Genomic DNA, 113,339 nt, shown 5'->3' with positions numbered 1-113,339 from the left:
GGACGACCTCCGGCGCGGCCAGGAAGTCATGCTCAACGAGGCGCTCAACGTGGTCGAGGCCATGGAGTTCGAGCGCATCGGAGACATCGTCACCCTCAAGGAGATCCTCGAGGACGGCGAGCGGGCCCTGGTCATCGGGCACACGGACGAGGAGCGGGTGGTGCGGCTCGCCGAGCCGCTGCTGGACGGCACCCTCCGCGCCGGCGACGCGCTGCTGCTCGAACCGCGCTCCGGATACGTCTACGAACGGGTCCCCAAGAGCGAGGTCGAAGAGCTCGTCCTCGAAGAGGTCCCCGACATCGACTACCGCCAGATCGGCGGCCTCAGCAACCAGATCGAGCAGATCCGCGACGCCGTCGAACTGCCCTACCTGCACGCCGAGCTGTTCAAGGAGTACGAGCTCCGCCCGCCCAAGGGCGTGCTCCTCTACGGCCCCCCCGGCTGCGGCAAGACACTCATCGCCAAGGCCGTCGCCAACTCCCTTGCGAAGAAGGTCGCCGAGGTCACCGGGCAGCCCCAGGGCAAGAGCTACTTCCTGAACATCAAGGGCCCCGAGCTGCTCAACAAGTACGTCGGCGAGACCGAGCGGCAGATCCGCCTGGTCTTCCAGCGTGCCCGCGAGAAGGCCAGCGAGGGCACCCCCGTCATCGTCTTCTTCGACGAGATGGAGTCCCTCTTCCGCACCCGCGGCTCCGGCGTCAGCTCGGACGTGGAGAACACCATCGTCCCCCAGCTGCTCGCCGAGATCGACGGCGTCGAGGGCCTGGAGAACGTCATCGTCATCGGCGCCTCCAACCGCGAGGACATGATCGACCCCGCGATCCTGCGGCCCGGCCGCCTGGACGTGAAGATCAAGATCGAGCGGCCGGACGCCGAAGCGGCCAAGGACATCTTCTCCAAGTACCTCGTGACGACCCTCCCGCTGCACGGCGAGGACCTCTCCGAACACGGCGGGTCGCCCGGAGCCACCGTCGAGGCCATGATCCAGTCCGTGGTCGAGCGCATGTACTCCGAGTCCGAGGAGAACCGCTTCCTGGAGGTCACCTACGCCAACGGTGACAAGGAAGTCCTCTACTTCAAGGACTTCAACTCCGGCGCCATGATCCAGAACATCGTGGACCGGGCCAAGAAGATGGCGATCAAGGCCTTCCTCGACCACAACCAGCGCGGTCTGCGCGTCTCCCACCTGCTCGCCGCGTGCGTCGACGAGTTCAAGGAGAACGAGGACCTGCCCAACACCACCAACCCGGACGACTGGGCCCGCATCTCCGGCAAGAAGGGCGAGCGGATCGTGTTCATCCGCACCCTCGTCACCGGAAAGCAGGGTGCCGACACCGGTCGCTCCATCGACACCGTCGCCAACACGGGTCAATACCTGTAACACGCGACCACCCTCCGGCTGCGGGTGCCCACGCAGGGGCACCCGCAGCCGGAGCATTTCACCCGGCATCACCCAGGAAAGCGCGTAATGATCTCCCCACCACCGCCATCGCGTTCTAGGCTCAGCGGTACCGCACGAGGGCCGATCGCGAAGCGGTACTTGAGCGACCGGCCCAGCACGGGCCGCAGCCGGGCAAGGAGGGCCGCATGACCGTACGGCGAGTAATGGGCATCGAGACGGAGTACGGGATCTCCGTCCCGGGCCACCCGAACGCCAATGCCATGCTCACCTCGTCCCAGGTCGTCAACGCCTACGCGGCGGCGATGCACCGGGCGCGCCGCGCCCGCTGGGACTTCGAGGAGGAGAACCCACTGCGGGACGCCCGCGGCTTCGACCTCGCCCGCGAGGCCGCGGACACCAGCCAGCTCACCGACGAGGACATCGGCCTGGCCAATGTCATCCTCACCAACGGAGCCCGGCTCTACGTCGACCACGCCCACCCCGAGTACAGCGCCCCGGAGGTCACCAACCCCCGCGACGCCGTCCTGTGGGACAAGGCCGGCGAGCGCATCATGGCCGAGGCCGCCGAGCGCGCCGCCCAGCTCCCCGGCGCCCAGCCGATCCACCTGTACAAGAACAACACCGACAACAAGGGCGCGTCCTACGGCACCCACGAGAACTACCTGATGAAGCGGGAGACCCCCTTCTCGGACATCGTGCGCCACCTCACGCCCTTCTTCGTCTGCCGCCAGGTCGTCACCGGCGCCGGCCGCGTCGGAATCGGCCAGGACGGCCACGACCACGGCTTCCAGATCAGCCAGCGCGCCGACTACTTCGAGGTCGAGGTCGGTCTCGAGACCACCCTCAAGCGCCCCATCATCAACACCCGCGACGAGCCCCACGCCGACGCCGAGAAGTACCGCCGGCTGCACGTCATCATCGGCGACGCGAACCTGTCCGAGATCTCCACCTACCTCAAGCTCGGCACCACCGCCCTCGTGCTGTCGATGATCGAGGACGGCTTCATCAACGTCGACCTCGCCGTCGACCAGCCCGTACGCACCCTCCACCAGGTCAGCCACGACCCCACACTGCGACGCCTCGTCACGCTGCGCAGCGGCCGGACGCTGACCGCCGTCCAGCTCCAGATGGAGTACTGCGAGCTGGCCCGCAAGTACGTCGAGGACCGTTTCGGCACCGACGCCGACGACCAGACCAAGGACGTCCTCGGACGCTGGGAGGACGTGCTCAACCGCCTCGAGGGCGATCCCATGAGCCTCGCCGGCGAACTGGACTGGATCGCCAAGCGCGAGCTCCTCGAGGGCTACCGGCGCCGCGACTCCCTGGACTGGGACGCCGCCCGCCTCCATCTCGTCGACCTCCAGTACGCGGACGTACGCCCCGAGAAGGGCCTCTACAACCGCCTGGAGGCCCGTGGCCGCATCCAGCGGCTGGTGACCGAGGAGGAGGTGTCGCGGGCCGTGAGCAAGCCCCCGGAGGACACCCGCGCCTACTTCCGCGGCCGCTGCCTGGAGCAGTACGCGGACGACGTCGCGGCGGCCTCCTGGGACTCCGTGATCTTCGACCTCCCCGGCCGGGACTCCCTGCAGCGCGTCCCCACGCTGGAGCCGCTGCGGGGCACCCGCAACCACGTCAAGGAGCTGCTGGACCGCTGCCGCACGGCCGAGGAGCTGGTGCGGATCCTGTCGGGCGGCTGAGCAGGGCTGAAATCCGTCCGAACCGGGAATCATCGGGGTGGCCCCCGGACGTTGGGCAATACCGGGGGCCGAAGTCAGACCCTCCTTGTAGGGTCTGATCTTGTAGGACATGGACACCGAGCGGGGTGAGGGACACATGGCTACCAAGGACACCGGCGGCGGGCAGCAGAAGGCCACGCGTTCGACCGAGGAGGTCGAGGAGACCGCGCAGGACGCGCAGGGCGCCTCCGACCTCAAGGAGCGGCAGGAGAAGCTGTCGGACGACGTGGACTCCGTGCTGGACGAGATCGATGACGTCCTCGAAGAGAATGCCGAGGACTTCGTACGTTCGTTCGTACAGAAGGGCGGAGAGTAGATCAACTTGGACGCGCCGGAAAAGCAGTGCCGCGACTGCGGCGAAGCGAAAGCGGCATCGGATTTCTGGCGGTCCAAGTCTTCGCCCGACGGACTGTCGTACTACTGCAAGCCGTGCGGCAGCCGCCGCAACGCGGCAACGGCGCGACGGCGTGCGGAACGGGAGGGGCGTACGACGCGCCCCTCCCGCGGTCCGCGTGAGGCCGTTCCCGAGGGTCACCAGCGATGCCCGGACTGTGAGCAGGTTCTGCCGCTCACGGCCTTCCCCCGAAACCGCAACACCAAATCCGGCTTCGCCACCTACTGCAAACCGTGTCAGAACGCGAGGTCCCGTGAGTCCCGGGACCGGTTGCACGGCGGTAGCCGGCACTACCACCTGAAGCGGCGCTACGGTCTCGGAGCCGACGACGTCGAAGCGAAGATCAAGGAGCAGTTCGGAATCTGTCCGATCTGCCTAACTCCCGGCCCGCAGCATGTGGATCACGATCACCGTACGGGTAAGGTGCGATCAGTGCTCTGCTTCAACTGCAACGGCGGTCTGGGGCAGTTTAAGGACAACCCAGAACTGCTGCGTCGTGCAGCGGACTACCTGGAAGGAAACGTGTGGAAGCCAACACTCGTAGCACCGGGCGTCTACCAGCTGCCTTCCTGACGCCTGGCTCGTCCTCGTTCGTGGACTTCCTGGGGGCGCACGCGCCGGACATGCTCCCGGGCAATCGCACCCTGCCCGCCGTGAAGGGGGCCGTCGAGCTGCCGCACGGGACGACGATCGTGGCCGCGGCCTTCGCCGGCGGCGTGGTGCTCGCCGGTGACCGGCGGGCCACGATGGGCAACGTCATCGCGCAGCGGGACATCGAGAAGGTGTTCCCGGCCGACGAGTACTCGGCGGTCGGCATCGCGGGCACGGCGGGCCTGGCGGTGGAGATGGTTAGGCTGTTCCAGCTGGAGCTGGAGCACTACGAGAAGATCGAGGGCGCCACGCTCTCGCTGGAGGGCAAGGCGAACCGCCTGTCGACCATGATCCGGGGGAACCTGGGGATGGCGCTGCAGGGGCTGGCGGTGGTGCCGCTGTTCGCCGGTTACGACACGGACCGGGAGAAGGGGCGGATCTTCTCCTACGACGTGACGGGCGGTCGTTCCGAGGAGCACGGCTTCGCGGCGACGGGTTCGGGTTCGGTGTTCGCGCGGGGTTCGATGAAGAAGCTGTACAAGCCGGATCTCACGGAGTCGCAGGCGACGACGCTGGTGGTCCAGGCGCTGTACGACGCGGCGGACGACGACTCGGCGACCGGTGGCCCGGATCTGGGGCGGCGGATCTATCCGATCGTCACGGTCATCACCGACGAGGGCTTCCGCAAGCTGACCGAGGCCGAGTCGTCGGAGATCGTCCGGGCCGTCCACGAGCGGCGGCTGGAGCTGCCGGACGGCCCGCGGGCCGAGCTGCTCTGACCGGTCGCCCGAGATGCACTCGCTACTGACAGAAAGGGACGGATAGCCGGTGTCGACGCCGTTCTATGTCTCACCCCAGCAGGCCATGGCCGACCGTGCCGAGTTCGCCCGCAAGGGCATCGCGCGCGGGCGCAGCGTCGTCGTGCTGCAGTACACCGACGGCATCGTCTTCATCGCCGAGAACCCGTCCCGCGCCCTGCACAAGGTCAGCGAGATCTACGACCGGATCGCGTTCGCGGCGGTGGGCAAGTACAACGAGTTCGAGAACCTGCGGATCGGCGGGGTGCGTTACGCCGATCTGCGGGGTTACACCTATGACCGGGACGACGTGACCGCGCGTGGTCTGGCGAACGTGTACGCGCAGACGCTGGGCACGATCTTCTCGAGTGTGGGGGAGAAGCCGTACGAGGTGGAGCTGATCGTCGCGGAGGTGGGTGCGGACTCCTCGGAGGACCAGATCTACCGGTTGCCGCACGACGGTTCGATCGTGGACGAGCACGGTGCGGTGGCGGTCGGTGGCAACTCGGACCAGATCGGCAGTTACCTGGATCAGCGGCACCGTGACGGTATGACGCTGGCGGAGGCGCTGAAGCTGGCGGTGGAGTCGCTGAGCCGGGACAGCAACGGCAGTGACCGGCAGCTGACGGCGGAGCAGTTGGAGGTCGCGGTGCTGGACCGTACGCGGCCGCAGCAGCGCAAGTTCAAGCGGATCCTGGGCCGGCAGTTGTCGCGGTTGCTGGAGGGGGAGGGGGCGGCGCCGTCGGTGGAGAAGGCGGAGAAGCCCGCTGCGCCGGCTGCTCCGGCCGAGGGGGACGACGATCTTCCGGAGCTCGACGAGGACGTGTGACGGGCTGAGGCCCGCTTCCGACGCCCCGGTCGCCTTTTCGGCGGCCGGGGCGTCGGTCGTTTCAGGGGTGGCGCGGTGGGGCTGTGGAGCCGCGTACGACGAGCCGGACGGGGAGTTCGGTGCCGGTGGCGGGGCGGTCGGCGAGGGTGTCGAGGAGTGCGGTCATGCCCTGGGCGCCGACGGCGTCGGCGGGGAGGGCGACGGTGGTGAGTTCGGGTTCGACGGCGGTGGCGAGGGCGGAGTCGTCGTAGCCGGTGACGGAGACGTCGTCGGGGACGCGGAGTCCGTGGCCGCGCAGTGCCTTGCAGGCGCCGACGGCGAGGACGTCGTCGTCGCAGATCAGGGCGGTGGGGGGTGGGCCGGGGCGGGCGAGGAGGCGTTCGGTGGCCCGGCGGGCGTCCTGGTAGGTGAGGGGGGAGCGTTCGGTGGGCGGTGTGGTGCCGAGGGCGCCGGCGAGGGAGTGGGCGCGTTCGCGGAAGGTCCAGGTGTCGATGTCTGCGGCGAGGTGGGCGATGCCGCCGGGGTGGTGGCCGAGGCCGAGGACGTGCCGGGTGATCTGGTGCATGCCGTCGGCGATGGCGAGGTTGACGGTGGCGGCGGGGCCGGGTTCCGCGGGGTCGGCGTCGAGCATGACGAGGGGGAGTCCGCCGTCACCGATGGCGGCGAGGGCGTCGGCGGCCATGGAGGAGGCGATCACGCCGTCGAGGGCTGCGCGGGCGGAGCCGAAGGGGTCGCGGGCGGGGCCCACGCCTTCGGGGGAGGGGTAGAGGACGACGCCGAAGCCGTGGTCGTCGGCGACGCGGGCGGCGCCGGTGTAGACGCGGGCGAAGTACTCGTTGGTGAGGGTGGGTACGACCAGGAGCGCGGTGCGGGTGCGGCCGAGGCGGAGGTTGCGGGCGGCGAGGTTGGGCCGGTAGCCGAGGTCGCGTGCGGCGGTGCGGACGGTGTCGGCGGTGCGTTCGGAGACGCGGCCACGCCATTTGTCGCCGAGGACGAGGGAGACGGTGGCCTGGGAGACGCCGGCGGCGCGTGCGACGTCGCGTGAGGTCGGGCGCGCTGTGTCGGTCACCGTGGGGCCTCTCTCGGGGGGTCGGGGGTGTGGGCGCGGGGTTGTGCGCTGGACCGGTGGACTGGGCTCATGGTACGTATGACCCACGGCGTTATACGTACAACCTCCGAAGGGGCGGGCATGGGGACCGGTTACGCGGACCTGTTGCGGGCCGGGCACGCGGTGCGGCTGCTGACCGGCACGCTGGTCGGCCGGCTGCCGAACGCGACGGCGGCCCTGGGCATCGTGCTGCTCACGCGGGCGCAGGGCGGCGACTTCGCCCTCGCGGGGGCGCTGTCGGCCGTCTACGGCCTCGCCAACGCCGTGGGGCAGCCGCTGCTGGGCCGGGCGGTGGACCGTCTGGGGCAGCCGAGGGTGATGTTCCCGGCGGCGGTGGCCTCGGCCGGGGGCATGGCCGTCTTCGCGCTCTGCGGGCCCCGTCCGCTGCCCCTGGCGTACGCCGCGATGCTCGTGGCGGGTTTCTTCACCCCGCCCCTGGAGGGCGGGCTGCGGGCGCTGTGGCCGGGGGTGCTGAAGCGGGAGGACCGCATCCATGCCGCCTACGCGCTGGACGCCGCCGCCCAGGAGGTCATGTTCGCGGTCGGGCCGCTGCTGGTGACGCTGCTGGTGGCGGCGTTCTCGGAGACGGCGGCGCTGCTGTGGATCGCGGGGGTCGGTGTGGCGGGGGCGCTGAGCGTGGTCACCTCGCCGCCGTCGCGGGCGTGGCGAGCGCAGCCGCGCACCCCGGACTGGCTGGGGCCGCTGCGCGCGCCGGGGCTGCGGGCGCTGGTCGGTTCGTTCTTCTTCGTGGGGCTGGCGCTGGGCTCGATCGCGGTGGCGGCGGTGGCGTACGCGGACGGGCACGGGGGCGGGACGGTCTCCAGCTATGTGCTGTCGGGGATCGGCGCCGGGGCGCTGGCGGGCGGGGTGTTCTACGGCGCGCGGCAGTGGGCGGGGGTCCCCGAGCGGCGGCTGCGGGTGCTGGTGGCGGGGCTCGCCGTGGGGTACCTGCCGCTGGCGCTGGTGCCGGGTGTCCCGCTGATGTGCGGTCTGGCGGTGCTGGCGGGCCTGTTCCTGGCCCCCGCGCTGGCCTGCGCGTTCGTGGTGGTCGACCGGCACGCCCCGGTGGGCACGGTGACGGAGGCGTTCTCATGGATCGTCACCACGTTCGGGGTGGGCGCGGCGCTCGGCACGGCGGTCGCGGGACCGGCCGCGCAGTACGGCGGGGCCGCGGCGGCCTTCGGTGTGGCGGGGGCCGGCGGGGTGGTGGCGCTGGCCGTGCTCCTGGCCTGTGGGCGATACCTCAAGCCCCCGGAGCCGGCAACCGGGACGGAAAAAGATCGAATCGCCGTGGTCGAACCCGGTTTGAGGTCCACGCATCAGGCGTAAGGTCTCTTCATGGACCGCCGCATTTTCGGGCTGGAGAACGAGTACGGCGTCACGTGCACGTTCAGGGGACAGCGGCGTCTGTCCCCGGACGAGGTGGCGCGGTACCTCTTCCGCCGTGTCGTGTCATGGGGTCGCAGCAGCAACGTCTTCCTTCGCAATGGCGCCCGTCTCTACCTCGACGTGGGTTCGCACCCGGAGTACGCCACTCCCGAGTGCGACGACGTGACGGAACTCGTCACCCACGACAAGGCGGGGGAGCGCATCCTCGAGGGCCTCCTGGTGGACGCCGAACGGCGCCTGCACGAGGAGGGCATCGCGGGTGACGTCTACCTCTTCAAGAACAACACCGACTCCGCGGGGAACTCCTACGGGTGCCACGAGAACTACCTCGTCGCCCGGCACGGTGAGTTCTCCCGCCTGGCGGACATCCTGATCCCCTTCCTGGTGACCCGGCAGTTGCTGTGCGGCGCGGGCAAGGTGCTGCAGACCCCGCGTGGCGCGGTCTACTGCGTCAGCCAGCGCGCGGAGCACATCTGGGAGGGCGTCAGCTCCGCCACCACCCGTTCCCGGCCCATCATCAACACCCGGGACGAGCCGCACGCGGACGCCGAGCGCTACCGGCGGCTGCACGTCATCGTGGGCGACTCCAACATGTCCGAGACGACCATGCTGCTGAAGGTCGGCGCGACCGACCTGGTGCTGCGCATGATCGAGGCGGGCACCGTGATGCGGGACCTGACGCTGGAGAACCCGATCCGGGCGATCCGCGAGGTGTCGCACGACATAACGGGCCAGCGCAAGGTCCGCCTCGCCTCGGGCCGGGAGGCCTCGGCCCTGGAGATCCAGGAGGAGTACTACTCCAAGGCGGTGGACTTCTGCGACCGGCGCGGCATCCGCAGCGGTGTCATCGAGCAGGTCCTCGAACTGTGGGGCCGGACCCTTGAGTCCATCTCCAGCGGTGACCTGGACAAGATCGGCACCGAGATCGACTGGGTGATGAAGTACCGCCTGATCGAGCGGTACCGGGCGCGCGACAACATCACGATGTCGCACCCGCGCATCGCGCAGATAGACCTCGCCTACCACGACATCCACCGCCGCCGCGGGTTGTACTACCTGCTGGAGAAGCGGGGTCAGGCCAAGCGGATCTGCAACGACCTGAAGATCTTCGAGGCCAAGTCCGTGCCGCCGCAGACGACGCGGGCACGGCTGCGCGGCGATTTCATCCGCCGCGCGCAGGAGCAGCGGCGCGACTTCACGGTCGACTGGGTGCACCTGAAGCTCAACGACCAGGCGCAGCGCACCGTGCTGTGCAAGGACCCCTTCCGGTCGGTGGACGACCGGGTGGAGAAGCTCATCGCCGGCATGTAGCGGCGGTGGCGTGGACGACGCGGGGCCCCGTACGTGTTCGTACGGGGCCCCGCCCACGCCGTAGAGTGGCGCGCACGCCAGACAACGCAAGATCGACCTGATGGGGATCCCCGTGCGCCGACGCTCTCTTCTCCTCGCCGTCCCTGCCGGACTGCTCACCCTCGCAGGGTGCGGTGACGACAAGTCCGGCAAGCCGGCGGCCAGCGCCAGCCCATCGGGTCCCGCGTCCTCCTCCGCGCCGGTGAAGATCGTGGACGGCCCCCTTCCGGACATCACCGCCGGCACGAAGTTCGGCGAGAAGCCGACGGTCGCCAAGGGTTCGGGCGCGCCGAGCAAGGACCTGGCCGTCAAGACGGTGATCCAGGGCAGCGGCACCACCGTCGCCGAGGGCGACTACCTCCAGGCGAACTACCTCGGCCAGGTCTGGGACACGGCCAAGGTCTTCGACAACTCCTGGGACCGGGGCGCGCCGGCGATCTTCCCGATCGGCGTCGGCCGGGTCATCCAGGGCTGGGACAAGGCCCTGGTGGGCAAGAAGGTCGGCGACCGGGTCGAGCTGGCGATCCCGCCGAACCTGGGCTACGGCGAGCAGGGCCAGCCGGACGCCGGCATCAAGGGCACCGACACGCTGGTGTTCGTCGTGGACGTGGTGGACACCTTCAACGGCAAGAGCTCCGCCAAGGGCAAGGCCGTCGCGCAGAACGACGCCAAGCTGCCCAAGGTCGGCACCAACACCGACGGCAAGGCGCCCTCCATCGAGGTGCCCAAGACGGCCGCACCGACCAAGCTGGTCGCCAACTACGTGCTGGAGGGCGACGGCCGCCCTGTCAAGCCCACCGACACGCTGCTGCTGCAGTACAAGGGCGTGGTGTGGGACGGCGGCAAGGAGTTCGACTCCAGCTACAAGAACGGCCAGTTGGCCCAGTTCCCGCTGCAGCAGCTGATCAAGGGCTGGCAGGAGGGCCTCGCGGGCAAGAAGGTCGGCAGCCGCGTGATGCTCGTGGTGCCGCCGGACCTCGGCTACGGCGACAAGGCGCAGCCGGGCATCCCGGCCAAGTCCACGCTGGTGTTCAGCCTCGACATCCTCGCGGTGATGTAAGACTAGGCAGGTTGTCCGCACCTCTTTAGGAGCACGTACGTGAGCATCGAGAAGCCCGAGATCGACTTCCCCGGCGGCGAGCCGCCGGCCGAACTGGTGATCAGGGACATCTGGGAGGGCGAGGGCGCCGAGGCGAAGGCGGGTCAGAACGTCACCGTCCACTACGTCGGTGTCGCCTTCAGCACCGGCGAGGAGTTCGACGCCAGCTGGAACCGCAACTCGCCCTTCACCTTCCCGCTGGGCGGCGGCCGGGTCATCAAGGGCTGGGACCAGGGCGTGCAGGGGATGAAGGTCGGCGGTCGTCGTGAGCTGACCATCCCCGCGCACCTCGCCTACGGCAACCAGAGCCCGAGCCCGCTCATCAAGGCAGGCGAGACGCTGATCTTCGTGGTGGACCTGCTGTCCGTCTGACCGGTACGTCCGGCAGGACCACGCCCCGGAGCCCCCGCCGACCGGCATCGCCGGCCCGGCGGGGGCTCCGTCGTGCCCGGCGCGGAGCCGCAACGGTGCGGGCGGTCACCGGAACCGGCCTTCGCTTCAGGCCCGCGGCCCGGTCGCGATAGGGTCTCGAGGGAGAGCTGAAGAAGGAAGAAGGTTGCGTCGAGTGGCGATTGCCAAGGCCGAGCGGCTGATGAACCTGGCGCTGTGCCTGATGAACACCCGGCGCCCGGTCAGCAAGCGGGAGCTGCGGGCGTCCATCGAGGCGTACCACGAGATCGGCTCCGACGAGGCGTTCAACCGCATGTTCGAGCGGGACAAGGACGACCTGCGCGAGCTCGGCATGGTCATCGAGACGGTGGAGAGCCTCGACGGTGAGATCGGCTACCTCGCCCGCCGCGACCGCAACCGCCTCCCCGAGATCGCCCTGGACGCCGAGGAGGCCGCCGCGCTGAGCCTGGCCGCCAAGGTCTGGCAGCAGGCGCGCTTCGCCGAGGCGGCCAGCGGCGCCCTGCAGAAGCTGCGGGCCGCGGGCGTCCCCTTCCACGACGAGGGCGACGACGAGGGCGTACGGGAGCCGTCCGGGCACAGCGCCCTGGAGCCCCGCATCCCCACTCCCGAGCCGGCGTTCGAGCCGCTGATGGTCGCCACCCGCGAGCGCCGCCCCGTCGCCTTCGACTACCGCAAGGCCAACGCCGTGCGCCCCGAGCCCCGCCAGGTCGAGCCCTGGGCGCTGGAGTGCTGGCGCGGCCACTGGTACCTGGCCGGCTGGGACCGCGACCGGACGGCCGTGCGCGTCTTCCGGCTCTCCCGGATCACCGGCCGGGTCCGTACCCGCGGCGGCGCCTTCACCACCGAGGTGCCCGACCACGTCGACGTCCGCGCCACCGTCGCCAGCTGGGCCGGCGAGGGCGCGACCGCGACCGCGAGGATCCGGCTGCGCCGCGACTCCGGGTACCCGCTGCGGGCCCGCGCGGTGGAGACACTCCCGGTCGACGCCGACTGGGACGAGCTGGAGATCCCGTACGGGCACGGACTGGACGCCTGGCTGGTGGAGTTCGGCCCGGACGTGGTCGTTCTGGGGCCCGACGAGTTGCGGGCCGATGTCGTGGACCGGCTGCGCGCCGTCGCCAAGGGCTGAGCGGGGGAGTACGGAGAGATGGCCAACGCGATCGACCAGACGCGCCGGATGCTGTCCCTGGTCACCTATCTGCGGGAGCGCCCGGGCGCCCGCGTGAGCGACGTGGCGCGGGCGTTCGGGGTCACCGAGGCCGAGCTGATCGGCGACCTGAACGTGCTGCCGCTGTGCGGCACGAGCTTCCGGGGCGGCGACCTGCTCGACATCGACACCGACGGCGAGCGGATCTGGTGGCACAACGTGGACGACGTCGCGCAGCCGCTGCGGCTGGCCGCCGACGAGGCCGCCGCGCTGCTGGTCGCCGCCCGCGCCGTCGCCAACCTGCCCGGACTGCGCGAGAGCGACCGGCAGGCGCTGCTGCGCGCCACCGCCAAGATCGAGGGCGCGGCCGGTGAGGCCGCCGGAGCGTCCTCCCGGCTGTCGGTCACCTTCGAGTCGGAGGGCAGCGTCTTCGCCGACGTCGACCGCGCCATCGCCGAGCGGCGCCGCCTGTGGATCCGCTACTACTCGCCGTCCCGCGACGAGCTCACCGAGCGCGAGGTCGACCCGATCCGCCTGTTCGCGGTCGGCCACACCTACTTCGAGGGCTGGTGCTACCTGTCGGAGGACCGGCGCACCTTCCGGCTCGACAGGGTCGCCGAGATCCGGCTGCTGGACACGCCCAGCGACCCGCCGCGCATCGAGCCGCGCGACCTGTCGCAGGGGCTGGTGCAGCCGGCCGGCGACGACCCGGAGGTCGTGATCGAGGTCGGCCCCGGTGGCCGCTGGGTCGCCGAGTACTACCCGCACGACCTCGCCGAGGAACTCCCCGACGGCGGGCTCCGGATCACCCTGCGCACCCCCGACCCGGGATCGCTGCGCCGTCTCGCGCTGCGGCTCGGCCGCGACGGGCGCATCGTGTCCCCGGCCGGTCTCGCCGGCAGCGCCCGCGACGCCGCCGCCCAGGCCCTCGCTGCCTACGGCGAGTGAGCGCCGGCATGGACGACCTCGACACGCTCGACACCCTCGGCACGGTCGGGCGCCTCGGCGACCCCGCCGCGACCCCGCCCGAGGTGATCTTCCGGGCCTCGTGCCCGGAGTGCCGCACCAGCTCCGAGCTGTCGGCCGACGCCCTGAGGCTGGCCATCGGCGGCAGCCACCGCACGACCTTCTACTCCTTCACCTGCCCCGACTGCGGCTCCTCCGTCCGCAAGCCGGCGGGCGACCGCATCGTGGAGCTCCTCACCGACGGCGGTGTCCGCACGATGCGGCTGCACACCGGCTGAGCCGCTACGCTCGGCTGCCATGTGGTGGCTCTACCTCTACGTCGGCCTCGCGACCGCCGGCCTGCTCGTGCTCGGTGTCCTCGCTCTTCGTGTGTACGCCGAGGTGCGCGGCCTCGCCCGGCAGGTGGGGCGCAGCAGCGACCGGGTGCTGCATGCCTCCGAGGACCTGCGCCGCGCCGCGGAGCCGCTGGCCCGCGGCGCCGGCGACCTGTCCCGCTGACGCCGGCCCCGCCGTCGTCGCCGTGCCGCCGAGGGCGCCCGGAAACGCCGGGTAAGCGCTGTCCGGCGCACTCTCGTCCTTCCTCGTCCAGGAAGGTACGCTGCTGAGGTTGCCCCGGAAGAGCGCGGCGGGGTGGCAACGGCAAGGACGCCGGGGGATTGCCAGGCGTTTACCCCCGCACGTTACGATCGCTGGCAGAGCGGACACCGTGTCCACGGACCCGGGGCCCGCTGCTCAAGAACCCATGCCGCCTCGGTGAGAAGGTAAAGCTTATGTTCGGCAGGCTCGGCGCCCCTGAGATCATCCTCATCCTTGTCGTCGTTCTGCTGCTGTTCGGGGCCAAGCGTCTCCCCGACATGGCCCGCGGCCTTGGGAAGTCGATGCGCATCCTGAAGAGCGAGGCGAAGGCGATGAAGTCGGACGACTCCGCCGCCCCGCAGGCGGCCCCGGCCGACGCGCCCGCCGACGCCCAGGCCGCGCCGAGGACCATCCAGGCCGCGCCCGGTGACGTCAACAGCGCCCGCCCGGTCTCCGAGACCCAGCAGCCCCGCCAGACGCAGGGCTGACACGACGGCACAGGTACGGGCCGCCGGCGGGTACGCCGGCCACCGCGTGAGATGAGGACCTGGGTTGCTCAAGTCTGCCCGCGTTAAGCCGTCGAAGGACCCCGACGGGCGCATGCCGCTCGTGGAGCACCTGCGCGAGCTGCGCAACCGGCTCGCCAAGAGTGTGCTCGCGATCGTCGTGGTGGCGATCGTCGCCGCCTTCTACAGCCAGCAGCTCCTGGAGTTCCTGGCCTCCCCGGTGCCCAAGTGCGGCCCCGGGGTCGTCAGCAGCGGCGGCAACTGCGCCATCGTCACGTTCGACTCGCTGACGGCGCCGTTCGCCCTCACGATGCAGGTCTGCTTCATGGCAGGCGTCATCGGCGCCAGCCCGGTGTGGCTTTACCAGCTGTGGGCCTTCATCGCCCCCGGCCTGCACCGGCACGAGCGCAAGTACACCTACATGTTCGTGGGCGCGGCGCTCCCGCTGTTCCTGGGCGGCGCCCTCCTCGCCTACAAGATCATGCCGGTCAGCATCAAGGTGCTGATCAGCTTCACGCCCGAGGGCTCGTCCAACCTGCTGAAGCTGGACGGTGTGCTGGACTTCACCATCCGCATGGTGCTGGTCTTCGGCCTCGCCTTCGAACTCCCGCTGCTCCTGGTCATGCTGAACCTGGTCGGCATGGTCAGCGGCCGCCGCATGGCGGGTTGGTGGCGCGGTGTGGTCATGGGCGTCTTCGTCTTCGGTGCCGTGGCGACGCCGACCACCGACCCGGTCAGCATGATCGCCCTGTCCGGTCCGATCGTCGTCCTCTACTTCTGCGCGGTCGCCTTCTCACTGTTCAACGACCGGCGCCGGCGCTGGCGCAACCCCGACGCCGACCTCTCCGACGACGAGGCCTCCGAGCTGGACCTCACCCCGGAGGCGATCGGCCCCGGTGAGCGTGTCTCGGCCTCCGTTCCCGAGCAGCCGGGACCCGTCGAGGACGGACGCCGCTCCGGCGACTTCGACGACGCGACCTGACGCCGCGGAACCCCGAGGGGGCCACGCCCGGACATCCGGGCGGGGCCCCCTTGTCATGGGGCGCGCGCCGGCCGGGGCCGCCCCTGCGCACGAAGGGGCGGCCGTGATCTCGACGGCTCGGCTACCGCAGGGTAGGGTCCGCGCGTGACCAGCGAGATCACCATCGTCTCCAACCCCACCGCGGGCCGCGGACGCGGCGCCGGCGCCGTGGGACCGGCCGCCGGCGCACTGCGCCGTGCGGGCTTCGGCGTGCGCACCGTCGTCGGCACCGACGCGGCGGACGCCCTCGCGCGGGCACGCGAGGCCGTGGCGGACGGCACCGGGGCCCTGGTCGTGGTCGGCGGCGACGGCATGGTGTCGCTGGCCCTCCAGGCCGTGGCGGGAACCGGCACGCCGCTCGGCGTCGTCGCCGTCGGCACGGGCAACGACTTCGCGCGGGCGACCGGGCTTCCGATACGCGAGCCCGCGGCCGCCGGGGAGGCGATCGCCCGGGCCCTGAAGGAGGAGTCCGTCCGCGAGATCGACCTCGGCCGCGCGGGCGAACGGTGGTTCGGCACGGTCCTCGCCTCCGGCTTCGACTCCCGGGTCAACGACCGCGGCAACCGGATGCGCCGGCCCAGCGGGCGGCTCCGCTACGACATCGCGATGCTGGCCGAACTGGCCGCACTGCGCCCCATCCCGTACCGCATCACCCTCGACGACGGCGCCGAGCAGGAGATCGAGGCCACCCTCGTCGCCGTCGGCAACGGCACCTCGTACGGCGGCGGCATGCGGATCTGCGCCGGTGCCGAACTCGACGACGGGCGCTTCGACATCTGCGTGGTCGGGCCGTGCAGCCGCGGCACGCTGCTGCGCGTCTTCCCCCGGGTCTACCGCGGCACCCATCTCGGCCACCCCGTGGTGACCGTGCACCGCGCCGCCGCGATCACGCTCGCCGCCGACGGCATCACCGGCTACGCGGACGGCGAGCCCCTCGGCCCCCTGCCGCTGACCGCGCGGACCGTCCCGCGGGCGCTGCGGCTGCTGGCGGCGCGGTAGTTGACCGCGCGGCGGCGGGCCCGCTCAGGCGGCGGGGGCGGAGCGCAGGACGTCGACGGCGAGGGTGAGGTCGACGAGGTCGCGGGGGTGGGCGAGGCGGCGCCCGGTGAGGAGTTCGAGGCGGCGCAGGCGGTTGAGGACCGTGTTGCGGTGGCAGTCCATGCGTTCGGCCGCGGCGCGCGGGGAGCCGTCGCACTCCATCCAGGTGGCGAAGGTGAGCAGCAGGGACTCGCGTTCCTCGTCGGGCAGTCGCCGCAGCGGGCCGAGGACGTGTTCGGCCAGCTCGCCGGCGAGCCGCCGGTCCGCGGCGGCCACGACCGTCGGCATCCGGTCCTCCCACAGCGCGACCTCGCCGTCGAAGGCGCACGTGGGCAGGGCCAGTTCGGCGAGTGTCAGGGCCCGGTGCAGTTCTGCCAGGCCGTGTACGACCGGGCTGACCCCGGCCCGCAGTCCGGGGACCGCGCCCAGGAGCGCGGCGAGCGTCCCGGGGGAGCGGTCGCCGAGCAGGACGACCAGGACCTCGCCCGAGCCGCGGGGCACCCGCAGCACCCTGCTGCCTGCGCCCACCGGGAAGGCGTCGCCGCCGGGCGTGCCGGAGGCCGAGGCCCGCACGCTGGTCACCGCCACGACGAAACGGCCGTCGCCCGGCACGCCCAGGGCCTGCGCGGCGGCGCGCACGCCGAGGCTGTCGGTGCGCCCGTCGAGCAGCGCCTCCAGCACGCGGGCGGCCCTGCTGACGCCGCCGTCGGCGGTGGCGTCGCCCAGGCCCTCCTGGTAGACGTCGGCCAGGATCGCGGCCGTGCGCTCGCGGAACCCCCACATCCGCGGGGCGATGTGCACCATGAGCGGGATGCCGCCGGGGTGGTGCGCGGCGACGGTGTCGACGAGTCCCTGCCACACGACCGCGCCGCCCACGGCGAAGACGTGCGCCAGCAGTTCCGGCGGCATGCCCTGCGCGGCCTGGCGCCGACCGGCCTCGCGCATGTACCGGGCCGCGTCCGCGTCGCGCTCCGGGTCGACGAGCCGGTCCAGGTGCATGGTGATCATCGTCGCGAAGCCGCCGAGGGAGCAGTCGGGGTCGCCGGCGTGGTCCACAAAGCCGGGGACCTCGGTGTGCAGCCGCGCCGTGACCTGCTCCGAGAGCTCGCCGACGCGTTCCTTCATGCGCAGCGCCGCCGTTCGCAGCAGCTCCCTGGCCGCCTCGTCCCGGGTCTGCGGACGCGCCGTCACCGGGGCGGCCGGGGGCCGTGCGCCGCGGAGATCCGCTCGGCGTCCAGGGCGAGTGCCAGGTGCACCACGTCGCGGGGCCGCGCCACGGAGCGGCCGGTGAGCTCGTCCAGCCGCCGCAGCCGCCGGCGCACGGTGTTGGCGTGGCAGAACAGGGCGGCCGAGGCCTTCTCGACGGAGCCGCCGGCCTCCAGCCACGCCTCCAGGGTCTCCAGGAGCACGCCGGCCTCCGCGGCCTCCACCTCCCGCAGCCCGCCCAGCACCGCGACGGCGACCTCGCTCGCGACGTCCGGGCGGCGGGCGAGCAGCCCGGCCGGGTAGCGGCGGTCGAGGACGGCCACCTCGCCGTCCCGGGTGCAGGTGCGCAGAGCGAGTTCGGCGAGTTCCCTGGCATGGCCGACCGCGCCCAGCCGGTCCACCTCCGGGCTCAGCCCGGCACGCGTCCCGGCGGGCACCTGAAGCGCGGCCGCGAAGTCACCGAGCGTCAGGTCGCCCACGTCCAGGTCGGCGAGGAGCACCTCGCCGCCGATCGGGAACGCCCGGTGCACCCGCACCCGGGCGGGCACCGTGCTCTGCCGCACTACGGGCAGGGAGGTCCCGGCGGCGCCGCGGACGACGGCGACCGCGAAGCGGCCGTGCTCGGGCAGGCCCAGGGCGTCCGCAGCCTCGGCGATGCCGGTGGCGTCCACCCGCCCGGCGAGCAGGCCTTCCAGCGCCCTGCGGCCGCGCTGCCGGTGGAAGGTCACCTCGCCCCGGGCGCGCAGGTAGGCGTCGGCCATCAGCCGGCTGTCCCGCTCGAACAGGTCCCAGACCTCCGCCGCCGCGCGGGCGATCAGCCGCGTCCCCGCGGGCCCCTGGCCCTCCCCGGCCCGGACCAGCGCGAGCCACAGCGCGTCACCGGCCGTACGGCAGGCGCCCATCATCGGCTCCAGCGGGAAGTCCTGCCAGGCCCGGCGTTCCCCCACCCACGACAGGTACTCGGCGGACACCGCGGAACGCCCCGGATCGGCGAGCGAGTCGAGGACGGCGGCGACCGACCCCTCGGTCTCCTCCAGCAACCCGGACGGGGCCAGCGCGGGCTCCCGGTAGGCCGGGTGCCGGTCCCGGATCCGCTCGACGATGTGCGCCGCCACCGGCCCCACCTGCCCGCGCACCTGCAGCGCGGCGGCTCGCAGCACGTCGTGGTGCTCCCGTCCTGAGGCGCCCGAGGCGCCCGTGGTGCTCGCGGTGCGCATCGGACGCGTCGGCGCGGGGCTGGCCATCCGACCTCCCTCTCGGCTCTCCGGGCGCTCCCGGGGCGCGGGGCGCGGGGTGCGCGGTTCTCGCACGGGCATTCCTACCGGCTGGTAGCCCCGCCCGGAAGGCAGGTGACGCAAACGTGACCGGCGTCCGGACGGAACCCACACATCACCGAAGACACGGTCTACGGGACGGTACGGGCGGTGCCGCTGCACAGCCGCGCCCCGCCGCCGTTGGGAACCGCGACCAGAAACGCCCCCGCCCCTCGCCGAACCGGCCTCGGTCTCTTCCCATGGAGCTCCCGCACCACCGGCCCCGCGGCGGTGGCCGCCTCCGCGCCCGCGGCGGTCGCCCGCGGTCCCACCCCCAGGAGCAAGCACACCGTGACCCGGAAACAGCGCCTCAGGTCCACCGTCGTCCTCACCGCCGCCCTCACCTGCGTGCTCACGGCCTGCGGCGGGGAGACCGGTACCACCGCGGACGACGGCCCGGTCGACGCCAACGGCGTGACGACCGGGCCCGGCGTCACCGACTCCACCATCACCCTGGGCGTCCTCACCGACCTGTCCGGCCCGTACGGCCCCCTGGGCCGCTCCGTGCTGCAGGCCGAGAAGCTGTACGTCGACCAGGTCAACGCCACGGGCGGGGTGTGCGGCCGCAAGCTGAAGCTGCTCGTCCGCGACCACGGATACGACGTCGAGAAGGCCGTCGTCCAGTACAACGAGATGGAACCGAGGATCGCCGCGATGCCGGGTCTGCTCGGCTCGTCGATCATCAACGTCCTGCTCGACAACATCACCAACGACGACGTGATGACGACGTCGCTGGGCTACTCCTCGAACCTGCTCGGCCAGCACACCCTGACGACGATCAACACCACGTACGACATCGACATGGTCAACGGCTTCGAGTACCTCGTCGAGACCCGGGGTCTCGGGCGCGGCGACCGGATCGGCTACCTCTACCTCGACGGCGACTACGGCAGCAACGCGCGGCGCGGGGCCCGGTTCGTCGCCGACAAGCGCGGCCTGACCCTGGTCGAGAAGAAGGTCGGGGACACCCGCGAGGACCTGTCGCGAGAGGTGCGCGAACTCGCCGAGTCCGGTGTGAAGGCCGTCCTGATCAGCACCAGCCCCCCGCAGACCGCCTCGGCGGTCGGCACCGCCGCCGCGATCGGACTCGACGTGCCGTTCCTCGGCAGCGCCGTCGGCTTCGACCCGCGGCTGCTGAAGACCCCCGCGGCGCCGGCGCTGCTGAAGATGCTGGAGCTCGTCGCCCCCACCCCGGCGCTGAGCAGCGACGCGCCCGAGGCCGGGAAGCTCGTCGCCGACTACCGGCGCCGCTACCCGGGGTCCCCACTGGACCAGGGACTGGTGACCGGGCACAACTCGATGGCCGTGGCCGTCCAGGACCTGAAGTCGGCGTGCGGGGCCAAGGACCTCAGCAGGACCGGCATCGTCGAGGCGCACCGCCGGCAGAAGGAGTACGACCCCGGGCTGGGCCCGGCCCTCGACTTCTCGGACGCGTGGCAGCCCAGCGCCACCCAGAGCTACATCGTCAAGCCCCGGCAGGGCGTGCCCGGCGGCCTGGCAGGGGTGAGGGACGCCTTCAAGGTCCCGTTGGTGGCGGAGTACATCGCCGTGATGATCTGAGCCGCCCGCGGGGCGGCGCGCGGAGCGAAGGGCGCGAGTGCACGGGTGCACGGGTGCACGGGTGCGGGGCGGGTTCGCGGGGGGTGGGATCCCACGACACGCCCGGTTCCCGCGCCGTGGGTTTTGCTTCGGCAAAAAGATCATGTCGACTGTCAGTGCGGCCCGGTAGTCTCGTTTTCAAGATGAACGACGAGATGTCTCCCGCCGAGCGTTACGCCGCGTCCCGGCTCCGCGCCGCTGAGCAGGCCACCGCACTCGCGGGCTTCCGCGAGCTGTACGACTTCGGGCTGGACCCCTTCCAGATCGAGGCCTGTCAGGCCCTCGAGGCCGGCAAGGGCGTGCTGGTGGCGGCACCCACCGGCTCCGGCAAGACCATCGTGGGCGAGTTCGCCGTCCACCTGGCCCTCGGCGAGGGCCGCAAATGCTTCTACACCACCCCGATCAAGGCGCTGTCGAACCAGAAGTTCACCGATCTCGTCAAGCGCTACGGCGCCGAGCGGGTCGGTCTGCTGACCGGCGACAACAGCGTCAACGGGGACGCGCCGATCGTGGTCATGACCACCGAGGTGCTCCGCAACATGCTGTACGCGGGCTCCCAGGCCCTCGACGGCCTCGGCTACGTGGTCATGGACGAGGTGCACTACCTCTCCGACCGCTTCCGCGGCGCGGTCTGGGAGGAGGTCATCATCCACCTCCCGCAGTCCGTGACCCTGGTCTCGCTCTCCGCGACCGTCTCCAACGCCGAGGAGTTCGGCGACTGGCTCGACACCGTCCGCGGCGACACCGAGGTCATCGTCTCCGAGCACCGCCCGGTGCCGCTGTGGCAGCACGTCCTGGCGAGCCGCCGGATGTACGACCTGTTCGAGGAGAAGCGGGGCGCCGGCCCGGGCGCGCAGCGCGCCGTCAACCCCGACCTGGTGCGGCTGGCCCGGATGGAGAACCAGCGCTCCTTCAACGGCCGCGACCGGCGCGGCGGCAAGGTGCGCGAGGCCGACCGCGAGCGGGAGCGCCGCCAGCAGCGCAGGATCTGGACGCCCAGCCGCGTCGAGGTCATCGAGCGGCTGGACGCGGAAGGGCTGCTGCCCGCGATCACGTTCATCTTCAGCCGCGCCGGCTGCGAGTCGGCTGTGCAGCAGTGCCTCTACGCGGGCCTGCGGCTCAACAACGAGGAGAACCGGGCCAAGGTCCGCGCCATCGTCGAGGAGCGCACCAAGTCCATCCCCGACGAGGACCTGAACGTCCTCGGCTACTTCGAGTGGCTGGAGGGCCTGGAGCGGGGCATCGCCGCGCACCACGCCGGCATGCTGCCGACCTTCAAGGAGGTCGTCGAGGAGCTCTTCGTGAAGGGCCTGGTCAAGGCCGTCTTCGCCACCGAGACGCTGGCGCTGGGCATCAACATGCCCGCCCGCTCGGTGGTCCTGGAGAAGCTCGTCAAGTGGAACGGTGAGACCCACGCCGACGTCACCCCCGGCGAGTACACGCAGCTCACCGGCCGTGCCGGACGCCGCGGCATCGACGTGGAGGGCCACGCGGTCGTGCTGTGGCAGCGCGGCTTCGACCCCGTCCACCTGGCGGGGCTGGCCGGCACGCGCACCTATCCGCTGAGGTCCTCCTTCAAGCCCTCGTACAACATGGCCGTCAACCTCGTCGGCCAGTTCGGGCGGCACCGCTCGCGCGAGCTGCTGGAGACCTCGTTCGCGCAGTTCCAGGCCGACCGCTCGGTGGTCGGCATCTCCCGCCAGGTGCAGCGCAACGAGGAGGGCCTGGACGGCTACCGCGCCTCCATGACCTGCCACCTCGGTGACTTCGACGAGTACATGTCGCTGCGCCGGCAGCTGAAGGACCGCGAGGCCGACCTGTCCCGGCAGGGCGCGAACCAGCGCCGGGCGGCCGCCGCCGAAGCGCTGGAGAAGCTCCGCCCGGGCGACATCATCCACGTCCCGGCCGGCAGGTTCGCCGGCCTGGCCCTGGTCCTCGACCCGGGCGTGCCCGCCGGCCGCAGCCCCGGTCACCACAACCGGCACGACCAGTTCCACCACGACGGCCCCCGCCCGCTGGTGCTCACCGCGGAGCGGCAGGTCAAGCGGCTCGCACAGATCGACTTCCCGGTGCCGGTCGAGGCGCTGGACCGGATGCGCATCCCCAAGTCCTTCAATCCGCGCAGCCCCCAGTCCCGGCGCGACCTGGCCTCCGCGATGCGCTCCAAGGCCGGTACGGCCGGCATCGCGCCGCAGCGGCAGCGCCGCCAGCGCTCGGCCGCCGCGGACGACACCGAGATCGCCCGGCTGCGCAGCGAGATCCGCGCGCACCCCTGCCACGGCTGCGACGAGCGCGAGGACCACGCCCGCTGGGCCGAGCGCTACCAGCGGCTGCAGCGCGACACCAAGCAGCTCGAGCGCCGCATCGAAGGCCGCACCAACACGATCGCCCGCACCTTCGACCGCATCTGCGCCCTGCTCACCGACCTCGGCTACCTCGAGGCCGGCAAGGTCACCGCGGACGGCCGCCGGCTGGCCCGGCTCTACGGCGAGCTCGACCTCCTGGCCAGTGAGTGCCTCCGCGACGGCGTGTGGGACGACCTCGGTCCCGCGGACCTCGCCGCCTGCGCCTCCGCGCTGGTCTACGAGTCCCGCTCCGCGGACGACGCCATGCCGCCGCGGCTGCCGTCGGGCGGCGCCCAGCAGGCGCTCGGCGAGATGGTCCGCATCTGGGGCCGCCTCGACGCCCTGGAGGAGGAGCACCGCATCAACCAGGCCGAGGGCGTCGGCCAGCGCGAACCCGACCTCGGCTTCGCCTGGGCGGCCCACCGCTGGGCCTCCGGGCACGGCCTGGACGCGGTGCTGCGCGACGTCGACATGCCGGCCGGCGACTTCGTGCGCTGGACGAAGCAGCTCATCGACGTCCTCGGCCAGATCGCCGGTGCCGCCCCCGAGGGCAGCCCGGTGCGCCGCAACGCCCGCAAGGCCGTCGACGCACTGCTCCGCGGCGTCGTCGCGTACTCCTCGGTGGGCTGACGACCGCGGCGCGCCGCCCTCGCGCGGCGCGCCCGGTCGCGTCCGTCCCCGAAGCACCCAGGGCCGACCGCGCACCGCGCCGGGGCGGTTGTGCGAGGATCGGCGTGTGAGCACCACGGGACGGCGCGTCGGGCGCCCGCGTGCGCAGGCGCGGCCGGACAGCGGCCTGACGGCCCGCGAGGAACTCCTGACCGCAGCGGCCGAACTCTTCACCACGCAGGGGTACGCGGCCACCACGACCCGTGCCGTCGCCGAGCGCGCCGGGATGCGGCAGGCTTCGATGTACCACTACTTCGCCGGCAAGGAGGACATCCTCGCCGCGCTCCTGGAGGGCACCGTCCGCCCGTCCCTGGACCTCGCGCACTCGCTCGTCGCCCGCACGGACGCCCCCGCGGAGGCGCGGCTGTGGGCGCTGTGCCGGGCGGACGTGGCCCTGCTGTGCGGCGGCACGCACAACCTCGGCGCGCTCTACCTGCTCCCCGAGGTCCGCGCCGGGCGCTTCGGCGGCTTCCGTGCCGTCCGGGACGAACTGAAGGCCGCGTACGCCGCCCTGCTGGCCGCGACGGCCCCGGGCGCCGCGCTGCCCCCCGCCGGTCTCGCGGTCCGCGTCGACCTCGTCTTCGGCCTCATCGAGGGCGTCATTCTCATCCGGCGTGACAGCCCGATCCCCGACGCGGCCGCCTTCGCCCGCGCGACCGCCGACGCGGCGCTGCGCGTCGCCGGCTGCCCGGACGGCGACCTGGCCGCCCTGCGGCGCACGGCCGAGGCACTGTCGGCGGGGTGACGGGGCCCGGGGGTCAGTCCCCGGTGAGCCGGGCAGCCAGGGCGACCAGGTCGGCGTGGCGCAGCACGCGCCCCGGCGTGCCGGGCATCGGTACGTGCAGTGCTGCCGTCCAGCGGCCCGGCACGGCGGCGAGGCCGTGGGCCGCGCCGGCGAGGGTGCCCGTGACGGCGGCGACGGTGTCCGTGTCGCCGCCCAGGTCGACCGCGGCGCGCAGCGCGGCCTCGAAGCCCCCGGTCGTCCGCACGGCCCAGACCGCGGAGCCGAGGCAGGGCCAGACCGCGCCGTTGAACTCCGTGGCCAGGCCCGGGTGCCAGTCGGGCGCGAGGACGGCGGCCCACCGCTCATGGAAGGGCTCCGGCACCTGCGCCAGGGCGTCGGCCACGACCGCCGGCGCGACGGGATCGCCGCCGTCGAGGGCGACCCGTACGAGGTCGTGGAGGATCGCGCTGCCCTCCCAGGCGGCGCGGTCGCCGTGGGTGAGGGCGGCGATCCCGCGCGCGGCGTCGAGCGAGGCCGGGCGTCCGTGTCCGGCGAAGTGGACGGCGGCGGGCGCGGCCCGCATGAGGGCGCCGTTGCCGGCGGCGCGGTGATGCGTCCGGAAGTGCAGTGCCGCGGCCAGGTCCCAGGGGGCGCCGGAGGTGAGCACCGCCTCCGTCTGCAGACCGATGTCCTTGGGGTCGGCGGCCGCCCAGCGCACGAAGCGCGCGAAGACGTCGGGCAGGTCCAGCGTGCCCCGTTCCAGAAGGGAGTCGGCGACGAGCACCGCCATCTGCGTGTCGTCGGTTGCTTCCCCGGGATCCCAGCCGCCGCCCCCGCACATCTCGCCGGCGGTGCCCGGTTCCGGGAAGCGCGCGGAGAACGCGCCCTCCGGGCCGAACTCGAAGGGCGCGCCGAGCGCGTCGCCGACGGCCGATCCGACGATCGCGCCCGCGGCGCGTTCCCCACGCTGTGTCATTTCCGGCCTCCCAGGGGGCCGGTGACCTGTGCCGTGGGCACGAGGGCAGGGGCGAGGCGGTCCACGGTGAGGTCGTCGGTCACGCGACAGCGGTGTGTGGGCTGCACGGTTGAACCGTAGGAGCTCGCCGCGCCGCCCGGTGCGGCGGGGCTTCACATACCCGGCAGCCGGTCCTGTTCGACGTCGAAGCGTCCGATGCGCGGGGCCGTCTCGAGCCCGTGCTTGCGCCGGCAGCCGCGGCCCCGGCCCCACAGCCGGGCGTCGTGCGCGCTCAGGGGCCGGTGGCAGTCGGCGCAGAGGACACGCGGACGCTCCCCGGCCGGCTGCGCCTCGGGCATCAGGCCCGGAAGCGGGGCGGGTTCGGGTTCGGGTGCGGCCATGTGGCCAGTGTCCCAGCACCGACCGACGTGCGCGCAGCGGCTCTCCGGGCACGCCGTACGGAGCGTTCGTCGCCGGCGTGCACGGCGACGCGACGTCAGGAGGCGAGGGCCTGCGGCGGAGTCTCCTGCTCCTCCTCGATCCGGCGGTTCCAGTCCGGCTTGGAGGCCTGCCAGCCGTCCTCGTCGTGACCGGTGCGCCAGTAACCCGAGATCGACAGCCGTTCGCGCGGTACGCCGAGTTCGACCCGCAGCAGGTGGCGCAGCCGCTTGACGAAGCCCGCCTCGCCGTGGACGAAGGCCTGCACGTCACCCGGCGGGAACTCCAGCCCGGCCACGAGACGGACCAGTTCCTCGCCGACCCGGCCGGAACCGCGGTGCACCCAGACGACCTCGGCGTCACCGGGCGTGGAGAGCTTCTGCTCCTCCCCCGGGCCGGAGATCTCGACGAACACCCGGGCGGGAGCGCCCTCGGGCAGCCGCTCCAACGAGGCGGCGATCGCCGGCAGCGCGCTCTCGTCGCCCACGAACAGATGCCAGTCGGCGGCCGAGTCGGGCGCGTAGGCGCCGCCGGGGCCGAGGAAGAGCACCTCCTCGCCGGGCTGGACGCGGGCGGCCCACGGGCCGGCCAGGCCCTCGTCGCCGTGGTACACGAAGTCGACCGTCAGCTCGCGTGCCTGGGCGTTCCAGCGGCGCACCGTGTACGTCCGTACACGCGGCCACTGGTCGCGGGGGAAGTCGGCGCGGATCCGCTGGATGTCGAACGGCTCGGGGTACCGCACGCCCTCGGCCGGGAAGAGCAGTTTGATGTAGTGGTCGCTGTACTCGCCCACGGGGAAACCCGTGAGGCCCTCACCGCCGAGCACCACGCGGATCATGTGCGGGGTCAGCCGTTCCACGTGCTGCACCCGCGCGCGGTTGAGCTGCGGTTTCCTGCGCACCGGACGGTCTGCCATGAGCACACTCCTCGCATCAAGTTAGGCAAGCCTAATCCATCCGCGCCGTCCTGCGCAGCCCGGTCTCGGAAAGATCACGAGATCTCCGATCACCGGTTCCGATCCGCCGTTCGCCGATTTTGATGGGACGGACGCGATCAGACGCTACCCGGGAGGCCTGCGCACATGGGTTCCGACACCGCCACCGCGATCACCGCAGGACCCCGCGGGGTGCCGCTGCTGGGGAACCTCCCGCAGTTCGCCAAGGACCCGCTCGCCTTCTTCACCGCGCTCCGCGAGTGCGGGGCCGGGCAGGTCACCTGGGCCATGGGCCGCACTCCCGCGCGCTTCCTCAATGATCCCGCACTCATCGGGGAACTGCTGTCGGCCCGCGAGTCGACCTTCTCGCTGCCCGATCTCGGATGGTCCTTCCGCTACCTCATGGGCGAGGGGGTCGTGGTGGCCAAGGGCGCCGACTGGCGCCGCAAGCGGTCCCTCGTCCAGCCCTCGGTGCGGCCCAAGCAGGTGCGTGCCTACGCGGCGACGATGGCCGACTGCGCGCGGGAGGTGGCCGAGCGCTGGAGCGGCGGCGAACGGATCGACATCCGCCGCGAGATGACCGGACTGACCCAGCGCATCGCGGTGCGCACGGTGTTCGGCACCGACGCCGCCGTCCGCGAGGAGGTCATAGGGCGCTGCATGGACGTCGCCCAGCAGCAGATGGGCGCCGAGTTCCGCGGCCTCGGGGCGATGCTGCCCGACTGGTTCCGCACCCCGGGGCGGCTGCGCTTCAAGGCCGCCGTCGACACCCTCGACGCCGAGGTCGCCCGGATCGTCGCCGCCCGCCGCGAGGCCGGCGGCGAACGCGACGACCTGCTCAGCCGGTTGCTGACCGCCGTCGACGAAGCGGGCGTCCCGCTGACCGACAAGGAGATCCGGGACGAGACCGTCACCCTCTACAACGCCGGCCACGAGACCACCGCCACCACGCTCACCTGGGCCTGGTACCTGCTCTCCCGCAACCCGAAGGCGCGTGAGGCGCTCACCGCGGAACTGGACCGGGTGCTCGGCGGCCGCACCCCCGGCTTCGACGACTACGCCCGACTGCGCTGGACCGAGGCCGTCGTGAAGGAGACCCTGCGCCTGCGGCCCACCGTCTGGCTCAACCTGGCCGTCGCCGAGGAGGGCGCCACCCTGGGCGGGGAGCCCGTCCCGGCCGGCACCCAGGTCTGGATCAGCCCCTGGGCCACCCACCGCGACCCGCGCCGCTGGCCGCAACCCGACGAGTTCCGCCCCGAGCGCTGGCTGGACGGGGCGCCCGACGCGATCACCGACCACACCTGGTTCCCCTTCGGCGGGGGGACCAGGGCCTGCCTCGGGGCGCGCTTCGCGATGGTCGAGGCGGTGATCGTGCTCGCCACCCTCGGCAGCCGCTTCCACCTGGACACCGGCGACGAGGAGATCCGACCGACGGTCGGCCTCACCCTCCAGCCCGACCGCGACGTGCTCGCCGTCACCCGGCCCGTTCCGGCCCCAGCACGCTGAGCAGCCGCTGCAGCGAGCCGCCCAGCCCCCAGCGCTCGGCCAGCGCGGCCAGTTCCTCGGGCCGGCGCGGCTCGCGCGGCAGCTCCGGGGTGAACTCCGGCAGCGGCACGTCGGAGGCCACCCGCACCACCTTCGGCGCGACCGCCACGTACTGCGCGGCCTCCTGCAGCCGCTTGCGCTGCGCGGGGGTGACCTTGGACGCGGGGTCGTGGGCGGCGGCCATGATCCCGGCCAGGTCGCCGTACGCGTCCAGCAGCTTGGCCGCCGTCTTCTCGCCGATCCCCGGCACGCCCGGCAGGCCGTCGCTCGGGTCGCCGCGCAGCAGCGCCAGGTCCACGTAGCCGGGTCCGCCCACGCCGTACCTGGCGCGCAGCCACGCCTCGTCCACCAGGTCGAGCGCGCCCACGCCCTTGACCGGGTACAGCACCCGCACCCCGCGGGCGTCGTCCACCAGCTGGAACAGGTCGCGGTCGCCCGTGACGATGTCCACCGGCCCCGGCGCCAGGCCCGTCAGGGTGCCGATCACGTCGTCCGCCTCGTAGCCGGCGACGCCCACCCGGGCGATGCCCAGCGCGTCCAGCACCGCCTCGATCACCGGGACCTGCGGCGACAGGGTGTCCGGCACCTCCTCGACGTCCGAGCCGCCGGGCACCTCCTCGGCGACGCGGTGCGCCTTGTACGAGGGGATCAGATCCACCCGCCACTGCGGCCGCCAGTCAGCGTCCATGCAGGCCACCAGGTCGTCGGGGGAGTGGTCGGCGACCAGGCGGGCGATGAAGTCCAGCAGCCCGCGCACCGCGTTGACGGGCGTGCCGTCCGGCGCGCGCACCGAGTCGGGTACGCCGAAGTACGCGCGGAAGTAGAGGCTGGCGGTGTCCAGGAGCATCAGGCGTCGAGTCACACGCCGATGATGCCGCACGCCGCCGACACCCCGGCCACCGTGACCTCCGTCACGGAACGGTTTGCTCCGCTTGGGTCGGGGCAGCCGCCGTCCCGGAGCGGGACAGGAGCGCTCCGCGACCAGCGTGCGGGGGCAGCCGGTCGCCCTCCCTACGACACGTGAGGTGTATGTGTACAGGCTGCAGGCAGAGCATCTGTACAAGGTGTTCGGTGCCGATCCCGAGGACGGCGTGCGCCGTCTGGAGGCCGGGACCGGACGCGAGGAGTTGCGCGAGAGCGGCACGACCGCCGCGGTGATCGACGCGAGCTTCGACGTCCGCGAGGGCGAGATCTTCGTCGTCATGGGCCTGTCCGGATCGGGCAAGTCCACCCTGCTGCGCACGCTCAACGGGCTCAATCCCCCCACCGCGGGACGGGTGCTCTTCGACGGCCGGGACCTCACCGCACTCAGCCCCCGCGAACTGCGCCGCGTGCGCTCGCACGGCATCAGCATGGTCTTCCAGCACTTCGCGCTCTTCCCGCACCGCAGCGTCCTCCAGAACGCCGCGTACGGCCTGGAGGTGCAGGGCGTGGGCCGCAGGGAACGCGAGAAGCGCGCCGCGCGGGCCCTGGAACTCACCGGCCTGTCGGGCTGGGGCGACTCCTGGCCCGACGAGCTCTCCGGCGGCATGCAGCAGCGCGTAGGCCTGGCCCGCGCGCTCGCCACCGACGCCGACGTGCTCCTCATGGACGAGTCCTTCAGCGCGCTGGACCCGCTGATCCGCCGCGACATGCAGGACCAGCTGCTCGAACTCCAGCGCAGCCTGAAGAAGACCATCGTCTTCATCACCCACGACCTCAACGAGGCCATGCGGCTGGGCGACCGCGTCGCCGTCATGCGCGACGGGCGCATCGTCCAGGTCGGCACCCCCGAGGACATCCTGCTGCGCCCCGCCGACGACTACGTCAGCTCCTTCGTGCACGACGTCGACCGCTCCCGCGTGCTGACCGCCGGCACCGTCATGGAGCCGCCGCAGCGTCCCGACGCCGGCGACTGCCGCTGCGAGACGGTCGCCCCGCGCACCCCGCTCGCCGACGTCCTGCCGGTCAGCGCGCGTGTCCCGCACCCCGTGACCGTCCGCGACCAGGCCGGCGACGTGGTCGGCGTCATCGACAGGCAGCGGCTGCTCGCGGCGCTCGGCGACCACGACGGACCGGTGACCCCCTGCACCGGCGACACGGCCCACGCGGCCCCGACCGCCGCGCCCGGGGTGCCGGCGCGGCCGCGGAAGGAGGCGGCGCGTGCCTAGGCTGCCCCTCGGCGACTGGACCGACAGCGCCGTCACCTATCTGCGCGACCACTTCGGCCCACTCTTCGACGTCATCAGCGCCGTCGTCTCCGGCATGTACGACGGCCTGGAGGCCGTGCTGCAGGCCCCCGCACCGCTGCTGCTCGCCGGGATCCTCGCGGTCCTCGCGCTGTGGCTGCGCGGCCTGACCGCCGGGGTGCTCGCCTTCGCGGGTCTGGCCGTCGTCGTCTCCGTGCAGCAGTGGGACGAGGCCATGGACACCTTGTCCCTGGTGCTCGTCGCCACCGTGATCACCATCGTGCTCGCCGTGCCGCTCGGCATCTGGTCGGCGCGCAACCGCACCGTCTCCGCCGCCCTGCGCCCAGTGCTGGACTTCATGCAGACGATGCCCGCCTTCGTCTACCTGATCCCCGGCATCTTCTTCTTCGGCGTCGGCCAGGTGCCCGGCATCATCGCCACCATCGTCTTCTCCCTGCCGCCGGGCGTGCGCATGACCGAACTCGGCATCCGGCAGGTCGACGAGGAGCTCGTCGAGGCCGCGGAGGCCTTCGGCACCGCCCCGCGCAGCACCCTGCTGAGGGTGCAACTGCCGCTCGCGCTCCCCACGATCATGGCGGGCGTCAACCAGGTGATCATGCTCGCGCTGTCCATGGTCGTCATCTCCGGAATGGTCGGCGGCGGCGGCCTCGGCGCCTCCGTCTTCACCGCCATCAGCCAGGTCGACATCGGCCTCGGCTTCGAGGCGGGCCTGTCCGTGGTCATCCTCGCCATGTACCTCGACCGCGTCACCGGCGCCCTCGGCGCCCGCGTCTCCCCGCTGGGCCGGCGCGCCATGGCCGCGGCCGCCTCCCCGCGCGGAGCGCGGCTGTGGAAGTACCGTCCGCAGACCTCCGTCGCCGTCGTGGGCATCGTCGCCCTCGCGCTGACCGCCGGCGGGATGGGCGTCCTCGGCGGCGGGGACGAGAGGACCGCCGTCCCCGAGGCCGACGACGTCGGCAAGGGCCGCCAGGTCGACATCGGCTACATCCCCTGGGACGAGGGCATCGCCTCCACCTACCTGTGGAAGGAGCTGCTGGAGCGGCGCGGGTACGAGCCGAAGGTCACCCAGTACGACGTCGGCGCCCTCTACACCGGCATGTCCGCGGGACGGGTCGACTTCGAGACCGACTCCTGGCTGCCCGTCACGCACCGGTCGTACTGGGAGAAGTACAAGAACGAGCTGGACGACTACGGCTCCTGGTACGGCCCCACCTCGCTCGAACTGACGGTGCCCTCCTACGTCAAGGGCATCGACTCGCTGGCCGACCTCAAGGGCAAGGGCAAGCAGTTCGGCGGCCGGATCATCGGCATCGAGCCCGGCGCCGGGATGATGAAGATGCTCAACGACACGGTGCTGGAGAAGTACGGGCTGCAGGGCGAGTACAAGGTCACCACCGGCTCGACCGCGAGCATGCTCGCCCAGCTCGACCGCTCCATGAAGGCGAAGGAGCCGGTCGTGGTGACCCTGTGGTCCCCGCACTGGGCCTACAGCGAGCACAGCCTCAAGAAGCTGAAGGACCCGCTCGGCGCCTGGGGCAAGGGCGACGGCATCCACACCCTCGCCCGCAACGGCTTCGCCGGCGACGAGCCGAAGGTCGCGAAGTGGCTGGCGGACTTCAAACTGAGCGAGAAGGAGCTCACCGGCCTGGAGGGTGCCGTGCACAAGGCCGGCCAGGGCCACGAGCAGGACGGCGTACGCGACTGGCTCGACGCCCACCCCGGTCTCACGGACCGGCTCGCCCCGGTCGGCTGACCGGACCCCGGCCCCGGACGGCGCGGCACCCGGCACTTCCCCTCCCTGGTGCCGGAGCCGCGCCGTCCGGCCCTCCCCGTCCGGCGGGGATCGATACGGTGGGGACATGACCCGTCGCGACTCCGGCCCCGCACGGCGTGTGGTCTCCCTCGTCCCCTCGCTCACCGAGGCGGTGGCGACCACGGCGCCCGCCCTGCTCGTGGGCGCCACCGACTGGTGCAACCAGCCGGCGGACCTGCGCGTCACGCGGGTCCGGGGCACGAAGAACCCCGACATCGCGGAGATCGTCCGGCTCGCTCCCGACCTGGTGATCGCCAACGAGGAGGAGAACCGCGCGCCCGACCTCGACGCGCTGCGCGCGGCCGGGCTGACGGTGCTGGTGACGGAGGTACGCAGTCTTCCCCAGGCCTTCCGGGAACTGCACCGCGTGGTCGTCGAGGCCTGCGGGCTGCCGCGCCCGGCCTGGCTCGACGCCGCGGAGAAGACCTGGGCGTCGCTCCGGCCCGCCGCCCACCCCCGCAAGGCCGTCGTCCCCGTCTGGCGCCGCCCCTGGATGGTGCTCGGCCGGGACACCTTCGCCGGCGACCTGCTGGCCCGGCTGGGGGTCGAGAACGTCTACGGCGACCACCAGGAGCGGTATCCGCGGGTGCCGGTCGACGAGCTCACCGGCAGCGGGGCGGACCTCGTCGTACTGCCCGACGAGCCGTACCGGTTCACGGCCGACGACGGGCCCGAGGCGTTCCCGGAGATACCCGCGGCGCTGGTCAGCGGCCGTCACCTCACCTGGTACGGCCCGTCCCTCGCCGAGGCGCCCGCCGTGCTCGCCGCCGCCCTCGCCCCGGCCGGGCCCGCGCCCGCCCGGCGCGCGTAGCGCGGTTGGACCGGGGTCGGTTGTTGCTGCCGGTTGCTCGTGTGCGGGTTGTTTGCGCCTGCGGCGGGCTGTCCCCCGCCCTCCCTCCCGATTGCCCGGCGCGGTTGGTGCGGGCCTCGCGCGGTTCGTGGTGGGCCGGGGGCGGGGCCTCCGGGGCTGGGCATTCTGTACCGCATATTTATGTGCATGGCGGGCGGTACTTGTTGTGCCGTCTGCGCCGCACAACAAATACACGTCAGCGTCCAGAACGCCCACCCTCCCCCAGCCTTCGGCCGGGGGTGCCCCCAACTCCCCTGCCCCCTCCGTATCGTTCGGCGACCAACGGCCGGAGGGGGGTAATGGGGGGCCACCCCTGCCAGCACCGCTGGAAGCTGCCTCCAGCAGGGAGTTCCCCGGCGCGAGGCCGAGCAAGAGTCGCGCACCGGTGGCCAGGGGCCCTGGCCCCTCGCGCTCGCGTGACGCAGGCAACCCCTGCGGGGGAGGTGCCACACCTCTGTCCTTCGGCGAGCAGCCAAACCGGCTCCCGCTCACCTTGTCGACGGCATCGAACTGGATGGAGTGGGCGTTGAGTAGGACGTGTGCGGCGACCCCGGATCGCCTCCTCACCCCCTCCGGCCGTCAGGCGCCCACGCATAGGGAGGGGGCGGGGAGTTGGGGGCACCCCCGGCCGAAGGCTGGGGGAGGGAGGGCGGGCGGCGACACGGCCCGCCGCAGGCGCAGACAACCCGCTCACGACAGTGGACCGCTCACCCTTCCGCCGGCATCAGCACGCGCGTCGGGATGGCCGTGGGCGTCGGGTAAGGCATGTGCGGCGACCCCGGACCGCCTCCTCACCACCCTCCGGCCGTCAGTCGCCCCACGGATACGGAGGGGGCAGGGGAGTTGGGGGCACCCCCGGCCGAAGGCTGGGGGAGGGTGGATGTTCTGGACGCTGCGCGATATTTGTGTGCGGCATCCGGGGCTCGAACATGAACCGCCCGCCATGCACGTAGATAACCCAGTCCAGGACGTGCAGCCCCAGAGGCCCCGGCCCACCACGCGCGCGAGGCGTCCACTGACCGCGCCGGATGGGGGTCCCCCCCGGCCGAAGGCTGGGGGAGGGAGGGAGGGCGGATGGACGCCCGCCGCAGGCGCAACGCACCCGCACACGACCACCGCCGCAACAACCGACCCCGGACGTCTCCGGAAAACCCGTTGGCCCCCGCGGGCGAAGCCCGCGATCCTCGGGGCATGACACGTGCCACCTGGGCCTCCCTGCCGCGTGACCTCTCCACCGCCGTCGAGGCACGCCTGGGCGCCCCCGTGGCCCGCGCCGCCGACCAGACGGGCGGCTTCTCCCCGGGCGTGGCGGCCCGCCTCTCCCTCACCGACGGCCGCCGCGCCTTCGTCAAGGCCGTGAGCCCGACGCAGAACCCGGATTCCCCGCACATCCACCGGGCCGAGGCCCGGATCGCCGCCGACCTGCCCCGGGACGTTCCGGCACCGCGTCTGCTGGACTCCTTCGAGCAGGACGGCTGGGTCGTCCTCGCCTTCGAGGACGTGGCCGGCCGCCACCCGACGGACCCCTGGGACGCGGAGGAACTGCGCCGCGTCATGGACGCGCTGGACGGCCTGGCCGGCCGGCTGACGCCGAGTCCGGTCGCCGCGCCCCCGGCCGCCGAACGCCTCGCGGGCAGCTTCGGCTGCTGGGCGGACCTGGCCGCGGACCGGGACGCCGGGACCGACGACCTGGGCGGCCTCGATCCCTGGGCGGCGGCCCATCTGGACGACCTCGCCGCCCTGGAGTCGGGCTGGCCCGGGGCCGTGGCCGGCGACACACTCGCCCACGGCGATCTGCGGGCGGACAACATCCTGCTGACCCCCGACGGCCGGGTCGTGTTCGTGGACTGGCCGTGGGCCTGCACGTCGACCGCGTGGTTCGACCTGCTCTGCATGCTGCCGAGCATCGTGATGCAGGGCGGCCCGGATCCGGAGGGGCTCTTCACGGACCACCCGCCGGCGCGCGACGCGGACCCGGCGGCGGTGGACGCGGCGCTGGCGGCTCTCACCGGGATGTTCCTGGTCCACGCCCGCCGGCCGGCGCCCCCGGGGCTGCCCACACTGCGGGCCTTCCAACGGGCGCAGGGGGAGGCGGCCCTGTCGTGGCTGCGCACCAGGCTGAGTCCTACGCTGCGGGCATGAGCGACCTCCACTTCCGCCCCGTCACCCGCCAGGACATCCCCGACGTCGTCGCCATGTTCGCCGACGACGGGCTCGGCCGGGGCCGCGAGACCCCGGACGACCTGGAGCCGTACTACGCGGCGTACGAACGCGTCGTCGCCGACCCCGGGCAGCACGTGGTCGTCGCCGAGCGGGACGGCGTTCCGGTCGGCGTGCTGCAGTTGTCGGTGATACCGGGGCTGTCACGGCGCGGCACGACGCGCTCGGTCATCGAGGCGGTGCGCGTGCACCGCGACGCCCGGGGCGGCGGCCTGGGGACGCAGCTGATCGAGTGGGCGGTCGAGGAGTCCCGCCGCCTGGGGTGCACGCTGGTGCAGCTCACCTCGGACCGGGCGCGCACCGACGCGCACCGCTTCTACGAGCGCCTCGGCTTCACGGCCTCGCACGTCGGCTTCAAGATGCAGCTCTGACCGCGCCGGCCGCCGCGGCGATCAGGGCGCGCATCACCCGTTCGTCCTCGTCCATCTCGGGGTGCCACTGGACCCCCAGTACGAAGCGGTCGCCCGGCAGCTCGACGGCCTCCGGCGTGCCGTCCTCGGCCTCGGCGCTGATCACCAGCCCCCGGCCGAGGGCGTCCACCGCCTGGTGGTGGTAGGTGGGCACGGTCGCGGCCTCCGGCACCGCCTCCGCGTAGCGCGTGCCGGGGACCGGCTTGACGGTGTGGCTGCCGAACACGCCCACCCGGGGGCCGCGGTGGCCGTCGATGTGCTGGGTGAGGGTGCCGCCGAAGGCGACGTTGAGCAGTTGCATCCCTCGGCAGATGCCCAGCAGGGGCACCCCGGCGGCGAGCGCGGCGTCGATGAGGGCCAGCTCCCAGGCGTCGCGTTCCCGCGCCGGCGGGTCGGTGCGCGGGTCGGGCTCGGCGCCGTAGCGCGCGGGCTCCACGTCCGGGCCGCCGGCGACCACCAGCCCGTCCAGCCGGGCCACGGCGTCCGCGGCGTGGGCGGGGTCGTCCGGCGGGAGCAGCGCGGCGAGGCCGCCGGAGCGCCGTACGAGCAGCGGGTACCCGGCGGGGAGCAGGGCGGAGGGCAGGTCCCAGCCGCCCCAGCGGGCCGAGCCGACCCAGTAGGTGCTGACACCGATCAGCGGACGGGCCACGGGAGCCTCCCTGCGACGCGCGGATTTCTTCTTGCACCGTACCCAACTGAGCCCCGGGCCCGTACTTTTGGATCACCTGTCGGACGGTAGGAGAGGTGATCACCCGTGGTGCACCGAACAGCCCCGCTCAGCACCGACGACCTGCGGCGACGCGTCGACTCCGGAGAGATCGACACGGTGGTCGTCGCCTTCACCGACATGCAGGGGCGCCTCCAGGGCAAGCGTTTCGCCGCCCGGCACTTCCTCGACGACGTCCTGGAGCACGGCACCGAGGGCTGCAACTACCTGCTCGCCGTCGACGCCGACATGAACACCGTGGACGGCTACGCCCTGTCCTCCTGGGAGCGGGGCTACGGCGACTTCGCCATGCACCCCGACCTCGGCACCCTGCGGATCACCGCCTGGGACGCCGCCACCGCGCTCGTCATCGCCGACCTGCGGCTGCTCGACCACGGCTCGACCCCGGTCGCCCCCTCGCCGCGGCAGATCCTGCGCCGCCAGACCGAGCGGCTCGCCGAGCGCGGCTGGTCCGCGTACGCCGGTACCGAGCTGGAGTTCATCGTCTTCAAGGACACCTACGAGCAGGCATGGACGAACGGCTACCGCGACCTGACCCCCGCCAACCAGTACAACGTCGACTACTCCCTGCTCGGCACCGGCCGCGTCGAGCCGCTGCTGCGCCGCATCCGCAACGAGATGGGCGCCGCCGGGATGCGCGTGGAGTCCGCCAAGGGCGAGTGCAACCTCGGCCAGCACGAGATCGCCTTCCGCTACGACGAGGCCCTGGTCACCTGCGACCAGCACAGCGTCTACAAGACCGGCGCCAAGTCGATCGCCGCTCAGGAGGGCTACTCCCTGACGTTCATGGCGAAGTACAACGAACGCGAGGGCAACTCCTGCCACATCCATCTCTCGCTGCGCGACGAGGACGGACGGCCGGTCTTCGCCGGTGACGAGCCGGGCGGCATGTCGGAGACGATGCGGCACTTCCTGGCCGGGCAGCTCGCCGCGCTGCGCGACTTCTCGCTGCTGTACGCGCCCAACATCAACTCCTACAAGCGCTTCCGGCCCGGTTCCTTCGCCCCCACCGCCGTCGCCTGGGGCCCGGACAACCGCACTTGCGCGCTGCGCGTGGTAGGGCACTCCCCGTCCGCGCTGCGCCTGGAGAACCGGGTGCCCGGCGGCGACGTCAACCCCTATCTCGCCGTCGCCGGGATGATCGCCGCCGGTCTGCACGGCGTGGAGCAGAAGCTCACCCTCCCCGAGCCCGTCACCGGCAACGCCTACGCCAGCGACGGCGTCGCGCACGTGCCGGCCACGCTCCGCGAGGCCGCCGAGCTGTGGGAGGCCAGCCCGATCGCCCGAGCGGCCTTCGGCGACGAGGTCGTCGAGCACTACCTGAACATGGCCCGCGTCGAACAGGACGCGTACGACACGGCCGTCACCGACTGGGAGCGCTACCGCTCCTTCGAACGCATGTGAGGCAGCGAGTGCCCGAAGCACCCGAACCGCTCGAAGCGCTGGACGTGCTCAACCCGGCCACCGAGGAGGTGATCGCCACCGTCCCCGCGGCGCGCCGGGAGGACGTCGACGCCGCCGTGGCCCGCGCGGCCCGCGCCCAGACCGCCTGGGCGGCCCTGGCCCCGGCCGACCGGGCCAGGCTGCTGCGCCGCTTCGCGTCCGCCGTGGACGCCAGCGTCGGCGAACTGGCCGCCCTGGAGGTGCGCGAGGCCGGGCACACCGCGGGCAACGCCCGCTGGGAGGCCGGCAACGTCCGCGACCTGCTCGACTACGCCGCGGGCGGTGTCGAACGGCTCAGCGGTCGGCAGATCCCGGTGCCCGGCGGCATCGACGTCACCTTCCTGGAACCGCTCGGCGTCGTCGGCGTCATCGCCCCCTGGAACTTCCCCATGCCCATCGCCGCCTGGGGGACCGCCCCGGCGCTCGCGGCGGGCAACGCGGTGATCCTCAAGCCCGCCGAGACCACCCCGCTGACCGCGCTGCGCCTGGCGGACCTGGCGCTGGAGGCGGGACTGCCCGAGCACCTCTTCCAGGTGCTGCCGGGCGAGGGTCCGGTCGCGGGGGCGGCCCTGGTCGAGCATCCGGGCGTGGCGAAGATCGTCTTCACCGGTTCGACCCGCGTCGGCAAGCAGATCATGGCCACCTGCGCCGGCACGCTCAAGCGGGTCACCCTGGAGCTCGGCGGGAAGTCGCCGAACATCGTCTTCGCCGACGCGGACCTGGAGAAGGCCGCGGCGACGGCGCCGATGGCCTTCCTCGACAACGCCGGCCAGGACTGCTGCGCCCGCACCCGCGTCCTGGTGCAGCGGCAGGTGTACGACCGCTTCATGGAACTGCTGGAGCCCGCCGTCCTGGCCGTCGGCGTCGGCGACCCCGCCGATCCGGCCACCGACATGGGCCCGCTGATCTCCGCCGCGCAGCGGGAGCGCGTCCGCTCGTACGTGGCCCCCGACGCGCCCGTCGCGATCCGCGGCACGGCCCCGGAGGGCAAGGGCTTCTGGTACCCGCCGACCGTGCTGACCCCCGCCGATCCGGCCGGGCGCGTCGCGGTGGAGGAGGTCTTCGGCCCGGTCGCCGTCGTCCTGCCCTTCGAGGACGAGGCCGACGCGCTGCGCCTGGCCAACGCCACCCCGTACGGCCTGTCCGGCTCGATCTGGACCCGGGACGTCGGCCGCGCCCTGCGGCTGGCCCGGGGCACCGCCGCCGGCAACCTGTCGGTCAACTCCCACAGCTCGGTGCGCTACTGGACACCGTTCGGCGGGTTCAAGCAGTCGGGGCTCGGGCGCGAGCTCGGCCCGGACGCGCTGGCCGCCTTCACCGAGACCAAGAACGTCTTCATCAGCACGGAGGAGTGATCCCGGCAATGACGCAAGCAGAAGCAGTGGTGTGCCGCCGCCTGGTGGGCCGGACGGCGGTGGTCACCGGCGCCGGCAGCGGCATCGGGCTCGCCTCGGCGCGCCGGCTCGCCTCCGAGGGCGCGCACGTGGTGTGCGCCGACATCGACGAGGCCGCGGGCAAGGCGGCCGCCGAGGAGACCGGCGGGCTGTTCGTCGAGGCCGACGTGACCGACGCGGGACAGGTGGAGGCGCTGTTCAAGGCGGCGTACGACACCTACGGCTCGGTCGACGTCGCCTTCAACAACGCGGGCATCTCGCCCCCCGACGACGACTCGATCCTGACCACCGGCATCGACGCGTGGCGGCGCGTGCAGGAGGTGAACCTCACCTCGGTGTACCTGTGCTGCAAGGCGGCGCTGCCCTACATGCAGCGCCAGGGCAAGGGCTCGATCATCAACACCGCGAGCTTCGTCGCCGTCATGGGCGCGGCGACCTCGCAGATCTCGTACACCGCGTCCAAGGGCGGCGTGCTGGCGATGTCCCGCGAGCTGGGCGTGCAGTTCGCCCGGGAGGGCATCCGGGTCAACGCGCTGTGCCCGGGGCCGGTCAACACCCCGCTGCTGCGGGAGCTGTTCGCGAAGGACCCGGAGCGCGCCGCGCGCCGCCTGGTGCACATCCCGGTGGGCCGCTTCGCGGAGGCGGAGGAGATCGCCGCGGCCGTCGCCTTCCTCGCCAGCGACGACGCGTCCTTCATCACAGGGGCGGAGTTCCTGGTGGACGGGGGTATCGCGGGGGCGTACGTGACCCCTCTGTGACCGGACGACTGACGGGAATCTTAAGGCCCGGGCCTTAGGGTGACGCCGTGACCATGACGACCCCGCCCGGCTGGTACCCAGAACCCGGGCAGACAGGCAACGGGCCCGCTCTGGAGCGCTGGTGGGACGGGACCGAGTGGACCGAGTACACCCGCACCGCTCCACCCCCCGCCCCGGCGTTCGGCGCCGGGGCGCCGGGCCATCCCCAGTACCCCGGCCACCCCGGCGCGTTCCCGCCGGCTCCCGGCAAACGGCGCGGCGGTCTGATCGCGATCGCCGTCATCGCCGCGGTCGTGGTGGCGGGTGCCGTGGTCGGAGGTGTCGTCGCCCTCGGCAAGGGAGGCGGCGGCAGCGCGGACTCCGCCCGGCCCGCCCCGTCCCTCACGGCCCCCGGGCAGGGCCCGGACGGCGGCGGCCCGCCGGACCTGCCCAAGAGCGAGCCCGGTTTCGCCCTGGACGCCGTCGACGGCGTCAGCCTGCCCGTGCCCGACGGCTGGACCGGCACCACCAGCCGGTACGGGCTCGCGGAGCTCACCGTGGGCGAGTACGCCTGCCCCGGCGACCCCTCGAGCAACTGCCTGCGCGGCGGCGTCTTCTCGATGCCCGCCGTGTCGGTGAAGCTGAAGTCCACCACCGCCGAGGCCGCGGCCAAGGAGGACATCTCCGCCAACGCCGAGGGGGCCTACGGCGGCAAGATCTACGGCGACATCACCTCGCACACGCAGCTGCTGTCGCAGAAGGTCGCGGTCGCGGGCGAGCAGGGCTACCTGGTGCGCTGGAAGGTCGTCACCGAGAGGGGCGACGACGGCTACGTCCAGTCGCTGGTGTTCCCCTCGCCGTCGGACCCCGAAAGGCTCGTGCTCGTCCGCTACGGCTTCGACATCAACCCCAAGGCGCCCGGCCTCGCCGTGATGGACGAGATCACCAAGGGCATCAAGGCCTCGGGCTCCGGTGGCGGCACCGGCGTGTGACCCCCGTCCCCGCACGAGGGCGCCCCGGTCCGGTCCGTCCGGCCGGGGCGTCCGCGCGTCAGAGGAACGTCCTGCCCTCACCGCGGTAGGTCGGCACCGCCCGCACCACCCGGTCCCCCTCGACCAGGTGCAGCGTGTCGAAGCGCTCGCACAGCTCACCCGCCTTGGCGTGCCGGAACCAGACCTTGTCGCCGATCAGCAGATCATCGGCGGCCGTCCCGAGCAGCGGCGTCTGCACCTCGCCCGGCCCCTCCTGCGGGTCGTAGCGCAGCCCTTGCGGCAGGAAGGGGACGGGCAGCCGGTCCCGGCCGGCCGCGCCCGAGGCCGGGTAGCCGCCGCCGAGGACGGTGACGACACCCACGCCCGGGCGCCGCACCACGGGCTGCGCGAACAGCGCCGCCGGACGGCCCCGGAAGGAGGTGTAGTTGTCGAACAGCCGCGGCACGTACAGACCCGATCCGGCGGCGATCTCCGTCACCGCGTCCTCGGCGGCCGTGCTCTGCACACTGCCCGTGCCGCCGCCGTTGACGAACTCCAGCCCGGGCGCCACCTCCCGCACCGCCCGCACGGCCTCCGCGCGCCGCGCCGCCAGCTCCCGGCGCGCCGCCGCCTGCATCAGCCGCACCGCCCGCGAGCGCAGCGGCCGGCCGCTGACCGAGTCGCCGACGCCGGCCACATGGCCCTCGTACGCCATGATCCCCACCAGCTTGAAGCCGGGCCGCCGGGACACCTCCCGGGCCAGCGCCGCCATCTGCTCCGGCTGGTGGAGCGGGGAGCGCAGCGCCCCGATGCGGAGCCGGCCGCCCAGCATCTTCAGCGAGGTGTCCAGCTCCAGGCAGACCCGGACGATCTCGGAGCCGCCCGCGCGGGAGGAGTCGACGAGGTCGAGCTGCGCCACGTCGTCGACCATGACGGTCACCGCGGCCGCCAGCTTCGGGTCCGCGGCCAGCTCCGCGTAGGCGGAACGATCCGCCGAGGGGTACGCCAGCAGGACGTCGTCGAAGCCCGAGCGCGCCAGCCACAACGACTCTGCGAGGGTGAAGGACATGACGCCCGCGAAGCCGTCCCGCTCCAGCACCCGCTCCAGGAGGGCACGGCAGCGGACCGACTTGGACGCCACCCGGATCGGCTTGCCGCCCGCCCTGCGGACCAGGTCGTCCGCGTTGGCGTCGAACGCCTCCAGATCGACGATCGCCACCGGCGCGTCGAGGTGGGCGGTGGCCCGGTCGTACCGGGCGCGAGCTGCTCCCTGATCAGACATGCGCGAAGCTTGCCAGAATGCCCCTACCGAGCGGTAGGGGCAAGTGATCCGTACTGACGCGTCGTGACGTCGCCGCGCCCAGTAGAGTGACGCCGCAGTCCATCGTGTGAACGGGCCGTCCGCCGTGCGGCCGTGAGGGGGCACCGGGTGAGCGCCGGTTTCGACAACGGGGGAGCGACCCCCCGGCCGAGCTGGTCCCCACCGCGCCCGATACCGCCGCCGCACGCTTCCGCTCCGCCCCAGGGCTCCGCCCTGCACACCTCCGCCTCCGCCCAGTGGGCGGCCGGCGCCGCCCCCGGCCGCGCGTCCGCGCCCTGGGCCGCCGCGGGCCCCGCCGCCGGCGGCGGGGCCGAGGGCGGGCCGCCGCGGGAGCTGTACGGCACGGCACCGGTGCCGGCGCCCCCGTACCCGCGACCCGCGGGAGAGCGGGGCCCCGTCGGCGTCGCCTACCCGGCCGGCCCCGTACCGCCCCCGCCGCCCGCGCACCCCCCGGCGGCGGCCTGGTCCTCGCCCGTACCGCACTCGGCGCAGCCGCCGTACCCTCCCCGGCCGCCACACGCCCCCACGCACGCCGCCCGGGCGCGGCCCCGCACGGCCGCCGCCGCGCTGTGCCTGGTGCTGGGCCTCGGCCTGCTCGGCGGCGCCGGCGCCGGCGTGTGGATCAACCACGACCCGGCCGCGCCCACCCCCACGGCGGCTGAGGCGAGCAGGCGCGACTTCGCCCTCGCCCGCGGCCTGTGGCACAGCACGCCCGTCGGCACGCTCTTCCCGGCCACCCTGCACGGCAAGGGCCTCGGCCCGGGCGGCGCCGAACGCACCTGGACACGGATCGGCGTCGCACCGGCAGGCGACTGCCGGGAGGCCTTCGACCCGCTGCTGGCGAAGGTGCTGCGTCCCGCCGGCTGCGTGAAACTGCTGCGCGCCACCTACGCCGACGCCACGTCGAGCGCCGTGACCACGGTCGGACTCCTCGTCACCAAGGCCGAGGCCCCCACGATGCGCAAGCTGCACAACCGCTGGATCTCCGAACGCCTCGGCTCCCGCGGTGATCTGATGCCCCGTCCGGTCGCCTTCCCGGGCACCGTCGCGGACGGCTTCGGCGACCGCCAGCGTGCCAGCTGGACCGTCACGGTCGCCGCCGACCTGCCCGTCGTCGTGTACGCGGTGAGCGGCTTCGCCGACGGCCGTGAGATCGCCGTCCCGCAGCCCGCCGCCTCGGCCGTGAGCGCGGGCGCCACGACCGCGCCCGCCCAGGCCGGACTGGGGCACGAGGCCGACGCGCTGGCCGACGCCGTCGCCGACCGGGCCCGCCGGGCCGCGGGCTCGCTGACCGCCACCCCGACGGGAGGTTCCGGATGAGGCGACTGGCCACCGCGATGACCGCAGCGGCCCTCGTCCTGCTGCCCGTCGTCCCGGCCCACGCCGACGCCGTACGCGACGCGGACTGGGCGCTGGACGCGCTGCACGCGCAGGAGGCCTGGCAGCGGACGAAGGGCAAGGGCGTCACCGTCGCCGTCCTCGACACGGGCGTGGACGGCACCCATCCGGACCTGTCCGGCCAGGTCCTCGATGGCAAGGACATGGTCGGCTTCGGGGCCCGCCGCGGCGACGTCGCCTGGGCCCGGCACGGCACCGGCATGGCCGGGATCATCGCCGGTCACGGCCATGGCCCCGGCGGCTCCGACGGCGTGCTGGGCATCGCCCCGGAGGCCAGGATCCTTCCGGTGCGGGTGATCCTGGAGGACAAGGACCCGCAGCGGAAGAAGGCCCGCACCACGCGCGGCAGCGCCCTCGCCGACGGCATCCGCTGGGCCGCCGACCACGGTGCCGACGTCATCAACCTCTCCCTGGGCGACGACAGCCGCACCGCCCACCCCGAGGCGCAGGAGGACGACGCGGTCCAGTACGCCCTGCGCAAGGGCGTGGTCGTCGTCGCCTCCGCAGGGAACGGCGGCGAGCAGGGCAACCGGGCCTCCTACCCCGCGGCGTACCCGGGCGTCATCGCGGTGGCCGCCGTCGACCGCTACGGCTCCCGCGCCGCCTTCTCCACCCGCCGCTGGTACGCGACGGTCGCCGCGCCGGGCGTCGACGTCGTGATAGCCGACCCCAACCGCCGCTACTACGAGGGCTGGGGCACCAGCACCGCCTCCGCGTATGTGTCGGGCGCGGCCGCGCTCGTCCGCTCCGCCTACCCCCGGCTCAGTCCCGCCCAGGTGAAGCGGCTGCTGGAGGACACCGCCCGGAGTTCCCCGGCGGGCGGCCGCGACGACGCCGTCGGCCACGGCCTGGTGGACCCGGCGGCCGCGCTGAAGGCTGCGGCCAAGGTCGAGCCCGAGGCCGTCGTGCCGAGTGCCGTTCCCTACACGCGCAAGTACTTCGGCGCCGGTCCCGACGCGGCGAAGGCGGCAGCGGCGGCCGACGGGGACACCCTGGGCGACGGCATCGCCGTGGTCTTCGCGGTCGCCGGCACCGGACTGGTCGCCGCGGCGGCCCTGTTGTGGCTGCGGCCCCGGCTCACGAACTCCCGGAACGGCCGGCGGCACGGCTGAAGGACCCGACCGCCGCCCGCGCGGCCCGTTCCACCAGCGTGATGCCGGCGGCCTGCGTCGTGCTGCCGCGGGAGACCACGGCGACCAGATACGTCCGCCCGCCGGCCCTGACCCGGCCGATGCTGTTGATGTCCCACAGCCCGGTCGTACTCCGCCGCAGCCAGCCGTTCTTGACCTCGTAGGAGCCGTCGGCCGCGGTCGGCACGCCCCAGGCCTGCGCGGCCGCGACGCGTCCCATCAGCCGCCGGACATACGCGCGGGACGCCGTGCCGAGGGCGCCGTCGGTGCCGAAGACGCTTTGCAGCAGCGTGAGTTGGTCCGACGCCGTGGTCTGGGTCAGCCCCCACAGCGGCCCGCTGCCCGCCGTGGTCGAGGTGAGCCCGAGGCGCCGGTTGGCGGCGTTCAGCCCGGCGCCCCGGCCTATCGCGCGCCACAGCGCGCTGGCCGCCGCGTTGTCGCTGTCCTCGATCATCACCTCGGCCCAGGCCTTCTCCTGCGCCGTCAGGTCCCGCCCAGCGTCCTGGGCCTGGAGCAGCAACGCCGCCAGGATGTCGACCTTGACGATGCTCGCCGTGTCGTACCGCCCGTCCCCGTGCACCGCCCGGCCGCCCGTGGCGGTGTCCAGCACCGCCACCGAGTAGCGGGCCCCCGGGTCCCCCGACACGTCCCGCAGCGCCGTCGCCAGTACCTCGCTCCACACCATCCGGGGCTCCTCGCTCACCTTCACGATCGCCACGTTCGCCGCCGCGCCGGTACCGGTCGCGGTCACCGCGGCCGTGCCGAGCACGGCGCACGCCGGCAGCGCGGTCGCCGACACTCCGCGCACGGTGCCGCGCGGGGCAGGGCCGGCGGCGTCCGTACGGCGGGGTTCCCGTAAGCCATGCCCGGAGAAGCCAGGGACGGAAACTGCGCGGTCCGTGAGAGGCGGATGGAGGGGGCGTGAGAGATCGCGGCCGGGCAGCCCCGATACCCTCGGGAGGTGGCTCTCAAGAACATCCCCGACTCCGGCTTCTCCGACGACGACGGCACCGCCGACCCCCGGCTCGCGGCGGCGCTCGCCGCGTACGACGCCGATCCGTCGGCCGAACCCGAGGTGCTGGCGGCGCTCCCGGGCGCGCGCTTCCTGGTGCCGGTGGTGGCGCTGCTCGGGGAGGTCGAGGAGGGACCGGGAGGGCTGCGCCGGGAGAAGACCAGCGACATGGCGGTCCCGACCCTGCAGGCGGCCGACGGGCGCAAGGCGCTGCCGGCGTTCACCTCCACGGAAGCCCTGGCGCGCTGGCGGCCGGACGCGCGGCCGGTGGCCGTGCCGCTGGGACAGGCGCTTCAGGCGCTGGCGCACGAGAAGGCCGACACCCTGCTGATCGACATGGCCGGGCCCGTGCCGTACGCGCTGACCGGCGGCGCGTTGCGCGCCGTCGCGTCGGGCCGCGCGGGAGCGGACCCGCTGGCCGACCCCGCGGTGCGCGAGGCCCTGCGGGCCGCGGCGGGGACGGCGCCGGAAGTGGTCCGCGCGCACCTCGTCCCCTCGGCGGACGCCGACGGCACGCTGGGGCTGGTCCTGGAGGCGGGCGCCGACGTGGCGCTGGTCGCGCAGCGCGTCTCGGCGACGCTCGCGGCGGACGAGGTGCTGCGCGGCGCGCTGGTGCGCGGCATCGAACTGGCGCTGCTCCCGGCGGACACCCGGCTGCCCGGCGAACCGCTCTTCACGCGCTGACGGCGCCGCCCCGGCGGGGGGCGACGCCGTCTCGAACGTACGGAGCGGGGCGGCCTAGCCGTGGACGGGGCCGGTGAACTTCTCGCCGGGGCCCTCGCCCGGGGCGTCGGGGACGACGGACTCCTCACGGAAGGCGAGCTGCAGCGACTTCAGGCCGTCCCGCAGCGGGGCGGCGTGGTAGGAGCCGATCTCGGTCGCGCCGGCGGTGACCAGGCCGGCCAGCGCGGTGATCAGCTTGCGTGCCTCGTCGAGGTCCTTGTGCCGGTCGCCGTCCTCCGCGAGGCCGAGGTTCACCGCCGCCGCGCTCATCAGGTGCACCGCGACCGTGGTGATCACCTCGACCGCCGGGACGTCCGCGATGTCGCGGGTCATCGTGTCGAAGTCGGGGCGGTCCGCGGAGGGGGACTGGTGCTGGGGGCTGGCGTCACTCATGCCTCACACGATAGGCCCACGTCGGCCGATTACGGTCTGCGGTCGGACACTGGTATGCTTGACGATCGACCGGCTGGACACCCCGTGGACGTCACGGAAACGGAGCGTTCCAGCCCACAAGTGGAGGCTCCGATCTCCCACCTTGCCGGCCCTCGAGGGCGGCGGGTCACCGGTCAGGTGCCGTGTCCCCGGAAGAGGAGGCGGTGCCCGACGCGCCCCGCGGGAATGCCGCGGCGGTGCTCCCGGTTGTGAGGAGCATCCGCCTGTGACCCGTATGGGGCGTTTTTTCGCGCCTCCTCACGGGCCGGACCAAGTTTTCAGACGTTACGCGCCTGTCAATCCAGTCAGTCGCGTGGTGCTACCGAGGAGGCCCCATCAGCGCCGAGCCCCGCATCAACGACCGGATTCGCGTCCCCGAGGTGCGACTCGTCGGTCCCAGTGGCGAGCAGGTCGGCATCGTGCCGCTTGCCAAGGCACTGGAGCTTGCGCAGGAGTACGACCTCGACCTGGTCGAGGTGGCGGCGACCGCACGCCCGCCGGTCTGCAAGCTCATGGACTACGGCAAGTTCAAGTACGAGTCGGCCATGAAGGCCCGTGAGGCGCGCAAGAACCAGGCGCACACGGTCATCAAGGAGATGAAGCTCCGGCCGAAGATCGACCCGCACGACTATGACACCAAGAAGGGTCACGTCGTCCGGTTCCTCAAGCAGGGCGACAAGGTCAAGATCACGATCATGTTCCGCGGTCGTGAGCAGTCGCGCCCGGAACTGGGCTTCCGACTGCTGCAGCGGCTCGCCGACGACGTCCAGGACCTGGGCTTCGTCGAGTCCTCGCCGAAGCAGGACGGCCGCAACATGATCATGGTTCTCGGTCCGCACAAGAAGAAGACCGAGGCGATGGCCGAGGCCCGCGAGGCGCAGGCCGCCCGCAAGGCCGGTCGCCTGCCGAAGGACCCTGACGAGCACGAGCAGGAGCAGGAGCTCGAGCAGGACGCTCCCGCCGACGCCAGCTGACGCCGTCTGACGGCGTTGCCAGGACCCGGAGTCCGCTCCGGGTAACGCAATGAAGGACTGACGCTCTCCGTCCGCCCCCGGGCGGACGGGAGGGCCAGCGACGAGGAGACTACGGCGCATGCCGAAGAACAAGACCCACAGCGGTGCGAGCAAGCGATTCAAGATCACCGGCTCCGGCAAGGTGATCCGCGAGCGCGCCGGCAAGCGCCACCTGCTTGAGCACAAGCCGTCGACGAAGACCCGTGCCCTCACCGGCACTGTCGTCCTGGCCAAGCCCGACGCCAAGAAGATCAAGAAGCTTCTCGGCAAGTGACGGCACGCCCCCTTCGATCAGGGGGCGCGATGCTGGACCGGGACCCATTCGTTTTCGGGCCGTGTGAGCACCCCCACGGTCCCTTAGAAGGAGTTATCTAGTGGCACGCGTCAAGCGGGCAGTCAACGCCCAGAAGAAGCGCCGGGCGATCCTCGAGCAGGCCAGCGGTTACCGCGGCCAGCGGTCCCGCCTGTACCGCAAGGCGAAGGAGCAGGTCACCCACTCCCTCGTCTACAACTACAACGACCGCAAGAAGCGCAAGGGCGACTTCCGTCAGCTGTGGATCCAGCGCATCAACGCCGCTGCCCGCGCCAACGGCATCACCTACAACCGCTTCATCCAGGGTCTGAAGGCCGCCAACGTCGAGGTGGACCGCAAGATCCTCGCCGAGCTGGCCGTGAACGACGCCAACGCGTTCGCCGCGCTGGTCGAGGTGGCCCAGAAGGCCCTCCCGAGCGACGTCAACGCCCCCAAGGCGGCCTGACCCACGCTCTTCCGGACCCGCAGGCACTGCGCCTGCGGGTCCGTGCTGCGTTCCGGAGCGCCGCGCCCCGCGCTTCCGGCCGGACACCGACGACCGAAGTGAGTGCACCGCCCATGCCCGGCCCCGAGCTGACCTCCCTGCGATCCCCCCGTGTCGTCGCCGCGCGGCGCCTCGCCAAGCGCAGCTTCCGCGGCAAGGAACGGCGCTTCCTCGCCGAGGGACCGCAGGCCGTGCGCGAGGCCATGGCCCACCTGGTCGAGGTCTACGTCACCCCCGAGGCCGCCGTCCGGCACGACGGGATCGTCGCCGCGGCCCGCGCCGCCGGGGTGCCCGTGCTCACCGCGACGGACGAGGTCGTCGCCGAGATGTCGGACACCGTCACCCCGCAGGGGATCATCGGCCTGTGCCGCTTCCTGGACACCCCGTTCGAGGAGGTGCTGCGCGCCCGGCCCAAGCTCGTCGCCGTCCTGGCCCATGTGCGCGACCCCGGCAACGCCGGCACCGTGCTGCGCTGCGCGGACGCCGCGGGCGCGGAGGCGGTCGTCCTCACCGACGCCTCCGTCGACCTGTACAACCCCAAGGCAGTCCGCGCCTCCGTCGGCAGCCTCTTCCACCTTCCCGTCGCCGTCGGCGTCCCCATGGAGACCGTCGTGGACGGCCTGCGCGGGGCCGGGGTGCGGCTGCTCGCCGCCGACGGCGCGGGGGAACGCGACCTCGACGCCGAACTGGACGAGGGCACGATGGGCGGCCCCACCGCCTGGATCTTCGGCAACGAGGCCTGGGGCCTGCCGGAGGAGACCCGCGCACTCGCGGACGAGGTGGTGCGCGTCCCCATCCACGGCCGCGCCGAGAGCCTCAACCTCGCCACGGCCGCCGCCGTGTGCCTCTACGCCTCCGCCCGCGCGCAGCGTGCTCCCGGAGGGTGCCGCTCCGTAACGATGAGCTAGTAGTGTGACGCCCCGGGGACCGCCCTGGAGAGGGGGTTACGGGGATGGACGTCAGGATGAACGGCGGCACGCCGCGGAGCGCGCCGGAGGGCTGGCCGGCTGTCCTGACCGAACTCGGCGTCACAGCCGACGAGCTCCCGGACGGCCTCGTCGTCGCCGACGAGCGCGGGGTCGTGCTCTGCTTCAACGCCGCCGCCGCCCGGATCACCGCGCTCGACCCCGCCGACGTCCTCGGCCGCCCGATCGAGCAGGCGCTGCCCCTGGAGGACCTGGACGGACGCCGCTGGTGGCAGCTCACCGACCCGTACACGGGCCTGGCCACCCGCACCGGGCAGCCCGAGCGCAACCTGCTGCTCCCCGGCGGCCGGGAGGTGCTGGTCTCCGCCCGGTACGTCCGCGACCACCCCACGGGACCGGTGCGCCGGCTGGTCGTCGCGCTCCGCGGTACCGAGGCGCGGCGGCGGACCGAGCGCAGCCACGCCGAGTTGATCGCCACCGTGGCGCACGAGCTGCGCTCCCCCCTCACCTCGGTCAAAGGCTTCACCGCCACCCTCCTGGCGAAGTGGGAACGCTTCACCGAGGACCAGAAGAAGCTCATGCTGGAGACCGTGCACGCCGACGCCAACCGCGTCACCCGGCTCATCGCCGAGCTGCTCGACATCTCCCGCATCGACTCCGGCCGTCTGGAGGTGCGCCGGCAGCCGGTCGACATCGCCGCGGCGGTGCGGCGCCACGTGGACGCCCTCGTCGCCGCCGGACAGCCCGCGGACCGCTTCGCCGTACGGGTCGCCCGGTCGCTGCCCTCGCTGTGGGCCGACCCCGACAAGGTCGACCAGATCCTGGGGAACCTGCTGGAAAACGCGGTGCGCCACGGCGAGGGAACTGTCACCATTGACGTAGCACCCTCGTCGTCGCCGCGCGAGCGCGGATGGTCCGGAACGGCGGTGACCGTGAGCGACGAGGGACCCGGCATCCCGGAGGAGTCCATGAACCGCGTCTTCACCCGCTTCTGGCGGGGCAGCAAACGCGGCGGCACGGGCCTGGGGCTGTACATCGTCAAGGGCATCGTCGAGGCCCACGGCGGTTCGATCACGGTGGGCCGCGCGCCCGGCAAGGGCGCCCAGTTCCGATTTACCCTGCCCGTCGGGGCGCCGGCCTTCACGGTCTGAGCATCGCGTGGTGATCCACCGGCCCCGACGGGCGTGACCAGCCTTTCCCCGTGGCCCCGATAGACTCGACCCTTGGCATTCAGCGGTCGGGCGAGCAGGTCGGCCACGCCATCACCCACATCGGAACGGGAAGAAATGTCGGCACCGAACAAGTCGTACGACCCTGTCGAGGTCGAGGCACTGAAACCGGAAGAGATCGAGCGCCGGCGCGACGAGGCGCTCGCCGCCATCGCCGAGGCCGCCGACCTCGACGCGCTGCGCGAGGTCAAGGTGGCCCACACCGGGGACCGCTCGCCGCTCGCCCTCGCCAACCGTGAGATCGGCGCACTGCCGCCGCACGCCAAGGCGGACGCGGGCAAGCGCGTCGGCCAGGCCCGCGGCGCGGTCAACCAGGCGCTCAAGGCCCGGCAGGAGGTGCTGGAGAGCGAGCGCGACGAGCGCGTGCTCGTCGAGGAGGCGGTGGACGTCACCCTGCCGTACGACCGCGTCCCGCGCGGCGCCCGGCACCCGCTGACCACGCTCTCCGAGCGCATCGAGGACATCTTCGTGGCCATGGGCTACGAGGTGGCCGAGGGCCCCGAGGTCGAGGCCGAGTGGTTCAACTTCGACGCCCTGAACATCTGGGCGGACCACCCGGCCCGCACCATGCAGGACACGTTCTTCGTCGAGGGCGACAAGCCCGCCGGAACCGGTCCCGAGGAGAGCGGCGTCGTGCTGCGCACGCACACCTCCCCGGTGCAGATCCGCTCCCTGCTCGACCGCGAGCCGCCGGTCTACGTGATCTGCCCCGGCCGGGTCTACCGCTCGGACGAGCTGGACGCCACGCACACCCCGGTGTTCAACCAGGTCGAGCTGCTCGCCGTGGACGAGGGCCTGACCATGGCCGACCTCAAGGGCACCCTGGACCACATGGTCCAGTCGCTCTTCGGCGCGGACATCACGACCCGGCTCCGCCCGAACTACTTCCCCTTCACCGAGCCGTCCGCCGAGATGGACATGGTCTGCTACGTCTGCCGCGGCGAGTCCGTCGGCAACCCGGACCGTCCCTGCCGCACCTGCGGCAGCGAGGGCTGGATCGAGCTCGGCGGCTGCGGCATGGTCAACCCCCGGGTGCTCACCGCCTGCGGCGTCGACCCGGAGAAGTACAGCGGCTTCGCCTTCGGCTTCGGCATCGAGCGCATGCTGATGTTCCGTCACAACGTCGAGGACATGCGAGACATCGTCGAGGGTGACGTGCGCTTCACCCTTCCGTTCGGGATGGAGATCTGATGCGGGTCCCGCTTTCTTGGCTGCGGGAGTACGTCGACCTGCCCGCCGGCGAGTCCGGCCGCGACGTCCAGGCCAAGCTCATTTCCGCCGGTCTCGAGGTCGAGACCGTCGAGCGGCTCGGCACCGGCCTCAAGGGCCCGCTGGTGGTCGGCAAGGTGCTCACCATCGAGGAGCTGAGCGGCTTCAAGAAGCCGATCCGCTTCTGCACCGTCGACGTCGGCACCGCCAACGGCACCGGTGAGCCGCAGGAGATCGTCTGCGGCGCGAGCAACTTCGCCGTCGGCGACAAGGTCGTCGTCATCCTCCCCGGCGGCGTGCTGCCCGGGAACTTCGAGATCTCCGCGCGCAAGACCTACGGGCGCACCTCGCACGGCATGATCTGCTCGGGCGCCGAGCTGGGCATGGGCGACGACGGCTCGCACGGCATCATCGTCCTGCCGCCGGAGCACGAGGCCGGCACCGACGCGATCGAGCTGCTGGAGCTCGTCGACGAGGTGCTGGACATCGCGGTCACCCCCGACCGCGGCTACTGCCTGTCCATGCGCGGCGTCGCCCGCGAGGCCGCCATCGCCTACGGTCTGCCGCTGCGCGACCCGGCACTGCTCGACGTGCCCGGCCCGAACTCCTACGGCTACGAGGTGCAGGTCTCCGACCCGGTCGGCTGCGACCGCTTCACCGCGCGCACCGTCACCGGCCTGGACCCGGAGGCCGGCTCGCCGATCTGGCTGCAGCGCAGGCTGCAGAAGGCCGGCATGCGCCCGATCTCGCTCGCCGTGGACGTCACCAACTACGTGATGCTGGAGCTCGGTCAGCCCCTGCACGCCTACGACCGGACCCGCGTCGAGGGCGTCATCGGCGTCCGCCGGGCGCAGCCGGGCGAGAAGCTGACCACGCTCGACGGCCAGGTCCGGGTCCTCGACCCCGAGGACCTGGTGATCACCGACAACCGCGGGCCGATCGGCCTGGCCGGTGTCATGGGCGGCGCCGACACCGAGATCGACGACGCGGGCGCCTCGACGACCGACGTCGTCATCGAGGCCGCGCACTTCGACCCGGTCGCCATCGCCCGTACCGCGCGCCGTCACAAGCTGTCCTCCGAGGCGTCCAAGCGCTTCGAGCGCGGTGTCGACCCGCAGGCCGCGGCCGCCGCCGCCCAGCGCACCGTCGACCTGCTGGTGCTGCTCGCGGGGGGCACCGCCGAGGCCGGCGTCACCGAGGTCATCGCGCCCTCCGCGCCGCACACCATCACCATCCCCGCCGACCACCCGGACAAGGTGGCGGGCATGGCGTACGGCCGCGAGACCGTGGTGCGCCGCCTCCAGCAGGTCGGCTGCGACGTCTACGGCGCCGACGAGCTGATCGTCACCGTGCCGTCGTGGCGGCCCGACCTGCGCGACCCCAACGACCTCGCCGAGGAGGTCATCCGGCTGGAGGGCTACGAGAACCTGCCCTCCACCCTGCCGAACCTGCCCTCCGGCCGCGGTCTGACCGAGTCGCAGAAGCTGCGCCGCCGGGTCGGCCGGGCGCTCGCCGGGGCCGGCTACACCGAGGTGCAGAACTACCCGTTCCTCGGTGAGCCCGTCTTCGACCAGCTCGGCCTCGACGCGGACGACCCGCGCCGCATCACCGTCAAGCTGGCCAACCCGCTGTCGGACGAGGAGCCCGCGCTCCGCACGACCATGCTCCCGGGCCTGCTCCACGCCCTGCGCCGCAACGTGGGGCGCGGCGCGCACGACCTCGCGCTCTTCGAGACCGGCCTGGTCTTCCGCCCCAGCGGCGAGGAGCCCGCGCCGCCGCGGCTGCCCGTCGACCGGCGCCCGACGGACGCCGAGATCGCCGCGCTCGACGCCGCCCTCCCGCGCCAGCCGAGGCGCGTCGCGGTGGTCCTGGCCGGTGCCCGTGAGCAGGCCGGCTGGTGGGGCCAGGGCCGTCCCACGCAGTGGGCCGACGCCATCGAGGCGGGGCGGATCGTCGCCGCCGAGGCCGGGGTCGAGCTGATCGTCCGCCAGGACCAGCAGGCCCCCTTCCACCCCGGCCGCTGCGCCGCGCTCCTCGCGGTCGTCGACGGCGAGGAGGTGCTGGTCGGCAACGCCGGTGAGCTGCACCCCCGGGTGATCAAGGCACTCCACCTGCCGGAGCGCACCTCCGCCATGGAGGTCGACCTCGACCGTCTGGAGCGCGCCTCCGGCGGCCCCGTCGTCGCGCCCCGGGTGTCCACCTTCCCGGTGGCCACCCAGGACGTCGCCCTGGTCGTGGACGGCTCCGTCCCGGCCGCCGAGGTGGAGGGCGCCCTGCGCTCCGGCGCCGGCGAACTGCTCGAATCGCTGCGGCTGTTCGACATCTTCACCGGTGAGCAGATCGGGGCGGGCAAGAAGTCGCTGGCCTACAGCCTGCGCTTCCGCGCCCCGGACCGCACGCTCACCGCGGAGGAGGCCTCCGCGGCCCGCGACGCGGCCGTCGCCGCCGCTGCGGAGCGCACGGGGGCGGCCCTGCGCGGCGCCTGACGCACGCGACGTCGCGTTCCAGTGGGGCGCCCCCGGTCCGCCGGGGGCGCCCCACCGGCGTTCCCGCCGGTCACGTAGCCCGATCGGGTGAAATGACTCCCCTCGGTATCCGGTTCGTCGCACCGAGTCGCCACAATCGTTCGGAACCAGGGCCCACACGACGCGGGGGCTGTGTCGTCGCCTGCCGCGTCAACGGCTTCAGGGGGAGCCCCGAGGCATGATCCGACCCAGGGCGGTGAACCGCCGGAGCGGCGGCAGGGCGCGTGGGCTGGTGATCCTCTCGCTTCCCGGTCTGTGGGTGGCCGCGGTGCTGGGCCTGGTGTACGCGGTGCCCGGCGGGGTCCAGTGGGCGCCCGCCGCGGTCGCGGCCCCGGTGATCGCCTGCGCCGGCACCGGACGCCGTCGCTGCGTCCTGGTCAGCGGCGGGCTCGCCGTGGCGGCCGTCGCGCTGCCGGACACCGGACAACTGCTGGGTACCGAGGTCGCCGTCCTCGCCGTCCTGGCCGTCTGCTTCCGGCTCGCCGACCGCAGGGCCCGGCTCGCCGCCGAGCTCGACCGCACCCGGGAGATCGCCGCCGCCGCCCAGCAGGTGCTGCTGCCCCCGCTGCCGCAACGCGTGGGCGGCCTCGCGGTGGCCGGCGACCACCTCTCGGCCAGCCGCGGCGCCCGCGTCGGCGGCGACCTGTACGAGGTGCTCGCCACGCCCTACGGTGTGCGCGCGGTCATCGGCGACGTGCGCGGCCACGGCCTCGAGGCCATCGGAACCGTCGCGGCGCTGCTCGGCAGCTTCCGCGAGGCCGCGCACGACGAGCCCGAACTCGGCGGCGTGCTCCACCGCCTGGACCGCGCGCTCCACCGTCACCTGCGGGGGCGTGCGCACGCCGCCGAGGAGTTCGTGACCCTGATGCTGCTCGAACTGGGCGAGGACTGCGGCGTCCAGGTCATCAACTGTGGCCATCCGCAGCCGTACCGGCTCTGCCCCGGCCATCCCGGGCAGCCGAGCGCCCGCCCGCTGGAGACCGGCGAACCGTTCCCGCCGCTCGGCCTGTTCGACCCCGGCCCCGACCCGAAGGGGGTCCCCTGCGGGGAACTCCTGCCCGGCCAGGCGCTTTTCCTGCACACCGACGGCGTGACGGACGCCCGGGACGCCGCCGGGGAGTTCTTCCCCCTGCTGCCGGTCCTGGAAGGCGCGGCCCAGACGGCCGCCCACGGTGGCGCGTTGTCCGCACCGGCCCTGGTCGACGCGGTGCGGACCTCGTTCCTGCGGCACGCGCGGGGGCGGCTCACCGACGACATGGCACTGCTGGTGCTCCACCGGGACGCCCCACGGGTGCTCGTGCACGCCGGTTCCGCCCGTACCGCAACCGGGTTTGCCGGAGTGCCGCGCCCTTGATCCCGCCCAATCCTTGGTAAACCTGGGTCGATCCGCGAGCAAAACACCCATTGACCGCATACCGGCCAGAACGAGGAGAGGGGCAGGCATGGCAACCCCCACCGTCACCGGAGCCGATCTGTCCACGCCCACGGGAGAACTGATCGCCGTGGTCGGGCCACCCGGGCCGCAGCGGTCCGCGCTGCAGCTCGCCCTCAACGACGCACCCTGGAGCCGGGGTCCCTCCGTCACGACGACCGTCATCAGCCGCGGCGCGTGGAGCGAGCTCCGGCGGGTGGCGGCGGCGGGGATCACGGTTGTCGCGGCGTGCGACAGCGTGGTGGCGGTCGATGCGGGGGCGCACCGGGTGGTGCTGCTGCCCGATCCCGACGGGGTCGCGTAACGGGGCGCCGCAAGGGGCACCCACCAGGCAGCCTGGCGCAGCCGCCCGCAGGCGCAAAACAACCCGCACACGAGCAACCGGCCGCAACAACCGGCCCCCGCACCCCCACTCCCCAGACACGCCGACGTGACTGCGGTCATTGACAAGGCAGTTGGGCAAACGTTGTCATGAGCATATGCCGTCCCTGATCGGGCGTCGGGAGATCCTCGACCATGCCCGGACACAGCTGACCGCCGGTCCGGGCGTACTGCTCCACGGAGCGGCCGGGATCGGCAAGTCTGCCCTGCTCGCGGTGCTGACCGACGACGCCCCGCCGGACGGCTTCGTGCTGCGGGCCGTCCCCGTCGAGGAGGACGCCAAGCTGCCCTTCGTGGCGTTGATGGACCTCTTCGCGCGGGTGCCCGAGGAGTATGTCGACGGGCTGAGCGCGGGCCCCCGGGCCGCCCTGCGGGCGGCGCTGCTGCGGGGGCACGAGCCGGTGGCGACGCAGAGCCGGCTGGCCGTTCGCGACGCGGCCGTCGAACTGCTGCGGGCGCTCGCGGCGGCCGGGCCCGTGCTGATCGTCGTCGACGACCTCCAGTGGCTCGACACACCGAGCGCGGAGGTTCTCTCGCTCGCGCTGCGCCGGCTCCCCCCGGGCGAGGACGTGCGGTTCCTGGCCGCGGAGCGCGTCGTGGAGGGCGAGGAGCCGCTCGGGATGCGGTGCTGCCCGCCGGGCACCACGGCGCTGTTCGTGCCGCCGCTGTCGGACGGCGACGTGGCGGAACTGCTGCTGGACGACACCGGGGCGGAGCTGCCGGAACGCGCCGTGCGCGCCGTGCAGGACGCGGCCGCGGGCAATCCGCTGTACGCCCTGGAGCTCGGGCGCGTCCTGCTGCGGGACGGCACGCCCTTCGAGGCCGGGGACGTGCTCTCCGTACCGCCGCGGCTGCGCGACCTGTTGCTGGACCGGGTGCGGCTGCTGCCCGCCTCCGCCCGGCAGACGCTGCTCGTCGCGAGCGCCGCGGCCCGCCCCACGCTGCCGCTGCTCGGCGCCGCGGGCATCCCGGACCCGGAGGGCGACCTGGCCACCGCGGAGACCCTGGGGGTCGCCGCGGCGGACGCCGAGGGAACGATTCGCTTCCAGCACCCGCTGATCCGTGCCGCGGTCTACACCGACGCCCCGGAGCACGGCCGGCGCACCGCGCACAAACTGCTGTCCCGTGTCGTGCCCGAGCCCGTGGAGCAGGCCCGGCACCTGGCCCTGGCCCACCCGCACGCCGACGAGACCACCGCGGCGACGCTGACGGCCGCCGCCGAGTCCGCGCGCCGCCGCGGCGCCCCCGCCACCGCCGCCGAACTGGCCGCCCTGGCCGCCCGCCGTACCCCCGAGGACCGTCCCGAAGAGCGTGCCGACCGGCTGCTGGCCGCCGCCGAGTACGCCAGCGACGCCGGGCTGCGGGGCGACGCCGGCCGGGCCGCGGAGACCGTGCTCGCCGAGGCCTCCTCCGCGCGGCAGCGCGTACTGGCCCGGCTGATCATGCTCGGCAACGCGGGGCAGGCGCTGGGCGCCACGGGCCGTCTCATCGCGGACGGCCTGGTGGAGGCCGAAGGACATCCGGAGCTCGAGGCCCGGTTGCACCAGTGGGCCGCCCTGCGGCACCTCATCGGCGGACGGCCCGCCCAGGCCTCCGCCCATGCCCGCCGCGCCGCCGACATGGCGGTCCAGGCGGACGCCGTCGACACCCGCGTGGCCGCCCTGGCGCTGCTCGCGCGGCTGCACGCGCTGCACGGAGAGGCGGAGTCCGCCGAGGCCGCGCTCGGTGAGGCGTTCGGTCTCCCCGTGCCTCCCGACGGTCCCGGCGCCCGCGAACTGGTGCGCACCCGCGCGATCCTGGCCGCCGACGCCGACCGCGTCACCGAGGCGGAACACGAGATGTCCGGCCTCCTCGGCATGTCCGGCGAGTACGCCTCCGTCGAGGAGACCGCCGCGACGCTGGTGGCACTGATCCGCATACAGGTGCGGTCCGGAAGGTGCCGCGAGGCCCTGGACAACGTCGCCCGCTGCGCGGTGCTGCCCGTCCGGACCGGCAACGACTCGCCGCCCGTGCTGTACGCCGCCGCGCTCGCCGAGACCGCCGGGGGACGCCTGGAGCGCGCCCTGGAGCTCACCGACCGCACGATCCGGGCCTGCATGACCGACGGGGACCAGCTCTTCCTGCTGCGCGCGCTGGGCGTCCGCGGCCGGGCCCAACTGCTGGCCGGGGGACGGGAGAACACCGCGGCGGCCGTCGAGACCCTGCGGCAGGTGCGCAGGATGGGGGAGACGATGGGCCTCGCCGACCCGGTGATGCTGCGCTGGTACGGGGACCTCGCCGAGGCTACCGTCATCCTCGGCGACACGGACTCCGCCGCCGAGATCCTGCGCGCGGCCCGTCGCCGCGCCGGGGCGCGGCCGTCCGCCAGCGTGCAGTCGGCCCTGGACCGCGCCGAAGGGCTGCGGGACTGTGCGCTGGGCCGTTCCAAGCGGGGCGTCACCCGCATCCAGGCCGCCGCGGACCGGCTGCGCGGCCGTTCGCTCCCCATCGACCTCGCCCGCACGCTGATCGTGCTGGGGGCCGTCGAGCGCCGTCCGCGGCGGGCGTCGGCGGCCCGCGGCGCACTGGTCGAGGCCCTGGAGATCAGCTCCGCCGTCGGCGCCGCCCCGGTCGAGGCCCGGGCCAGGATGGAACTGGCCCGGCTCGACGCGCGGCGGGAGACGACGGCGCGGACGCCGAACTACACGTAGTCGTAGAAGCCGTGGCCGCTCTTGCGGCCCAGCCGGCCCGCGTCGACCATGCGCTGGAGCAGCGGGGGGGCCGCGTACAGCGGCTCCTTGAACTCGTCGTACATCGACTCGGCGACCGAGGCCACGGTGTCCAGCCCGATCAGGTCGGAGAGCTTGAGCGGGCCCATCGGGTGGGCGCAGCCCATCTCCATGCCGTTGTCGATGTCCTCACGGCTGGCGATGCCGGTCTCGAACATCCGGATCGACGACAGCAGATACGGGATGAGCAGCGCGTTGACCACGAAGCCCGCGCGGTCCTGGGCTCGGATCGGGTGCTTGCCCAGCACGTCGGTGACGAGCTTCTCGGCGCGCACCAGCGTCTGGCCGTCCGTGGTGAGGGCGGGGATCAGCTCGACGAGCTTCTGCACCGGCGCCGGGTTGAAGAAGTGGATGCCGATCACCTGCTCCGGGCGGGAGGTCGCCACGGCGAGCTTCACCAGCGGGATGGAGGAGGTGTTCGAGGCCAGGATCGCGTCCCGGCGGGTGACCACCTGGTCGAGCACCTGGAAGATCTCGGTCTTGACCTGCTCGTTCTCGACGACGGCCTCGATGACGAGGTCGCGGTCGGCGAAGTCGCCCAGGTCGGTGGTGAAGGTGAGGCGCTCCAGCGTCGCGTCGCGCTCCTCCGCGGTGATCTTGCCGCGCTCCGCCGCCTTGCGGAGCGAGTTCGTCAGCCGGGTACGGCCCAGTTCCAGGGCCTCGCCGGTGGTCTCCGCCACCCGGACGTCCAGTCCGGCCCGGGCGCACACCTCGGCGATACCCGCGCCCATCTGGCCACAGCCCACCACACCGACAAAACGGATGTCGTCGTTCAACGCCCAGCCTCTCCCTGATCGCGAGATGGAGACCCGGACCGTCGTGAGGTCCGGACCAGCCCGCTCGACATTACACCCGGCCGGCGTACCGGTCCGGGTCCCCGCAAGGGCTCTTCCGCAGGGCCCGGGAGCCCCGGTGACCGGGCTTGACGCCGTCGGCGGCACTCCCGCGCCGCGCGTGACGGGGGCGTCGTACGGGACGGCCGGGGCGCCGGGGGCACACCGGACCCGTCCGGCTCCCGGTAGGTTGCCGGACGGAGCGATTCAGCCCAGTATCGGCGCAATATGAATATGACGGGGAATCAGGGGACAGCCATGCGCCGACTCTCACGCAGGACCTTCGCCGTGGGGGCCGCCGGGGCGCTCGGCGGCGTCCTCGCCGCGGGCGGGGCCGCGAGGGCGGCGGGCGGGGCGGGCGGCGCGACCGGGGTCCCTCCCGCGGGGGCGGAGGCGCCGTCCGGGGCGGCGGACGGCCCCGGCGAGCGGGGGCAGTTCCGCGGCATGTGGCTGGCGACGGTGGCCAACCGCGACTGGCCCTCCGCCCCCGGGCTGTCGGCCCGTCAGCAGCACGACGAACTCCTCGGCTACCTCGACGTGGCCGTCGAGCGTCGCCTCAACGCGGTCGTCATGCAGGTCCGGCCGACGGCCGACGCGCTGTGGCCGTCCCCCTACGAGCCCTGGTCGGCGTATCTGACGGGCGTCCAGGGGCGGGACCCGGGCTGGGACCCGCTCGGCACGGCCGTGGTGGAGGCCCACGCGAGGGGGCTGGAACTGCACGCCTGGTTCAACCCGTTCCGCGTCGCCACCCACGACGACCCGGGACGGCTCTCCCCGGACCACCCGGCCCGCGTCAACCCCGACTGGACCGTCGCGTACGGCGGCAAGCTCTACTACAACCCCGGGCTTCCGCAGGTCCGCGGTTTCGTCCAGGACGCCATGCTCGACGCGGTCCGCCGCTACCCCGTCGACGGGGTGCACTGGGACGACTACTTCTACCCCTATCCGGTCGCCGGCCGGTACTTCGCCGACGACGACGCCTTCGCCCGATACGGGGAGGGCTTCGAGGACCGCGCCTCCTGGCGGCGCGACAACATCGACCTGCTCGTCAGCGAGACCGCCGCCCGCGTCCGGGCACTGCGCCCGGCCACCCGTTTCGGCGTCAGCCCCTTCGCGGTCTGGCGCAACCGCGGTACGGACCCGCGCGGCTCCGCCACCCGCGGCGGGGTCCAGACGTACGACGACCTCTACGCCGACACACGCGGCTGGGTCCTCAAGGGCTGGATCGACTACATCGTGCCGCAGGTGTACTGGAACATCGGCTTCGGCGTCGCCGACTACGCCGCGCTCGTGCCCTGGTGGGCCGACGTCGTCGACGGCACGGGCGTCGAGCTCTACATCGGCGAGGCGCTGTACCGCGCGGGCGCGGCCGGCGAGGCGGCTGCCTGGCAGGACCCGGCCGAACTCTCCCGCCACCTCGACCTGGCCCGCAACCATCCCCAGGTGCTCGGCAACGTCTTCTTCTCCGCCAAGGAGGTCGCGGCCGACCCCATCGGCGCGATGTCCCGGGTCGTCGCGGACCACTACCCCACGCGCGTCCGTACGCCCCGCACCGGCCCCGGGGCGTAGGCGCGCACCATCGCAACCGCGGCCGCGTGGTGCGACGGCCGCGGTCCGGCACGATGCGGTGCGGACGGCTCAGCGGGTGGGGGTCGCGCCCCGCCCGTGCTCCACCGTTGAGTCCGGTCCGGGGGACAGGATGCACTCGTGCCCGTCGTCGTACCGGACGCGGTACGGCGGCTCGCCGCCCTGCCCCATGACCTCGACGATCTCGGCCACCTTGTCGTGCTGGCCGACGACCCGCCCGTGCTGCCTGACCCGGTCACCCTTGTTCGCGTGCATCGGTAGACCTCCTGTGAACTCGGCGGTCCGCAGCCTTGCCCCTCCAGTCTAGGTTCGGGCGTCCGCTCCGCACCCCCGGGAACGGGCCCGGGGCTCACCCCGGCCGCAAGCCCAGTTCCGCCAGCATGCGAGGATCCGGGGTGCGCCGGTAGCCCGCCCACAGCGGGCCGCCGCAGGCGTGCAGCACCGCGTCCACCGCGGAGGCGAACGCCTCGCGCGGGCCGCCGCGGACGAGGGCGCGGTAACCGCCGAGCAGGAGCCCCGCGAGTTCGGGGTCGGCCTCGCGCAGCCGGCGCGGCAGCCACTTGCCGCCACCGCGCCAGTGGCCGCGGGTGGCGAGCAGGAGTTCCGCGGCGCCCTCCAGCAGGGCGGCGGCCACGGCGAGGAGTTCCTCCTCGTCCCGCGCGCCGAGCAGGTCGTCGCGCAGGTCGGTGACGCAGTAGCGCCGGTGGTCGCGGGCCGCGTCCGTGGCCGCGGGCGGTCCGGCGGCGAGGATCCGCTCCGCGGTGTCGCGCAGCCGGGCGGCGGTCCCGTCGCGGTCGAGCAGGACGACGCCCCGCGCGCACATGAACGCCATCGTGCCGCTGCCGCGGTCCCGGTCCCAGCCCATGAAGGCCCGCGCCGACTCGGGGGTGTGCACGAAGAGCTCGACCGGCCAGGAGCCCCAGGTCAGCGATTCCGCGTGACATCCGGCGGGCGGATCGAGGACGACGACCACGTCCAGGTCGGACGTCGTCGTCCCCTCCCCGCGGGCGGTGGACCCGCCCAGGAAGCCGGCGAGGGCGTCGGGGAAGCGTGCGGCGAGAAGGGCGCGGGCCGCGCCGAGTGGATCTTCCATGCGCGGACCCTACGCCCTTCGCCGCGGGTTCAGAACGGGTAATGCGCCTGCTGAGTGGCCAGGGTGACCCAGCGGGTGTTGGAGAACGCCTCCAGGCCCCAGCGCCCGCCGAAGCGGCCGTAACCGGAGGCCTTGAAGCCGCCGAAGGGCGCCTGCGGTTCGTCGGCCACCGACTGGTCGTTGACGTGCACGATGCCGGTGCGCAGCCGGCGCGCCACGGCGAGCCCGTGGGTGCCGTTCTCGGTGATGACGCCCGCGGTCAGGCCGTGTTCGGTGTCGTTGGCCAGGGCCACGGCCTCGTCGTCGTCGGCGAAGGCGGCCACGGTGACGACGGGGCCGAAGGCCTCGCCGTAGTAGATCTCCGCGTCCTTGGGCACGCCGTGCAGCACGGTGGCCGGATGCACCGCGCCGTCCGGCTCGCCGCCCCCGGCCAGCACGGTGGCGCCCTTGGCGACCGCGTCCCGCACGAGCGCGGCGACGCGCCGTGCGGAGGCCTCGCTCACCAGCGGCCCGATGACGGTGTGCGGGTGCGCGGGGTCGCCCGAGGGCAGCGTGCCGACCTTGGCGGCGAACTTGGCCGTGAACTCCTCGGCGAGGCTCTGGTGGACGAGGACCCGGTCACCGGACATGCAGATCTGCCCGGAGTTGAGGAAGACGCCGAAGACGGCGGCGTCGACGGCGTAGTCCACGTCCGCGTCGTCCAGCACGAGGATCGCGTTCTTGCCGCCGAGCTCCAGTACGGCCGGCTTGAGGTGGCGCGCGGCGTGCGTGCCGATGATCCGCCCGACCTCCGTCGACCCGGTGAAGTTCACCATGCGGACCCTCGGGTCGGCGATCAGCGCCTCCGCGACCTCGGCGGCGTCCTCACGGGCGTTGGTCACCACGTTCAGCACGCCGTCCGGCAGCCCGGCCTCGCGCAGCACGTCGGCGACGAACAGGCCGCAGGCCACCGGGGCGTCCTCGCTGGGCTTCACCACGACCGTGTTCCCGGCCGCCAGCGGCGCGGCGACGGCGCGTACGCCGAGGATGACCGGGGCGTTCCACGGTGCGAAGGCGCCCACGACGCCGACCGGCTCGCGCACCGCCATGCCGAGGACGCCCTCCTCCTGGGCGCTCAGCACCTCGCCGCGCGGCGCGGTGATGGCGGCGGCCACCTCGCGCAGGATGTTGGCGGCCAGTCCGACGTTGAAGTACGCCCAGGGGCGTGTCCCGCCGGCCTCCCGCGCCATGATCTCCGCGACCTGCTCCGTGCGGGCCTCCAGCAGGTCGGCCGCCGTCAGGAAGATCCTGCGCCGCGCGAACGGGCTGAGCGCCGCCCACTGCGGGAACGCGGCGTCGGCGGCGTCCACCGCCCGGGTGACGTCCTCGGCGCTCCCGGCGGCGACGGTGGCGTACACCTCGCCGGTGAAGGGGCTGACGTCCTCGGCCGTGCGTCCGGAGACGGCCGGGACGTCCCTGCCGTCGATCAGCAGTTCGCGGGAGATGGTCATGGCAGCCCCTGTTCTGGCGCGCGAACGTAGGCGTTCGCACAGTGAACTATCGTTCATCGACCGTTTCGGGCACTGAGTCTGCGACGCGCCCCCCGCGCTGTCAACGGACCGGGACGCGCTGTGCGGGCGGGGTGGGACGGCGCCGGGGCACGACGCAACGGGGGCGCCTGCGGCGGCGACGGGCCGCGGAGGAGGCCTTCGCTCAGGGGCGCGGCCGGGAGTCCGCGGAGGAGGGCCTCGCCCGCACGGACGAGCTGGGCGAGCGAGGCGAGGCGCTGCTGGTCAGGTCCGCGGGAAGCCGGGCCGCCACCCGCGGCGGCGGGCCGGAGGGCGGTACGGCGGAGAGGCGGGACATGAACCGGTCGGGGGTTCCGTGCCCGCGGGGCGGAGGCCACCGCTCCTGTCGCGGGTCCGTCCGGCGGCCGCGGCCGCGGCTGGTGGTGACGGGAGCAGGGGGCCGTCCGGAGCGGGACTTCGGCCTGCCACCGCGAGAGGGCCGGTCGGCGTCGGGACGCCGTGGCGCGGGCGCCTCACGTCCACGGGAGTGTTCCGCGACGTCCGGGCCGCCCTCGCGGGGGCCCGGGCGTCACGAGGGCGTCAGGCGTCGGCGCGGCGGGCGCGCTCGGCGTCGCGTTCCTTGAGGCGGGCGGTCTCCTTGCGGACCTCGGCCTGGGTGGCGCGCTCCTTCTGCAGCCACTCGGGCGCGTCCTGCTTCAGCGCCTCGATCTGCTCCGTGGTGAGCGCCTCGGTGACTCCGCCGCGGGCGAGGCCGGAGATGGAGACGCCGAGCTTCGACGCCACGACCGGGCGCGGGTGCGGACCGTTGCGGCGGAGCTCCTGGAGCCACTCGGGCGGGTCGGACTGGAGCGCGTTCAGCTCGTCGCGCGACACGACGCCTTCCCGGAACTCGGCGGGGGTGGCCTCGAGGTACACACCCAGCTTCTTCGCCGCGGTGGCGGGCTTCATGGTCTGGGTGGAATGGTGCGACGTCATGCCCCCAGGATATCGATCGCGGGCGCGGCCCCCGACCGGCGCCGGGGTAGCCTGGCCGGATGACCGGCTCGGAAGCTCCCTCCTCGTTCCGCCTCGCCTATGTCCCGGGTGTGATCCCCGCCAAGTGGGTGCGGATCTGGCAGGAGCGGCTGCCCGACATCCCGCTGGAACTCGTCATGGCCACGGCCGCCGACGCCCCCGGGATGCTCCGCGGCCTGGACGCCGACGCGGGCTTCGTACGGCTGCCGATCGACCGGACGGACCTCAGCGCCATCCCGCTCTACACGGAGACCACGGTCGTCGTCGTCCCCAAGGACCACCTCATGGCGGCCGCCGAGGAGGTGTCGGTCGCGGATCTCGCCGACGACGTGGTGTTCCACCCCCTCGACGACACCCTGGACTGGGAGGAGCTCCCCGGGCGGCCCGCGATCGAGCGCCCGGCCACGACCGCGGACGCCGTCGAACTCGTCGCGGCGGGCGTGGGTCTGCTGGTCGTCCCGCAGTCGCTGGCGCGTCTGCACCACCGCAAGGACCTCACCTACCGCACGGTCGTCGACGCCCCGCAGTCGCGGGTGGCCCTGTCGTGGCGCGAGGACACCACGACGGACCGGGTCGAGGACTTCATCGGCATCGTGCGCGGCCGCACGGTCAACAGCACCCGCGGCCGTACCCAGCCCCAGGCGCAGCCGAAGAAGCAGCGCTCGGACGAGGGGGCGGCGCGGCGCAAGCCCGCCGCCAGATCGTCCGGCCGCGCGTCCGCGAAGACGCCCCGCCCCACCGCGAAGCGCGGCAAGCCCCGCCGCCGTTCGTAGCAGGCGGTCCGGACCCACCAGGGCATCGAGGCGTACGCTTCCCGGCGCCGGTAGGCAGGAACGCCCTGCCGCCGGAGGACCGGCGGCAGGGCGCTCTGTGTGGTGCGGTGTTGCTCAGTACAGGTTGCGGTAGGTGTTCCAGCCGGGGCCGATCCGGACCTTCGCCGAGAACTTCCCGGTTCCGGTGGAGGTGTAGCGGTAGAGGTCGCCGGCGGAGTTGACGCCGACGATGTCGCCCTTGCCGTCACCGTTGATGTCGCCGGGTGCGGCGAGCTTGCTGTAGGTGTTCCAGCCGCCGCCGATGGAGACCCGCGACTTGAACGGGGCGGAGGCGTCGCCCGTGCCCGCGTACAGGTAGAGGGTGCCGCCGGTGGTGCGGGCCAGGAGGTCCGTGCGGCCGTCGCCGGTGTAGTCGCCCGCGCCGAGGAGCTTGTTGTAGGCGCCCCAGCCGGAGCCGACCTTGGTCCGCTTGGCGAACGCGCTGCCCGTGCCGTTGCCCCGGTACAGGTAGAGGACGCCGGACTTGTCACGCGCCAGCAGGTCGCCCTTGCCGTCGCCGCTCAGGTCGCCGGGACCGACGAGGCTGTTGTAGATGCCCCAGCCGCTGCCGATCTCGTACTCGCCGTTGTACAGCGTGCCGTCGTAGATGATCGGCAGGTCCGCCTGGCCGTCCTTGTCGAGGGACGAGACCAGCGTGAGGTTGACGCCCGACCAGAGCTCTTCGATGAACTCGCGGGGGCTGAGCAGCCCGTTGTTCTTCGAGTAGTACCAGTACAGGTTGTTCTTGGTGTCCAGTCCCATCAGCTCGTTCTTGCCGAAGTCGGGGTTCCCGCCCGCTCCGAGGAACAGCGACACGGCGTTCCAGCCCGTGCCGCCACCAGTGGGGTCGAGGAAGGTGCCCTGCCCGGTCGACGCGAAGAAGTAGGTCGTGCCGTCCTCGGTGCGCGCGAGGAGGTCGGCCAGGCCGTCGCCGGTCTGGTCGTCGACACCGACGAGCTGGTTGTACGCGTTCCAGCCGGTGCCGACCTTGACCCGGCCCGCGAACGGGGCCGCGGCGTTGCCGGTGCCGGCGTAGAAGTACAGGTCGCCGGCGGTCGTGCGGGCGACCAGGTCGCCGATGCCGTCGCCGTTCATGTCGTTCGCGCCGACGAGCTGGTCGTACACGCCCCAGCCGCTGCCGACCTTGGTCCGCGCGGAGAGCGGGTTGCTGTCGACCGCGCCGTTGGACGTGTAGAGGTACAGCTCGCCCGCGGGCGTACGGGCCAGGATGTCGCCCCGGCCGTCGCCGTTCAGGTCGCCGGGTGCGAAGACCTTGTTGTAGATCTGCCAGCCGTTGCCGGACCAGGTGGCGTAGCCGGTGCTGTCCGCGCCCCAGCTCTGGAAGAGCGAGAGCTTGCCGGTCGCCGACAGGGTGAAGAACTCGGGACCGCCGCCGCCGTCGAGGTCGCCCGGCGCGATGATGTCCTTGTACTGCTCTTCGTAGTCGCCGTTGATCGTGTAGACGTGACCTTCCGCGCCGTTCGACGGCTCGACGTACACCTGTCCGTCGATGGCGCGGTACATCAGATCGCTGTAGCCGTCGCCGTCCACGTCCTGACGCGGCTTCGCCGGGATGTCCGCGGCGGCCGCGCCCGCGGCGCGCGAGGCCGGGGACTTCGCGGTGGTGCGCTCCGGCAGCGTGAGCGTCGGCAGCCGGTCGAGCCGGGGCTGCGCGGGCCGCTCGACGGCCGGGTCGTGCGGTACGGGTGCGTTGTCGGCCGAAGCCGGGGCGGCCAGCAGCATGCCGGCCGAGAGAGCGAGAGCGGTGCAGGCCGCGATCCGGCGCGCTCGTTTCGGGCGCACGAATATGGACCGGGCGGGTTCCACAGGAGACAAAGCCCCCCCAGGGGTAAAAGGATAGAGCCGGGTCGAACGAGTTCACAGATGCTTTACATGCATGGTGAACCGTTCCCGGGACGGGCACAGACTCTACAGCTGCGACGCGTGAGACTGAAGTGGTTTAACGATGATCGACGTGTGAGTCTCTGCTGCTCGGAGCGGCAGGGAGCGGCAGGGAGCGGGACGAAGGCCGCAGAAGTCGCGGACGCGACAGCGGTGGCACCCGCACTCCCGGGGTCCGTCACCGGTGCGGCGTCCGGGCCGGTCGTCCGGCCGGCCTGGGGCGATCTCGGCGGCGAGGTGGAGCGAGGCGAGGTGGGATGTCGCGGCCGGCGGAGGCGTCCGGTCGCGGCGCCCCCGTCGCGGAGGGCCGGGAAGCTTTGCATAAAAGTTCCGAGCGCCGTATAGTCATGCCATCGACGAGGAGGGTCCATGGCATTCCGGGCAGCGGTGGCGGGAGCGAGCGGGTACGCGGGCGGGGAGATCCTGCGCCTGCTGCTGAACCATCCCGAGATCGAGATCGGCGCGCTCACCGGGAACACCAACGCCGGGCAGCGCCTCGGCGTCCTGCAGCCGCACCTGCTGCCGCTGGCGGACCGCGTGCTGGAGGCCACGAGCGCGCAGGCGCTGGCCGGGCACGACGTCGTCTTCCTCGCCCTGCCGCACGGGCAGTCGGCCGCCGTCGCCGAGCAACTCGGGGACGCCGCGCTCGTCGTGGACTGCGGTGCCGACTTCCGGCTGGAGGACGCCGCCGACTGGGAGCGGTTCTACGGCTCCCCGCACGCCGGCACCTGGCCGTACGGCCTCCCGGAACTGCCGGGTGCGCGTGCCGCGCTGGAGGGGTCCAAGCGCATCGCGGTGCCCGGCTGCTACCCCACCGCGGTCTCGCTCGCGCTCTTCCCCGCGTACGCGGCGGCCCTGGTGGAGCCCGAGGCCGTCGTCGTCGCCGCGTCCGGCACCTCCGGCGCGGGCAAGGCGGCCAAACCGCACCTGCTGGGCAGCGAGGTCATGGGCAGCATGACCCCGTACGGGGTCGGCGGCACGCACCGGCACACCCCCGAGATGATCCAGAACCTGTCGGCCGTGGCCGGGGAGCGGGTCTGCGTCTCCTTCACCCCGACGCTGGCGCCGATGCCCCGCGGCATCCTCGCCACCTGCAGCGCCAAGGCCAGGCCCGGCACCACCGCCGAGGCCGTACGAGCCGCCTACGAGAAGGCGCTGGCCGACGAGCCGTTCGCGCACCTGCTGCCGGAGGGCCGGTGGCCCGCCACCGCCGCTGTGTACGGCTCGAACGCCGCGCTGATCCAGGTGGCGTACGACGAGGCCGCCGGCCGGGTCGTCGTCGTCAGCGCCATCGACAATCTCACCAAGGGGACCGCCGGCGGCGCCGTGCAGAGCATGAACATCGCGCTCGGCCTGCCCGAGGGGCTGGGTCTGAGCACCGCGGGGGTCGCGCCATGACCCCCCGCCCCGCCGCTCGCGCCCGCCGCGCGGTGGCGCTACTGCTCACCCGGGCGGCGCCCTGCGACGCGGGCGTCGACGCGCACGGCCCGGCCGCGGTGACCGGGCCGCACACCGACATCACGGCGAAGGCCGCGCCCCTGCGGTGCGCCGGCCCAGAAGCGGACAAGGAGACGACACAGTGAGCGTCACGGCAGCACAAGGGTTCACGGCGGCGGGTATCGCCGCCGGGATCAAGGAGAACGGCAACCCGGACCTCGCCCTCGTGGTGAACGAGGGTCCGCGGCTCGCCGCGGCCGGCGTCTTCACCTCCAACCGCGTCAAGGCCGCGCCCGTCCTGTGGTCGGAGCAGGTACTGCGGGGCGGCCGGGTCTCGGCCGTCGTCCTCAACTCCGGTGGCGCCAACGCCTGCACCGGTCCCGCGGGCTTCCAGGACACCCACGCCACCGCCGAGGCGGTCGCCGGCGCCCTCGGGCAGAGCGCGGGGGAGGTCGCCGTCTGCTCCACCGGGCTGATCGGAGTCCGGCTGCCGATGGACAAGCTGCTGCCGGGCGTCGCCAAGGCGGCGGCCGAACTCTCCCCGCACGGCGGCGAGAAGGCCGCCATCGCGATCAAGACCACCGACACCGTCCACAAGACCGCCGTGCGCGAGGGCGAGGGCTGGACCGTCGGCGGGATGGCCAAGGGCGCGGGCATGCTCGCCCCGGGCCTGGCCACCATGCTGGTCGTCCTGACCACCGACGCCGACCTGGACTCCACCGCCCTCGACGAGGCGCTGCGCGGCGCCACCCGCACCACCTTCGACCGGGCCGACTCCGACGGCTGCATGTCGACCAACGACACGGTGCTGCTGCTCGCCTCCGGCGCGTCGGGCGTCACCCCCGCGGCGGAGTCCTTCGCCGCCGCCGTCGAGGAGGTCTGCGCCGACCTCGCCCGGCAGCTGATCCGGGACGCCGAGGGCGCCTCCAAGGACATCAAGATCGAGGTGATCAACGCCGCGACCGAGGACGACGCCGTCGAGGTGGGCCGCTCCATCGCCCGCAACAACCTCCTCAAGTGCGCTATCCACGGCGAGGACCCCAACTGGGGCCGGGTGCTCTCGGCGATCGGCACCACCTCCGCGGCCTTCGAGCCGGACCGTCTCAACGTGGCGATCAACGGCGTGTGGGTGTGCAAGTCCGGCTCCGTCGGAGAGGACCGCGAACTGGTCGACATGCGCTACCGCGAGGTCCACATCACCGCCGACCTCGCCGCGGGCACCGAGACCGCCACCATCTGGACGAACGACCTCACCGCCGAGTACGTCCACGAGAACAGCGCCTACAGCTCATGAGCACCCGCAAGCACACCGCCCTGCCGAAGGCGCAGACCCTGATCGAGGCGCTGCCCTGGCTGACCCGGCACCACGGCAAGACGGTCGTCGTCAAGTTCGGCGGCAACGCCATGGTCGACGAGGAGCTGAAGGCGGCCTTCGCCCAGGACGTCGTCTTCCTGCGGCACGCCGGCCTCAAGCCGGTCGTCGTGCACGGCGGCGGCCCGCAGATCAGCGCGCAGCTCGACAAGCACGGGCTGGTCAGCGAGTTCAAGGCGGGGCTGCGGGTCACCACCCCGGAGGCCATGGACGTCGTCCGCATGGTGCTCGCCGGGCAGGTGCAGCGCGAGCTGGTCAACCTGCTCAACCAGCACGGGCCGCTCGCCGTCGGCCTGACGGGCGAGGACGCCCACACCATCAGCGCGACCCGGCACCGCCCGGTGATCGACGGCGAGGCCGTCGACATCGGCCGGGTCGGGCAGATCACCGAGATCGACACGGGAGCCATCCGGGCCCTGCTGGACGACGGCCGCATTCCGGTCGTCTCCTCCATCGCCCGCAGCGCCGACACCGCGGACGGAACAGGGGTCTACAACGTCAACGCCGACACCGCCGCCGCGGCGCTCGCGGCCGCGCTCGGTGCCGAGACCCTGATGGTCCTCACCGACGTCGAGGGCCTGTACGAGGACTGGCCGCGCAGCGACGAGGTCATCAGCCGGCTCACGGCGAGCGAGCTGGAGAAGCTGCTGCCCGAGCTGTCCAGCGGCATGGTGCCCAAGATGGAGGGGTGCCTGTACGCCGTGCGCAACGGCGTCCGCACCGCCCGGGTCATCGACGGGCGGGTCCAGCACTCGATCCTGCTGGAGATCTTCACCGACGAGGGAATCGGCACGATGGTGGTGCCCGACCCCGTCGACGCGGCGGGCGGCGGCACATCGGAGAACGAAGGGGGACGGGCATGACCGGGACCGGCGGCCAGGGGAACGAGGCGCTCACACGGCGCTGGCAGGGCTCCCTGATGGACAACTACGGCACCCCGCGGCTGCCCCTGGTCCGCGGCGAGGGCGCGCGGTACTGGGACGCCGACGGCAAGGAGTACCTGGACTTCCTCGGCGGCATCGCCGTCAACGCCCTCGGCACCGCCCACCCCGCGGTCGTCCGCGCCGTCTCCGAGCAGATCGCGACCCTCGGCCACGTCTCCAACTTCTTCATCGCCGAGCCCACGGTCGCCCTCGCCGAGCGGCTGCTCCAGCTGTCCGGCCGCCCCGGCCGCGTGCTGTTCTGCAACTCCGGCGCCGAGGCCAACGAAGCCGCCTTCAAGATCGGCCGGCTGACGGGCCGTACGCACATGGTGGCCACCGACGGCGGCTTCCACGGCCGCACCATGGGCGCGCTCGCGCTCACCGGGCAGCCCAAGAAGCAGGAGTCCTTCCGCCCGCTGCCCGGTGACGTCACCCATGTGCCGTACGGCGACGCCGACGCGTTGCGCGCCGCGGTCACCGAGGAGACCGCGCTGGTGATGCTCGAGCCCGTCCAGGGCGAGAACGGCGTCGTCGTGCCTCCGGCCGGCTACCTGGCCGCCGCACGGGAGATCACCCGTGCCACCGGCACCCTGCTCGTCATGGACGAGGTGCAGACCGGCATCGGCCGCACCGGCCACTGGTTCGAGCACCAGGCGCAGGGCGTCGAGCCGGACGTCGTCACCCTGGCCAAGGCGCTCGGCGGCGGACTGCCCATCGGAGCCACGCTCGCCTTCGGCCCCGCGGCCGACCTGCTGACCCCCGGTCAGCACGGCACCACCTTCGGAGGCAACCCGGTGGCCTGCGCGGCGGCGCTCGCCGTTCTGGACACCATCGCCCAGGAGGGCGTGCTGGAGAACGTCAAGCGCCAGGGCGAGAAGCTGCGCCAGGGCGTCGAGGCGCTGGGCCACCCTCTGGTCGATCATGTGCGCGGTGCGGGCCTCCTGCTGGGTATCGTGCTCACCGAGCCGCTCTCCGCGCAGGTGCAGAAGGCGGCTCAGGACGCCGGACTCCTGGTGAACGCCGCCGTACCCGACACGGTGCGGCTCGCCCCGCCGCTGATCCTCGGTGACGCCGAGGTGGACGCCTTCCTGGGGGCGCTGCCGGGCGTCCTCGACGCCGTACACGCCGCAGAGGGACCGCGATCCGGGGAATGAGTCGACGATGAGCGAGGCGCAGCAGCAGGCCGGCGGGGGAGCCGCGGCCGTACCGCAGACCCGGATGGCACGCCACCGGCGGATCGTGGACATCCTGAACCGGCTGCCGGTGCGTTCCCAGAGCCAGCTCGCCAAGCTGCTCTCCGACGACGGGCTGAGCGTCACCCAGGCGACGCTCTCCCGCGACCTCGACGAACTGGGCGCGGTGAAGATCCGCACCAACAACGGCGAACTCATCTACGCCGTGCCCAGCGAGGGCGGTTTCCGCACCCCCATGGCACCGCTCGGGGAGTCGGTGAAGGAGGAGCGGATGCGCCGCCTCGCCAGTGAGCTGCTGATCTCGGCGGAGGCCTCGGCCAACCTCGTCGTCGTCCGCACCCCGCCGGGCGCGGCGCAGTTCTTCGCGTCCGCGATCGACCAGGCCGAGGTGTACGACATCCTCGGCACGATCGCGGGCGACGACACGGTCATGCTGATCAGCCGCGACCCGGCCGGCGGGCAGGCGGTCGCCGAGCACCTGCTGCGCCTGGCCGCGGGCGGCTAGAGCGGAGGGCCCGGGCCGAACCCGGGCCCCTCTCCCTCTGCCTTCCCCGTCCCCGTCAGACGACGGGGCTCAGGCCGCCGTCGAAGTTGATGCCGGTGCCGGTCACGTAGCCGGCCCGGGCGGAGAGCAGGAACGCCACCAGGTCCGCGAACTCCTCGGCGCGGCCCACCCGGCCCAGCGGGATGCCGGAGTCGCGGCCCATCGTGGCGTACAGCTCCTCGACGGCGATCCCGCGCTGCTCGGCCTGCCGGGTCCACTGGCCGCTCTCGACCAGGCCGACGAGGACGGCGTTGACCCGGATGTTGTCGGGCCCGAGTTCCTTGGACAGCGCCTTGGTCAGGGCCAGGCCGGCCGCGCGGGAGACCGAGGTCGGGGTGCTGCCCGCGCCGGCGGCCTTGGCCGACACGGCGAGGGTGTTGACGACGCCGCCGCCCCCCGCGGCGCGCAGGTGGGGGAGGGCCAGCCGGGTCAGACGTACCGCGGCGTGCAGCTTCAGCTGCAGGTCCTCCTCCCACACCGAGTCGTCCTGGCGCTCGAAGAACCCGGCCGCGCTGCGGCCGGCGTTGTTGACCACGGCGTCGATCCGTCCCCATCGCCCGTCGGCGGCGGCGACGAAGCGCTCGAGGTCCTCGGGACGGGTGACGTCGGCGGGCACGCCCAGCACGTCGGCACCGGTGGCGCCCAGCTCCTTCACCATGTGCTCGATGCGCTCGGAGTCACGTCCGCACAGCGCCACCCGGGCGCCCTCGGCGGCCAGCCGCCGGACAAGGGCCGCGCCGAGTCCGTCGGACCCTCCGGTGACCAGCACGACCTTGCCGTTCAGTTGCAGATCCATGTGACGCATTCTTGCCACCTGCAACAGCTGATCGTCAAGCGCTCAACTTGGCGACGAAACGCCCGAATCCCTTGGTGTGCCAGGTCGTGCCGTCGGCGGCGACGCCGAAGGCCTCCACGTCGGGGAGCGCTTCCAGCCACTCGCGGGCCCGGCCGCCCATGGCGTAGCCGGCCGTCGCCCAGGTGTCAGCCCCGGTGAGGGAGGCACACACCACGGTGAGCGACGCGGCCCCCCCGGCGGGCGGGGCGCCCGTGCGGGGGTCGAGGATGTGGCAGCCTCGCTCGGCGGGACCGGAGGTGGCGACGGCCAGTTCGCCGTCGGCCTCGACGACGGTGGCGAGTCCTCCGGGCCGCAGCGGGTCGGCGATGCCGACCCGCCAGGGGCCGCCGGTCAGCTGGACGTCGCCACCTCCGTTGAGGCAGACCTTGCCGGCGCCCGCCGCCGTGATCGTCCGGACGGCCCGCTCCACCGCCCACCCCTTGACCAGGCCGGTGGGGTCGAGCGCGGTGCCGGGGCCCGCGTAGCGCGGCGTGAACCAGCCGTCGGTGCGGCGCTCGGCGTCCTCGCACAGCCCCAGGACCTCCCGCACCTCGGGTGAGCAGTCCGCGAGGGCGAGTTCACCGCGGCCCAGCCGGCTGATCTCACTGTCGGCGCGGAAGGTGGAGAACACCGCGTCGACCTCGTGCAGGCCCGCCACCGCCTCGTCCAGGGCGTCCCGGACACGGGGGTCGCGGGCGCCGCGCACGTCGAAGGAGAACACCGTCCCCATGCAGTGCTCCACGTGCCGCAGGCGCGGCGGGTTCTCGGACATCGTCAGGCACCGGCCCTGTCCAGGGCGCTCTGCAGCGACGTCCGGTAGCCCTCGCTGGTGAAGGAGGCGCCGGAGACGGTGTCGATCTGCGCGCTCTGCGCGGTGACCGCCGCCCGGTTGAGCTCCGGGACGGCGGTGGCGGTGAGCCGGTCGCTGGTGGGGGTGCCGGCGGGGGCCTGGACGGCGGCCGCCGAGACGATCCGCCCGTCCTCGACCGTGATCTTGACCTGGACGGGGCCGTAGCTGGTCTGCGCGGCGTCCCCGGTGACGGTCTTCCGGGCGGGTGCGCCGCCCTGCCCGCCGGAATCCCGCGTACCGCCGGACCCGCCGCCGTCCGCGGGGTTCGAGGCCACCGGCACTGAGGGGTCGGGGCCCGCGGGCGAGGGGGCCGCGGGCGAGGCGGCCGCGGAGACCGGCGGCACCTGCTGTGCCGGGCCCCCGGCCTGCGAGGTGAACGGCGCCGTCGTCGGCTTCAGGGCGAGCAGCAGCACGACCCCGGAGACGGTCGTCACGCTGCTCAGGAGGATCCGGCGCAGCGGGTGCTTCTTCTTCACTCGGACCTCACATCTCGAAGGACTCGTGGTGGATACGTCGTTCCGGCACTCCGGCCTCGCGCAGCGCGGAGTACGACTCCTCGGCCAGCCCCGGGGGGCCGCACAGGTACACGTCGTGCCGGTCGATGTCCGGCAGCATCCGCCGCAGTCCCTGCGCGGTGATCTCCGGGCGGGCGCCGTCGGGTCCGTTCACCGCGTACACCAGGCGCGCGCCGCGCTCGGCCGCGATCTCCTCCAACTCGGCCCACAGCGCGAGGTCCTGCCTGCTGCGGGCCCGGTAGAGCAGGGTGAGGTCGCCCGGCGCGGCCGGCAGCGTCTCGAACAGCGCGCGCAGCGGGGTGATCCCCGCGCCGCCGGCCAGCAGCAGCACCTTGCCGCCGCGGCGGCGGGAGGCCGTCATGGCGCCGTACGGGCCCTCGGCCCACACCCGCGTGCCGGGCTCGAGCGTGGCCAGCGCGGAGCTGTGGCCGCCCACCGCCTTGACGGTGATCCGCAGCAGGTCGGGCCGCGGCGGCGCGGACAGGGAGTAGGGGTTGGCGCTCCAGCGCATCCCCTCGGCGAGGAAGCGCCAGCGGAAGAACTGGCCGGGCTCGGCGCCGAGGCGGTGCAGCCTGCGTCCCGTGATCAGCACCGAGACCACGCCCGGCGCCTCCTCCACGGTCTCCGCGACCCGCATGCGGTGCCGCATGTTCAGCCGGACGGGCACCAGCACCCGGTACCAGAGCACCAGCGCCGTCACCGACCCGTACAGCGCGTACCAGACGCCGCGCGCGGTGGCGCTGCCCGCGAACTCGGCGCCGGTGGCGAGCTGGTGCCAGAAGGTCAGGTAGACCGCGGCGTAGGTCAGCAGGTGGATGTAGTACCAGGTCTCGTAGCGCAGCCGTCGGCGCAGCACGCCCGCCGAGACGAAGCCGACGACCAGCAGCAGTACGGTGCCCGCGGTCGCCTCGATCATCCGCGGGTAGTCCATGACCACGGCGACCGACTGCTGCACCACCGGCTGCCCGGACTGCTCGGAGTAGCCCCACAGGATCAGCGCGACGTGCGCGACGACGAGGGAGACGGCGTAGCGGCCGCTCATCGCGTGCCAGCGCGCCACCCGGTCGCTGCCCACGCGCCGCTCCAGCGCGGGGACACGGGCCATCTGCAGGACGACCAGGGCGATGGCGTAGCCGCCGAGCAGGCCGGTGATCCGGCCCGCGGCGGTCAGCCGGCCGGCCGTGGTGGGCTGGACGTAGGGGGTGTTGCCCCACCACAGCCACACGACCCCGGCGGCGCCCGCCCAGGCCAGGAGGAGCAGCGGGATCGCGGGGGAACGGCGGGGCCGGATCCGGCGCATGGCCTGCCGTCTGCCCGCTCTGCTGTTGTGGATCATCGTGGTCGTGGCCGCCATGCCCATGGATACGCGCGCGCTCGCGCCGCTGCTCAAAGCCCGGTTTCTCGCTACGTGGCGTGAGGCGTTGTGGTATGGCCGCGCGGAGCGGGGAGCAGCCGTGCTGGGGCGGCCGGAGCGCCCTCGGCCCGGGTGGCGCGGCGAGCCGCCGACACGCCTGTGACCCGCGCCGACACGGCTGATTGACGAAGCATGCAGAGGAGTGCATACTTATACCCAACAGCGTATGCATCATCACCGCCGCCATACGCACTCGACCTCGCGCACCAAAGGAGAGACCCGTGACCGAGCGCGTCGTACTCGCCTACTCGGGCGGACTGGACACCTCCGTCGCCATCGGATGGATCGCCGAGGAGACCGGCGCCGAGGTCATCGCCGTGGCCGTGGACGTCGGCCAGGGCGGCGAGGACCTGGACGTCATCCGCAAGCGGGCGCTGGCCTGCGGCGCGGTGGAGGCCGAGGTCGCCGACGCCAGGGACGAGTTCGCCGACGAGTACTGCCTCCCGGCGATCAAGGCCAACGCCCTCTACATGGACCGCTACCCGCTGGTCTCCGCGCTCTCCCGGCCGACCATCGTCAAGCACCTCGTGGCCGCCGCCAAGAAGCACGGCGCCTCGATCGTCGCCCACGGCTGCACCGGCAAGGGCAACGACCAGGTCCGCTTCGAGGCCGGCATCTCCTCCCTCGCGCCCGAGCTGACCTGCATCGCGCCGGTCCGCGACTACGCGATGACCCGGGACAAGGCGATCGCGTTCTGCGAGGAGAAGAACCTCCCGATCGCCACCACCAAGAAGTCCCCGTACTCGATCGACCAGAACGTCTTCGGCCGCGCCGTCGAGACCGGATTCCTCGAGGACATCTGGAACGCCCCGATCGAGGACGTCTACGAGTACACCCAGAACCCCGCCGCGGCCCGCGAGGCCGACGAGGTGATCATCACCTTCGAGCAGGGCGTCCCGGTCGCCGTCGACGGCAAGCCGGTCACGGTCCTGCAGGCCATCCAGCAGCTCAACGAGCGCGCGGGCGCACAGGGCGTCGGCCGGATCGACATGGTCGAGGACCGCCTGGTCGGCATCAAGTCCCGCGAGGTGTACGAGGCTCCGGGCGCGATCGCCCTGATCACCGCCCATCAGGAGCTGGAGAACGTCACCGTCGAGCGCGAACTGGCCCGCTACAAGCGGCAGGTCGAGCAGCGCTGGGGCGAGCTGGTCTACGACGGCCTGTGGTTCTCCCCGCTCAAGCGGGCCCTGGACGGCTTCATCGAGGAGGCCAACCAGCACGTCACCGGCGACATCCGGATGACCCTGCACGGCGGCCGCGCCGTCGTCACCGGCCGCAAGTCCGCCGAGTCCCTGTACGACTTCAACCTGGCCACGTACGACACCGGCGACACGTTCGACCAGTCCCTCTCCAAGGGCTTCATCGAGATCTTCGGCATGTCGTCGAAGATCGCCGCCAAGCGCGACCTGGCCTAGTCCCAATCGTCAAGGTCCCGCCTGCCACGCCCTCCGGGCGGCCGGCGGTACTTTGACGACAGCGCCCGGTCAGTAGCCTCGGCCACGGCAGCCCGCCTCCCCGCCCGTCCGGGCGGGGAGGCGGGCGCACATCCACCCACGAGGGAAGCGAGCAGAGCAGTGAGCACCAACAGCGGCGATGTCCGGCTCTGGGGCGGGCGTTTCGCCGACGGTCCCGCGGAGGCGCTTGCCAAACTCTCCGCGTCCGTCCACTTCGACTGGCGGCTCGCGCCGTACGACATCGCGGGCTCCCGCGCCCACGCGCGCGTGCTGCACAAGGCGGGGCTGCTCAGCGACGTCGAGCTGACCCGCATGCTCGCCGGGCTCGACCAGCTGGAATCCGACGTCGCCGACGGCTCCTTCACCGGGACCATCGCCGACGAGGACGTCCACACCGCCCTGGAGCGCGGCCTGCTGGAGCGGCTCGGTCCCGACCTCGGCGGCAAGCTGCGCGCCGGCCGGTCCCGCAACGACCAGGTCGCCACACTCTTCCGGATGTACCTGCGCGACCACGCCCGGATCATCGGCGGCCTGATCGCCGAGCTGCAGCACGCCCTGGTCCGGCTCGCCGAGACGCACATCGACGTCGCCATGCCCGGCCGCACCCATCTGCAGCACGCGCAGCCGGTGCTCTTCGCCCACCATGTGCTCGCCCACGTCCAGGCGCTGTCCCGGGACGCCGAGCGGCTGCGGCAGTGGGACGTGCGCACCGCCGTCTCCCCGTACGGCTCCGGCGCGCTGGCCGGTTCCTCGCTGGGGCTGGACCCGGAGGCGGTCGCCAGGGACCTCGGCTTCGAGCACGGCTCGGTCGCCAACTCCATCGACGGCACGGCCTCGCGCGACTTCGTCGCCGAGTTCGCCTTCGTCACCGCCATGATCGGCGTCGACCTCTCGCGGATCGCGGAGGAGGTCATCATCTGGAACACGAAGGAGTTCTCCTTCGTCACCCTCCACGACGCCTTCTCCACCGGTTCGTCGATCATGCCGCAGAAGAAGAACCCGGACATCGCCGAACTCGCCCGCGGCAAGTCCGGGCGGCTCATCGGCAACCTGACCGGCCTCCTGGCCACGCTGAAGGCGCTGCCCCTGGCGTACAACCGGGACCTGCAGGAGGACAAGGAGCCGGTCTTCGACTCCTGCGACACCCTCGAGGTCCTGCTGCCCGCCTTCACGGGCATGATGGCCACGCTCACCGTCAACCGGGAGCGCATGGAGGAGCTGGCCCCGGCCGGCTTCTCGCTCGCCACGGACATCGCCGAGTGGCTGGTGAAGCAGGGGGTGCCCTTCCGCGTCGCACACGAGGTCGCGGGGGAGTGCGTCAAGGTCTGCGAGGCCGAGGGCATCGAGCTGGACCAGCTGACCGACGAGCAGTTCACGAAGATCTCGCCCCACCTCACCGCGCAGGTGCGCACCGTGCTCGACGTCCACGGCGCGCTGGCCGCCCGTGACGGTCGCGGCGGGACCGCGCCGTCGGCGGTGGTCGTCCAGCTCGCCGAGGTCAAGCGGGACCTCGCGGTCCAGCTGGCGTGGGCGCAGGCCAAGAGCTGATTCCGCGAGCGGGGAGCCCGGCCGGGTCCGTCCACCCGGCCGGGCTTCTTCGTCCTCGCGTCTGAGACACCAATGTCTCATATGCGTTAGCCTTGTCTCATGAGTTTGGATCGTGAGCAGGTCCTGCGGGACGCGGCCGATCTGCTGTCGCGGCGCGCCACGGCCTCCATGGAGGAGATCGCCAAGGCAGCCGGCGTCAGCCGCGCCACACTCCACCGGCACTTCCCCGGCAGGGACGCGCTGGTGCGGGCGCTCGGCGTGCTCGGCATCGAGCAGACCGAGGAGCGCCTGGACGCGGCGCGCATCGAGGAGGGCGACCCCGTCGAGGCCGTCCGCCGGCTCATCGACGAGGCCGTGCCCGTCTCCGGCTTCCTGGCCTTCCTCTACGGCGAGAACCAGATCTACGACTTCGCCGAGATCAACGACGGCTGGGCGCGCATCGACACCCGGGTCGCCGCGCTCTTCCGGCGTGGCCAGGAAGCCGGCGCCTTCCGCTACGACCTGACCCCCGCCTGGCTCGTCGAGGCGCTGTACGCGCTCATCGCCGCCTCGGCCTGGTCCGTCCAGGACGGCCGCATGGCCCGTCTCGACTCCGCCCGCATGGTCACGGACCTGCTGCTCGGCGGCATGCTGCGCGCCCCCCGGGGCGGGTCATGACCACCGCCGCACCCGTCACGACCCCCCGCCACGACGACCGCGGCCACCCCGCCCGCTGGCTCGCCCTCGGCGTCCTCACCCTCGCGCTGCTGCTCATCGCCGTCGACGCCACCGTGCTCGGCCTCGCCGTGCCCTTCCTCAGCGCGGACCTGCGGCCCACCTCCACCCAGCTGCTGTGGATCGGCGACGTCTACTCCTTCGTCATCGCGGGCCTGCTCGTCTCCATGGGCGGTCTCGGCGACCGCGTCGGCCGCAAGCGGCTGCTGCTCACGGGCACCGCCGCCTTCGGCGCGCTCTCCGTGCTCGCCGCGTACGCCACGAGCCCCGGCATGCTCATCACCGCCCGCGCCCTCATGGGCGTCGCGGGCGCCACCCTCATGCCGTCCACACTCGCGCTGATCCGCACCCTCTTCCCCGATCCGCGCGAGCGGAGCTTCGCCATCGGCGTCTGGGGCGCCGTCTCGACCGCGGGCGCGGCCCTCGGACCGGTCGCCGCAGGGATACTCCTCGAGCACTTCTGGTGGGGCTCGGTCTTCCTCATCAACCTGCCCGTCATGGCACTGCTGCTGGTCGTCGGCGCCCGGCTGCTGCCCGAGTCCCGCGACCCCGAGCCCGGCCCCTGGGACCCGTCGAGCGTCCTGCTCTCGCTGTTCGGCATGTTCGGCGTCGTCTACGCCGTCAAGCAGCTCGCCGTGCACGGCCCCGGCGCCGGCGCGGCCGGTGCGGGCCTTCTCGGCGCGGCCTGCCTGTACACCTTCGTCCGCAGGCAGCTCGCCCTGCCCAAGCCACTGCTGGACATGCGGCTCTTCCGGCACCGGGGCTTCTCCGGCGCCGTGCTGGCGGACCTGCTCACCGTGCTCGGGCTCGCCGGGAGCGTCTTCTTCCTCTCCCAGTTCCTCCAGCTCGTCCAGGGCCGCTCCCCGCTCCAGGCCGGCCTGTGCGAACTCCCCGCGACCCTCGGCGCCGCCGCCACCGGACTCGCCGCCGGCGCCGTCGCGCGCCGCTGGTCGGTCCGCGTCGCCGTCGCGGGCGGGCTCGGCGCCACCGGACTCGCCCTGCTCGCGCTGCTGGCCCTGCGGCCGGACACGGGCTACCTCTTCCTCGGCGCCGTCCTGCTGGTCGTCGGGGCCGGAGCCGGGCTGTCGTTCACCGTCACCGCCGACGTCATCCTCTCCAGCGTCCCCCCTCGGCAGGCCGGTGCCGCCTCCGGCGTCTCCGAGACCGCGTACGAACTCGGCGCCGCCCTCGGCATCGCCCTGCTGGGCTCCGTCGTCACCGGGATCTCCGGCGGCCCCGCCTCGGCCGACCCCGCCGCCTTCACCGACGGCCTGCGCGCCGCGTCCGGCGCCGGCGGCGCCGTCCTCCTGCTGGCCGCCACCGCCGCCTGGCGCCTGCTGCGCGGCCGGCGTCTCGCGGAGGGCCGGGTCACCCCGATGGGCCCCTGACGTCCGGGGACCGTACCGCCTCCCCGTACGCGGGCCTGGTCAGCCGGCCACAGGGTCGTCGAGGGTGAAGACCGTCAGCCACTGCGAGCCGGCGGGCGTGTAGCCCAGGTCCATCAGCGCCGTGGTCACCGCGCGCATGTGCCCCGCACCGTAAAGGATTCCGGCGGTGAACGGCTCGGGACGGCCGGCGCGGGCGTGGTGCACCTGCGTCACCGCGTCGATCAGCAGGCGGTCGCGCCGGTGCACCACCAGGTCGTCCGTCCCCGTCCAGAATTCCGCGGCCTGCTCCTCGTCGTCCCCTGGCAGGTCCTCGAACTGCAGGTGCCGGGCGAGGAACCGGCGCGTGCCGAGCAGCCGCATGCCCGCGACGTAGACGGGGACGAGCGCGGCCAGCGTCGCGCGCTCCCTGAGCGGCACCCGCCGCCACCCGTCGTCGAACTCCTCACCGGTCATGTCCGGGCACACCACGGGCACACCCAGCGTGTCGAAGTCGATGTCCTGGACGACCAGTCCCAGACGCTCGTGGCCCGCGAGACTGCGGTACGACCGCGTGAGCGCCAACGCCGCCGTACCGCCCCGGACGCCCTCGGCGATCACCAGGTCGCACGAGGCGCGCAGTCGGGCCGTCACCTGCGCGTAGAACGCCGGCTCGGCCAAGTGGACCATCGGGAACAGCTCGAAGGTCAGCGCCGTCCCGCGACTGCGGAAGCGGATGACCGCCGACCGTACCCCTGCCAGCTCCGTGACCTCGATGTACTGCACGCGTCCCCCCGCCCCCGGCGGATCCGTCAATCGCGAGGACGCGCCACGCAGGCTGCGGGGTTGCGCCGGCGCCCACGCAGGACGTGGAGGCCAACTCCTCTCGCACGCCGTCGCGTTGCAGTCCGTATGCTGCCGGTACCCGCCGCGGGGGAGGGAGCGCCATGAGCACGGACGCACAGCCCGGTCAGGACACCGACGTCCTGGCCGTCCTGAGGGAGCACACCCTCGACTGCCGCTACGAGGAGGCCGAGGCCCTCCTGGGCGCCGAACTCGCCCGGGCGGCAGGCGACCCGGAGCGAACGGCCCGGCTGCACGTCGCACGCGGCCGGTTGCGGCTGCGGCAGTACGAACACGACGCAGCCCTTGCGGAGTTCGCCGCGGCCCTGCGCCACGACCCGGAATGCGGTCCCGCCGCGGGGTGGCGCGTGGCGGCCCTCGACCGCATGGGCCGCCTCGACGAGGCCCTGGCCGAGGGAACGGCGGCCGCGGCGCGGCACCCGCGGTCCGCGGACGTCCACACGGCGCTGGGCTGGCTGCACCACGGCTCGTGCCGCTGGGACGAGGCGCTGGCGGCCTTCGAACAGGCCACCTCGGTCGGACCGCGCCACGCGGAGGGCTGGATCGGCGCCGCGTGGACCCGCGTCGAACTCGGGGACACCGCCGCCGCGCTGAGGGGCCTGGAGGACGCCGAGCACGCGCTCGCCGACCCCGTCGAGGTCCGCTGCGCGGCCGTACGCATCGCGGCGAGCCGGGGCGGCGGCGAACCGGCCCACGCCAAACTGCTCGCCGCCCGCTCCCTGGACCGGGACGACGTCGCCGTGCTGACCGCCGAGGTCCGGTACGAGAGCGGCCGCGGGGACGCCCGGGCCGCGCTGGAGGCGGCCGAGCGCCTCGCCGCGCGCTACGGGCGGCGCCCCGAGGCGCACGTCGAACACGCCCGCTGCCTCATCGACCTCGGACGTACGGACGAAGGGGTCATTGCCTGCGACCGGGCGCTCGCGCTGGAACCGCACTGCGATCTCGCCTGGGAGTGCAAGGCCGAGGCGCAACGACGCGGCGGAGACCCGGCGGAGGCACTCGCCACGGGACGGCGGGCCGCCCGGGAGTGCCCGTACGCGCCCGGTGTCAGGCTGGAACTCGCCGCCGCAGAACTGGCCTGCGGAGCACTCGACCGCGCCCTGGTCCGTACCGAGGAGGCCCTGGCGCTGGACCCGTGCTCGGACTGGGCGCTCGGCGTCCGGGCCGACCTGCTGAGACGCGGCGGCGACGTCGACGGGGCGACCGAGGCCGTCCGGCACGCGGCCGCGCTGCGGCCCGCCGATCCCGAGGCACTGCTGCGCCTGTCCGGGGCCCTGGGCGCGGCCGGCCGGTACGACGAGGCACTCGCCGCCGTGACGCGCGCCAGGGAACTCGCACCCGCTGACACCTATCTGATGGAGCGTTCGCTGGCCCTGCTGCGCGGCGCCCGCCGCTGGGACGACACGGCGGAGATGATCGCCTCGCTGCGCGAGGCGGACCGCACCGGACGTCTGGAGGGCCTGCTCCTGGAGGAGCAGGCCTGCCTGTCCTTCGCGCGGCAGAGGTACGCGCGGGCGGTCGAGGAGTGCGAGGCCGCACTCCTCGCGGAACCGGAACGCGACTTCGCGGCCCGCCTGCGCGTGCGGTCCCTGTGCGGCCTGGGCCGTCTCGCCGACGCCGAGGCCGCCGCCCGGCAGGGCGCCGGGACCGCCGCCGACGACCCCGAGGCCCATGTCCTCCTGGCGACGGTCCTGTTCGCCGCGGAGCGCACCGAGGAGGCGCTGGCGGCCGTGGACCGCGCCCTGCGCCTCGACGCCCGCTCGGCGGACGCACACGTCGCCAGGCTCGACGGTCTGCGTGCGGCGGAGCGGTGGAGCGAGGCCGAGGCCGCCCTGGAGGAGGCCGTGCACCGGGGCGTACCCGCCGACGTCGTGGCCGCCCAGCGTGCCAGGACGGCCCTGGGGCGGGACGACCACGACAGGGCCCGCGCCGCGGCCGAGGAGTGGCTGCGCCTGCGCCCGGACGACCTGGAGGCGCTGGAACTGCTCGCCACGGCGCACCTCGGCCGCGGGGACCTGCCGGCGGCCGAGTCGGCCGCCCGCCGGGCCGCCGCCGCATCGCCCGGCTCGGCCGCCGGCCCCTGCCTGCTCGCCGCGTGCTTCGGCGAGCAGGAGCGCCGGACCGAGGAGTGCGAGGCGTACGAGGAGGCGCTGCGGCGCGAACCGGACCACCGCGACGCGCTGCTCGGCAGGCTCGCCGTCCTGCGCAGGCTCGGACGCTGGGACGAGGCCGAGCGGGCCGCCGAGGACGCCGCGGGTCTCCGGTCCGACGACCCCGAGGTGCTGACCGCCGTCGGATGGCTGTACTCCGCGATGGAACGCCCCGGCGATGGCCTGCCGTTCGCCCGGCGCGCCGCGGAACTCACCGACGACGCCTCCGGCGCCGTGGACCTGCTCGGCTGGCTCCTGCGGCGCTCACGGCAATGGGACGAGGCCGAACAGGTGCTGCGGCGCGGCGCCGAGCGCCGTCCCACGGCGCCGGACGCCCATATGGACCTGGCCTACTGCCTCTGGGACCAGGACAAGGACACGGAGTGCCTGGAGAGCGTCGATCGCGCCCTCGCCCTGCGTCCGGACCGGGTCCGCACCCTGACCTTCAAGGTGGAGGTGCTGTGCTCGCTGCGGCGGTGGAACGAGGCGGAGGCGGTCGCCCGCCGGGCGCGCGGCGGCCATCCCGGGATCGCCGCCGCGCACGTCGCGACCGCGCAGGTGCTCGCCGACACCTACCGCCGGGAGGAGGCGCTGCCGCATCTGCGGCGGGCCCTGCAACTCGACCCGGAGCACGAGTGGGCGTGCCGGCTGCTGATCGACACCCTCGCCGGACTGGGCCGTTCCGAGGAGGCTGAGCAGGCCGCGGAGGCGCTGCTCGGCAGGGTCCCGGACGCGGTGTCGGTGCGCTGCCGCCTCGCCGCCGTGCTCCGCGAGCGGCACCGGTACGACGAGGCCCTGGCCCAGTGCGAACGCGCCGTGGCCGACGCCCCGTACAGCGTGACCGCCCACGACCAGCTGGTCACCACGCTGCGCGAATGCGGCAGCCTGGACGAGGCCGAGCGCCACGTCGAGGAGTTCACCCGCGTCCGCCCGCACCTGACGTCGCTCCGCTTCCAGCTGGCCGCCGTGCACGCGGAGCGGGGCGACCACATCCCGGCCGCGCAGGTCCTGGAGGAACTGCTGGAATCCGCGCCCGGACCCCTCGGACGCGCGGAGGCCCGTGCCGCGACCGGCTGGGTCGCGCTGATGGACCAGCGCCCGCTGGACGCGGTGGACGCCTTCGCGGAGGTCCTGCGTTGCCGGCCGCACGACCACGACTTCCGGCTCGGCCGCGCATGGTCGCTGGTGCGCCTCGCGGACCTCGGCCCCGGCGGCCCGCGGTCGGACGGACGTCTCGCCGAGGCGGCCGCCCACTGCCGGGCCGTCGGCCGCGAGGACCCGCGCAACGCAGCCGCCCACACCTGCCTCGGGCTGATCGCGCACCGGCGCGGGGAGCCCGCCGCCGCCGAGCGGCACTTCGCCCGCGCCGTGGAACTGGACCCGTACGGCCGCTCCCACACCGAACTGGGCGCGCTCTATGTGCAGCTCGGCCGCTACACGGAGGCCGAGGCCGTGCTGCGCCGGGCCGTCGAGCTGGACTGGTACGACGTACAGGCCCACGTCGAACTGGGCAGCCTCGCGCTGCACCGGGCCCGGGAGGGCGGGGGCGACGTCATGACGGCGGAGGCGGCCGGCGAGTTCCGCCGGGCGGTCGCCGTGGACCCGGACAGCGGCAGCGCGGCCCTCGGGCTCGCGGTGGCGCTGGCGGAGGGCGCGGGGGACCTCGGCGCCGCCGAGGAGGAACTGCGCCGCGTGCTGGGCCGGCGCGGGGTGCGGGACCAGCCGGAGTGGCAGTTGCGGCTCGCGCTCGCGCGCCTGCTGGTGCAGGCCGGCGACGCCGAGCAGAACGCCGACCGCCACCGCGACGCGGGCCAGGAGGCGCGGGCCGCGATCCGGCTGGCCGAGCGCGAGGCCGAACCGCACTTCGTGGCAGGGGTGGTGGAGCAGCGGCTGGGCACGCAGACCGTCGACGTCCGGCTGAAACTGCTCCACCGGCGACGCGCCCAGCGCTTCCTCACCCGCTGCCGCCGCCTCGACCCGGCGCACCAGGACGCGGAGCGGGCGCTGCGGCTGCTGGAGGAGGACGCACGCGCCGCCCGCGGGAGCCGGCTGAGCAGCGCGGTCCTGGTGCTGGTGGCCACCGCCGTGCTCGGCGCGGCCTGGGTGGACTTCCTGTGGAAGCACCATGTCACCGCCGTGATGCTCACGACGCTCACCCCGGTGCTGGCCGGGCTCATCGCGGTGGGGTTCCTGCTGCCGGTGCTGATCCGCCTCAAACTGCCCGGGGGGATGGAGGCCGACCTGTCGGCGAGCATCGGCCAGATCTCACGCGGCCCGCGCGGCGAGGTCGCGCTCACCCCGGCGCGGACGCCCGCGGGCAACGGGCCGGTCGGCCGGATGCCGCGCCTGTGAGGGTGAGACGCCTTGGGGGAGGGGCTACGCCGCCGTGGCGTGGTCCGTGGCCTTGGACGCCTTCGCCTTGGTGGCGTAGATGTCGACGTACTCCTGGCCGGACAGCCGCATCACATGGCTCATCACCTCGTCGGTGACGGCGCGCAGCACATAGCGGTCGCGGTCCATGCCCTCGTAGCGGGAGAACTCCAGCGGCTTGCCGAAGCGGACGGTGAAGCGGTGCACCCGCGGGACGCCCGCGCCGCCCGGCTGGATCCGGTCGGTGTCGACCATCGCGAACGGGACGACCGGTGCGCCGGTCATCAGCGCCAGCCGCGACACGCCGGTGCGGCCGCGGTACAGGCGGCCGTCGGGGGAGCGGGTGCCCTCGGGGTAGATGCCGAAGACCCGGCCCTCGTCGAGGATGCGACGACCGGTCATGAGGGCGGCGACGCCGCCGTGCCCGCCGTCGCGGTCCACGGGGATCATGCCGACGGAGGTGAAGAAGGCCGCCATCAGCCGGCCCTTGACCCCGGGGGTGGTGACGTACTCGTCCTTGCCGATGAAGAAGACCTGACGCTTCACGACCAGTGACAGGAACATCGAGTCGATGAAGGTGACGTGGTTGCCGGCGAGGATCACGGGGCCGTCGCCCGGGATGTGCTCCGCGCCCTCGACCCGGGGGCGGAACAGGACGCGCATCAGTACTCCGAGCAGTGCCTTGAGGATGATGCGGAACAACGGGTCCTCCGGTCGTGGTCGGCGGGAGTCCGGCCGGACTCCCGCGGGGTTCGCTCACCAGTGTGCGCCTCTCCCGCCGAGGACGATACTTCCGCCACGGCGCGACACGCACACCGGGTTCACACGACCGGTACGCATTGTTGACGTGCGTTTCCGCCACGTTCCGTCGATCGCAGCTCGAAGGAAACTCGGGCCCGCCTACGATGCGCGCGTCGCTTGGCAGGAGCCGGACGGACGTTCGGCCGACACGAGGGAGCGCACATGACGCACGAGCAGCAGGGCGGCCGGGAGCAGGGCAGGGGGCCCGGGCGCCGGGCACTGATCGGGGCCGCCGCGCTCGGCGCCGGCGTCACCGTGCTCGGCGGCGCGGGCACCGCCGCGGCCGCCGAGCGGGGCTCCTCGCACGTCTCCTCGCACGGCTCCGTGCCCGTCCACCCCCTGCCCGTCCCGACCGTCGTCGGCCACCGCGGCGCGAGCGGCTACCGTCCCGAGCACACCCTGGGCTCCTACCAGCTCGCCCTGGACCTCGGCGCCGACGTCATAGAGCAGGACGTCGTCCCCACCAGGGACGGGCACCTCGTCTGCCGCCACGAGCCGGAGATCGGCGGCACCACGGACGTCGCCGACCACCCCGAGTTCGCCGACCGCCGGACCACCAAGACCCTCGACGGGGTCGCCACCACCGGCTGGTTCACCGAGGACTTCACCCTCGCCGAGCTGAAGACCCTGCGCGCGGTCGAGCGGCTGCCCGCCCAGCGGCAGCACAACACCGTCTACAACGGCCACTGGGAGGTGCCCACCTTCGAGGAGGTGCTGCGCTGGGCCGACGAGCAGGGCCGCCGCCGCGGCAAGGCGGTGTGGCTGCACGTCGAGACCAAGCACCCCACCTACTTCCGCGGCATCGGCCTCGGCCTGGAGGAGCGGCTCGCCAAGCTGCTGCGCCGCCACGGCCGCGACAAGCGCGACTCGCCCCTGTTCCTGCAGTCCTTCGAGCCCGGCAGCATCCAGCGGCTCGGCGCTCTCGGCCTGCGCAACCCCAAGGTCGTCCTGCTGGACGCGGCGACCACCCGCCCCTACGACTTCGTCGCCGCCGGTGACCCGCGCACCGTCGCCGACCTGGTCACCCCGGCCGGGCTGAAGTGGATCGCCGGTTTCGCGCAGGGCATCGGCCCCACCCTGAACCTGATCATCCCGCGCGACGCGGCCGGCAAGCTCGGCACGCCCACCACGCTGGTGCGCGACGCCCACAAGGCCGGGCTGATCCTGCACCCGTACACGATGCGCAACGAGAACAGCTTCCTGCCCGCCGACTTCAGGGTCGGCACGGACCCCAACGCCTACGGCGACGCCTTCGGCGCCTTCAAGGTCTACTTCGAGCAGGGCATCGACGGCATCTTCTCGGACAACTGCGACACCGCGCTCCTGGCCCGCGCGGACTTCGTCGGCCGGAAGTGATCGTCAACCCGAGGTGATCCCCTCCCGCGCACGGGTGGTTCCCCCGCCAGGGGGCAACCACCCGGTGCGCCGGGGATGTCCCGGCGGGCATGACCCCGCGCGTGCGACACCAAGAGCTGACCGCCATCCGCCCGCTGCTCGCGGCCGAGGCGGCCGCCGAGTCCGTCCCCGCCTGCGTCGAGGCGGCGGACCTCGAACAGTCCGTGTGGCTGCGGTTGCTGGAGCTTCCCGAACCGCCCCCCGACCCCGCCCGCTGGCTGCGCCGGGCGGTGCGGGCCGAGGTGCGCCTCGCCGTGCGCCGGGCCCGCCGGGAGACGCCGTACGGCCCGGGCCGCCATCCCGCAGCCGAGGCCCTGCCGAGCACCGAACAGCAGGTGCTCGCCGCCGAGCAGCGCCGCACCCTGCTGACCGCCGCGCGCCGGCTGCCCGGGCGCTGCCCGGAGCTGGTATCCGCCCTGATCTCCCGTTCCGATCCCACTTACCGTGAAATCTCCCGGGAGTTGGGAATCTCACAGGGCAGCCTCGGACCGATGCGTTCCCGGTGCCTGAGTTGCCTGCGTACGATCCTCGCAACCGGGGTTGCATCACCCGTACGACGGGGTAATGCACCGTAAACAGTCGGCGTACGGACGCTTGTGCACGGGCCGCGCCGCCTTCCGGAAACGATTCAGGGCAACGTCCCGCGCCGCACCCTCACCCCCCGCGGCCCGGGCGGACTCGAAGGAGAGGCCAGCGCACATGGGCATGAGCGTGACCATCTCTGCGGCTACCGGCGACGACGCCGAGAAGATCCTCAAACTGCAGTACCTCTGCTACCAGGACGAAGCCGCACTGTACGGGGACTACGGCATAGAACCGCTGACCCAGACCCTCGAGGCGCTGCGCGCCGAACTCGCGGGCGGGATCGTGGTGGTGGCCCGGCTGGGCGAGGAGGTGGTGGGTTCGGTCCGCGGCTCCGTGGACGAGGACGGCACCGCGCGGCTCGCCAAGCTGATCGTCCACCCCCGCATGCAGCGGCACGGACTCGGCGGCCGGCTGCTGCGGGCCATCGAGGAGCGCCTCGCCGCGGAGAGCGAGGCCAAGCGCTACCGGCTCTTCACCGGGCACCGCAGCGAGGTCAACCTGCAGCTGTACCGCAAGCTGGGCTACGCGCAGATCGGCAACGTCGAGCCGGTCACGCGCCACCTGAGCCTGGTGCACATGGAGAAGCCGGCCGCCCGGCCCGAGACGTACGCCGCGAGCGCCTGAGCCCGCGTCAGGATCCGGAGTCCTGCTGTGGCCGCGCCGGCCGGCGCAGCCACAGCAGGCCGGTCACCGGCACGACGACGGGCAGGAACAAATAGCCCATGCCGTAGTCGGACCACACGGTCTGGTCGGGGAACGCCCCGGAGTCGACCAGCGTCAGCGTGCCCACCGTCAGCACGCCGGCCAGTTCCAGCGCGCAGCTGACCAGCGCCACCTTCCGGGCGCCCTCGCCGCCCCGCCACAGGGCCACCGTGATCACCGCGTAGACGATGCCCGCCAGCAGGGAGAGCAGGTACGCCAGCGGCGCCTGGTCGAACTGCACGCTGATCTGCACGATCGCGCGGGAGAGCGCGGCGACGGTGAAGACGCCGTAGAGCGAGAGCAGCAACCGGCCCGGCCCGCGGCCGATCCCGGGCCCGGCCGCGTTCGGCGCGGCGGCGTCCTTCGCGGTCTCAGGCACTGACGCCTCCCCAGATGTCGTGGAGCCGCACCTCCAGCACGGCCAGGATCACCCCGCCCGCGGCCACGATCGCCGAGCCCCAGCGGGTGCGCTCGGTCAGCGACATGAAGCCCGCCGCCGGGACGGTGCAGGCCGCGCCGATCAGGTACGCCACGAAGATCGTCGTACCGTCCACCGGCTTCTCGCCGCCGGTGAGCTTGACCACACCTGTCACCAGCTGGACGAGCGCCAGCACCGCCACCAGGGCCATGCCGATGAAGTGCCAGTCCTTGGTGGGCTGGTCGCGGAAAGCCGCGAAACCGCACCAGGACGCCAGGAGCAGCGCCGTGGCCGAGACCGCGATCGTGAGCGCGTCGAGCATGGCGCGACTCTATTACGGCCGGGAATCGCCGGTTCCCGGCCCCCCGGCCTGTCCACATTCCGGACTCGAAGACCGGATATTGGAACGCCGAGCGGGGGTCTGCTTTACTGGGGCACATGACCACGACGAACCGCCGCTGCCGCGCGACCGAGGCGATGACGCCCGGTGTTCGTCGTATGTGTCGAATGTGCGCACGCTGAGGGCCCACGCCATCTGAGTCTCGCGCCCCGAAGCGAGACCCACCCCTCCTGCAACGGATCGCACACCCCCATGCACACGGCACTGCAGCAGACCTTCCGCCGCTGCCGGCTGGCGCACGACCCCCAGCCGCCCGGCACCTACTGCTGACCTTCCCCCGCGCTCCCCGAGGGGCGCAGCCATGCCCTGCCCGCGGTCCATACACCCCGTGTGCGGCTTTCGTCCGCCGCGCACTCGACAGTGACGGAAACCCAGTGATCACCACAACGGGCCTGACCAAGGTCTACCGATCCCGCGACCGGGAGACGGTGGCCCTCGACGGCGTCGACCTGCACGTCCGCGAGGGTGAGGTGTACGGCGTCGTCGGACGCAGCGGCGCGGGCAAGAGCACGCTCATCCGCTGCGTGAACCTGCTGGAACGACCCACCTCCGGCACCGTCGAGGTGGCCGGGCGCGACCTGACCGCGCTCGCCGGACGCTCCGACCGCGCGGGCTCCGCCCTGCGGACCGCCCGCACCGGCATCGGCATGGTCTTCCAGCACTTCAACCTGCTGTCCTCGCGCACCGTCCGGGACAACGTCGAACTGCCCCTGGAGATCCTCGGCGTCTCCGGACGCGAGCGCCGCCGCAAGGCCCTCGAACTGCTCGACCTGGTCGGCCTGGCCGACAAGGCCCGCGCCTACCCGGCGCAGCTGTCCGGCGGCCAGAAGCAGCGGGTCGGCATCGCCCGCTCCCTGGCCGGCGACCCCAAGGTGCTGCTCTCCGACGAGGCCACCTCGGCGCTCGACCCCGAGACCACGCGCTCGATCCTGCAGCTGCTGCGCGACCTCAACCAGCAGCTCGGCCTGACCGTCCTGCTCATCACCCACGAGATGGACGTGGTCAAGGCCATCTGCGACTCCGCCGCTCTGATGAAGGGAGGCCGCATCGTGGAATCCGGCAAGGTCACCGACCTGCTCGCCACGCCAGGCTCCGAACTCGCCCACGAACTCTTCCCGGTCGGCGGCGAGCCGTCCGGCGAGGGCCGCACCGTGGTCGACCTGACCTTCCACGGCGAGGCCGCCACCGAGCCCGTCATCTCCCAGCTCTCCCGCACCTACAACATCGACATCTCCGTGCTCGGCGCCGCGCTGGAGACCGTCGGCGGCCGCCAGGTCGGCCGGATGCGCATCGAGCTGCCCGGGGCCTTCGAGGACAACGTGGTGCCGATCGGCTTCCTCCGCGAAAAGGGCCTGCAGGTCGACGTCGCCCCGGTCGGCGCCGACGAGCCGGTCAAGGAGGGCGCGAAGTGAGCTGGTCGCAGATGCAGCCGCTGCTGTCGCAGGCCTGTTGGGAAACCCTGATCATGGTCGGCTGGTCCACCCTGATCGCGGTCGCCGGAGGACTTCCGCTGGGCGTCCTGCTGGTACTGACCGACCGCGGCGGACTGCTGCGCAACGCCACGGTCAACAAGGCCGTCGGCGTGGTCGTGAACCTCGGCCGCTCACTTCCCTTCCTCATCCTGATGATCTCGGTGTTGCCCTTCACCCGCTGGGTGATCGGCACCACCATCGGTGCCGAGGCCATGGTCGTACCGCTGTCCATCGGCGCCATCCCGTTCCTCGCGCGGCTGGTCGAGACCGCCGTCCGCGAGGTCGACGGCGGACTCGTCGAGGCCGTCCAGGCCATGGGCGGCAGCACCTGGACCGTCGTCCGCAAGGCCCTGCTGCCCGAGTCGCTGCCCTCCCTGATCGCCGGACTCACCACCACGGTGATCGCGCTCATCGGCTACTCCGCCATGGCCGGCACCATCGGCGGCGGCGGCCTCGGCGACCTCGCCATCCGCTACGGCTACCAGCGTTTCGAGACCTCGCTGATGCTCGTCACGATCGGCGTCCTGATCGTCATCGTGACCGTCGTCCAGCTCGCCGGCGACCTCGCCGCCCGCAGCGCCTCGCACCGCGGCCGCACCTCCACCACGCCCCGGCTGCGCCTGCTGCGCCCGGCCGCGGCCACCGAAGCCTCCTGACACCGCAAGGCAACACCGTTCCAGAAAGGCACTTTTCGTGCGTACCAGCATCAAGATCACGACCGCCGTCCTCGCCGCCGCCGGCCTCACCCTCGGCCTGACCGCCTGCGGCGGGGACTCCGGCACCAAGAAGGACAGCGCGAGCGACCCGCTCGTGGTCGCCGCGAGCCCCGTCCCGCACGCGGAGATCCTGAACTTCGTCAAGGACAACCTGGCGGCCGAGGCCGGGCTCAAGCTCGAGGTGAAGGAGTTCAGCGACTACGTGACACCGAACACCGCCACCGAGGACGGCTCCGTCGACGCCAACTACTTCCAGAACCAGCCCTACCTGGACGACTTCAACAAGAAGAAGGGCACCCACATCGTGCCCGTCGTCACGGTGCACCTGGAGCCGCTGGGCCTGTACTCCGACAAGCTGAAGTCGGCCGACGCGATCAAGAACGGTGCGACGATAGCCGTCGCCAACGACGCGGTGAACGAGGCCCGCGGCCTCAAGCTGCTCGCCGCCAACGGCCTGATCACCCTCAAGGACGGCGTCGGCAACGAGGCCACCCCCGCCGACATCACCGGCAACCCCAGGAACCTGAAGTTCAAGGAGCTCGAGGCCGCCCAGCTGCCGCGCTCCCTGCAGGACGTCGACGCGGCCGTCATCAACGGCAACTACGCCATCTCCGCGGGGCTCAAGCCCGCCGACGACGCCCTGGTGCTGGAGTCCGCCGACGACAACCCCTACGGCAACTTCCTCGCCGTCAAGGAGGGCAACGAGGAGGACCCGCGCGTGCTGAAGCTGAAGAAGCTGCTCACCACGCCCGAGGTGAAGAAGTTCATCGAGGACACGTACGCCGGCTCCGTCATCCCCTCCTTCTGACCCGCGGGCCCCGGCGGGGGTCGGGCAGCGAGCTCACCGCGCCCCGTCCCCCGCCTCACCCGGCCAGTCCAGCCGCAGCCGCTCCGCGCGCGGCAGCCGCGCCACCACCAGGTCGTACGAGTCCTCGACCAGCTCCCGCACCATCGCGTCGGGCAGCGAACCGTCCAGCGTCACCGTGTTCCAGTGGCGCTTGTTCAGGTGCCACCCCGGCACGATCGCCGGGTGCTCCGCCCGCAGCCGCACCGCGAGGTCGGGTTCGCACTTCAGGCTCACCTTCAGCGGCTCGCCCCCCAGCGCGCTGATGGCGAAGATCTTCCCGCCGACCTTGAAGACGGTCACCTCCCGGTCGCGCGGGAAGGGGTTCTCCGCCACGGCGCCGTTGAAACCGAGGCAGAGGTCCCCGAGCCGGTCCGCGTCCATGCGCCCATTCAACAGGGCCCCACCGACAGCGGGGGGTGACCGCTCAGCGGCGCCGCACCCAGTACACGTCCGTGGTGTACGGCATCTCCACCGCGGCGTTGCCGCGCGTGGCGTCGTGCCCGGCCAGCACCGCCTCCACCTCGGCCCGCACCCGCTCCTGTTCCGCGGGGTCCATCACCGCGATGTGGCTCGAGGACGTCATCCGCTCCACCACGTCGGAGACCGTCGTCGAGTGCAGGTTCGGCCAGTGCCGCTCGTGCACCCGCGACCAGCCGGCGCGGTCGGTGAAGGCCTTGCGCCAGCCGTCGTCCAGCGGGCTCGGCAGGTCACGCGGCGCCAGGCGGAAGACGATGTCCTGGTAGTCCCGCACCCAGGGGACCGAGGTGTCGTAGGTGTTCCACACCAGCGCCAGCGAACCGCCCGGCCGCAGCAGCCGCTCGACCTCCGCCAGGGCCTCCTCCTCCTGGAACCAGTGCCAGGACTGCGCCGCCACCACCGCGTCCGCGCACCCGTCCGGCAGGCCGGTGGCCTCGGCCGTCCCGGCCGTCACCCGAACCCCCGGCAGCAGCTCCGCGAGCCGCTCCCGCATCTCCGTCACCGGCTCGACCGCGATCACCTCCGCGCCCGTCAGGGCCAGCAGGCGGGTGAACTTGCCGGTGCCGGCGCCCAGGTCGACCACCGTGCGGCCGGTCTCCAGGGGCAGCGCGTCCGCCAACTCGGCCAGGGCCGCCATGGGGTACGAGGGCCGCGACCGCTCGTACACACCCGCGGCCCGCTGATATCCGACTCCTGCTGCGTGGTGCACCGTCACGCGGGCAGACGGTAGCAGGACCCTGTGACCACGGGCGTAGCGGACCTGCGGAAAAGCCGGGGAACAGCACACCAACTGCTCCCGTCGCGCGGATGGTTGGACGTACCCTGGGGCGACGGCCGCGCAGGCCCCGCGGCGACCCGGTCCTGCGGGTGAACCGGTGGATGCTGCATGCTGTGCACTTCACACATGCCCTGGCTACGGAGCGTCGAATGACCAGCTTCCCGGAGATCTCCATCAGTACGGAGCGGCTGGTGCTGCGCACGTACGAGGAGTCCGACATCCCCGCCCTGACGGAGATGATGAACGACGAGTCCGTGATCGCCTGGACCTCCGTGCCGCATCCGTACACCGAGGCGGACGCCCGCTCCTTCATCACCGAGTTCGCCCCCGCCGAGCGCGCGGAAGGCCGCGGCATCGTGCTCGCCGTCACCGAGTTCCTCACCCAGCGCCTGGTCGGCATCGTCCACCTGCAGCGCACCGACTGGCGCATCCGCAGCAGCGAGGTGGGCTACGTGATCGCCCCCTGGGCGCGCGGCGAGGGCTATGCCGCCGAGGCCGTCCAGGGCACCGCCCAGTGGCTCTTCGACGACCAGAAGTTCGAGCGCCTGGAACTGCGCACCGCCGCCGACAACGCCGCCTCGCAGCAGGTCGCGCAGAAGATCGGCTGCATCAGCGAGGGCGTGCTGCGCGGCGCCGGCCTGGTCCGCCACCGGCCGGACGGGGAGACCGGCGGCCACTGGGAGGAGATCCGCACCGACCTGATCGTGTGGAGCCTGCTCCCGGAGGACCTGGACGGGCTCGCGGAGCAGTCCGCCGACGGCTCCGACTACGCGGCGTACCCCGACTGGCAGTGAGCACCCGCTAGCGCAAGATCCTGGCCGGGGTACTGTGCACACCCCGGGATCACCTCACCCGGGCACCGCACCGCGACGCGCCCAGGAGGCAGGACGACGATGGCCGACCGTGTCACGGTGATCGGGTGGGACGGCTCACCACCCGGCGAGGCGGCGCGTTCCGCGCTGTCGGCCGCCACGCTGGTGGCCGGGACCCGGCACCACCTGGCACTGCCCTTCGTGCCGGAGGACGCCGAGCGGATCGTGCTGGGCAGCATCGACCTGGCCGCCCGCCGCATCGCGCGGCACCGCGGCACCGCGGTGGTCCTCGCCGACGGCGACCCCGGATTCTTCGGAGTCGTCCGCGCCCTGCGCACCCCCGAGTACGGACTGGAGGTCGAGGTCGTCCCCGGCGTCACCTCGGTCGCCCAGGCCTTCGCGCGGGCCGGCATGCCCTGGGACGACGCCCGGGTGGTCGTCGCGCACACCCGCACCCTGCGGCGGGCCGTCAACGTCTGCCGCGCCCACCCCAAGGTCGCCGTGCTGACCGCGCCAGGCGCCGGTCCGGCCGAACTCGCCCTGCTGCTCGGCGACGAGCACCGCACCTTCGTGATCTGCGAGGCCCTCGGCACCGAGCACGAGCAGGTCACCGTCCTCACCTCCGACAAGGTGGCCGACCACACCTGGCGCGACCCCAACGTCGTCCTCGTCGTCGGCGCCGCCCCGGCCGCCGCCCCCGCGCCGGTGCCCGTCCCGGTCCCCGCGCAGTCCGGCTGGCTGGCGGGCGGCGACCCCGCCACGGCCGACCGCGTCCGGGGCTGGGCGCTGCCCTCCGAGCGGTACGTCCCCGGGGACGGCCCGGCGCACCTGCGCGCGCTGCAACTGGCCCGGCTCGGGCCGCGGGCGGGCGACCTGCTCTGGGACATCGGCGCCGGCGGCGGCGCCGTCGCCGTGGAGGCGGCGCGCTTCGGCGCGGCCGTCATCGCGGTGGAGGCCGACGCCGCGGCGTGCGAGCGCGTCGAGGACACCGCACGGGACTTCGGGGTGCAGGTGCGGGTCGTCCACGGCCGGGCCCCGCACGTGCTGGAGGACCTGCCGGAACCGGACATCGTGCGCATCGGGGGCGGCGGGCCGGAGGTCGTGGCCGCCTGCGCCGCGCGCCGGCCGGAGCGAATCGCCGCGAGCGCCGCGAACCGGGACGAGGCCGAAGCCGTCAGCCGCGCCCTCGACGAGGGCGGATACACCGTGGAATGCGCGTTGTTGCAGGCAGTCGAGCTGGACGACGAGTGGTCCGAGCGGGAGCGCACGGTGGTCTTCGCGCTCCTCGGACACCGCAGGTGAGCCGGTGGGTTGCGCCCGCATTGGCACCGGTTTGAGGTGAACCCCCCTGAGCACGCGCGGACACACGCACGGTAGGCTGACGGACCGCTGTGCCGTTGTCGCGCATTGACGTCGCGTGAGGGCTGATCAGTAATGGTCAGTACCGGTCAATCGCCGTCGTCGTGCCGGTTGCCGCCCACGCTCGTTCTCTCTGTGGGCAGTGTGCTCGGCGCAGCGATGGAAGGAGCGAAACCGATGGGCGAGGGGCACGCATGACTGACACCGGCCAGGTCCCGGGTGAGGGACTGCCGGAGAACGCAGGCGAAGAAGCGGTTCTGCAGCCGCACGCCGACCTTCCCGGCAGTGGCGCGCAGCAGCAGTCCGTCCCCTCGTGGGACGTCGATCCGCTCACCGCGCCGGTTCCTCCCGAGTACCACTACCTCGACCAGCCGTCCGGCCCCGCGCCGGTCGACGAGGAAGAGGAGATGCTGCTGATGCCGGGTCTGCAGGGGTCCTGGGCCGACCCGCAGCCCGTGCCGCCGCAGCCGGTCCCGGTCGCGGTACCCGTCCCGGCGCCCGCTCCCGTGGCCCCGTCCGTGCAGGTCCCGGCGCAGGCCGCCGCCCCCACGCCCGTGCCGGTCGAGCACACCCCGCTCGGGGTGCCCGTGGCGCCCCAGGGCATCGAGCACGACGCCCACGAGAGCGGCGGCCGCGACTCCGTCTCCCTCGACTACTCGGCGGTCCGCACCGAGGGGCCGCTCGTACCGGGTACCCCGGTCCCGGAGCAGCCGCCGGCGGAGCAGGCCGCGCCGTTCGTGGTGGAGCAGCCGGTGCCCGTGGCGGCCGAAACCGTCGCGCAGCCGGCGCCCGCCGAGGACGCGCTCCAGGTCCAGGCCCCGGAGGCCGAGCCGGCTCCGCAGCCCCAGGTGCCCGCGCAGGTGCAGGAGGCCGCCCCGGCCGCCCCCGTACCGCCGCGGCGCCCCCTCCACATGGGCCCGCCGATCCCGGACCCGTCCAACGGCGGCGGCATCGTGCGCTCCCTGGCCGACCGCGGCCCGGCCACCCCGCCGCCCGCACCGGCGCCTGCGCCGCAGCCGGTTCCGGCGCCCATGCGCCACGTGGGCCCGCCCACCACGGGGCCGGAGTACCTGGACATCCCGCGCGACGAGCTCCCGGCGGCGCCCGAGGTCGTCGTGCCGGAGCCCGAGCCGGTGGCCGTCATGCCGGCGACGCCCGAGCCGGTGCCGCCGCTGGAAACCCCGGACGAGCCGCTGCCGTTCGGCATGGAGCCGGCCACCGAGGTGCCCGTGGCGCCGGTCGTCCCGGAGGCGCCCGAGCCGGTCGTGGTGCCGGAACCGGTCGTGGTGGCCGAGCCCGAACCGGTCGTCGAGGCCGTGGCGGAGCCCGTGCCCGTGCCCGCGCCCGTGCCTGTTGTGGAGCTGGAGCCCGTGCCCGCGCCCGTGCCTGTTGTGGAGCTGGAGCCCGTGCCCGCGCCCGTGCCTGTTGTGGAGGCGGCCGTCGTCGAGCCCGCGCCCGCCGTCGTCGTGCAGGAGGAGACCCCGGTCGCCCCCGCCGTCGAGCCGCAGCCCGAGGCCGTGCCCGCGGCCGAGGCGGAGGCGGCACCCGACGAGGCCGAGGCGCCCGAGGTGCCGGTGGCCGACGAGGAGGACCCGGAGCTGCTGCTGCCCCCCGCCGAGGGCTACGACCCGGCCGTACGGGACGCCGTCCACCGCGTCATCCGTGAACGACGGGACATCCGCAACGGCTTCCGCAAGGACCCGATCCCGCACGAGGTGCTGATCCGCGTGCTGGAGGCGGCGCACACCGCGCCGAGCGTCGGCCACTCCCAGCCGTGGGACTTCGTCGTCATCCGCTCGGCCAAGACCCGCGAGCGCATGCACGAACTCGCCATGCAGCAGCGCGAGGCCTACGCCAAGTCCCTCCCCAAGGGCCGCGCCAAGCAGTTCCGCGAGCTGAAGATCGAGGCGATCGTCGACACCCCCGTCAACATCGTCGTCACCGCGGACCCCACCCGCGGCGGCCGCCACACGCTGGGCCGCTACACGCAGCCGCAGATGGCCCCGTACTCGTCGGCGCTCGCCGTGGAGAACCTCTGGCTCGCCGCCCGCGCCGAGGGCCTCGGTGTCGGCTGGGTCAGCTTCTTCGACGAGCGCGAGATGGTCCGCGAACTCGGCCTGCCCGAGCACCTCGAGGTCGTCGCGTACCTCTGCGTCGGCTACGTCGACGAGTTCCCCGAGGACCCCGAACTGGTGCAGTCGGGCTGGTCCAAGCGACGCCCGCTGTCCTGGGTCGTCCACGAGGAGGAGTACGGCAACCGGGCCCTGCCCGGCGAGGAGCCGCACAACCTCCTGGAGGAGACGCTGCGCGGCATCCGCCCGCTGGACGCGAAGGCGCTCGGCGAGGCCTGGGAGCGGCAGAAGCGGATGACCAAGCCGGCCGGCGCGCTCGGCATGCTGGAGATCATCTCCGCACAGCTCAGCGGGCTGTCCCGGCAGTGCCCGCCGCCGATCCCCGAGCCCGCGGCCGTCGCGATCTTCGCCGGTGACCACGGCGTGCACGCCCAGGGCGTCACCGCCTGGCCCCAGGAGGTCACCGGCCAGATGGTCGCCAACTTCCTCGGCGGCGGGGCGGTGTGCAACGCCTTCGCCAACCAGGTGGGCGCCGAGGTCTGCGTGGTCGACGTCGGCGTCGCCTCCGACCTGCCCAGCACGCCGGGTTTGTTGCCCCGCAAGGTCCGTCCCGGCACCGCCGACATGACGGCCGGGCCCGCCATGTCGCGCGAGGAGGCGCTGCGCGCGATCGAGGTCGGCATCGAGACCGCCCGCGACCTCGTCGCCGCGGGCAACAAGGCGCTGCTCACCGGGGAGATGGGGGTCGCCAACACCACCGTCTCCGCCGCCCTGATCTCCGTCTACACCGGGGTCGACCCGGCGGAGGTCACCGGGCGCGGTACCGGCATCAACGACGAGATGCACGCCCGCAAGATCGACGTCGTACGGCGCGCCCTCGAACTCCACCGGCCCGACCCGTCCGACCCGATCGAGGTCCTCGCGGCGATCGGCGGCCTCGAACACGCGGCCATGGTGGGCCTGCTGCTCGGCGCGGCCTCCCTGCGGACCCCGGTCATCCTCGACGGCGTCAGCGCCGGCGCGGCGGCCCTGGTGGCCCGCGCCATCGCCCCGGAGGTCCTCGCGGCCTGCATCGCGGGCCACCGCAGCGCGGAGCCCGGCCACCGGGCGGCGCTGACGAAGCTGGGCTTGCGGCCGCTGGTCGAGCTGGACCTGCGGCTCGGCGAGGGCACGGGTGCGTTGCTGGCGCTGCCGCTGGTGCAGAGCGCTGCGCGCGCGATGCATGAGGTGGCGACGTTCGACTCTGCGGGGGTCACGGAGAAGTCCTGACGCGGTCGGTCTGTGTTACGGCGCGTTGTTGTGTGCGGGTTGGTTGCGCCTGCGGGCGGCTGCGCCGGGGCTGTCCGGTGGGTGCCCCTTGCGGCCGGTGGTTGTGTGCGGGTTGGTTGCGCCTGCGGCGGGCGGTTCTCCCGCCCGCCCGCCGCAGGCGCAACAGACCCGCACACGACAACCGGCCCCACAGAACCGTAAGCGCACCGCAGGTGTGATCTTGGGCGCTGCGGCGCAGCCGCCCCGCACCGTAGGGTTGGGGCGGGGCAGGGTCGCCCCGCACCCCCACCCCCTGCCGTGCCGTGCCGCGACGCAGACGCACACGCCGCGAGGCACACCCTAGGAGCCGCACCGCCATGACTGCCGCCGAGGACCGCAACGACCCACCCGCCTACCCCGTCGGCCTGCGCCTCGCCGGCCGGCGCGTCGTCGTCCTCGGCGGTGGCCAGGTCGCCCAGCGCCGGCTGCCCCCGCTGGTCGCCGCCGGCGCCGACGTCGTGCTGGTCTCCCCGTCCGCGACACCGTCCGTGGACGCGATGGCCGCCGCGGGCGAGATCCGCTGGGAGCGCCGCCGTTACCGGCCCGGCGACCTCGCCGACGCCTGGTACGCGCTGATCGCCACCACCGACCCCGAGGCGAACGCCGCGGCCTCCGCGGAGGCGGAGGAGCACCGGGTGTGGTGCGTCCGCAGTGACGACGCCGAGGCGGCGACCGCGTGGACCCCGGCGACCGGCCGTACGGAGGGCGTGACCGTCGCCGTCCTGACCGGGCGGGACCCGCGGCGTTCCGCGGCCGTGCGGGACGCGATCGTGGAGGGCCTGCGGGACGGCTCGCTCGCGGCACCGCAGTACCGGGGGAGGACCCCGGGCGTGGCGCTGGTCGGCGGCGGTCCGGGCGACCCGGACCTGATCACGGTGCGGGGCCGCCGGCTGCTCGCGGAGGCGGACGTCGTGATCGCCGACCGCCTCGGCCCGCGCGACCTGCTGGACGAACTGCCCCCGCACGTCGAGGTGATCGACGCCGCGAAGATCCCGTACGGCCGGGCGATGGCGCAGGAGGCGATCAACGCGGCGCTGATCGAGCACGCGAAGGCGGGCAAGGCGGTCGTGCGGCTCAAGGGCGGGGACCCGTATGTGTTCGGGCGCGGCATGGAGGAGGCGGAGGCGCTCGCGGAGGCCGGCATCGCGTGCACCGTGGTGCCCGGGATCTCCAGCTCGATCAGCGTCCCGGCCGCCGCCGGGATCCCGGTCACACACCGGGGCGTGGCGCACGAGTTCACCGTGGTCAGCGGCCATGTGGCCCCGGAGGACCCGCGGTCGCTGGTGGACTGGGCAGCGCTCGCCCGGCTGCGCGGCACCCTGGTGCTGCTGATGGCCGTCGAGCGGATCGGCCCGATCGCGGCGGCCCTCGTGGCGCACGGCCGGGGCGCGGACACCCCCGTCGCCGTGATCCAGGAGGGTACGACGGCGGCCCAGCGCCGGGTCGACGCGACGCTCGCGACGGTGGCGGAGCGGGTGGCCGCGGAGGGCGTTCGGCCGCCCGCGGTGATCGTCATCGGCGAGGTCGTCGCCGTCGGCGAGCGGGTAACCAGCGGTAACCAGTGACGTCGGTGCCGTTGGCACCGCATTTCGGACAAGGCAGTATCACCCTGTGGCTGAGCTCATCACCATCGACGACCCCGACGACCCGCGTCTGCGCGACTACACGTCCCTGACCGACGTGGAGCTGCGCAGACGCCGCGAGCCGGCCGAGGGGCTGTTCATCGCGGAGGGCGAGAAGGTCATCCGGCGCGCCCGGCAGGCCGGTTACCGCATGCGCTCCATGCTGCTGTCCGCCAAGTGGGTCGACGTCATGCGGGACGTCATCGACGAGGTCCCGGCGCCGGTCTACGCGGTCAGCCCGGAGCTCGCCGAGCAGGTGACCGGCTACCACGTGCACCGCGGCGCCCTCGCCTCCATGCAGCGCAGACAACTGCCCGACGCCGCCGACCTGCTGGGTGACGCGCGGCGGATCGTCGTCATGGAGTCGGTCAACGACCACACCAACATCGGCGCCATCTTCCGCAGTGCCGCCGCCCTCGGCATGGACGCCGTCCTGCTCTCCCCGGACTGCGCCGACCCGCTGTACCGCAGGTCGGTGAAGGTCTCGATGGGCGCCGTCTTCTCCGTGCCGTACGCCCGGCTGGAGAACTGGCCCCGGGATCTGGAGGCGGTGCGGGAGGCGGGCTTCACGCTGCTCGCGCTGACCCCGGACGAGAAGGCCACCGACATCGACGCGGCCGGCCCGCACCGACTGGAGCGCGCGGCGCTGATGCTCGGCGCCGAGGGCGACGGCCTGTCGACCCGTGCCCTGGTCGCCGCCGACGAGTGGGTGCGCATCCCCATGGCGCACGGGGTGGACTCCCTGAACGTGGGGGCGGCCGCCGCCGTCGCGTTCTACGCGGTGGCGACCGGCCGCCCCCGGGACTGACTCAGCCCGCGGCCGGCAGTTCCACCAGCGCGGCGAGAGCCGCCCGGTGACGGCCGGGTGTGCCCAGGGCGATCTCGTCGGCCTTGGCGCGCTTCAGCCGCAGGTGGGCCGGGTGCTCCCAGGTCATCCCGATGCCGCCGTGCAGTTGGACGCACTCCTCGGCGGCCCGCACCGCCACCGGCGCGCAGAAGGCCTGCGCCACTGCGATCGCGACCGGGGCGTCCGCGCTGTCGCGCGCGAGCGTGTCGGCGGCGTTGCGTGCCGCGGCGCGGGCCTGGACGACCTCGAGCCACAGGTCCGCGAGCCGGTGCTTGAGGGACTGGAAGGAGCCCACGACCCGGCCGAACTGGTGACGCTCCTTCAGGTACGCCACCGTCTCGTCCAGGCACCGCTGGGCCAGGCCGAGTTGCTCCGAGGCCAGCAGCCCCGCCCCGGCCAGCAGGGCCCGTTCGACGGCCGCCGCGGCCGTCGCGGGGCCGGCGATCCGGCGGGCCGCCGCCCCGTCGAATGTGACGTCGGCGATCGGGCGGGTCAGGTCGAGCGGCACCGGCACGGACAGGGCGACCCCGGGCGCGTCGTTGCGCACCTCGTAGAGGCCCGGCCCGTCGGGGCCGGTAGCGGGCACGATCAGCACGTCCGCGGCGGTCGCGTCGGGGACGCTGGTCACACGCCCGCCGAGAACGCCGTCCGCGTCGGCCCGCACCCCCGGGAACACCTCCGTGCCGGGCGCCGACGGCAGCGGCACGGCCAGGGCGGCCGTCTGCTCGCCCTCCGCGAGGCGCGCCACGACGGTGTCCGCCTCCGGGGTGCCGGCCGCCAGCAGCGCCGTGGTGGCCAGCACGGCGCTGCCCAGGAAGGGCACGGGCGCCACGAAGGCCCCCAGCTCCTCCAGCACGACCGCCGCCTCCCGCGCGGAGGCGCCCTGGCCGCCGAGCTTCTCCGGAACCAGCAGCCCGGCGACCCCGACCTCCCGGGCCAGGGTGCGCCACAGCGCGGAGTCGTACGGCTCGTCGCCCTCGCAGCGCGCCAGGACGTCCGAGGGGGCGCACCGGTCGGCGAGCAGGCCGCGTACCGCGGCGCGCAGGTCGTTCTCGACGTCGGAGTAGAGCAGGTCGGAGCTCATCGCGGCAGGTCCTTCCAGGGGACGTCCTTGTCCGTACGCGGCTCGGAGGGCAGGCCGAGGACACGCTCGGAGATGATGTTGCGGAGGATCTCGGAGGTACCGCCCTCGATGGAGTTGCCCTTGGCCCGCAGATAGCGGTAACCGGCGTCGCGGCCGTAGAAGTCGACGATCTGCGGGCGGGTCATCGTCCAGTCGCCGTAGCGCAGGCCTTCCTCGCCCAGCAGTTCCACCTCCAGGCCGCTGATGCGCTGGTTGAGCGAGGCGAAGGCCAGCTTCATGCCCGAGCCCTCGGGGCCCGGGGCGCCCACGACGAGCTGCTGCCGCAGCCGTTCGCCGGTGAGGCGGGTGACCTCGGCCTCCACCCACATCCGCAGCAGCCGGTCGTGCAGGTCCGGGGTGCGCAGCTCGGGCCGCTCCCGCCATGTCGCGGCCACGGTTCCGATCATCCCGCCCTCGCGGGGGAGCGCGGTGCCGCCGATGGCGACCCGCTCGTTCATCAGCGTCGTCTGCGCCACCCGCCAGCCGTCGCCGACCTCGCCGAGGCGGTGCGCGTCGGGGATGCGGACGTCCGTCAGGAAGACCTCGTTGAACTCGGCCTCGCCCGTGATCTGCCGCAGCGGCCGAACCTCGACGCCCGGGGCCGTCATGTCGCACACGAAGTACGTGATGCCCTGGTGCTTGGGGACGTCCGGGTCGGTGCGGGCGATGAGGATCGCCCAGCGCGCGTTGTGGGCGTTGGACGTCCACACCTTCTGGCCGGTGACGATCCAGCCGTCGCCGTCGCGTACGGCCCTGGTGCGCAGGCCGGCCAGGTCCGAGCCGGCGCCGGGCTCGCTGAACAGCTGGCACCAGACCTCCTCGCCGGTCCACAGCGGGCGCAGGAAGCGGGCCTTCTGCTCCTCGGTGCCGTACCGGAGGACGGTGGGCGCGGCCATCCCGAGGCCGATGCCGATCCGGCGCGGCTCGTTGTCCGGAGCCCCGGCGGCGGTCAGTTCGGCGTCCACGACCCCCTGCAGGGCGCGGGGCGCGCCCAGGCCGCCGAGGCCCTGCGGGTAGTGCACCCACGCCAGACCGGCGTCGAACCGGGCCCGCAGGAAGTCCAGGCGGTCCGTCGCCGCGGGATCGTGAGAGGCCAGCAGCGTGTGCACTCGCTCGCGCAGCTCCTCCGGTGTGACCGTCATGCGAATGCGTCCCTCCGCGTGTGCGTAGCCTAAGCAAGCGCTTAGAAACTAACCCACGGAGTGGCCTCCCGTCACCCCCTGGCGGGCCCGCATGTCCAAGGCGTCAGCCGGCGTGTGCTTCCATGACCCTGACGCCCTCCCTGGCGGCTGTGTGACGGCGGACACAGGAACTCGGCCGGGGCGGCGGAGGGTAATGAATGTGACGCAAAGAGAACCATCAGAGCCGTCGCGTGGCCGCATCCGAGCAGGAGACCGCACCGCGTTCGCCGATCTGTACGAACGGAACGCGCGAGCGGTATACAGTCACGCGCTGCGGTTGACCGGTAGCTGGCCGGAGGCCGAGGACGTCATGTCCGAGACGTTCCTCGCCGCCTGGCGCGCGCGGGAGACCGTGGATCCCGAGGGCGGCTCCCTCACCCCGTGGCTGCTGGGCATCGCCACGTACAAGGCTCACAACGCCAACCGTGGACTGCGGCGGAGGCTCGCCTTCCTGGCACGCAGCCCGGAGCCCCGCCCCGTCGAGGACTTCGCGGAGGAGACGGCCGGCCGGATCGACGACGCCCGCCGCCTGGCCGCCGTGTACGACACGTTGTGCCGGCTGCGCCGCCAGGACAGGGAGGTGATCGCCCTGTGCGTGGCGGCCGGGTTGGATTACCGGGAAGCCGCCGAGGCCCTGGACATCCCGGTCGGCACCGTGCGCTCGCGGCTCTCGCGCGCCCGGAACCGACTGGCCAGGCTGAGTGCCGCACCAGCGCCGGGCGCGAGGGTGGAACCGGACGGCGCCCGCGGAGGGATAGAGAGCGAGGCCGCGTTCGCGGCGCTCTTTCTGCAGGAGGAAACCCCATGAACGCCGATGATCCGCACGGCCCCGGCTCCCCCCGGAGCGCGGCGGAAGAACTGCTGGCGGCCTCGGCCGCCTGGGACCTCTCGCCGAACCGTCACCTCCACCACAAGGAAGTTCTGATGCGACAGATCGACCGGGACGGCATCTCCGACGCCCGGAGGCCGATGGCACGGCTCAGCCGTCGGCTCCGTCCGGCGATGGTCCTGCCCGTGGCAGCCGTACTGACCGGCGTGCTGGTCGTCACCGCGTCCGGAGGTGACCACACCTCCGCCCCGCGGCGGTCCTCCGTCGCCGGGCCGGCGAAGGACAACGGCGCGGCCGTCACCCTCGACCGGATCGCCGCCGCCGCCATGACACGGGACGTGACGCCGGTGGAGGACGGCCAGTTCGTGTACGTAGCGTTCCTGAGCCGCGAGAACAAGGGCGCCTTGAACAGCCCGGTCCGGCTCGGTGCGCCGGGCAGGCACGAGGTGTGGACCGCCCAGGGCTCCGGACCCACCACGAGGACGGGCTGGATCCGCGACACGGGCAAGGACGCGGTCATGCCCGGCGAACTGGTCCCCATCGTCAGCACCTCGCCCGTGGGCGCGGGCCTGGACCACGTCACATACAAGTGGCTGGCCTCGCTGCCCACGGACCCCGAGGCCCTGCGCACCCTGCTCTACGCCCAGACCGAGCCCTGGGGCGACCTGTCACAGGACGAGACCGTCTTCCGGAACATCGGTGAGCTGCTGCGCTCGACGATCATGCCGCCCGCCACCGCCTCCGCGCTGTACAAGGTCGTCGAGAAGATCCCCGGAGTCACCATGGTGCCCGACGCCGCCGATGCGGCAGGACGCCGCGGCATCGGCATCACGCGCGAGGACCCCGGGTCCGCCACCCGCGACGAATGGATCTTCGACAAGAAGACCTTCGCCTACCTCGGCTCGCGGTCCTACATGACCGCCGCCAAGGGCACCGGCGGAACCGATACGTTGTACGGCATCGACGCCGTCATGGCGAGCGGTGTCGTCGACAGCCCTGGCGAGGTCTCCGCCGACACCGCGGGCTGACCCGGCGCTACCGCACGGACTCCCCGCTCCCCGGAGCGGGGAGTCCGTGCGGCGCGTCGGCCGGGACCCGGCGATCGGTCCGCCCGGCCGGCCGGCGCTCCTGTGACGATTCGGCCTGGGGCGCGCTCGCGTGACGCGGGCCGCCGGAAGCCCCACCCGCGGCCTCGCCCACCGCGCCCAGCGCCACATCGACGAGCACGTCGACCCGCTCGGCCCCCCCGCTGTCCGTCCACGCGCCCACGGCCGCGTTGAGGCAGGACAGCACCGTCACGGCGAGGGCGCGCGCCCTCAACTCACGGTGCTCGCCCCCGCCGAGGCGCTCCGCCACGAGGGGAACGAGCAGGTCCTGCCACTCCCGTCGCTTCTTCGCCAGCGCCCCCTGCAGGGCGGGGGTCCCGGCCAGCATCACGGAGGTGGCGAGCAGCGTGCCGTCCGGGTCGTGGTCGAGCGCGGCCACGTGCTCGTCGAGGGACCGGCGCAGTGCCTCCCACACGGGTTCGTCGGCGGGGCGTGCCGCGAGGCGTTCGGCGATGCCCTGCCCGATCCCGGTGAGGTTGCCGACGACCATGTCCTCCTTGCTGGCGAAGTAGCGCGAGACGCTCCGCCCGGACATGCCGATCTCCGCCGCGATCTGCTCGATGGTCGTCTTCTCGAAGCCGTGCTCGATGAACAGCTTCATCGCGCGGTCGGCTGCGCCCTCACCGACTGGCGGGTCAGCTCGCGAAGGCCCGACCGCAGAGGATCCTTGCTGCTCATGGCCTCAGCGTAGCCAAGGCTGAAACCCCTGGCGCGCAGGGACGGATCTGTCGTCGTCCGTCACTCACGGCTGGGTCTGGCCGCCGTCGACCTCGTGACGCGTTCGGCGGCGGCCCCGTCGACGTCGGCCACGAACGATCCTGGCGCCCTCGCGGGCGAGCCGCCCGGCCCCCGCCTTGCCGAGCCCGGACCCGGCGCCGGTCACGATGCCGGTCTTCCCCTTCACGGACATGGCCGTCACCTCGGCTCGACGAGGGTGAAGACGGCACCCGTCGGATCAAGGAGCACGGCGATGCTTCCACTGCCGATGTCGGTGGACGGCATGAGCAGGGTGCCTCCCGCCGAGGTCGCGCGCGCGGTCGCGGCGGAGACGTCGGTGACGGTGAAGTACGCGTCCAGTAGGGCGGTATCTCCCGGGGCATCGCCGCGGGGCGCGGCAGCAGCAGCGAGACGGCCGTGCCGTCGAGCCGCCACTCGCGCCGGCCCAGCGGCCCGGCGGGGTCGCCGGCCGTCCAGCCGAACAGCGCGCCGTAGAAGGCGGCACTGGCGTCGACGTCGTCGGTGATGAGCTCGGCCAGGGCGAAGCCGCCGGGTCCCGCGGCCGCCGGCATGGGTGCATGCCGCGCCGTGATGAGGACGACGTCGGTGAAGGGGTGGGTGTTCGTGCCGGCCGGGGCGCTTACGGCGTGTGGGGTGCCGTCACGCCCTGCAGCAGGCCGAGGCCGCGGCTCGGGCCCTGGCAGCCCTGCGCGGCGGCGATGCCGAGCGCGACGAGGAGGGTCACGGTGACGAAGACGATGAGCCGCTGCCGCAGCAGCCTGCGGTCCGCGCCCGCGGGCCTGCGGCCGGCCGGGGTCCGGGCCGCGGTGCGCGGCGCGGCGGGCGTACGGGGGGAGGCGGGGGTGCGCGGCGCCGCGGGGGTGCCCGGCGCGGTCCGGCGCTCGGTGTGCTGCTCCGCGTATTCCTGCGCCCGCGTGCCCGTGGGCCGCTCGGGGCGCGGACCGGACGCCCTGGGCACGATGTCGCGCCGGCCCGGGGCCACCCCGAGTCCGCGGGCCTCGCGGGCGGCGATCTCGGCCAGCCGCTCGGAGAGTTGGACCGTGCTGGGCCGCTGCTCAGGGTCCTTGGCGAGGCACGCGTACACCAGCGGGGCCAGCGAGTCCGGCACACCGGCGAGGTCCGGCTCCTCGTGGACGACCCGGTAGAGCATGACCTCCGAACTGCCCTGCCCGAAGGGCGAGTCGCCCATCGCGGCGTACGCGAGCGTCGCGCCGAAGGCGAAGACGTCGGTGGCCGGCGTGACCGCCGCCCCGCGCACCTGCTCCGGCGCGAGGAAGCCGGGGGAGCCGACGGCGGTGCCCACGTGGGTGAGGGTGCTCGCGCCGGTGGACCAGGCGATGCCGAAGTCGATGATCCGCGGGCCCTTGGGCGACAGCAGGATGTTGGAGGGCTTCAGGTCGCGGTGGACGACGCCGGCCTCGTGGACGGCGACCAGCCCCTCCGCCAGGGCGGATCCCATGGACGCGGTCTCGGCCGCGGGGAGCATGCCGTCGCGGGCGACCTTGTCGTGCAGCGATGGCCCCGGGACGTACTGCGTGGCGAACCACGGGCGGTCCGCGTCCAGGTCGGCGGCGACCAGCCGGGCCGTGCAGCCGCCGCGGATGCGTCTCGCCGCGGACACCTCGCGCGCGAAGCGCGAGCGGAACTCCTGGTCCTCGGCCAGCTCGGGGCGGATCACCTTCAGCGCGACCCGCTGGCCGCGCTTGTCGGCACCCAGGTAGACGACGCCCATGCCGCCGGCGCCCAGCCGCCGGTGCAGCCGGAACGAGCCGACGACACGCGGGTCCTCGCGCCGGAGCCGCATCATCGCCATGTCGTCCATCCCCGCTGCCTGCCTGGCCAGTCTGACGCCGACAGCTTACGGACTGACCGCCCGTCGTGCCGCGAGGCCGCGCCCGCGCGGGGCGGTGGATTGTCAGTGCCGGATGGGATCCTTGAAGAGTGGGGAAAATTCCTGCCGCTGACGGCCAGGAATTTCGTCATGCCGTCAACAGTCCATCGGACAAGGGGGATTGACGCCATGAAGGGTGATCGTGTGGAGATAGTCGTCGACGCCGGCGACACGACGAGGACGTATGAAGTGGTGGCCACCAGGGCGGGCCGCAGGGTCGAGACAGCGGTCCGCCGAGGGGTCGTGGAAGTGAGCGAAGTCACCCGGTCCGGCTCCGTGGTGCGCACCGCGCGCTTCATGGCGACCCGGGTCCTCGCCCTGGTCGAGCAGCCCATGCCGACCGGCGACGCGGAGGACGAGGAGCGCGCCTGAAGGGCCCCGAGGACGCCCGCCCGGGACATCCCCTCGGGGATGTCCCGGGGGTGCGGCCGGGTCCCTCCACCCAGGGGAGTACACAGCCGGACCCGGAGTCATCCTCGGGGAGGCCAGGGAAGCGGTACGACGGCATGACGACGGCCGCCGGCGCCGCGCCTAGTGTTGAGGTCAAGCGGCGGGCGGAGCACTCGTCCCCCGAGGTCAAACGCCCGCCGCTCCGACAACTGTGCATGATCACGGACCACGACCCGGGAGAGGGCCATGGCGAACACGGTGAGCCGTACGGTGCGGCCGGCGCGCGGCAGCAGGATCGCCGCGTTCGGCATACGCCCGTCGGGCACCCGGCATCCGCTGGTGGCGGTGGCGATGGTGCTGCCGCTCGCGGTGCTGCTCGCGGTGGCCTTCGGAGGCTGGGACGCGGTGGTCACACAGGCGTCGTCCGTAGCCGGTCTGATGGGGCGCTGACAGACGCCCCGCGGCCCCGGAAGAGCGGTCCGGGGTCCGCGAGGACCGGTGAACCAACCCCGTGGGGACGGGGGTCCGGCGGACGGCATGAATGCCCGGGTACCTGTGGCGGTACCCGGGCATCACACCCGGCATTGCCAGTACGCGGCGCGCTGCCGCACAGTGGGCCGGTGGAACGGGCAGTGGGGGAGAGAGTGACCAGCAGCGGAGCGGCGCTGACGCACGCCCTGGGGGCGGTCGCGGCAGCGGCCTCGCGGGTGCCCGGCCAGGCGCGGCCCGCCGTGCTCGCCGAGCGGCCCGATGCCACCGTCGTCCGCGGCGGCCGCCTCGTCGCCAAGGCCCACGCCCCGGGCACCGATCCCGGCGAACTCGCCCTGCGGCTGCGCGTGGCCGCCCATCCGCTGCTGGACGGCGTCCTGCTGCCCCCGGCGCCGCTGCCCGACCACGGCGGCGCGCTGAGCACCGTGCTCCTCGGCCGTACCGTGAGCCTGTGGCCCCTCGGTGAGCCCGTCGACCGCGACGACCCTGACTCCGCGCCCTGGGCGGAGGCCGGCGCCCTCCTGGCCCGGCTGCACACCGTGCCGCCGGCCCGGCTGCCCGGCCCGCCGCCGCAGATGCGCGGCCCGGTCAGCGCGGCCCGCGCGGTCGCCAGGATGCTCGCCTCCGGCCCCGGCGACCCGGCGGTGCTCGCCGCCTGGCACGGCCTGCCGCCCTGGGCCCGCGGCGAGGCCCCGCAGCCGCGGCAGGTGCTCTGCCACGGAGACCTGCACATGGGCCAACTGGTGCGCCACCCCGCGCCGGACGGGCCGTGGTGCCTCATAGACGTGGACGACCTCGGGCTCGGCGAGCCCGCCTGGGACCTGGCCCGGCCGGCGATGTGGTTCGCCGCCGGGCTGCTCGACCCCGCCGACTGGGGCCGCTTCCTCGGCGCTTACCGCGCCGGCGGCGGCCCCGCCGTCCCCGCTGACGGCGACCCGTGGCCGCATCTCGACGCGGCGGCACGGGCGTTGGCGGTCCAGACCGCGGCGACAGCCGTCGCCAAGGCCGCGCAGGAGGGCCGCGCACTCGACGGGGCGGAACAGTCCGTCCTCGATACGTGCCGCCGAATCGCGGAAGTAAAGTGCAGTTCCACGCCGGGGGACGACCCCCGGCCGGCGCGAACGAGGAGATGAGCCGACGATGCTCTGTCCCAAGTGTCATGGCCCGATGCAGACGTTCACCCGCAGCGGCGTCCAGATCGAGCAGTGCGGCAACTGCCGGGGGATCTTCCTGGACTACGGGGAGCTCGAAGCGCTGACCCGCATGGAGTCGCAGTACGCCCAGCCCGCCCCGCCGCCGCCCGGTTACCCGCAGGCGTACCCGCAGCAGCAGCACGCCGCCCCGGCCTGGGGTGCCCCCCACGGCGGGCACCACGGGGGCCACCGCGGTCACCACAAGCAGCAGAGCTGGGCCCACATGCTCTTCTCGTCGTGACACGACCGAGGGCCGGAGCGAACGCTCCGGCCCTCGGGTGGTGGTGGACGATACTGGGATTGAACCAGTGACCTCTTCCGTGTCAGGGAAGCGCTCTCCCGCTGAGCTAATCG

General features: G+C 73.3%; 106 protein-coding genes (1 of these 106 cut by a window edge). 73 read left to right on the top strand and 33 right to left on the bottom strand.

Translation table 11 applies throughout. The features are described 5' to 3' along the window. From arc to prcA, 6 genes are all read left to right on the top strand, one after another. Positions 1 to 1,381 carry the 3' portion of a proteasome ATPase gene (arc, locus tag B085_RS0140700; protein WP_026251953.1) on the top strand. It extends 386 nt beyond the left edge of the window, so only the last 1,381 of its 1,767 coding nucleotides appear in the window; its start codon lies beyond the left edge, outside the window; the stop codon is at positions 1,379 to 1,381. 206 nt (positions 1,382 to 1,587) lie between these two features. Continuing rightward, the gene (gene dop, locus B085_RS0140695; protein WP_343308838.1) at positions 1,588 to 3,099 is read left to right on the top strand and encodes a depupylase/deamidase Dop; all 1,512 of its coding nucleotides are present in this window, start codon (positions 1,588 to 1,590) and stop codon (positions 3,097 to 3,099) included. Positions 3,100 to 3,235: 136 nt separating this feature from the next. Further along, positions 3,236 to 3,454: a ubiquitin-like protein Pup gene (locus tag B085_RS0140690; protein ID WP_026251952.1), complete on the top strand. Its 219-nt coding sequence runs from the start codon at positions 3,236 to 3,238 to the stop codon at positions 3,452 to 3,454. 6 nt (positions 3,455 to 3,460) lie between these two features. Continuing rightward, positions 3,461 to 4,105: an endonuclease VII domain-containing protein gene (locus tag B085_RS47960; RefSeq protein WP_202471314.1), complete on the top strand. Its 645-nt coding sequence runs from the start codon at positions 3,461 to 3,463 to the stop codon at positions 4,103 to 4,105. Further along, positions 4,057 to 4,902, top strand: coding sequence for a proteasome subunit beta (prcB, locus tag B085_RS0140680; RefSeq protein ID WP_026251950.1), 846 nt, complete (start codon positions 4,057 to 4,059; stop codon positions 4,900 to 4,902). The genes B085_RS47960 and prcB overlap by 49 nt, the downstream gene beginning before the upstream one ends. A 49-nt stretch (positions 4,903 to 4,951) precedes the next feature. After that, positions 4,952 to 5,749, top strand: coding sequence for a proteasome subunit alpha (gene prcA / locus B085_RS0140675; RefSeq protein ID WP_018564346.1), 798 nt, complete (start codon positions 4,952 to 4,954; stop codon positions 5,747 to 5,749). A 61-nt stretch (positions 5,750 to 5,810) separates the two neighbouring features. Here prcA and B085_RS0140670 read toward each other — a convergent pair whose 3' ends face one another. Next, the gene (locus B085_RS0140670; protein ID WP_018564345.1) at positions 5,811 to 6,818 is read right to left on the bottom strand and encodes a LacI family DNA-binding transcriptional regulator; all 1,008 of its coding nucleotides are present in this window, start codon (positions 6,816 to 6,818) and stop codon (positions 5,811 to 5,813) included. Between the two features lie 120 nt (positions 6,819 to 6,938). Between B085_RS0140670 and B085_RS0140665 the strand changes: the two genes are divergently transcribed. From B085_RS0140665 to B085_RS0140615, 11 genes are all read left to right on the top strand, one after another. Continuing rightward, positions 6,939 to 8,186, top strand: a complete 1,248-nt coding sequence (locus tag B085_RS0140665) for an MFS transporter (RefSeq protein WP_018564344.1) — start codon at positions 6,939 to 6,941, stop codon at positions 8,184 to 8,186. A gap of 9 nt (positions 8,187 to 8,195) precedes the next feature. Beyond that, the gene (gene pafA / locus B085_RS0140660) at positions 8,196 to 9,557 is read left to right on the top strand and encodes a Pup--protein ligase (protein ID WP_018564343.1); all 1,362 of its coding nucleotides are present in this window, start codon (positions 8,196 to 8,198) and stop codon (positions 9,555 to 9,557) included. 112 nt (positions 9,558 to 9,669) lie between these two features. Next, positions 9,670 to 10,656 carry an FKBP-type peptidyl-prolyl cis-trans isomerase gene (locus B085_RS0140655; protein WP_026251949.1) on the top strand — a complete coding sequence of 329 codons (987 nt, stop codon included), beginning with the start codon at positions 9,670 to 9,672 and terminating at the stop codon, positions 10,654 to 10,656. A 39-nt stretch (positions 10,657 to 10,695) separates the two neighbouring features. Continuing rightward, a complete protein-coding gene (locus B085_RS0140650) occupies positions 10,696 to 11,067 on the top strand; it encodes an FKBP-type peptidyl-prolyl cis-trans isomerase (protein ID WP_018564341.1) in 372 nt (123 codons plus the stop codon). A 193-nt stretch (positions 11,068 to 11,260) separates the two neighbouring features. After that, positions 11,261 to 12,235 carry a helix-turn-helix transcriptional regulator gene (locus B085_RS0140645; protein WP_018564340.1) on the top strand — a complete coding sequence of 325 codons (975 nt, stop codon included), beginning with the start codon at positions 11,261 to 11,263 and terminating at the stop codon, positions 12,233 to 12,235. Between the two features lie 18 nt (positions 12,236 to 12,253). After that, positions 12,254 to 13,201, top strand: a complete 948-nt coding sequence (locus tag B085_RS0140640) for a helix-turn-helix transcriptional regulator (protein WP_018564339.1) — start codon at positions 12,254 to 12,256, stop codon at positions 13,199 to 13,201. Positions 13,202 to 13,209: 8 nt separating this feature from the next. Beyond that, positions 13,210 to 13,497 (top strand): hypothetical protein, encoded by a 288-nt coding sequence (locus B085_RS45315; protein ID WP_018564338.1) that lies wholly within the window; start codon positions 13,210 to 13,212, stop codon positions 13,495 to 13,497. Between the two features lie 19 nt (positions 13,498 to 13,516). Then, positions 13,517 to 13,717, top strand: a complete 201-nt coding sequence (locus B085_RS0140630) for a hypothetical protein (RefSeq protein ID WP_018564337.1) — start codon at positions 13,517 to 13,519, stop codon at positions 13,715 to 13,717. A gap of 272 nt (positions 13,718 to 13,989) precedes the next feature. Next, the gene (gene tatA, locus B085_RS0140625) at positions 13,990 to 14,283 is read left to right on the top strand and encodes a Sec-independent protein translocase subunit TatA (RefSeq protein WP_018564336.1); all 294 of its coding nucleotides are present in this window, start codon (positions 13,990 to 13,992) and stop codon (positions 14,281 to 14,283) included. A 112-nt stretch (positions 14,284 to 14,395) separates the two neighbouring features. After that, positions 14,396 to 15,283, top strand: coding sequence for a twin-arginine translocase subunit TatC (gene tatC, locus B085_RS0140620; RefSeq protein ID WP_018564335.1), 888 nt, complete (start codon positions 14,396 to 14,398; stop codon positions 15,281 to 15,283). A gap of 144 nt (positions 15,284 to 15,427) precedes the next feature. Then, the gene (locus B085_RS0140615) at positions 15,428 to 16,321 is read left to right on the top strand and encodes a diacylglycerol kinase (protein WP_018564334.1); all 894 of its coding nucleotides are present in this window, start codon (positions 15,428 to 15,430) and stop codon (positions 16,319 to 16,321) included. 24 nt (positions 16,322 to 16,345) lie between these two features. Here the strand turns inward: B085_RS0140615 and B085_RS45310 are convergent, their stop codons facing one another. After that, positions 16,346 to 17,551 (bottom strand): PucR family transcriptional regulator, encoded by a 1,206-nt coding sequence (locus tag B085_RS45310; RefSeq protein WP_018564333.1) that lies wholly within the window; start codon positions 17,549 to 17,551, stop codon positions 16,346 to 16,348. Then, entirely contained in the window at positions 17,548 to 18,810 is a 1,263-nt protein-coding gene (locus B085_RS45305) for a PucR family transcriptional regulator (protein ID WP_018564332.1), read from the bottom strand. The genes B085_RS45310 and B085_RS45305 overlap by 4 nt, the downstream gene beginning before the upstream one ends. 360 nt (positions 18,811 to 19,170) lie before the next feature. Here B085_RS45305 and B085_RS0140600 point away from each other — a divergent pair, with 360 nt between their 5' ends. The 3 genes from B085_RS0140600 (at position 19,171) to B085_RS0140590 (ending at position 24,237) form a co-directional block, all read left to right on the top strand. Beyond that, entirely contained in the window at positions 19,171 to 20,439 is a 1,269-nt protein-coding gene (locus tag B085_RS0140600; protein ID WP_026251947.1) for an ABC transporter substrate-binding protein, read from the top strand. Between the two features lie 182 nt (positions 20,440 to 20,621). Beyond that, positions 20,622 to 23,453 (top strand): DEAD/DEAH box helicase, encoded by a 2,832-nt coding sequence (locus B085_RS0140595; RefSeq protein WP_018564330.1) that lies wholly within the window; start codon positions 20,622 to 20,624, stop codon positions 23,451 to 23,453. Between the two features lie 106 nt (positions 23,454 to 23,559). Continuing rightward, complete coding sequence (locus B085_RS0140590) at positions 23,560 to 24,237, top strand: TetR/AcrR family transcriptional regulator (protein WP_018564329.1); 678 nt, start codon at positions 23,560 to 23,562, stop codon at positions 24,235 to 24,237. Positions 24,238 to 24,250: 13 nt separating this feature from the next. On the opposite strand, the gene B085_RS0140585 is transcribed toward B085_RS0140590, so the two are convergent. From B085_RS0140585 to B085_RS0140575, 3 genes are all read right to left on the bottom strand, one after another. Continuing rightward, on the bottom strand, positions 24,251 to 25,192 hold the full coding sequence (locus tag B085_RS0140585; RefSeq protein ID WP_018564328.1) for an ADP-ribosylglycohydrolase family protein: 942 nt from the start codon (positions 25,190 to 25,192) through the stop codon (positions 24,251 to 24,253). A 152-nt stretch (positions 25,193 to 25,344) separates the two neighbouring features. Further along, a complete protein-coding gene (locus B085_RS0140580) occupies positions 25,345 to 25,572 on the bottom strand; it encodes a DUF6011 domain-containing protein (RefSeq protein ID WP_018564327.1) in 228 nt (75 codons plus the stop codon). 95 nt (positions 25,573 to 25,667) lie between these two features. After that, positions 25,668 to 26,525 carry a siderophore-interacting protein gene (locus B085_RS0140575; protein WP_018564326.1) on the bottom strand — a complete coding sequence of 286 codons (858 nt, stop codon included), beginning with the start codon at positions 26,523 to 26,525 and terminating at the stop codon, positions 25,668 to 25,670. Between the two features lie 165 nt (positions 26,526 to 26,690). Here B085_RS0140575 and B085_RS0140570 point away from each other — a divergent pair, with 165 nt between their 5' ends. After that, positions 26,691 to 28,049, top strand: a complete 1,359-nt coding sequence (locus B085_RS0140570; protein WP_018564325.1) for a cytochrome P450 — start codon at positions 26,691 to 26,693, stop codon at positions 28,047 to 28,049. On the opposite strand, the gene B085_RS0140565 is transcribed toward B085_RS0140570, so the two are convergent. Then, positions 28,018 to 28,935, bottom strand: a complete 918-nt coding sequence (locus B085_RS0140565) for a 5'-3' exonuclease (RefSeq protein ID WP_018564324.1) — start codon at positions 28,933 to 28,935, stop codon at positions 28,018 to 28,020. The genes B085_RS0140570 and B085_RS0140565 overlap by 32 nt on opposite strands. Positions 28,936 to 29,119: 184 nt before the next feature. Between B085_RS0140565 and B085_RS0140560 the strand changes: the two genes are divergently transcribed. The 5 genes from B085_RS0140560 (at position 29,120) to B085_RS0140535 (ending at position 35,531) form a co-directional block, all read left to right on the top strand. Beyond that, positions 29,120 to 30,238, top strand: coding sequence for a quaternary amine ABC transporter ATP-binding protein (locus B085_RS0140560; protein WP_018564323.1), 1,119 nt, complete (start codon positions 29,120 to 29,122; stop codon positions 30,236 to 30,238). Next, positions 30,231 to 32,030 carry an ABC transporter permease/substrate binding protein gene (locus tag B085_RS0140555; RefSeq protein ID WP_018564322.1) on the top strand — a complete coding sequence of 600 codons (1,800 nt, stop codon included), beginning with the start codon at positions 30,231 to 30,233 and terminating at the stop codon, positions 32,028 to 32,030. Before B085_RS0140560 ends, B085_RS0140555 begins: the two co-directional genes overlap by 8 nt. 106 nt (positions 32,031 to 32,136) lie before the next feature. After that, positions 32,137 to 32,901, top strand: a complete 765-nt coding sequence (locus B085_RS0140550) for a helical backbone metal receptor (RefSeq protein ID WP_018564321.1) — start codon at positions 32,137 to 32,139, stop codon at positions 32,899 to 32,901. Between the two features lie 1,230 nt (positions 32,902 to 34,131). After that, positions 34,132 to 35,082, top strand: coding sequence for an aminoglycoside phosphotransferase family protein (locus B085_RS0140540; protein ID WP_018564320.1), 951 nt, complete (start codon positions 34,132 to 34,134; stop codon positions 35,080 to 35,082). Continuing rightward, positions 35,079 to 35,531, top strand: a complete 453-nt coding sequence (locus B085_RS0140535) for a GNAT family N-acetyltransferase (RefSeq protein WP_018564319.1) — start codon at positions 35,079 to 35,081, stop codon at positions 35,529 to 35,531. The genes B085_RS0140540 and B085_RS0140535 overlap by 4 nt, the downstream gene beginning before the upstream one ends. Here the strand turns inward: B085_RS0140535 and B085_RS0140530 are convergent. Then, the gene (locus B085_RS0140530) at positions 35,515 to 36,219 is read right to left on the bottom strand and encodes a gamma-glutamyl-gamma-aminobutyrate hydrolase family protein (RefSeq protein ID WP_018564318.1); all 705 of its coding nucleotides are present in this window, start codon (positions 36,217 to 36,219) and stop codon (positions 35,515 to 35,517) included. The genes B085_RS0140535 and B085_RS0140530 overlap by 17 nt on opposite strands. Positions 36,220 to 36,324: 105 nt before the next feature. Between B085_RS0140530 and B085_RS0140525 the strand changes: the two genes are divergently transcribed. From B085_RS0140525 to B085_RS0140510, 4 genes are read left to right on the top strand one after another with little or no spacing between them, the layout of a single operon-like run. Continuing rightward, the gene (locus B085_RS0140525; protein WP_018564317.1) at positions 36,325 to 37,701 is read left to right on the top strand and encodes a glutamine synthetase family protein; all 1,377 of its coding nucleotides are present in this window, start codon (positions 36,325 to 36,327) and stop codon (positions 37,699 to 37,701) included. An 8-nt stretch (positions 37,702 to 37,709) separates the two neighbouring features. Continuing rightward, a complete protein-coding gene (locus B085_RS0140520) occupies positions 37,710 to 39,095 on the top strand; it encodes an aldehyde dehydrogenase family protein (RefSeq protein WP_018564316.1) in 1,386 nt (461 codons plus the stop codon). A gap of 8 nt (positions 39,096 to 39,103) precedes the next feature. Continuing rightward, positions 39,104 to 39,892 carry a 3-oxoacyl-ACP reductase gene (locus B085_RS0140515; RefSeq protein ID WP_026251945.1) on the top strand — a complete coding sequence of 263 codons (789 nt, stop codon included), beginning with the start codon at positions 39,104 to 39,106 and terminating at the stop codon, positions 39,890 to 39,892. Positions 39,893 to 39,945: 53 nt separating this feature from the next. Continuing rightward, positions 39,946 to 40,863, top strand: coding sequence for a DUF2510 domain-containing protein (locus tag B085_RS0140510; RefSeq protein WP_037733368.1), 918 nt, complete (start codon positions 39,946 to 39,948; stop codon positions 40,861 to 40,863). Between the two features lie 58 nt (positions 40,864 to 40,921). On the opposite strand, the gene B085_RS0140505 is transcribed toward B085_RS0140510, so the two are convergent. Continuing rightward, the gene (locus tag B085_RS0140505; protein WP_026251944.1) at positions 40,922 to 42,124 is read right to left on the bottom strand and encodes an amino acid deaminase/aldolase; all 1,203 of its coding nucleotides are present in this window, start codon (positions 42,122 to 42,124) and stop codon (positions 40,922 to 40,924) included. A gap of 147 nt (positions 42,125 to 42,271) precedes the next feature. Here B085_RS0140505 and B085_RS50305 point away from each other — a divergent pair, with 147 nt between their 5' ends. After that, positions 42,272 to 43,483 (top strand): hypothetical protein, encoded by a 1,212-nt coding sequence (locus B085_RS50305; protein ID WP_018564312.1) that lies wholly within the window; start codon positions 42,272 to 42,274, stop codon positions 43,481 to 43,483. Continuing rightward, complete coding sequence (gene mycP / locus B085_RS0140495; RefSeq protein ID WP_018564311.1) at positions 43,480 to 44,673, top strand: type VII secretion-associated serine protease mycosin; 1,194 nt, start codon at positions 43,480 to 43,482, stop codon at positions 44,671 to 44,673. Before B085_RS50305 ends, mycP begins: the two co-directional genes overlap by 4 nt. On the opposite strand, the gene B085_RS45295 is transcribed toward mycP, so the two are convergent. Further along, positions 44,639 to 45,490 carry a serine hydrolase gene (locus B085_RS45295; RefSeq protein ID WP_018564310.1) on the bottom strand — a complete coding sequence of 284 codons (852 nt, stop codon included), beginning with the start codon at positions 45,488 to 45,490 and terminating at the stop codon, positions 44,639 to 44,641. The genes mycP and B085_RS45295 overlap by 35 nt on opposite strands. 162 nt (positions 45,491 to 45,652) lie before the next feature. On the opposite strand from B085_RS45295, the gene B085_RS0140485 reads away from it, so the two are divergent. Beyond that, on the top strand, positions 45,653 to 46,387 hold the full coding sequence (locus tag B085_RS0140485) for an SseB family protein (RefSeq protein ID WP_018564309.1): 735 nt from the start codon (positions 45,653 to 45,655) through the stop codon (positions 46,385 to 46,387). A 54-nt stretch (positions 46,388 to 46,441) separates the two neighbouring features. Here B085_RS0140485 and B085_RS0140480 read toward each other — a convergent pair whose 3' ends face one another. Continuing rightward, the gene (locus tag B085_RS0140480; protein WP_018564308.1) at positions 46,442 to 46,819 is read right to left on the bottom strand and encodes a DUF1844 domain-containing protein; all 378 of its coding nucleotides are present in this window, start codon (positions 46,817 to 46,819) and stop codon (positions 46,442 to 46,444) included. A gap of 338 nt (positions 46,820 to 47,157) precedes the next feature. On the opposite strand from B085_RS0140480, the gene infC reads away from it, so the two are divergent. The 10 genes from infC to B085_RS0140430 all read left to right on the top strand — a co-directional run bounded on the left by infC (position 47,158) and on the right by B085_RS0140430 (position 59,060). Beyond that, positions 47,158 to 47,832 (top strand): translation initiation factor IF-3, encoded by a 675-nt coding sequence (gene infC, locus B085_RS0140475; RefSeq protein ID WP_078620276.1) that lies wholly within the window; start codon positions 47,158 to 47,160, stop codon positions 47,830 to 47,832. Between the two features lie 118 nt (positions 47,833 to 47,950). Then, complete coding sequence (rpmI, locus tag B085_RS0140470) at positions 47,951 to 48,145, top strand: 50S ribosomal protein L35 (protein ID WP_018564306.1); 195 nt, start codon at positions 47,951 to 47,953, stop codon at positions 48,143 to 48,145. Between the two features lie 100 nt (positions 48,146 to 48,245). After that, positions 48,246 to 48,629 (top strand): 50S ribosomal protein L20, encoded by a 384-nt coding sequence (rplT, locus tag B085_RS0140465; RefSeq protein ID WP_018564305.1) that lies wholly within the window; start codon positions 48,246 to 48,248, stop codon positions 48,627 to 48,629. Between the two features lie 113 nt (positions 48,630 to 48,742). Next, entirely contained in the window at positions 48,743 to 49,576 is an 834-nt protein-coding gene (locus B085_RS0140460; RefSeq protein WP_018564304.1) for a TrmH family RNA methyltransferase, read from the top strand. 56 nt (positions 49,577 to 49,632) lie between these two features. Further along, positions 49,633 to 50,745 (top strand): sensor histidine kinase, encoded by a 1,113-nt coding sequence (locus B085_RS0140455; RefSeq protein WP_086020788.1) that lies wholly within the window; start codon positions 49,633 to 49,635, stop codon positions 50,743 to 50,745. 135 nt (positions 50,746 to 50,880) lie between these two features. Then, positions 50,881 to 52,014, top strand: coding sequence for a phenylalanine--tRNA ligase subunit alpha (pheS, locus tag B085_RS0140450; RefSeq protein WP_018564302.1), 1,134 nt, complete (start codon positions 50,881 to 50,883; stop codon positions 52,012 to 52,014). After that, a complete protein-coding gene (gene pheT / locus B085_RS0140445) occupies positions 52,014 to 54,518 on the top strand; it encodes a phenylalanine--tRNA ligase subunit beta (RefSeq protein ID WP_018564301.1) in 2,505 nt (834 codons plus the stop codon). Before pheS ends, pheT begins: the two co-directional genes overlap by 1 nt. A gap of 217 nt (positions 54,519 to 54,735) precedes the next feature. Further along, the gene (locus B085_RS0140440; protein WP_037733366.1) at positions 54,736 to 55,911 is read left to right on the top strand and encodes a PP2C family protein-serine/threonine phosphatase; all 1,176 of its coding nucleotides are present in this window, start codon (positions 54,736 to 54,738) and stop codon (positions 55,909 to 55,911) included. A gap of 88 nt (positions 55,912 to 55,999) precedes the next feature. Then, the gene (locus B085_RS0140435) at positions 56,000 to 56,293 is read left to right on the top strand and encodes a hypothetical protein (RefSeq protein WP_018564299.1); all 294 of its coding nucleotides are present in this window, start codon (positions 56,000 to 56,002) and stop codon (positions 56,291 to 56,293) included. Between the two features lie 175 nt (positions 56,294 to 56,468). Beyond that, positions 56,469 to 59,060 carry an AAA family ATPase gene (locus B085_RS0140430; protein WP_018564298.1) on the top strand — a complete coding sequence of 864 codons (2,592 nt, stop codon included), beginning with the start codon at positions 56,469 to 56,471 and terminating at the stop codon, positions 59,058 to 59,060. On the opposite strand, the gene B085_RS0140425 is transcribed toward B085_RS0140430, so the two are convergent. Beyond that, on the bottom strand, positions 59,051 to 59,914 hold the full coding sequence (locus B085_RS0140425; protein WP_037733364.1) for a 3-hydroxybutyryl-CoA dehydrogenase: 864 nt from the start codon (positions 59,912 to 59,914) through the stop codon (positions 59,051 to 59,053). The two genes, B085_RS0140430 and B085_RS0140425, sit on opposite strands and share 10 nt — an antisense overlap. 315 nt (positions 59,915 to 60,229) lie before the next feature. Here B085_RS0140425 and B085_RS0140420 point away from each other — a divergent pair, with 315 nt between their 5' ends. Then, on the top strand, positions 60,230 to 61,540 hold the full coding sequence (locus B085_RS0140420) for a glycoside hydrolase family 10 protein (RefSeq protein WP_026251941.1): 1,311 nt from the start codon (positions 60,230 to 60,232) through the stop codon (positions 61,538 to 61,540). Positions 61,541 to 61,609: 69 nt separating this feature from the next. Here the strand turns inward: B085_RS0140420 and B085_RS0140415 are convergent, their stop codons facing one another. The 4 genes from B085_RS0140415 to B085_RS0140400 all read right to left on the bottom strand — a co-directional run bounded on the left by B085_RS0140415 (position 61,610) and on the right by B085_RS0140400 (position 65,134). Further along, complete coding sequence (locus B085_RS0140415; RefSeq protein ID WP_018564295.1) at positions 61,610 to 61,813, bottom strand: DUF1918 domain-containing protein; 204 nt, start codon at positions 61,811 to 61,813, stop codon at positions 61,610 to 61,612. A gap of 94 nt (positions 61,814 to 61,907) precedes the next feature. Beyond that, the gene (locus B085_RS0140410; protein ID WP_018564294.1) at positions 61,908 to 62,651 is read right to left on the bottom strand and encodes a nucleotidyltransferase domain-containing protein; all 744 of its coding nucleotides are present in this window, start codon (positions 62,649 to 62,651) and stop codon (positions 61,908 to 61,910) included. A 29-nt stretch (positions 62,652 to 62,680) separates the two neighbouring features. Further along, positions 62,681 to 64,141: an aldehyde dehydrogenase family protein gene (locus tag B085_RS0140405; protein WP_018564293.1), complete on the bottom strand. Its 1,461-nt coding sequence runs from the start codon at positions 64,139 to 64,141 to the stop codon at positions 62,681 to 62,683. Positions 64,142 to 64,738: 597 nt separating this feature from the next. Beyond that, positions 64,739 to 65,134: a DUF5997 family protein gene (locus B085_RS0140400; protein WP_018564292.1), complete on the bottom strand. Its 396-nt coding sequence runs from the start codon at positions 65,132 to 65,134 to the stop codon at positions 64,739 to 64,741. Between the two features lie 59 nt (positions 65,135 to 65,193). On the opposite strand from B085_RS0140400, the gene B085_RS0140395 reads away from it, so the two are divergent. Continuing rightward, positions 65,194 to 65,946, top strand: coding sequence for a LysR family substrate-binding domain-containing protein (locus B085_RS0140395; protein ID WP_018564291.1), 753 nt, complete (start codon positions 65,194 to 65,196; stop codon positions 65,944 to 65,946). A gap of 114 nt (positions 65,947 to 66,060) precedes the next feature. Here the strand turns inward: B085_RS0140395 and B085_RS0140390 are convergent, their stop codons facing one another. Continuing rightward, entirely contained in the window at positions 66,061 to 67,728 is a 1,668-nt protein-coding gene (locus tag B085_RS0140390; protein WP_018564290.1) for an FG-GAP repeat domain-containing protein, read from the bottom strand. 528 nt (positions 67,729 to 68,256) lie between these two features. Here B085_RS0140390 and argC point away from each other — a divergent pair. From argC to B085_RS0140360, 6 genes are read left to right on the top strand one after another with little or no spacing between them, the layout of a single operon-like run. Continuing rightward, positions 68,257 to 69,285, top strand: a complete 1,029-nt coding sequence (gene argC / locus B085_RS0140385; protein WP_018564289.1) for an N-acetyl-gamma-glutamyl-phosphate reductase — start codon at positions 68,257 to 68,259, stop codon at positions 69,283 to 69,285. Next, the gene (locus B085_RS49875; protein ID WP_158689918.1) at positions 69,282 to 69,470 is read left to right on the top strand and encodes a hypothetical protein; all 189 of its coding nucleotides are present in this window, start codon (positions 69,282 to 69,284) and stop codon (positions 69,468 to 69,470) included. Before argC ends, B085_RS49875 begins: the two co-directional genes overlap by 4 nt. Continuing rightward, positions 69,467 to 70,618, top strand: coding sequence for a bifunctional glutamate N-acetyltransferase/amino-acid acetyltransferase ArgJ (argJ, locus tag B085_RS0140375; protein ID WP_018564287.1), 1,152 nt, complete (start codon positions 69,467 to 69,469; stop codon positions 70,616 to 70,618). The genes B085_RS49875 and argJ overlap by 4 nt, the downstream gene beginning before the upstream one ends. Next, the gene (gene argB, locus B085_RS0140370; RefSeq protein WP_018564286.1) at positions 70,615 to 71,559 is read left to right on the top strand and encodes an acetylglutamate kinase; all 945 of its coding nucleotides are present in this window, start codon (positions 70,615 to 70,617) and stop codon (positions 71,557 to 71,559) included. The genes argJ and argB overlap by 4 nt, the downstream gene beginning before the upstream one ends. Continuing rightward, entirely contained in the window at positions 71,556 to 72,773 is a 1,218-nt protein-coding gene (locus B085_RS0140365; protein WP_018564285.1) for an acetylornithine transaminase, read from the top strand. The genes argB and B085_RS0140365 overlap by 4 nt, the downstream gene beginning before the upstream one ends. 7 nt (positions 72,774 to 72,780) lie before the next feature. After that, a complete protein-coding gene (locus B085_RS0140360) occupies positions 72,781 to 73,317 on the top strand; it encodes an arginine repressor (RefSeq protein WP_018564284.1) in 537 nt (178 codons plus the stop codon). A gap of 55 nt (positions 73,318 to 73,372) precedes the next feature. On the opposite strand, the gene B085_RS0140355 is transcribed toward B085_RS0140360, so the two are convergent. Genes B085_RS0140355 through B085_RS0140340 form a run of 4 tightly spaced genes read right to left on the bottom strand, consistent with a single transcriptional unit; the run spans position 73,373 to position 76,910 of the window. Then, positions 73,373 to 74,152, bottom strand: a complete 780-nt coding sequence (locus B085_RS0140355) for an SDR family oxidoreductase (RefSeq protein ID WP_018564283.1) — start codon at positions 74,150 to 74,152, stop codon at positions 73,373 to 73,375. Between the two features lie 34 nt (positions 74,153 to 74,186). Continuing rightward, on the bottom strand, positions 74,187 to 74,963 hold the full coding sequence (locus B085_RS0140350) for an FAD:protein FMN transferase (RefSeq protein WP_018564282.1): 777 nt from the start codon (positions 74,961 to 74,963) through the stop codon (positions 74,187 to 74,189). Positions 74,964 to 74,965: 2 nt separating this feature from the next. Then, the gene (locus B085_RS0140345; protein ID WP_018564281.1) at positions 74,966 to 75,517 is read right to left on the bottom strand and encodes an FMN-binding protein; all 552 of its coding nucleotides are present in this window, start codon (positions 75,515 to 75,517) and stop codon (positions 74,966 to 74,968) included. A gap of 7 nt (positions 75,518 to 75,524) precedes the next feature. Continuing rightward, on the bottom strand, positions 75,525 to 76,910 hold the full coding sequence (locus B085_RS0140340; protein ID WP_037733385.1) for a ferric reductase-like transmembrane domain-containing protein: 1,386 nt from the start codon (positions 76,908 to 76,910) through the stop codon (positions 75,525 to 75,527). A gap of 281 nt (positions 76,911 to 77,191) precedes the next feature. On the opposite strand from B085_RS0140340, the gene B085_RS0140335 reads away from it, so the two are divergent. The 4 genes from B085_RS0140335 to B085_RS0140320 all read left to right on the top strand — a co-directional run bounded on the left by B085_RS0140335 (position 77,192) and on the right by B085_RS0140320 (position 82,074). Beyond that, the gene (locus B085_RS0140335; RefSeq protein ID WP_018564278.1) at positions 77,192 to 78,385 is read left to right on the top strand and encodes an argininosuccinate synthase; all 1,194 of its coding nucleotides are present in this window, start codon (positions 77,192 to 77,194) and stop codon (positions 78,383 to 78,385) included. A gap of 159 nt (positions 78,386 to 78,544) precedes the next feature. After that, on the top strand, positions 78,545 to 79,972 hold the full coding sequence (argH, locus tag B085_RS0140330; protein WP_018564277.1) for an argininosuccinate lyase: 1,428 nt from the start codon (positions 78,545 to 78,547) through the stop codon (positions 79,970 to 79,972). A 99-nt stretch (positions 79,973 to 80,071) separates the two neighbouring features. Beyond that, the gene (locus tag B085_RS0140325; RefSeq protein WP_026251938.1) at positions 80,072 to 80,629 is read left to right on the top strand and encodes a TetR/AcrR family transcriptional regulator; all 558 of its coding nucleotides are present in this window, start codon (positions 80,072 to 80,074) and stop codon (positions 80,627 to 80,629) included. Then, positions 80,626 to 82,074, top strand: coding sequence for an MFS transporter (locus B085_RS0140320; protein WP_018564275.1), 1,449 nt, complete (start codon positions 80,626 to 80,628; stop codon positions 82,072 to 82,074). The genes B085_RS0140325 and B085_RS0140320 overlap by 4 nt, the downstream gene beginning before the upstream one ends. A 39-nt stretch (positions 82,075 to 82,113) precedes the next feature. On the opposite strand, the gene B085_RS0140315 is transcribed toward B085_RS0140320, so the two are convergent. After that, positions 82,114 to 82,836 (bottom strand): hypothetical protein, encoded by a 723-nt coding sequence (locus B085_RS0140315; protein WP_018564274.1) that lies wholly within the window; start codon positions 82,834 to 82,836, stop codon positions 82,114 to 82,116. A 161-nt stretch (positions 82,837 to 82,997) separates the two neighbouring features. Between B085_RS0140315 and B085_RS0140310 the strand changes: the two genes are divergently transcribed. Then, positions 82,998 to 87,416: a tetratricopeptide repeat protein gene (locus B085_RS0140310; RefSeq protein ID WP_018564273.1), complete on the top strand. Its 4,419-nt coding sequence runs from the start codon at positions 82,998 to 83,000 to the stop codon at positions 87,414 to 87,416. 24 nt (positions 87,417 to 87,440) lie between these two features. On the opposite strand, the gene B085_RS0140305 is transcribed toward B085_RS0140310, so the two are convergent. Beyond that, a complete protein-coding gene (locus tag B085_RS0140305; RefSeq protein WP_086020787.1) occupies positions 87,441 to 88,097 on the bottom strand; it encodes a lysophospholipid acyltransferase family protein in 657 nt (218 codons plus the stop codon). Positions 88,098 to 88,397: 300 nt separating this feature from the next. On the opposite strand from B085_RS0140305, the gene B085_RS0140300 reads away from it, so the two are divergent. From B085_RS0140300 to B085_RS0140290, 3 genes are all read left to right on the top strand, one after another. After that, positions 88,398 to 89,591, top strand: coding sequence for a glycerophosphodiester phosphodiesterase (locus B085_RS0140300; RefSeq protein ID WP_018564271.1), 1,194 nt, complete (start codon positions 88,398 to 88,400; stop codon positions 89,589 to 89,591). Positions 89,592 to 89,680: 89 nt separating this feature from the next. Next, positions 89,681 to 90,205: a sigma-70 family RNA polymerase sigma factor gene (locus B085_RS0140295; protein ID WP_018564270.1), complete on the top strand. Its 525-nt coding sequence runs from the start codon at positions 89,681 to 89,683 to the stop codon at positions 90,203 to 90,205. Positions 90,206 to 90,329: 124 nt separating this feature from the next. Further along, positions 90,330 to 90,839: a GNAT family N-acetyltransferase gene (locus B085_RS0140290; RefSeq protein ID WP_018564269.1), complete on the top strand. Its 510-nt coding sequence runs from the start codon at positions 90,330 to 90,332 to the stop codon at positions 90,837 to 90,839. 7 nt (positions 90,840 to 90,846) lie between these two features. Here the strand turns inward: B085_RS0140290 and B085_RS0140285 are convergent, their stop codons facing one another. Next, entirely contained in the window at positions 90,847 to 91,296 is a 450-nt protein-coding gene (locus B085_RS0140285; RefSeq protein ID WP_018564268.1) for a hypothetical protein, read from the bottom strand. Beyond that, positions 91,289 to 91,657, bottom strand: a complete 369-nt coding sequence (locus tag B085_RS0140280) for a hypothetical protein (RefSeq protein ID WP_018564267.1) — start codon at positions 91,655 to 91,657, stop codon at positions 91,289 to 91,291. Before B085_RS0140280 ends, B085_RS0140285 begins: the two co-directional genes overlap by 8 nt. 452 nt (positions 91,658 to 92,109) lie before the next feature. Here B085_RS0140280 and B085_RS0140275 point away from each other — a divergent pair, with 452 nt between their 5' ends. The 3 genes from B085_RS0140275 to B085_RS0140265 are packed head-to-tail and all read left to right on the top strand — an operon-like array spanning position 92,110 to position 94,731. Further along, positions 92,110 to 93,147 (top strand): methionine ABC transporter ATP-binding protein, encoded by a 1,038-nt coding sequence (locus B085_RS0140275; protein ID WP_018564266.1) that lies wholly within the window; start codon positions 92,110 to 92,112, stop codon positions 93,145 to 93,147. Further along, a complete protein-coding gene (locus tag B085_RS0140270; RefSeq protein WP_018564265.1) occupies positions 93,144 to 93,863 on the top strand; it encodes a methionine ABC transporter permease in 720 nt (239 codons plus the stop codon). Before B085_RS0140275 ends, B085_RS0140270 begins: the two co-directional genes overlap by 4 nt. 37 nt (positions 93,864 to 93,900) lie before the next feature. Beyond that, a complete protein-coding gene (locus tag B085_RS0140265) occupies positions 93,901 to 94,731 on the top strand; it encodes a MetQ/NlpA family ABC transporter substrate-binding protein (RefSeq protein ID WP_018564264.1) in 831 nt (276 codons plus the stop codon). A gap of 33 nt (positions 94,732 to 94,764) precedes the next feature. On the opposite strand, the gene B085_RS0140260 is transcribed toward B085_RS0140265, so the two are convergent. Further along, complete coding sequence (locus tag B085_RS0140260; protein WP_018564263.1) at positions 94,765 to 95,151, bottom strand: MmcQ/YjbR family DNA-binding protein; 387 nt, start codon at positions 95,149 to 95,151, stop codon at positions 94,765 to 94,767. Between the two features lie 43 nt (positions 95,152 to 95,194). After that, positions 95,195 to 95,962, bottom strand: coding sequence for a class I SAM-dependent methyltransferase (locus tag B085_RS0140255; RefSeq protein ID WP_026251937.1), 768 nt, complete (start codon positions 95,960 to 95,962; stop codon positions 95,195 to 95,197). A gap of 212 nt (positions 95,963 to 96,174) precedes the next feature. Between B085_RS0140255 and B085_RS0140250 the strand changes: the two genes are divergently transcribed. The 5 genes from B085_RS0140250 (at position 96,175) to B085_RS0140230 (ending at position 104,006) form a co-directional block, all read left to right on the top strand. Beyond that, entirely contained in the window at positions 96,175 to 96,819 is a 645-nt protein-coding gene (locus B085_RS0140250) for a GNAT family N-acetyltransferase (RefSeq protein WP_018564261.1), read from the top strand. Between the two features lie 99 nt (positions 96,820 to 96,918). Continuing rightward, positions 96,919 to 98,139 (top strand): precorrin-6y C5,15-methyltransferase (decarboxylating) subunit CbiE, encoded by a 1,221-nt coding sequence (cbiE, locus tag B085_RS0140245; protein WP_018564260.1) that lies wholly within the window; start codon positions 96,919 to 96,921, stop codon positions 98,137 to 98,139. 251 nt (positions 98,140 to 98,390) lie between these two features. Next, the gene (gene cobT, locus B085_RS0140240) at positions 98,391 to 101,537 is read left to right on the top strand and encodes a nicotinate-nucleotide--dimethylbenzimidazole phosphoribosyltransferase (protein WP_018564259.1); all 3,147 of its coding nucleotides are present in this window, start codon (positions 98,391 to 98,393) and stop codon (positions 101,535 to 101,537) included. Between the two features lie 356 nt (positions 101,538 to 101,893). Beyond that, positions 101,894 to 103,141 (top strand): uroporphyrinogen-III C-methyltransferase, encoded by a 1,248-nt coding sequence (gene cobA / locus B085_RS0140235; protein WP_018564258.1) that lies wholly within the window; start codon positions 101,894 to 101,896, stop codon positions 103,139 to 103,141. Between the two features lie 46 nt (positions 103,142 to 103,187). Then, positions 103,188 to 104,006: a TrmH family RNA methyltransferase gene (locus B085_RS0140230; protein WP_018564257.1), complete on the top strand. Its 819-nt coding sequence runs from the start codon at positions 103,188 to 103,190 to the stop codon at positions 104,004 to 104,006. A gap of 1 nt (position 104,007) precedes the next feature. Here the strand turns inward: B085_RS0140230 and B085_RS0140225 are convergent, their stop codons facing one another. Both B085_RS0140225 and B085_RS0140220 read right to left on the bottom strand, forming a co-directional pair. Further along, on the bottom strand, positions 104,008 to 105,129 hold the full coding sequence (locus B085_RS0140225; RefSeq protein ID WP_018564256.1) for an acyl-CoA dehydrogenase family protein: 1,122 nt from the start codon (positions 105,127 to 105,129) through the stop codon (positions 104,008 to 104,010). Then, positions 105,126 to 106,310 (bottom strand): acyl-CoA dehydrogenase family protein, encoded by a 1,185-nt coding sequence (locus B085_RS0140220; protein ID WP_018564255.1) that lies wholly within the window; start codon positions 106,308 to 106,310, stop codon positions 105,126 to 105,128. The genes B085_RS0140225 and B085_RS0140220 overlap by 4 nt, the downstream gene beginning before the upstream one ends. Positions 106,311 to 106,503: 193 nt before the next feature. Between B085_RS0140220 and B085_RS0140215 the strand changes: the two genes are divergently transcribed. Then, entirely contained in the window at positions 106,504 to 107,157 is a 654-nt protein-coding gene (locus B085_RS0140215) for an RNA polymerase sigma factor (RefSeq protein WP_051102286.1), read from the top strand. Beyond that, complete coding sequence (locus B085_RS45290) at positions 107,154 to 108,206, top strand: CU044_5270 family protein (protein ID WP_018564253.1); 1,053 nt, start codon at positions 107,154 to 107,156, stop codon at positions 108,204 to 108,206. The genes B085_RS0140215 and B085_RS45290 overlap by 4 nt, the downstream gene beginning before the upstream one ends. 7 nt (positions 108,207 to 108,213) lie before the next feature. Here the strand turns inward: B085_RS45290 and B085_RS45285 are convergent, their stop codons facing one another. From B085_RS45285 to B085_RS0140195, 4 genes are all read right to left on the bottom strand, one after another. Next, positions 108,214 to 108,885, bottom strand: coding sequence for a TetR/AcrR family transcriptional regulator (locus B085_RS45285; protein ID WP_018564252.1), 672 nt, complete (start codon positions 108,883 to 108,885; stop codon positions 108,214 to 108,216). Between the two features lie 141 nt (positions 108,886 to 109,026). Then, complete coding sequence (locus tag B085_RS50300; protein ID WP_018564251.1) at positions 109,027 to 109,194, bottom strand: hypothetical protein; 168 nt, start codon at positions 109,192 to 109,194, stop codon at positions 109,027 to 109,029. Between the two features lie 5 nt (positions 109,195 to 109,199). Next, positions 109,200 to 109,478: a VOC family protein gene (locus tag B085_RS0140200; protein WP_158689919.1), complete on the bottom strand. Its 279-nt coding sequence runs from the start codon at positions 109,476 to 109,478 to the stop codon at positions 109,200 to 109,202. A 163-nt stretch (positions 109,479 to 109,641) separates the two neighbouring features. Next, positions 109,642 to 110,835, bottom strand: a complete 1,194-nt coding sequence (locus tag B085_RS0140195) for a serine/threonine-protein kinase (protein WP_037733382.1) — start codon at positions 110,833 to 110,835, stop codon at positions 109,642 to 109,644. Between the two features lie 207 nt (positions 110,836 to 111,042). On the opposite strand from B085_RS0140195, the gene B085_RS0140190 reads away from it, so the two are divergent. From B085_RS0140190 to B085_RS0140175, 4 genes are all read left to right on the top strand, one after another. Further along, entirely contained in the window at positions 111,043 to 111,285 is a 243-nt protein-coding gene (locus B085_RS0140190; RefSeq protein ID WP_037733380.1) for a hypothetical protein, read from the top strand. Positions 111,286 to 111,549: 264 nt separating this feature from the next. After that, positions 111,550 to 111,753: a hypothetical protein gene (locus B085_RS0140185; protein WP_018564248.1), complete on the top strand. Its 204-nt coding sequence runs from the start codon at positions 111,550 to 111,552 to the stop codon at positions 111,751 to 111,753. A gap of 194 nt (positions 111,754 to 111,947) precedes the next feature. Next, positions 111,948 to 112,925: a phosphotransferase enzyme family protein gene (locus B085_RS0140180; RefSeq protein WP_018564247.1), complete on the top strand. Its 978-nt coding sequence runs from the start codon at positions 111,948 to 111,950 to the stop codon at positions 112,923 to 112,925. Between the two features lie 7 nt (positions 112,926 to 112,932). Continuing rightward, positions 112,933 to 113,226, top strand: a complete 294-nt coding sequence (locus B085_RS0140175; RefSeq protein ID WP_078620275.1) for a zf-TFIIB domain-containing protein — start codon at positions 112,933 to 112,935, stop codon at positions 113,224 to 113,226. Positions 113,227 to 113,339 lie beyond the last annotated feature (113 nt).

Source organism: Streptomyces sp. BoleA5 (assembly GCF_000373665.1).
GTDB lineage: Bacteria > Actinomycetota > Actinomycetes > Streptomycetales > Streptomycetaceae > Actinacidiphila.
This window is presented reverse-complemented; position numbering and strand designations above follow the sequence as displayed.

Excerpts from the sequence above, each read along its gene's own strand:
- dop (WP_343308838.1), top strand. The coding sequence starts at position 1,588 with ATGACCGTACGGCGAGTAATGGGCATCGAGACGGAGTACGGGATCTCC.
- B085_RS0140690 (WP_026251952.1), top strand. The coding sequence starts at position 3,236 with ATGGCTACCAAGGACACCGGCGGCGGGCAGCAGAAGGCCACGCGTTCG.
- B085_RS0140665 (WP_018564344.1), top strand. The coding sequence starts at position 6,939 with ATGGGGACCGGTTACGCGGACCTGTTGCGGGCCGGGCACGCGGTGCGG.
- pafA (WP_018564343.1), top strand. The coding sequence starts at position 8,196 with ATGGACCGCCGCATTTTCGGGCTGGAGAACGAGTACGGCGTCACGTGC.
- B085_RS0140640 (WP_018564339.1), top strand. The coding sequence starts at position 12,254 with ATGGCCAACGCGATCGACCAGACGCGCCGGATGCTGTCCCTGGTCACC.
- B085_RS45315 (WP_018564338.1), top strand. The coding sequence starts at position 13,210 with ATGGACGACCTCGACACGCTCGACACCCTCGGCACGGTCGGGCGCCTC.
- B085_RS0140630 (WP_018564337.1), top strand. The coding sequence starts at position 13,517 with ATGTGGTGGCTCTACCTCTACGTCGGCCTCGCGACCGCCGGCCTGCTC.
- tatA (WP_018564336.1), top strand. The coding sequence starts at position 13,990 with ATGTTCGGCAGGCTCGGCGCCCCTGAGATCATCCTCATCCTTGTCGTC.
- tatC (WP_018564335.1), top strand. The coding sequence starts at position 14,396 with ATGCCGCTCGTGGAGCACCTGCGCGAGCTGCGCAACCGGCTCGCCAAG.
- B085_RS45305 (WP_018564332.1), bottom strand. The coding sequence starts at position 18,810 with ATGGCCAGCCCCGCGCCGACGCGTCCGATGCGCACCGCGAGCACCACG.
- B085_RS0140595 (WP_018564330.1), top strand. The coding sequence starts at position 20,622 with ATGAACGACGAGATGTCTCCCGCCGAGCGTTACGCCGCGTCCCGGCTC.
- B085_RS0140585 (WP_018564328.1), bottom strand. The coding sequence starts at position 25,192 with ATGACACAGCGTGGGGAACGCGCCGCGGGCGCGATCGTCGGATCGGCC.
- B085_RS0140580 (WP_018564327.1), bottom strand. The coding sequence starts at position 25,572 with ATGGCCGCACCCGAACCCGAACCCGCCCCGCTTCCGGGCCTGATGCCC.
- B085_RS0140575 (WP_018564326.1), bottom strand. The coding sequence starts at position 26,525 with ATGGCAGACCGTCCGGTGCGCAGGAAACCGCAGCTCAACCGCGCGCGG.
- B085_RS0140570 (WP_018564325.1), top strand. The coding sequence starts at position 26,691 with ATGGGTTCCGACACCGCCACCGCGATCACCGCAGGACCCCGCGGGGTG.
- B085_RS0140565 (WP_018564324.1), bottom strand. The coding sequence starts at position 28,935 with ATGCTCCTGGACACCGCCAGCCTCTACTTCCGCGCGTACTTCGGCGTA.
- B085_RS0140550 (WP_018564321.1), top strand. The coding sequence starts at position 32,137 with ATGACCCGTCGCGACTCCGGCCCCGCACGGCGTGTGGTCTCCCTCGTC.
- B085_RS0140540 (WP_018564320.1), top strand. The coding sequence starts at position 34,132 with ATGACACGTGCCACCTGGGCCTCCCTGCCGCGTGACCTCTCCACCGCC.
- B085_RS0140535 (WP_018564319.1), top strand. The coding sequence starts at position 35,079 with ATGAGCGACCTCCACTTCCGCCCCGTCACCCGCCAGGACATCCCCGAC.
- B085_RS0140515 (WP_026251945.1), top strand. The coding sequence starts at position 39,104 with ATGACGCAAGCAGAAGCAGTGGTGTGCCGCCGCCTGGTGGGCCGGACG.
- B085_RS0140510 (WP_037733368.1), top strand. The coding sequence starts at position 39,946 with ATGACGACCCCGCCCGGCTGGTACCCAGAACCCGGGCAGACAGGCAAC.
- B085_RS0140505 (WP_026251944.1), bottom strand. The coding sequence starts at position 42,124 with ATGTCTGATCAGGGAGCAGCTCGCGCCCGGTACGACCGGGCCACCGCC.
- mycP (WP_018564311.1), top strand. The coding sequence starts at position 43,480 with ATGAGGCGACTGGCCACCGCGATGACCGCAGCGGCCCTCGTCCTGCTG.
- B085_RS0140480 (WP_018564308.1), bottom strand. The coding sequence starts at position 46,819 with ATGAGTGACGCCAGCCCCCAGCACCAGTCCCCCTCCGCGGACCGCCCC.
- rpmI (WP_018564306.1), top strand. The coding sequence starts at position 47,951 with ATGCCGAAGAACAAGACCCACAGCGGTGCGAGCAAGCGATTCAAGATC.
- B085_RS0140460 (WP_018564304.1), top strand. The coding sequence starts at position 48,743 with ATGCCCGGCCCCGAGCTGACCTCCCTGCGATCCCCCCGTGTCGTCGCC.
- B085_RS0140455 (WP_086020788.1), top strand. The coding sequence starts at position 49,633 with ATGAACGGCGGCACGCCGCGGAGCGCGCCGGAGGGCTGGCCGGCTGTC.
- pheS (WP_018564302.1), top strand. The coding sequence starts at position 50,881 with ATGTCGGCACCGAACAAGTCGTACGACCCTGTCGAGGTCGAGGCACTG.
- pheT (WP_018564301.1), top strand. The coding sequence starts at position 52,014 with ATGCGGGTCCCGCTTTCTTGGCTGCGGGAGTACGTCGACCTGCCCGCC.
- B085_RS0140440 (WP_037733366.1), top strand. The coding sequence starts at position 54,736 with ATGATCCGACCCAGGGCGGTGAACCGCCGGAGCGGCGGCAGGGCGCGT.
- B085_RS0140435 (WP_018564299.1), top strand. The coding sequence starts at position 56,000 with ATGGCAACCCCCACCGTCACCGGAGCCGATCTGTCCACGCCCACGGGA.
- B085_RS0140430 (WP_018564298.1), top strand. The coding sequence starts at position 56,469 with ATGCCGTCCCTGATCGGGCGTCGGGAGATCCTCGACCATGCCCGGACA.
- B085_RS0140420 (WP_026251941.1), top strand. The coding sequence starts at position 60,230 with ATGCGCCGACTCTCACGCAGGACCTTCGCCGTGGGGGCCGCCGGGGCG.
- B085_RS0140415 (WP_018564295.1), bottom strand. The coding sequence starts at position 61,813 with ATGCACGCGAACAAGGGTGACCGGGTCAGGCAGCACGGGCGGGTCGTC.
- B085_RS0140410 (WP_018564294.1), bottom strand. The coding sequence starts at position 62,651 with ATGGAAGATCCACTCGGCGCGGCCCGCGCCCTTCTCGCCGCACGCTTC.
- B085_RS0140405 (WP_018564293.1), bottom strand. The coding sequence starts at position 64,141 with ATGACCATCTCCCGCGAACTGCTGATCGACGGCAGGGACGTCCCGGCC.
- B085_RS0140400 (WP_018564292.1), bottom strand. The coding sequence starts at position 65,134 with ATGACGTCGCACCATTCCACCCAGACCATGAAGCCCGCCACCGCGGCG.
- B085_RS0140395 (WP_018564291.1), top strand. The coding sequence starts at position 65,194 with ATGACCGGCTCGGAAGCTCCCTCCTCGTTCCGCCTCGCCTATGTCCCG.
- B085_RS0140390 (WP_018564290.1), bottom strand. The coding sequence starts at position 67,728 with ATGCTGCTGGCCGCCCCGGCTTCGGCCGACAACGCACCCGTACCGCAC.
- argC (WP_018564289.1), top strand. The coding sequence starts at position 68,257 with ATGGCATTCCGGGCAGCGGTGGCGGGAGCGAGCGGGTACGCGGGCGGG.
- B085_RS49875 (WP_158689918.1), top strand. The coding sequence starts at position 69,282 with ATGACCCCCCGCCCCGCCGCTCGCGCCCGCCGCGCGGTGGCGCTACTG.
- argB (WP_018564286.1), top strand. The coding sequence starts at position 70,615 with ATGAGCACCCGCAAGCACACCGCCCTGCCGAAGGCGCAGACCCTGATC.
- B085_RS0140365 (WP_018564285.1), top strand. The coding sequence starts at position 71,556 with ATGACCGGGACCGGCGGCCAGGGGAACGAGGCGCTCACACGGCGCTGG.
- B085_RS0140360 (WP_018564284.1), top strand. The coding sequence starts at position 72,781 with ATGAGCGAGGCGCAGCAGCAGGCCGGCGGGGGAGCCGCGGCCGTACCG.
- B085_RS0140355 (WP_018564283.1), bottom strand. The coding sequence starts at position 74,152 with ATGGATCTGCAACTGAACGGCAAGGTCGTGCTGGTCACCGGAGGGTCC.
- B085_RS0140350 (WP_018564282.1), bottom strand. The coding sequence starts at position 74,963 with ATGTCCGAGAACCCGCCGCGCCTGCGGCACGTGGAGCACTGCATGGGG.
- B085_RS0140340 (WP_037733385.1), bottom strand. The coding sequence starts at position 76,910 with ATGGCGGCCACGACCACGATGATCCACAACAGCAGAGCGGGCAGACGG.
- B085_RS0140325 (WP_026251938.1), top strand. The coding sequence starts at position 80,072 with ATGAGTTTGGATCGTGAGCAGGTCCTGCGGGACGCGGCCGATCTGCTG.
- B085_RS0140320 (WP_018564275.1), top strand. The coding sequence starts at position 80,626 with ATGACCACCGCCGCACCCGTCACGACCCCCCGCCACGACGACCGCGGC.
- B085_RS0140310 (WP_018564273.1), top strand. The coding sequence starts at position 82,998 with ATGAGCACGGACGCACAGCCCGGTCAGGACACCGACGTCCTGGCCGTC.
- B085_RS0140305 (WP_086020787.1), bottom strand. The coding sequence starts at position 88,097 with ATGCGCGTCCTGTTCCGCCCCCGGGTCGAGGGCGCGGAGCACATCCCG.
- B085_RS0140300 (WP_018564271.1), top strand. The coding sequence starts at position 88,398 with ATGACGCACGAGCAGCAGGGCGGCCGGGAGCAGGGCAGGGGGCCCGGG.
- B085_RS0140295 (WP_018564270.1), top strand. The coding sequence starts at position 89,681 with ATGACCCCGCGCGTGCGACACCAAGAGCTGACCGCCATCCGCCCGCTG.
- B085_RS0140290 (WP_018564269.1), top strand. The coding sequence starts at position 90,330 with ATGGGCATGAGCGTGACCATCTCTGCGGCTACCGGCGACGACGCCGAG.
- B085_RS0140280 (WP_018564267.1), bottom strand. The coding sequence starts at position 91,657 with ATGCTCGACGCGCTCACGATCGCGGTCTCGGCCACGGCGCTGCTCCTG.
- B085_RS0140260 (WP_018564263.1), bottom strand. The coding sequence starts at position 95,151 with ATGGACGCGGACCGGCTCGGGGACCTCTGCCTCGGTTTCAACGGCGCC.
- B085_RS0140250 (WP_018564261.1), top strand. The coding sequence starts at position 96,175 with ATGACCAGCTTCCCGGAGATCTCCATCAGTACGGAGCGGCTGGTGCTG.
- cbiE (WP_018564260.1), top strand. The coding sequence starts at position 96,919 with ATGGCCGACCGTGTCACGGTGATCGGGTGGGACGGCTCACCACCCGGC.
- cobT (WP_018564259.1), top strand. The coding sequence starts at position 98,391 with ATGACTGACACCGGCCAGGTCCCGGGTGAGGGACTGCCGGAGAACGCA.
- cobA (WP_018564258.1), top strand. The coding sequence starts at position 101,894 with ATGACTGCCGCCGAGGACCGCAACGACCCACCCGCCTACCCCGTCGGC.
- B085_RS0140225 (WP_018564256.1), bottom strand. The coding sequence starts at position 105,129 with ATGAGCTCCGACCTGCTCTACTCCGACGTCGAGAACGACCTGCGCGCC.
- B085_RS0140220 (WP_018564255.1), bottom strand. The coding sequence starts at position 106,310 with ATGACGGTCACACCGGAGGAGCTGCGCGAGCGAGTGCACACGCTGCTG.
- B085_RS0140215 (WP_051102286.1), top strand. The coding sequence starts at position 106,504 with ATGAATGTGACGCAAAGAGAACCATCAGAGCCGTCGCGTGGCCGCATC.
- B085_RS45290 (WP_018564253.1), top strand. The coding sequence starts at position 107,154 with ATGAACGCCGATGATCCGCACGGCCCCGGCTCCCCCCGGAGCGCGGCG.
- B085_RS45285 (WP_018564252.1), bottom strand. The coding sequence starts at position 108,885 with ATGAAGCTGTTCATCGAGCACGGCTTCGAGAAGACGACCATCGAGCAG.
- B085_RS50300 (WP_018564251.1), bottom strand. The coding sequence starts at position 109,194 with ATGTCCGTGAAGGGGAAGACCGGCATCGTGACCGGCGCCGGGTCCGGG.
- B085_RS0140195 (WP_037733382.1), bottom strand. The coding sequence starts at position 110,835 with ATGGCGATGATGCGGCTCCGGCGCGAGGACCCGCGTGTCGTCGGCTCG.
- B085_RS0140190 (WP_037733380.1), top strand. The coding sequence starts at position 111,043 with ATGAAGGGTGATCGTGTGGAGATAGTCGTCGACGCCGGCGACACGACG.
- B085_RS0140185 (WP_018564248.1), top strand. The coding sequence starts at position 111,550 with ATGGCGAACACGGTGAGCCGTACGGTGCGGCCGGCGCGCGGCAGCAGG.
- B085_RS0140175 (WP_078620275.1), top strand. The coding sequence starts at position 112,933 with ATGCTCTGTCCCAAGTGTCATGGCCCGATGCAGACGTTCACCCGCAGC.